This window comes from Rhodococcus sp. MS16 (assembly GCF_013277795.1).
Taxonomy (GTDB): Bacteria; Actinomycetota; Actinomycetes; order Mycobacteriales; family Mycobacteriaceae; genus Rhodococcus_F; species Rhodococcus_F globerula.
In genome coordinates this window covers 57,057-172,399 of the sequence record NZ_VBTM01000014.1, presented here as the reverse complement: position 1 = coordinate 172,399, position 115,343 = coordinate 57,057, and the positions used below count along the sequence as shown (strand labels likewise).

107 protein-coding genes and 2 tRNA genes (2 of these 109 cut by a window edge) are annotated in these 115,343 nt (G+C 61.4%); 51 read left to right on the top strand and 58 right to left on the bottom strand.

Annotation, left to right across the window (positions count from 1 at the left end; genetic code table 11):
• Window positions 1-562: the beginning of an AAA family ATPase gene (locus FEZ60_RS26100; RefSeq protein WP_172937414.1), read on the bottom strand. The gene continues 2,417 nt to the left of window position 1, outside the view; only the first 562 of its 2,979 coding nucleotides appear in the window; its start codon is at window positions 560-562; its stop codon lies beyond the left edge, outside the window.
• Complete coding sequence (locus tag FEZ60_RS26095) at window positions 559-1,734, bottom strand: exonuclease SbcCD subunit D (RefSeq protein WP_172937413.1); 1,176 nt, start codon at window positions 1,732-1,734, stop codon at window positions 559-561. The genes FEZ60_RS26100 and FEZ60_RS26095 overlap by 4 nt, the downstream gene beginning before the upstream one ends.
• Before the next feature lie 94 nt (window positions 1,735-1,828).
• Between FEZ60_RS26095 and FEZ60_RS26090 the strand changes: the two genes are divergently transcribed.
• Window positions 1,829-2,818: a DUF6542 domain-containing protein gene (locus tag FEZ60_RS26090; protein WP_172937412.1), complete on the top strand. Its 990-nt coding sequence runs from the start codon at window positions 1,829-1,831 to the stop codon at window positions 2,816-2,818.
• Window positions 2,819-2,884: 66 nt separating this feature from the next.
• Here the strand turns inward: FEZ60_RS26090 and FEZ60_RS26085 are convergent, their stop codons facing one another.
• Window positions 2,885-3,895 (bottom strand): 4-hydroxy-3-methylbut-2-enyl diphosphate reductase, encoded by a 1,011-nt coding sequence (locus FEZ60_RS26085; RefSeq protein ID WP_033234497.1) that lies wholly within the window; start codon window positions 3,893-3,895, stop codon window positions 2,885-2,887.
• 109 nt (window positions 3,896-4,004) lie between these two features.
• Between FEZ60_RS26085 and FEZ60_RS26080 the strand changes: the two genes are divergently transcribed.
• Genes FEZ60_RS26080 through FEZ60_RS26070 form a run of 3 tightly spaced genes read left to right on the top strand, consistent with a single transcriptional unit; the run spans window position 4,005 to window position 6,075 of the window.
• Entirely contained in the window at window positions 4,005-4,580 is a 576-nt protein-coding gene (locus FEZ60_RS26080) for a lipid droplet-associated protein (protein WP_033234498.1), read from the top strand.
• Window positions 4,577-5,848, top strand: coding sequence for an exodeoxyribonuclease VII large subunit (gene xseA / locus FEZ60_RS26075; protein WP_045069395.1), 1,272 nt, complete (start codon window positions 4,577-4,579; stop codon window positions 5,846-5,848). Before FEZ60_RS26080 ends, xseA begins: the two co-directional genes overlap by 4 nt.
• The gene (locus tag FEZ60_RS26070) at window positions 5,845-6,075 is read left to right on the top strand and encodes an exodeoxyribonuclease VII small subunit (RefSeq protein ID WP_033234500.1); all 231 of its coding nucleotides are present in this window, start codon (window positions 5,845-5,847) and stop codon (window positions 6,073-6,075) included. Before xseA ends, FEZ60_RS26070 begins: the two co-directional genes overlap by 4 nt.
• Before the next feature lie 34 nt (window positions 6,076-6,109).
• On the opposite strand, the gene FEZ60_RS26065 is transcribed toward FEZ60_RS26070, so the two are convergent.
• The gene (locus FEZ60_RS26065; protein WP_033234501.1) at window positions 6,110-6,679 is read right to left on the bottom strand and encodes a DUF4245 domain-containing protein; all 570 of its coding nucleotides are present in this window, start codon (window positions 6,677-6,679) and stop codon (window positions 6,110-6,112) included.
• Between the two features lie 180 nt (window positions 6,680-6,859).
• Here FEZ60_RS26065 and glpX point away from each other — a divergent pair, with 180 nt between their 5' ends.
• Both glpX and FEZ60_RS26055 read left to right on the top strand, forming a co-directional pair.
• Window positions 6,860-7,894 (top strand): class II fructose-bisphosphatase, encoded by a 1,035-nt coding sequence (gene glpX / locus FEZ60_RS26060; RefSeq protein WP_033234502.1) that lies wholly within the window; start codon window positions 6,860-6,862, stop codon window positions 7,892-7,894.
• Between the two features lie 81 nt (window positions 7,895-7,975).
• A complete protein-coding gene (locus tag FEZ60_RS26055; protein ID WP_172937411.1) occupies window positions 7,976-9,379 on the top strand; it encodes a class II fumarate hydratase in 1,404 nt (467 codons plus the stop codon).
• Between the two features lie 59 nt (window positions 9,380-9,438).
• On the opposite strand, the gene FEZ60_RS26050 is transcribed toward FEZ60_RS26055, so the two are convergent.
• The gene (locus FEZ60_RS26050) at window positions 9,439-10,140 is read right to left on the bottom strand and encodes an NAD(P)-binding domain-containing protein (protein ID WP_255285230.1); all 702 of its coding nucleotides are present in this window, start codon (window positions 10,138-10,140) and stop codon (window positions 9,439-9,441) included.
• 279 nt (window positions 10,141-10,419) lie between these two features.
• On the opposite strand from FEZ60_RS26050, the gene FEZ60_RS26045 reads away from it, so the two are divergent.
• The 3 genes from FEZ60_RS26045 (at window position 10,420) to FEZ60_RS26035 (ending at window position 12,997) form a co-directional block, all read left to right on the top strand.
• Entirely contained in the window at window positions 10,420-11,979 is a 1,560-nt protein-coding gene (locus FEZ60_RS26045) for a putative Ig domain-containing protein (RefSeq protein ID WP_172937410.1), read from the top strand.
• Window positions 11,980-12,133: 154 nt separating this feature from the next.
• Window positions 12,134-12,562 (top strand): limonene-1,2-epoxide hydrolase family protein, encoded by a 429-nt coding sequence (locus FEZ60_RS26040; protein ID WP_033234505.1) that lies wholly within the window; start codon window positions 12,134-12,136, stop codon window positions 12,560-12,562.
• 30 nt (window positions 12,563-12,592) lie between these two features.
• A complete protein-coding gene (locus FEZ60_RS26035; protein WP_095888503.1) occupies window positions 12,593-12,997 on the top strand; it encodes a carboxymuconolactone decarboxylase family protein in 405 nt (134 codons plus the stop codon).
• Window positions 12,998-13,041: 44 nt separating this feature from the next.
• Here the strand turns inward: FEZ60_RS26035 and FEZ60_RS26030 are convergent, their stop codons facing one another.
• From FEZ60_RS26030 to FEZ60_RS26015, 4 genes are all read right to left on the bottom strand, one after another.
• Complete coding sequence (locus FEZ60_RS26030) at window positions 13,042-14,421, bottom strand: PhoH family protein (RefSeq protein WP_033234507.1); 1,380 nt, start codon at window positions 14,419-14,421, stop codon at window positions 13,042-13,044.
• Window positions 14,422-14,724: 303 nt separating this feature from the next.
• Window positions 14,725-15,726 (bottom strand): patatin-like phospholipase family protein, encoded by a 1,002-nt coding sequence (locus FEZ60_RS26025; protein ID WP_033234508.1) that lies wholly within the window; start codon window positions 15,724-15,726, stop codon window positions 14,725-14,727.
• A 75-nt stretch (window positions 15,727-15,801) separates the two neighbouring features.
• Window positions 15,802-17,109 carry a serine hydroxymethyltransferase gene (gene glyA / locus FEZ60_RS26020; RefSeq protein WP_045069374.1) on the bottom strand — a complete coding sequence of 436 codons (1,308 nt, stop codon included), beginning with the start codon at window positions 17,107-17,109 and terminating at the stop codon, window positions 15,802-15,804.
• Entirely contained in the window at window positions 17,106-18,377 is a 1,272-nt protein-coding gene (locus tag FEZ60_RS26015; RefSeq protein WP_045069373.1) for a hypothetical protein, read from the bottom strand. The genes glyA and FEZ60_RS26015 overlap by 4 nt, the downstream gene beginning before the upstream one ends.
• A 172-nt stretch (window positions 18,378-18,549) precedes the next feature.
• Here FEZ60_RS26015 and coaA point away from each other — a divergent pair, with 172 nt between their 5' ends.
• Window positions 18,550-19,482 (top strand): type I pantothenate kinase, encoded by a 933-nt coding sequence (gene coaA / locus FEZ60_RS26010; RefSeq protein ID WP_033234510.1) that lies wholly within the window; start codon window positions 18,550-18,552, stop codon window positions 19,480-19,482.
• A gap of 6 nt (window positions 19,483-19,488) precedes the next feature.
• Here coaA and FEZ60_RS26005 read toward each other — a convergent pair whose 3' ends face one another.
• Window positions 19,489-20,256, bottom strand: coding sequence for an isoprenyl transferase (locus FEZ60_RS26005; protein WP_033234511.1), 768 nt, complete (start codon window positions 20,254-20,256; stop codon window positions 19,489-19,491).
• Between the two features lie 163 nt (window positions 20,257-20,419).
• Between FEZ60_RS26005 and FEZ60_RS26000 the strand changes: the two genes are divergently transcribed.
• Window positions 20,420-21,088, top strand: a complete 669-nt coding sequence (locus tag FEZ60_RS26000) for a hemolysin III family protein (RefSeq protein WP_033234512.1) — start codon at window positions 20,420-20,422, stop codon at window positions 21,086-21,088.
• Window positions 21,089-21,092: 4 nt separating this feature from the next.
• On the opposite strand, the gene FEZ60_RS25995 is transcribed toward FEZ60_RS26000, so the two are convergent.
• Complete coding sequence (locus FEZ60_RS25995; RefSeq protein WP_172937409.1) at window positions 21,093-22,334, bottom strand: TetR family transcriptional regulator; 1,242 nt, start codon at window positions 22,332-22,334, stop codon at window positions 21,093-21,095.
• A 292-nt stretch (window positions 22,335-22,626) separates the two neighbouring features.
• Here FEZ60_RS25995 and FEZ60_RS25990 point away from each other — a divergent pair, with 292 nt between their 5' ends.
• From FEZ60_RS25990 to FEZ60_RS25945, 10 genes are read left to right on the top strand one after another with little or no spacing between them, the layout of a single operon-like run.
• Complete coding sequence (locus FEZ60_RS25990; RefSeq protein WP_033234514.1) at window positions 22,627-23,436, top strand: ABC transporter permease; 810 nt, start codon at window positions 22,627-22,629, stop codon at window positions 23,434-23,436.
• The gene (locus FEZ60_RS25985; RefSeq protein WP_033234515.1) at window positions 23,436-24,293 is read left to right on the top strand and encodes an ABC transporter permease; all 858 of its coding nucleotides are present in this window, start codon (window positions 23,436-23,438) and stop codon (window positions 24,291-24,293) included. The genes FEZ60_RS25990 and FEZ60_RS25985 overlap by 1 nt, the downstream gene beginning before the upstream one ends.
• 3 nt (window positions 24,294-24,296) lie before the next feature.
• Entirely contained in the window at window positions 24,297-25,547 is a 1,251-nt protein-coding gene (locus FEZ60_RS25980; RefSeq protein ID WP_172937408.1) for an MCE family protein, read from the top strand.
• Window positions 25,544-26,587, top strand: a complete 1,044-nt coding sequence (locus tag FEZ60_RS25975) for an MCE family protein (RefSeq protein ID WP_172937407.1) — start codon at window positions 25,544-25,546, stop codon at window positions 26,585-26,587. Before FEZ60_RS25980 ends, FEZ60_RS25975 begins: the two co-directional genes overlap by 4 nt.
• Entirely contained in the window at window positions 26,587-27,642 is a 1,056-nt protein-coding gene (locus FEZ60_RS25970) for an MCE family protein (protein ID WP_172937476.1), read from the top strand. The genes FEZ60_RS25975 and FEZ60_RS25970 overlap by 1 nt, the downstream gene beginning before the upstream one ends.
• Window positions 27,639-28,736, top strand: coding sequence for an MCE family protein (locus FEZ60_RS25965; RefSeq protein ID WP_172937406.1), 1,098 nt, complete (start codon window positions 27,639-27,641; stop codon window positions 28,734-28,736). Before FEZ60_RS25970 ends, FEZ60_RS25965 begins: the two co-directional genes overlap by 4 nt.
• Window positions 28,736-29,803, top strand: coding sequence for an MCE family protein (locus tag FEZ60_RS25960; RefSeq protein WP_045069363.1), 1,068 nt, complete (start codon window positions 28,736-28,738; stop codon window positions 29,801-29,803). The genes FEZ60_RS25965 and FEZ60_RS25960 overlap by 1 nt, the downstream gene beginning before the upstream one ends.
• Window positions 29,800-31,020 carry an MlaD family protein gene (locus FEZ60_RS25955; protein ID WP_172937405.1) on the top strand — a complete coding sequence of 407 codons (1,221 nt, stop codon included), beginning with the start codon at window positions 29,800-29,802 and terminating at the stop codon, window positions 31,018-31,020. The genes FEZ60_RS25960 and FEZ60_RS25955 overlap by 4 nt, the downstream gene beginning before the upstream one ends.
• A complete protein-coding gene (locus FEZ60_RS25950) occupies window positions 31,007-31,564 on the top strand; it encodes a mce associated protein mas1a (RefSeq protein ID WP_172937404.1) in 558 nt (185 codons plus the stop codon). The genes FEZ60_RS25955 and FEZ60_RS25950 overlap by 14 nt, the downstream gene beginning before the upstream one ends.
• 8 nt (window positions 31,565-31,572) lie before the next feature.
• Window positions 31,573-32,478, top strand: a complete 906-nt coding sequence (locus tag FEZ60_RS25945) for an oxygenase MpaB family protein (RefSeq protein ID WP_045069357.1) — start codon at window positions 31,573-31,575, stop codon at window positions 32,476-32,478.
• A gap of 16 nt (window positions 32,479-32,494) precedes the next feature.
• Here the strand turns inward: FEZ60_RS25945 and FEZ60_RS25940 are convergent, their stop codons facing one another.
• A complete protein-coding gene (locus FEZ60_RS25940) occupies window positions 32,495-33,277 on the bottom strand; it encodes an oxygenase MpaB family protein (protein WP_172937475.1) in 783 nt (260 codons plus the stop codon).
• A 147-nt stretch (window positions 33,278-33,424) separates the two neighbouring features.
• Here FEZ60_RS25940 and FEZ60_RS25935 point away from each other — a divergent pair, with 147 nt between their 5' ends.
• Window positions 33,425-34,045: a TetR family transcriptional regulator gene (locus tag FEZ60_RS25935; RefSeq protein ID WP_052683598.1), complete on the top strand. Its 621-nt coding sequence runs from the start codon at window positions 33,425-33,427 to the stop codon at window positions 34,043-34,045.
• Between the two features lie 16 nt (window positions 34,046-34,061).
• On the opposite strand, the gene FEZ60_RS25930 is transcribed toward FEZ60_RS25935, so the two are convergent.
• Both FEZ60_RS25930 and FEZ60_RS25925 read right to left on the bottom strand, forming a co-directional pair.
• Complete coding sequence (locus FEZ60_RS25930; RefSeq protein WP_172937403.1) at window positions 34,062-34,754, bottom strand: GntR family transcriptional regulator; 693 nt, start codon at window positions 34,752-34,754, stop codon at window positions 34,062-34,064.
• 9 nt (window positions 34,755-34,763) lie between these two features.
• A complete protein-coding gene (locus tag FEZ60_RS25925) occupies window positions 34,764-35,906 on the bottom strand; it encodes an acyl-CoA dehydrogenase family protein (RefSeq protein ID WP_033234524.1) in 1,143 nt (380 codons plus the stop codon).
• Between the two features lie 127 nt (window positions 35,907-36,033).
• On the opposite strand from FEZ60_RS25925, the gene FEZ60_RS25920 reads away from it, so the two are divergent.
• The gene (locus FEZ60_RS25920) at window positions 36,034-37,542 is read left to right on the top strand and encodes an aldehyde dehydrogenase family protein (protein WP_033234525.1); all 1,509 of its coding nucleotides are present in this window, start codon (window positions 36,034-36,036) and stop codon (window positions 37,540-37,542) included.
• A gap of 5 nt (window positions 37,543-37,547) precedes the next feature.
• Here FEZ60_RS25920 and FEZ60_RS25915 read toward each other — a convergent pair whose 3' ends face one another.
• The 3 genes from FEZ60_RS25915 to mca are packed head-to-tail and all read right to left on the bottom strand — an operon-like array spanning window position 37,548 to window position 40,766.
• Window positions 37,548-39,557: a thioredoxin domain-containing protein gene (locus FEZ60_RS25915; protein WP_172937402.1), complete on the bottom strand. Its 2,010-nt coding sequence runs from the start codon at window positions 39,555-39,557 to the stop codon at window positions 37,548-37,550.
• A 19-nt stretch (window positions 39,558-39,576) separates the two neighbouring features.
• Complete coding sequence (locus FEZ60_RS25910) at window positions 39,577-39,891, bottom strand: hypothetical protein (RefSeq protein WP_033234527.1); 315 nt, start codon at window positions 39,889-39,891, stop codon at window positions 39,577-39,579.
• Window positions 39,892-39,893: 2 nt separating this feature from the next.
• Window positions 39,894-40,766, bottom strand: coding sequence for a mycothiol conjugate amidase Mca (gene mca / locus FEZ60_RS25905; protein ID WP_033234618.1), 873 nt, complete (start codon window positions 40,764-40,766; stop codon window positions 39,894-39,896).
• A gap of 184 nt (window positions 40,767-40,950) precedes the next feature.
• Between mca and FEZ60_RS25900 the strand changes: the two genes are divergently transcribed.
• Together FEZ60_RS25900 and greA are read left to right on the top strand one after the other, a co-directional pair.
• Window positions 40,951-41,376 (top strand): DUF4307 domain-containing protein, encoded by a 426-nt coding sequence (locus FEZ60_RS25900; protein WP_033234528.1) that lies wholly within the window; start codon window positions 40,951-40,953, stop codon window positions 41,374-41,376.
• A 267-nt stretch (window positions 41,377-41,643) separates the two neighbouring features.
• Window positions 41,644-42,138 (top strand): transcription elongation factor GreA, encoded by a 495-nt coding sequence (gene greA / locus FEZ60_RS25895; protein ID WP_033234619.1) that lies wholly within the window; start codon window positions 41,644-41,646, stop codon window positions 42,136-42,138.
• Between the two features lie 63 nt (window positions 42,139-42,201).
• Here the strand turns inward: greA and FEZ60_RS25890 are convergent, their stop codons facing one another.
• Entirely contained in the window at window positions 42,202-43,269 is a 1,068-nt protein-coding gene (locus FEZ60_RS25890) for a C40 family peptidase (protein WP_141486281.1), read from the bottom strand.
• A 144-nt stretch (window positions 43,270-43,413) separates the two neighbouring features.
• Here FEZ60_RS25890 and FEZ60_RS25885 point away from each other — a divergent pair, with 144 nt between their 5' ends.
• Window positions 43,414-43,713, top strand: coding sequence for a hypothetical protein (locus FEZ60_RS25885; RefSeq protein ID WP_239654783.1), 300 nt, complete (start codon window positions 43,414-43,416; stop codon window positions 43,711-43,713).
• Window positions 43,710-44,507 carry an FAD:protein FMN transferase gene (locus FEZ60_RS25880; RefSeq protein WP_172937401.1) on the top strand — a complete coding sequence of 266 codons (798 nt, stop codon included), beginning with the start codon at window positions 43,710-43,712 and terminating at the stop codon, window positions 44,505-44,507. Before FEZ60_RS25885 ends, FEZ60_RS25880 begins: the two co-directional genes overlap by 4 nt.
• A gap of 53 nt (window positions 44,508-44,560) precedes the next feature.
• On the opposite strand, the gene FEZ60_RS25875 is transcribed toward FEZ60_RS25880, so the two are convergent.
• Genes FEZ60_RS25875 through FEZ60_RS25865 form a run of 3 tightly spaced genes read right to left on the bottom strand, consistent with a single transcriptional unit; the run spans window position 44,561 to window position 47,758 of the window.
• Window positions 44,561-45,733: a cystathionine gamma-synthase gene (locus FEZ60_RS25875; RefSeq protein ID WP_172937400.1), complete on the bottom strand. Its 1,173-nt coding sequence runs from the start codon at window positions 45,731-45,733 to the stop codon at window positions 44,561-44,563.
• Window positions 45,734-45,777: 44 nt separating this feature from the next.
• Window positions 45,778-46,332: a hypothetical protein gene (locus tag FEZ60_RS25870; protein ID WP_143547547.1), complete on the bottom strand. Its 555-nt coding sequence runs from the start codon at window positions 46,330-46,332 to the stop codon at window positions 45,778-45,780.
• 40 nt (window positions 46,333-46,372) lie between these two features.
• Entirely contained in the window at window positions 46,373-47,758 is a 1,386-nt protein-coding gene (locus FEZ60_RS25865) for a cystathionine beta-synthase (RefSeq protein WP_033234532.1), read from the bottom strand.
• An 80-nt stretch (window positions 47,759-47,838) separates the two neighbouring features.
• Here FEZ60_RS25865 and FEZ60_RS25860 point away from each other — a divergent pair, with 80 nt between their 5' ends.
• Together FEZ60_RS25860 and FEZ60_RS25855 are read left to right on the top strand one after the other, a co-directional pair.
• Window positions 47,839-48,798 carry an SGNH/GDSL hydrolase family protein gene (locus FEZ60_RS25860; protein ID WP_346343416.1) on the top strand — a complete coding sequence of 320 codons (960 nt, stop codon included), beginning with the start codon at window positions 47,839-47,841 and terminating at the stop codon, window positions 48,796-48,798.
• Between the two features lie 123 nt (window positions 48,799-48,921).
• Window positions 48,922-50,139: an acetyl-CoA C-acetyltransferase gene (locus FEZ60_RS25855; RefSeq protein WP_033234533.1), complete on the top strand. Its 1,218-nt coding sequence runs from the start codon at window positions 48,922-48,924 to the stop codon at window positions 50,137-50,139.
• 51 nt (window positions 50,140-50,190) lie between these two features.
• Here FEZ60_RS25855 and FEZ60_RS25850 read toward each other — a convergent pair whose 3' ends face one another.
• Together FEZ60_RS25850 and FEZ60_RS25845 are read right to left on the bottom strand one after the other, a co-directional pair.
• Window positions 50,191-50,934, bottom strand: coding sequence for an enoyl-CoA hydratase/isomerase family protein (locus FEZ60_RS25850; RefSeq protein WP_242484833.1), 744 nt, complete (start codon window positions 50,932-50,934; stop codon window positions 50,191-50,193).
• Window positions 50,935-51,023: 89 nt separating this feature from the next.
• Window positions 51,024-51,866, bottom strand: a complete 843-nt coding sequence (locus FEZ60_RS25845) for an SDR family oxidoreductase (protein WP_172937399.1) — start codon at window positions 51,864-51,866, stop codon at window positions 51,024-51,026.
• A gap of 115 nt (window positions 51,867-51,981) precedes the next feature.
• Between FEZ60_RS25845 and FEZ60_RS25840 the strand changes: the two genes are divergently transcribed.
• Window positions 51,982-52,209 (top strand): PLD nuclease N-terminal domain-containing protein, encoded by a 228-nt coding sequence (locus FEZ60_RS25840; protein WP_172937398.1) that lies wholly within the window; start codon window positions 51,982-51,984, stop codon window positions 52,207-52,209.
• A gap of 51 nt (window positions 52,210-52,260) precedes the next feature.
• Here the strand turns inward: FEZ60_RS25840 and FEZ60_RS25835 are convergent, their stop codons facing one another.
• The 7 genes from FEZ60_RS25835 to FEZ60_RS25805 form a co-directional block, all read right to left on the bottom strand.
• Entirely contained in the window at window positions 52,261-53,118 is an 858-nt protein-coding gene (locus tag FEZ60_RS25835; RefSeq protein WP_172937472.1) for a Bax inhibitor-1/YccA family protein, read from the bottom strand.
• A 175-nt stretch (window positions 53,119-53,293) separates the two neighbouring features.
• Window positions 53,294-54,427, bottom strand: coding sequence for a methyltransferase (locus tag FEZ60_RS25830; RefSeq protein ID WP_172937397.1), 1,134 nt, complete (start codon window positions 54,425-54,427; stop codon window positions 53,294-53,296).
• Between the two features lie 57 nt (window positions 54,428-54,484).
• Window positions 54,485-55,171, bottom strand: coding sequence for a nitroreductase (locus FEZ60_RS25825; protein WP_095888491.1), 687 nt, complete (start codon window positions 55,169-55,171; stop codon window positions 54,485-54,487).
• A gap of 52 nt (window positions 55,172-55,223) precedes the next feature.
• Window positions 55,224-56,129 carry a TIGR03619 family F420-dependent LLM class oxidoreductase gene (locus FEZ60_RS25820; protein WP_172937396.1) on the bottom strand — a complete coding sequence of 302 codons (906 nt, stop codon included), beginning with the start codon at window positions 56,127-56,129 and terminating at the stop codon, window positions 55,224-55,226.
• A 3-nt stretch (window positions 56,130-56,132) separates the two neighbouring features.
• Window positions 56,133-56,924, bottom strand: coding sequence for an SDR family oxidoreductase (locus FEZ60_RS25815; protein ID WP_045069865.1), 792 nt, complete (start codon window positions 56,922-56,924; stop codon window positions 56,133-56,135).
• 128 nt (window positions 56,925-57,052) lie between these two features.
• The gene (locus tag FEZ60_RS25810) at window positions 57,053-59,416 is read right to left on the bottom strand and encodes an EAL domain-containing protein (RefSeq protein WP_172937395.1); all 2,364 of its coding nucleotides are present in this window, start codon (window positions 59,414-59,416) and stop codon (window positions 57,053-57,055) included.
• Window positions 59,409-61,715 (bottom strand): EAL domain-containing protein, encoded by a 2,307-nt coding sequence (locus FEZ60_RS25805; RefSeq protein WP_242484832.1) that lies wholly within the window; start codon window positions 61,713-61,715, stop codon window positions 59,409-59,411. The genes FEZ60_RS25810 and FEZ60_RS25805 overlap by 8 nt, the downstream gene beginning before the upstream one ends.
• 427 nt (window positions 61,716-62,142) lie before the next feature.
• Here FEZ60_RS25805 and FEZ60_RS25800 point away from each other — a divergent pair, with 427 nt between their 5' ends.
• Entirely contained in the window at window positions 62,143-62,820 is a 678-nt protein-coding gene (locus FEZ60_RS25800) for a Tellurium resistance (protein ID WP_033234542.1), read from the top strand.
• Between the two features lie 306 nt (window positions 62,821-63,126).
• Window positions 63,127-63,309 carry a hypothetical protein gene (locus FEZ60_RS25795; protein ID WP_045069339.1) on the top strand — a complete coding sequence of 61 codons (183 nt, stop codon included), beginning with the start codon at window positions 63,127-63,129 and terminating at the stop codon, window positions 63,307-63,309.
• 52 nt (window positions 63,310-63,361) lie between these two features.
• Here FEZ60_RS25795 and FEZ60_RS25790 read toward each other — a convergent pair whose 3' ends face one another.
• Entirely contained in the window at window positions 63,362-64,069 is a 708-nt protein-coding gene (locus FEZ60_RS25790; protein WP_045069338.1) for a metal-dependent transcriptional regulator, read from the bottom strand.
• 104 nt (window positions 64,070-64,173) lie between these two features.
• Between FEZ60_RS25790 and FEZ60_RS25785 the strand changes: the two genes are divergently transcribed.
• A complete protein-coding gene (locus FEZ60_RS25785) occupies window positions 64,174-64,854 on the top strand; it encodes a response regulator transcription factor (protein ID WP_045069336.1) in 681 nt (226 codons plus the stop codon).
• A 56-nt stretch (window positions 64,855-64,910) separates the two neighbouring features.
• On the opposite strand, the gene FEZ60_RS25780 is transcribed toward FEZ60_RS25785, so the two are convergent.
• On the bottom strand, window positions 64,911-66,317 hold the full coding sequence (locus FEZ60_RS25780) for a HAMP domain-containing sensor histidine kinase (protein ID WP_346343415.1): 1,407 nt from the start codon (window positions 66,315-66,317) through the stop codon (window positions 64,911-64,913).
• 137 nt (window positions 66,318-66,454) lie between these two features.
• Between FEZ60_RS25780 and FEZ60_RS25775 the strand changes: the two genes are divergently transcribed.
• Together FEZ60_RS25775 and FEZ60_RS25770 are read left to right on the top strand one after the other, a co-directional pair.
• A complete protein-coding gene (locus FEZ60_RS25775) occupies window positions 66,455-66,973 on the top strand; it encodes a hypothetical protein (protein WP_172937394.1) in 519 nt (172 codons plus the stop codon).
• Window positions 66,974-67,035: 62 nt separating this feature from the next.
• Entirely contained in the window at window positions 67,036-67,383 is a 348-nt protein-coding gene (locus tag FEZ60_RS25770; RefSeq protein WP_172937393.1) for a DUF3703 domain-containing protein, read from the top strand.
• Window positions 67,384-67,524: 141 nt separating this feature from the next.
• Here the strand turns inward: FEZ60_RS25770 and FEZ60_RS25765 are convergent, their stop codons facing one another.
• The 7 genes from FEZ60_RS25765 to FEZ60_RS25735 form a co-directional block, all read right to left on the bottom strand.
• On the bottom strand, window positions 67,525-67,872 hold the full coding sequence (locus FEZ60_RS25765) for a TraR/DksA C4-type zinc finger protein (RefSeq protein WP_033234628.1): 348 nt from the start codon (window positions 67,870-67,872) through the stop codon (window positions 67,525-67,527).
• Window positions 67,873-68,005: 133 nt separating this feature from the next.
• A tRNA-Leu gene (locus FEZ60_RS25760) sits at window positions 68,006-68,082 on the bottom strand.
• 100 nt (window positions 68,083-68,182) lie between these two features.
• Window positions 68,183-69,145: a Ppx/GppA phosphatase family protein gene (locus FEZ60_RS25755; RefSeq protein WP_045069330.1), complete on the bottom strand. Its 963-nt coding sequence runs from the start codon at window positions 69,143-69,145 to the stop codon at window positions 68,183-68,185.
• Window positions 69,142-69,687, bottom strand: a complete 546-nt coding sequence (locus FEZ60_RS25750; protein WP_045069327.1) for a DUF501 domain-containing protein — start codon at window positions 69,685-69,687, stop codon at window positions 69,142-69,144. The genes FEZ60_RS25755 and FEZ60_RS25750 overlap by 4 nt, the downstream gene beginning before the upstream one ends.
• Window positions 69,684-70,352 carry a septum formation initiator family protein gene (locus tag FEZ60_RS33190; RefSeq protein WP_033234549.1) on the bottom strand — a complete coding sequence of 223 codons (669 nt, stop codon included), beginning with the start codon at window positions 70,350-70,352 and terminating at the stop codon, window positions 69,684-69,686. Before FEZ60_RS33190 ends, FEZ60_RS25750 begins: the two co-directional genes overlap by 4 nt.
• A 22-nt stretch (window positions 70,353-70,374) precedes the next feature.
• Window positions 70,375-71,661, bottom strand: a complete 1,287-nt coding sequence (gene eno / locus FEZ60_RS25740; RefSeq protein ID WP_033234550.1) for a phosphopyruvate hydratase — start codon at window positions 71,659-71,661, stop codon at window positions 70,375-70,377.
• A 196-nt stretch (window positions 71,662-71,857) separates the two neighbouring features.
• A complete protein-coding gene (locus FEZ60_RS25735; RefSeq protein WP_045069324.1) occupies window positions 71,858-72,628 on the bottom strand; it encodes a lytic murein transglycosylase in 771 nt (256 codons plus the stop codon).
• Between the two features lie 184 nt (window positions 72,629-72,812).
• Here FEZ60_RS25735 and efeU point away from each other — a divergent pair, with 184 nt between their 5' ends.
• Genes efeU through efeB form a run of 3 tightly spaced genes read left to right on the top strand, consistent with a single transcriptional unit; the run spans window position 72,813 to window position 76,138 of the window.
• Entirely contained in the window at window positions 72,813-73,712 is a 900-nt protein-coding gene (gene efeU / locus FEZ60_RS25730) for an iron uptake transporter permease EfeU (protein ID WP_045069322.1), read from the top strand.
• 15 nt (window positions 73,713-73,727) lie between these two features.
• Complete coding sequence (efeO, locus tag FEZ60_RS25725) at window positions 73,728-74,858, top strand: iron uptake system protein EfeO (protein WP_172937392.1); 1,131 nt, start codon at window positions 73,728-73,730, stop codon at window positions 74,856-74,858.
• Complete coding sequence (gene efeB, locus FEZ60_RS25720) at window positions 74,858-76,138, top strand: iron uptake transporter deferrochelatase/peroxidase subunit (protein ID WP_172937391.1); 1,281 nt, start codon at window positions 74,858-74,860, stop codon at window positions 76,136-76,138. The genes efeO and efeB overlap by 1 nt, the downstream gene beginning before the upstream one ends.
• Here efeB and FEZ60_RS25715 read toward each other — a convergent pair.
• The gene (locus tag FEZ60_RS25715) at window positions 76,111-77,247 is read right to left on the bottom strand and encodes a glycosyltransferase (RefSeq protein ID WP_033234555.1); all 1,137 of its coding nucleotides are present in this window, start codon (window positions 77,245-77,247) and stop codon (window positions 76,111-76,113) included. The genes efeB and FEZ60_RS25715 overlap by 28 nt on opposite strands.
• Window positions 77,248-77,428: 181 nt before the next feature.
• Here FEZ60_RS25715 and FEZ60_RS33185 point away from each other — a divergent pair, with 181 nt between their 5' ends.
• The 7 genes from FEZ60_RS33185 to FEZ60_RS25685 all read left to right on the top strand — a co-directional run bounded on the left by FEZ60_RS33185 (window position 77,429) and on the right by FEZ60_RS25685 (window position 86,647).
• Window positions 77,429-79,198 carry an alpha/beta hydrolase family protein gene (locus FEZ60_RS33185; protein ID WP_172937390.1) on the top strand — a complete coding sequence of 590 codons (1,770 nt, stop codon included), beginning with the start codon at window positions 77,429-77,431 and terminating at the stop codon, window positions 79,196-79,198.
• An 11-nt stretch (window positions 79,199-79,209) separates the two neighbouring features.
• Window positions 79,210-80,598, top strand: a complete 1,389-nt coding sequence (locus FEZ60_RS32675; RefSeq protein WP_045069855.1) for a hypothetical protein — start codon at window positions 79,210-79,212, stop codon at window positions 80,596-80,598.
• The gene (locus FEZ60_RS25705) at window positions 80,544-81,566 is read left to right on the top strand and encodes a glycosyltransferase family 1 protein (RefSeq protein ID WP_239654781.1); all 1,023 of its coding nucleotides are present in this window, start codon (window positions 80,544-80,546) and stop codon (window positions 81,564-81,566) included. Before FEZ60_RS32675 ends, FEZ60_RS25705 begins: the two co-directional genes overlap by 55 nt.
• On the top strand, window positions 81,559-83,166 hold the full coding sequence (locus FEZ60_RS25700) for a flippase (protein ID WP_346343414.1): 1,608 nt from the start codon (window positions 81,559-81,561) through the stop codon (window positions 83,164-83,166). The genes FEZ60_RS25705 and FEZ60_RS25700 overlap by 8 nt, the downstream gene beginning before the upstream one ends.
• Window positions 83,163-84,245 carry a glycosyltransferase family 4 protein gene (locus tag FEZ60_RS25695; protein WP_045069317.1) on the top strand — a complete coding sequence of 361 codons (1,083 nt, stop codon included), beginning with the start codon at window positions 83,163-83,165 and terminating at the stop codon, window positions 84,243-84,245. The genes FEZ60_RS25700 and FEZ60_RS25695 overlap by 4 nt, the downstream gene beginning before the upstream one ends.
• Window positions 84,238-85,323, top strand: a complete 1,086-nt coding sequence (locus FEZ60_RS25690) for a cellulase family glycosylhydrolase (RefSeq protein ID WP_172937389.1) — start codon at window positions 84,238-84,240, stop codon at window positions 85,321-85,323. The genes FEZ60_RS25695 and FEZ60_RS25690 overlap by 8 nt, the downstream gene beginning before the upstream one ends.
• A gap of 229 nt (window positions 85,324-85,552) precedes the next feature.
• Entirely contained in the window at window positions 85,553-86,647 is a 1,095-nt protein-coding gene (locus FEZ60_RS25685) for a cellulase family glycosylhydrolase (protein WP_346343413.1), read from the top strand.
• A gap of 31 nt (window positions 86,648-86,678) precedes the next feature.
• Here FEZ60_RS25685 and FEZ60_RS25680 read toward each other — a convergent pair whose 3' ends face one another.
• The gene (locus tag FEZ60_RS25680) at window positions 86,679-88,424 is read right to left on the bottom strand and encodes a hypothetical protein (protein WP_172937388.1); all 1,746 of its coding nucleotides are present in this window, start codon (window positions 88,422-88,424) and stop codon (window positions 86,679-86,681) included.
• A gap of 386 nt (window positions 88,425-88,810) precedes the next feature.
• Here FEZ60_RS25680 and FEZ60_RS25675 point away from each other — a divergent pair, with 386 nt between their 5' ends.
• Complete coding sequence (locus tag FEZ60_RS25675; RefSeq protein WP_346343412.1) at window positions 88,811-89,293, top strand: YdcF family protein; 483 nt, start codon at window positions 88,811-88,813, stop codon at window positions 89,291-89,293.
• Between the two features lie 7 nt (window positions 89,294-89,300).
• Here the strand turns inward: FEZ60_RS25675 and FEZ60_RS25670 are convergent, their stop codons facing one another.
• From FEZ60_RS25670 to FEZ60_RS25620, 11 genes are all read right to left on the bottom strand, one after another.
• A complete protein-coding gene (locus tag FEZ60_RS25670) occupies window positions 89,301-90,782 on the bottom strand; it encodes a sugar transferase (protein ID WP_172937387.1) in 1,482 nt (493 codons plus the stop codon).
• A gap of 352 nt (window positions 90,783-91,134) precedes the next feature.
• On the bottom strand, window positions 91,135-91,959 hold the full coding sequence (locus tag FEZ60_RS25665) for a MazG family protein (protein WP_172937386.1): 825 nt from the start codon (window positions 91,957-91,959) through the stop codon (window positions 91,135-91,137).
• Window positions 91,960-91,966: 7 nt separating this feature from the next.
• Window positions 91,967-95,593 (bottom strand): transcription-repair coupling factor, encoded by a 3,627-nt coding sequence (gene mfd / locus FEZ60_RS25660; protein WP_051730510.1) that lies wholly within the window; start codon window positions 95,591-95,593, stop codon window positions 91,967-91,969.
• 103 nt (window positions 95,594-95,696) lie between these two features.
• The gene (locus FEZ60_RS25655) at window positions 95,697-98,240 is read right to left on the bottom strand and encodes a glycosyl hydrolase (protein WP_172937385.1); all 2,544 of its coding nucleotides are present in this window, start codon (window positions 98,238-98,240) and stop codon (window positions 95,697-95,699) included.
• Window positions 98,240-99,226 carry a DUF1839 family protein gene (locus FEZ60_RS25650; protein WP_172937384.1) on the bottom strand — a complete coding sequence of 329 codons (987 nt, stop codon included), beginning with the start codon at window positions 99,224-99,226 and terminating at the stop codon, window positions 98,240-98,242. The genes FEZ60_RS25655 and FEZ60_RS25650 overlap by 1 nt, the downstream gene beginning before the upstream one ends.
• Window positions 99,226-100,182 (bottom strand): amino acid--[acyl-carrier-protein] ligase, encoded by a 957-nt coding sequence (locus FEZ60_RS25645; RefSeq protein ID WP_172937383.1) that lies wholly within the window; start codon window positions 100,180-100,182, stop codon window positions 99,226-99,228. The genes FEZ60_RS25650 and FEZ60_RS25645 overlap by 1 nt, the downstream gene beginning before the upstream one ends.
• Complete coding sequence (locus tag FEZ60_RS25640) at window positions 100,179-101,369, bottom strand: acyl-CoA dehydrogenase family protein (protein WP_045069307.1); 1,191 nt, start codon at window positions 101,367-101,369, stop codon at window positions 100,179-100,181. Before FEZ60_RS25640 ends, FEZ60_RS25645 begins: the two co-directional genes overlap by 4 nt.
• Complete coding sequence (locus FEZ60_RS25635) at window positions 101,366-101,608, bottom strand: acyl carrier protein (protein WP_033234563.1); 243 nt, start codon at window positions 101,606-101,608, stop codon at window positions 101,366-101,368. The genes FEZ60_RS25640 and FEZ60_RS25635 overlap by 4 nt, the downstream gene beginning before the upstream one ends.
• The gene (locus FEZ60_RS25630) at window positions 101,605-102,078 is read right to left on the bottom strand and encodes a holo-ACP synthase (protein WP_095888469.1); all 474 of its coding nucleotides are present in this window, start codon (window positions 102,076-102,078) and stop codon (window positions 101,605-101,607) included. The genes FEZ60_RS25635 and FEZ60_RS25630 overlap by 4 nt, the downstream gene beginning before the upstream one ends.
• Window positions 102,079-102,413: 335 nt before the next feature.
• Window positions 102,414-103,055 (bottom strand): ScbR family autoregulator-binding transcription factor, encoded by a 642-nt coding sequence (locus tag FEZ60_RS25625; RefSeq protein ID WP_033234297.1) that lies wholly within the window; start codon window positions 103,053-103,055, stop codon window positions 102,414-102,416.
• Window positions 103,056-103,243: 188 nt separating this feature from the next.
• Entirely contained in the window at window positions 103,244-103,876 is a 633-nt protein-coding gene (locus FEZ60_RS25620) for a TetR/AcrR family transcriptional regulator (protein WP_033234408.1), read from the bottom strand.
• A gap of 184 nt (window positions 103,877-104,060) precedes the next feature.
• Between FEZ60_RS25620 and FEZ60_RS25615 the strand changes: the two genes are divergently transcribed.
• From FEZ60_RS25615 to FEZ60_RS25595, 5 genes are all read left to right on the top strand, one after another.
• Window positions 104,061-104,131, top strand: a tRNA-Gln gene (locus tag FEZ60_RS25615).
• Between the two features lie 10 nt (window positions 104,132-104,141).
• On the top strand, window positions 104,142-105,641 hold the full coding sequence (gene glmU / locus FEZ60_RS25610; protein WP_202026515.1) for a bifunctional UDP-N-acetylglucosamine diphosphorylase/glucosamine-1-phosphate N-acetyltransferase GlmU: 1,500 nt from the start codon (window positions 104,142-104,144) through the stop codon (window positions 105,639-105,641).
• Complete coding sequence (locus FEZ60_RS25605) at window positions 105,638-106,618, top strand: ribose-phosphate diphosphokinase (RefSeq protein ID WP_033234295.1); 981 nt, start codon at window positions 105,638-105,640, stop codon at window positions 106,616-106,618. The genes glmU and FEZ60_RS25605 overlap by 4 nt, the downstream gene beginning before the upstream one ends.
• 237 nt (window positions 106,619-106,855) lie before the next feature.
• Window positions 106,856-107,536, top strand: coding sequence for a hypothetical protein (locus FEZ60_RS25600; RefSeq protein ID WP_095888468.1), 681 nt, complete (start codon window positions 106,856-106,858; stop codon window positions 107,534-107,536).
• 101 nt (window positions 107,537-107,637) lie between these two features.
• Window positions 107,638-109,218, top strand: a complete 1,581-nt coding sequence (locus FEZ60_RS25595; protein ID WP_033234293.1) for an SLC13 family permease — start codon at window positions 107,638-107,640, stop codon at window positions 109,216-109,218.
• Window positions 109,219-109,242: 24 nt separating this feature from the next.
• On the opposite strand, the gene FEZ60_RS25590 is transcribed toward FEZ60_RS25595, so the two are convergent.
• The 6 genes from FEZ60_RS25590 to FEZ60_RS25565 form a co-directional block, all read right to left on the bottom strand.
• Entirely contained in the window at window positions 109,243-110,382 is a 1,140-nt protein-coding gene (locus tag FEZ60_RS25590) for a PQQ-dependent sugar dehydrogenase (protein WP_172937468.1), read from the bottom strand.
• Window positions 110,383-110,434: 52 nt separating this feature from the next.
• A complete protein-coding gene (gene egtD / locus FEZ60_RS25585; RefSeq protein ID WP_033234291.1) occupies window positions 110,435-111,400 on the bottom strand; it encodes an L-histidine N(alpha)-methyltransferase in 966 nt (321 codons plus the stop codon).
• Window positions 111,397-112,161 (bottom strand): ergothioneine biosynthesis protein EgtC, encoded by a 765-nt coding sequence (gene egtC, locus FEZ60_RS25580; RefSeq protein WP_033234290.1) that lies wholly within the window; start codon window positions 112,159-112,161, stop codon window positions 111,397-111,399. Before egtC ends, egtD begins: the two co-directional genes overlap by 4 nt.
• A 1-nt stretch (window position 112,162) precedes the next feature.
• The gene (egtB, locus tag FEZ60_RS25575; RefSeq protein ID WP_141486323.1) at window positions 112,163-113,470 is read right to left on the bottom strand and encodes an ergothioneine biosynthesis protein EgtB; all 1,308 of its coding nucleotides are present in this window, start codon (window positions 113,468-113,470) and stop codon (window positions 112,163-112,165) included.
• Window positions 113,470-114,675 (bottom strand): ergothioneine biosynthesis glutamate--cysteine ligase EgtA, encoded by a 1,206-nt coding sequence (gene egtA / locus FEZ60_RS25570; protein ID WP_172937382.1) that lies wholly within the window; start codon window positions 114,673-114,675, stop codon window positions 113,470-113,472. Before egtA ends, egtB begins: the two co-directional genes overlap by 1 nt.
• Window positions 114,676-114,769: 94 nt before the next feature.
• A protein-coding gene (locus FEZ60_RS25565; protein WP_172937381.1) for an APC family permease crosses the window boundary here: on the bottom strand, window positions 114,770-115,343 show its 3' portion. It continues 659 nt past the right edge of the window; only the last 574 of its 1,233 coding nucleotides appear in the window; its start codon lies beyond the right edge, outside the window; the stop codon is at window positions 114,770-114,772.

Genomic DNA, 115,343 nt, shown 5'->3' with positions numbered 1-115,343 from the left:
CCTCGACCGACACAAATTTCTTGGTGTCGAACAGTCGCTCGAGCAGCTTGCCGCGCTCCTCGTTCTCGGCGCGAAGGAATTTGGCGAACTCACCCTGCGGTAGCAGAACAACCTGGAAGAACTGATCGGCGCTCATTCCCATCAGTCGGTTGATCTCGTCGCCGATATCCGGAATTCGCGAGAGGTTCTCGCCGCGGCCGTCGAGCCACGTCAGAGTTGCCTTGGCGTTCTCGACGATCGAACCGGATCCACGTTTTTTCGGACGCGAAAACTCGGGACTACGAACAAGTTTGAGGCGTCGACCGCTGATGGTCGCTTCGAGCGTCACCTGCGGTACGGACCCGACCGGAGCATGATCGGACAGCAACCGCTTGCCCTCGTTTCGAGCACCGGGCACGCGGCCGTACAACGCAAAGGCAACGGCGTCGAGGACAGTGGTTTTGCCCGCGCCGGTATCACCGTGCAACAGGAAAAGTCCGTCGGCCCCCAGCCTGTCGAAATCGACCGTGACGGCGTCAGCGAACGGGCCGAAGGCCCTGACCTCGAGCGTATGAAGTCTCACGCGCTCACGCCCAGTTCAGCTGTGGCTTCGTCGGCTCGATCAGCCGAACCGAGTGCAGCTTTCATCAGAGAGATTTCGCCCTCGGTAGGCTCGCTGCGGACCGCGGAAACAAACCCCCGGGCGATTTCGATATCGTCTCGACCACGCACTGCGTCGCGGTATTTGAGTTCCGAATTACCTTCTGGCCGCTGCCATTCGAGATGGACGGCAAACGGGAACCTCGTGTGCAACGCGCGCATCGCATCGATCGGGCGAACCGGATCGGTAAGCAGCGCCGAGACGTAACAATCCTCGGCATCGTCGTAATCCGACGAGCTCAGCAACACCTCGAGGGTGCCCGTCAACTGTCGCAATCCCCGAACAATCGGAAGATCGAGACGCGACGTCGAGACGAGGCCGCTGCCGTCGAGTTCAACCAACAACGCCGCTTTCCTATGGCTGCGCTCACCGAACGAGTACGGCAAAGGCGAACCTGAATACCAGACCCGCTCCGACAACATCTGCGGCGAATGGAGATGCCCCAGCGCGACGTAATCGACACCGTCGAACTCCGCTGCCGACACCGTCTCGACGCCACCCACAGAAATGGAACGCTCCTCACCCGTCGCCTCGCCGCCGACTACAAAGGCATGTGCCAAAAGCACCGACCGGGTTTTCGGGTCACTCTCTTGCCGACCCGTCAGGTCTGCCCGCACCCGGGCCATAGCCGCCCCGAGAACGTCCGAGTGGCTACGCGCACGAGGAACATCCAACTCGACTCTCGTGATCTCCGGTTCGAGGTACGGGATTCCGTAGAACACCACGGGACCGAACTCGTCCTCGACCACAACCGGTGAATCGACCTGACCAACTCGAGTGATCAGATGCAGCCCGCCGGCCGCGGCAAACGACGCACCGGCACCCAAGCGCACGGCCGAATCATGATTGCCGGACGTGGCGACGATGATCGCCCCGGCATCACGTATGGCCTCGAACCCTCGATTACACACCGTGACCGCATCGGAACTGGGAATGGAGCGATCGTAGATATCCCCCGGAACAACCACGACGTCCACGCCGTGTTCACGGACCAGAGCCGCAATGGTGTTCAACACACTCGCCTGATCGGCCAACAAGTCCACACCATGGAAAGTGCGACCTATGTGCCAATCGGACGTGTGCAGGATCTTCATTCCCATGACGGTAGAGGACCCCACCGACAGATAAACCCGAAGCCACGACCGGCACAAACACTGCTCACACCGAGAAAGCGGCTAATGTCAATGTGTGTCTGCAACCCAACGTGCTCGCTCCGGGGTACCGCTGGACAAACGATCTCTGGTCGTCACAGTCCCCGGCCTGCCCTGGTGGGGAGTCATTCTGCTCGCTGCCGGAGTCACTTCGATCGGTGTCCTGATCGATGCATCCGGCGGTGGCGGCGAGCTGACCTCCGTCTTCTCGACGTTCTACTTCCTCGGTTGCCTGTTCGCCGTGGTTGCCGCCGCAAACAAGTCACTGTTCACGGCGATGGCGCAGCCCCCACTCCTGCTTCTGGTCGCGGTACCGGTTGCTCAGACCCTGATCGGCAAGGAAAACAGCACTTCACTCCGCGACATTGCCATCAACATCGCATACCCGCTGGTAGACCGCTTTCCCGTCATGCTGGCTACCAGCATCGTGGTCCTGATTATCGGCTGCCTGCGTTACTTCCTGCTGCAGCAGCGTCCGACGGGTCCGGTTCGATCCACTCGAACCCGGCGCGACACGCCGCCGGCCAAGAGCTCACGTAGTACGGGCGACGATTCTGCGCAACGTCGTCGCCGTCGGCCGGAACCGAGCCGACCGGATGCCGCAGAGGCAACCGACCTGATCCCGCCGCAACCCCGGCGACGCGACGTCGAGCGCCCGGCGTACAGCGAACGTCCCGTCTACAACGAGCGGCCGTCGTACCGCCCGGCTGCCGCGCCTGATCGCACACCACCGCGTCGTAGCTCCGCTCCCGTCGACCACGATCGCTACCAACCGCCGCGACGCAACCAACCGGTCAGCGAGCGGAGCGACTCCCCTTCGTACGAGCGCCGCGAGTACCCGTCGTATGGAGAGCGTCGTACCACTGAAGCCGGTCGCCCCTCCGAAGAACGCATGGAACCGTTCTTTGCCTCAGGTGGGGCCGACGACGTGCCGCTCCCCCCGCGTCGGCGCCCAGCGGGCGCGGACCTGCCGGCCTACCCGGCTCCGCGCGTGCGTTACCGCGACCGCGACGAAACGCCGACCTGACGCACTTGTACCAAACGAAAAACCCCGAACCTGTGTGTGCTGGTTCGGGGTTTTTCGTAGCGACTACTAGGTGCGAGCTGCTCGCAGCTCGCGCGGGAGCGCAAACACCAGCGTCTCGTTGGCTGTGGTCACCGACTGCACATCCTTGAAACCATGATCTGCCAGCAGGTCGATCACTCCGCGAACCAGCACCTCCGGGACGGAAGCGCCGGACGTGATTCCGACCGTCTCGACGCCCTCGAGCCAGCTCAGATCAACTTCACGGGCATAGTCGACCAGGTACGACGCCCGGGCGCCCGCACCGAGTGCGACCTCGACCAACCGAACCGAGTTCGAGGAGTTGCGCGAGCCGACCACGATCACCAGATCGCATTCGGGCGCCATGGCCTTGACCGCGACCTGACGGTTCTGCGTCGCGTAGCAGATGTCGTCGGACGGCGGATCCTGCAGATTCGGGAAGCGATCTCGCAGACGAGCGACAGTCTGCATCGTCTCGTCGACGCTCAACGTGGTCTGCGACAGCCAGATCACTTTGTTCTCGTCGCGGACAGTGACCGCATCCACAGAGTCGGGGCCGTCGACGATCGTGACGTGGTTGGGTGCCTCACCTGCGGTGCCTTCGACTTCCTCATGGCCTTCGTGGCCGATGAGCAGGATGTCGTAGTCGTCTCGTGCAAACCGCTTTGCTTCCTGGTGCACCTTGGTGACCAGTGGGCACGTCGCGTCGATGGTGCGCAGATTGCGTTCGGCAGCCGATTCGTGGACGGCCGGTGAGACGCCGTGCGCGGAGAAGACCAGAAGGGAACCCTCGGGAACCTCGTCGGTTTCGTCGACGAAGATCACTCCCTGATCTTCCAACGTCTCGACGACGTGACGGTTGTGAACAATTTCCTTGCGCACGTAGATGGGCGCGCCATGCTTTTCCAGCGCCTTTTCGACGGTCTCCACCGCCCGGTCGACGCCGGCGCAGTAGCCGCGTGGCTCAGCGAGAAGTACCCGCTTGCCTGTGCCCTTGCGAATGGACGCCGAATCCGCGGAGTGCGCGATACCGAGATTGAGAGGAACAGCCGAAGACATGGCACCAGCCTACTGGCAGCTTCCTTGTGCAACACTTCGGCGAAGGTCTACCTCCGCGCTAGCGCCGAGTCGGCTACCGATTGTCGGTGCTTTACGGCAAGCTGTTGGAATGATTCGACCCCCGTTCGTGGCACGTGTGGCTGCAGGACTCGCCGTCACCGCGTTGGAAGAAGCCAAGAAGCTTCCGGAAACCGCAGTCGCCCTGCCCATGACCGCCGTCAGTCAGATGCTCCAGACGAGCATGCGGCTACAGCAGTCCATCACGTCGCTCGCAATCAAGGGCGATCAGGCGTTTGCGCTGCTCAGCTGGTCCGGCGACGACGAGCAGCCGGAGTGGGCCGTTTTCGACGAGGACGTGAAGCCGTCGTCGCCGAAGACTCGGGAGAGCCCGACCAACGCCGGACGGTTCGCTCTCTACTCGGTCGATCCCACAGCTGATACCGCGCCCCAACCGGACGCGGAGGCTGATCTCGACAGTGATACCGATAACACTGCGGCGTCGGAACCGCCCATTGTTGCCGAACTGGACTACGCCAACCTCACGCTCGCGGAGCTGCGTGCCCGCATCAAGTCGTTGAGCGTCGAGAACCTGACGACGCTGCTCGACTACGAGAACGCAACTCGTTCGCGCGCGCCGTACGTCACCATGTTGACCAACCGCATCACCACAGCCAAGGCAAAGTGACTTCCGCCCAGCGTCCGCCCGCACAGCAACGCCCGACAGGTTCGGGTGCCAGCTCCCCCGAACAACCGTGGCCGGTTCGTACCGTCTCGGCCAAGGTCGCAGGATGGATCGACCGTCTCGGCAGCATTTGGGTCGAGGGCCAGATCACCCAGATCAATGCGCGCCCCGGCACCCGGACGGCGTTTCTGGTTCTTCGTGATCCGTCGGCCGACATGTCGTTGTCCGTGACGTGCTCACCGCAACTACTGCACAACTCTCCCGTCCCGTTGACGGAAGGTTCTCGGGTAGTGATGTTCGGGAAGCTCTCGTTCTACACCGGACGCGGCACCGTCTCGCTGCGCGTAACCGAGATCCGGGCCGTCGGCATCGGTGAACTGCTCGCGCGCATCGAACGACTACGCGCACTGCTTGCCGCCGAGGGGCTGTTCGATCCCCGGCTCAAGCGTCCGTTGCCGTTCCTGCCCGGGACAATCGGGCTGATCACCGGACGAGCCAGTGCTGCCGAGAAGGACGTCGTGTCCGTCGCCCATCGTCGCTGGCCCGCTGTCGCAATTGCAGTGCGCAACACCGCAGTTCAAGGTCCGACAGCCGTGCCTCAGATCATCGAAGCCCTGAAGGATCTCGACGCGAACCCCGAAGTCGATGTCATCATCCTCGCGCGCGGCGGCGGAAGCGTCGAAGATCTGCTTCCGTTCTCCGACGAAGCGTTGTGCCGGGCCATCGTCGCCTGTACGACGCCTGTCGTCAGCGCAATCGGCCACGAACCCGACAGTCCGTTGAGCGACCACGTCGCCGACCTTCGCGCCGCCACCCCTACCGATGCTGCCAAGCGGGTAGTTCCCGATGCCGTTGCGGAAGCAGCGCTGGTCTCCGAACTCCGTGATCGCAGTGCCGCAGCGCTACGCAGCTGGGTCAAGCGCGAATCGCACCTCATCGAGCAACTGCGCACCCGCCCCGTGATGGCGTCGCCGCTACTGGCCATCGACCGTCGGGCCGAGGAAATCGAACGACTGCAAGCCGCAGGCCGACGCGATGTCACCAGGCTGATCGACTCCGAATCACGAACCGTCGAGCACTTGCGGGCACGCCTGACAACTCTTGGTCCGGCAGCCACACTGGCCCGGGGCTATGCCGTGGTGCAGCGCATCATCGCCGACGGAGATCCGGAAGTGCTGCGCTCGGTCGAGGATGCGCCGCCCGGCACTCAGATACGAGTTCGACTTGCAGACGGCGCTGTTCGCGCCGCAGTAATGGGAAGAGAAAAATGAGCAACGCCGAGAACAACCCCGCAGACGTCGACATCAGCGAACTCGGGTACGAAGCTGCCCGCGACGAACTGGTGGGCGTCGTGAAGATCCTCGAGCAGGGCGGTCTGGACCTCGACGCCTCGTTGGCCCTGTGGGAGCGTGGCGAAGCGCTCGCCAAGCGCTGTGAGGAGCACCTGGCGGGCGCTAGGGCTCGTGTGGAGACGGCACTGTCCGGGTCGGACGAGTAGAGGCTGTCCGGGTCGGACGAGTAGACCGGCTGGTCTAGGGAACGATCGGCTCGGCCTGGCCGGCGTTGCGCGCCAAGGTCGTGAAGTCCTCGGCCGGAGCGGCGCCGGTGATCAGGAGACGAACTCCGTCGACGTCGGTAACCCAGATCGATTCGACGCCCTCGCCGCCGAAGACGTTCCAGGTATGGCCGTCGATGTCCTCGACACCCGTCGCGAAACGCTGTCCGCCTGCTACGTAGGACACCAGGGGGAATTCTTCGGCATTGCTCTGCGTCAGCTGAATGTAGCTACCGTTGGTCGTGATGAATCCCACAGTGCTGGAATCGCCGCCGCCGTCGCCGGTGATCACTTTCCGACTACCCGAGTTCGGGGTCCAGCCCTCGGGAACTACAGGTTTGCGGATCGGGAAACCCAGTTCCTTGGCGTCGTAGTTCAGCGCTGCGTCGATGTCGACGCTCGGGATCGGTCCCTGAGTGGGGCCTCCCGGGCTGAACGTGCACTGGCTGGCGATGCCCGCGATGATGATGCAAAACAGCACCAGCGGTACGAGAGACCAGACCATGTCTTTGTTGTCTTCGAGAATGCGGGGTTTCTTCGATGCCACACTCCCAGTATCCAGGTACCGGCCGCTTGTAACGATTCCCGGTACCCCTAAGCGTGACAAATCACCACGCCCCTGACCCAGCAGCGCACACAGTGGCTCCCATCTGGGACAATCAGGCCTGTAGAAACCACTTGCGTCGACACACCCCGTCGACCGCGACCGCGCCAGGAGGCACCGCACATGACGGCCAGCAGCATTCATCGTGAGACCCCGGACCGTAACCTTGCTCTCGAATTGGTCCGAGTCACCGAAGCCGGCGCGATGGCTGCAGGTCGCTGGGTAGGACGCGGCGACAAGGAAGGCGGCGACGGAGCTGCCGTCGACGCGATGCGTCAGCTCGTTTCTTCGGTGTCCATGCGCGGCATCGTTGTGATCGGCGAAGGCGAGAAGGACGAAGCGCCGATGCTGTTCAACGGCGAAGAGGTCGGCAACGGCGACGGCCCGGACTGCGACTTCGCTGTCGATCCGGTTGACGGAACCACGCTGATGTCCAAGGGCATGCCCAACGCCATCTCGGTGTTGGCTGTTGCCGAGCGCGGCGCGATGTTCGATCCGTCTGCTGTGTTCTACATGGAGAAGATCGCTGTCGGACCGGACGCTGCAGATGTCATCGACATCAGCGCGCCGATCGCCGAGAACATCAAGCGCGTCGCCAAGGTCAAGAAGGCGTCGGTCTCCGACATCACGATCTGCATCCTGGACCGTCCTCGCCACAACCAGCTGATCCAGGACGTTCGCGACACGGGCGCTCGGATCCGCCTGATCTCCGACGGTGACGTTGCCGGCGCTATCGCCGCAGCGCGTCCGGAGTCCGGCACCGACATGCTCGTCGGCATCGGCGGCACCCCTGAGGGCATCATCGCCGCTGCGGCCATGCGCTGCATGGGCGGATCGTTGCAGGGCAAGCTGGCTCCCACCGACGACGAAGAGCGTCAGAAGGCCATCGACGCCGGTCACGATCTCGATCGCATCCTGACCACCGAAGATCTGGTCTCGGGCGAGAACGTCTTCTTCTGCGCCACCGGCGTCACCGACGGTGACCTGCTGCGCGGTGTCCGCTACTACGGCGGCGGCGCCAGTACGCAGTCCATCGTGATGCGCAGCAAGTCCGGCACCGTCCGCATGATCGACGCGTACCACCGCCTCGAGAAGCTCCGCGAGTACAGCTCGGTGGACTTCGACGGCGAAGAGGGCGCGGTTCCGCCGACGTTCTGACAGGCTCCGCCCTGTGCGCCTTTCTGGTAGTCACCGCTACCAAAAAGGCGCACAGGGGCCGAAGGCCCCTACTCTGGAACCATGACGGAAAGCAACGAACAGCAGTTCCGGATCGAACACGACACCATGGGTGAAGTTCGGGTGCCCATCGACGCACTGTGGCGAGCGCAAACCCAACGCGCAGTCGAGAATTTCCCGATCAGCGGCCGACCTCTCGAGCGCACCCAGATTCGTGCGATGGGCCTTCTCAAAGCCGCGTGTGCGCAGGTCAACAAAGATCTTGGCCTGCTCGACGCGGACAAGGCCGATGCCATCATCTCGGCAGCCAATGAAATCGCCGACGGCAAGCACGACGAGCAGTTCCCCATCGATGTCTTTCAGACCGGCTCCGGCACCAGTTCCAACATGAATGCCAACGAGGTCATCGCGTCGATCTCACAGGCCAACGACGTGGATGTGCATCCGAACGATCACGTCAACATGTCACAGTCCTCCAACGACACCTTCCCGACGGCCACGCACGTCGCAGCGACGGAAGCCGCCGTCACGGATCTTGTTCCTGCTCTGGAGCATTTGCACGCTGCACTCGCCGCGAAGTCCGCGGAGTGGAAGTCCGTCGTCAAGTCCGGACGCACCCACCTGATGGACGCAGTTCCGGTGACCCTCGGCCAGGAGTTCGGCGGTTACGCCCGCCAGATCGAGGCAGGCATCGAACGAATCAAGGCAACGCTCCCCCGACTCGGCGAACTACCGATCGGCGGCACCGCAGTAGGTACCGGACTCAACGCGCCGGACGGATTCGGGCCCAAAGTTGTTGCAGAACTGGTCAAGTCGACAGGCGTCGACGCATTGACCCCGGCAAAGAACAGCTTCGAGGCGCAGGCTGCCCGTGACGGACTGGTGGAAGCGTCAGGTGCCCTGCGCACCATCGCGGTCTCACTGACGAAGATCGCCAACGATATTCGCTGGATGGGTTCGGGACCGTTGACGGGCCTCGGCGAGATAGCGCTCCCCGACTTGCAGCCGGGTAGCTCGATCATGCCGGGCAAGGTCAATCCGGTTCTGCCGGAGGCTGTTACGCAGGTAGCCGCACAGGTGATCGGAAACGACGCAGCCATCGCGTGGGGCGGCGCTGCCGGCGCTTTCGAACTCAACGTCTACATCCCGATGATGGCACGTAATCTACTCGAGTCATTCACGTTGCTGGCCAACGTTTCTCGATTGTTCGCGGACAAGTGTGTCAGCGGTTTGGTTGCGCACGAGGAACACCTCAAGACCCTCGCCGAGTCCTCGCCGTCCATCGTGACGCCACTCAACTCGGCTATCGGATACGAGGAAGCCGCGTCCGTTGCCAAGCAAGCATTGAAGGAGAAAAAGACGATTCGGCAGGTTGTGCTCGAGCGGGGACTGGTTCCGGACAAGCTCAGCGAAGCCGAGCTCGACAAGCGCCTCGACGTGCTCGCGATGGCGAAGGTCAAGGACTAACCCACCGGCCCCGCGGCGGTTCCGCATTCGGGAACCGCCGCGAGGCACAGGTCAGTCAGTCACTCCGCGACAGCCCGCCACTCGTCCGTGCGCTCGGGAGTTGCCTCCGCCAGCGCCTTCAACGTAGCGTCGCGACCAAAATCCTTGCCGTAGACCGGAGTTCCCGGCTGCTGACGCCACGAGTCTTCGATAGTGCCCGCATCGACGGGGTCGAAGCCGAGCTGATTGATCAGGTCGAAGACAACCTGCTTCTTCAGCTCGTCGTCACCGGCGATGGGGAGCGCGATGCGGCCGCTCGACCCTTCCGGTAGACCCTTCTCGAGCAGGTGCTTCCACCAGATTCCGTTAAATGCCTTGAAGACCGGAACTCCGAGGCGCTCTTGCACCCAATCGCTTTCTGCCTGACCGTCTTCGATTGCGGCGATCAATCCGTCTCGCTGCTGCGGGTAGTAGTTGTTGGTCTCGATCACCGGAGCGCCGTCGGCAGCGCCCGCGAGAATGCCGGCGGGAAGGTCCACGACGTTCTTCTGCGGGATGCTCACGATCACCAGGTCTGCACCTTCGGCGGCTTCGGTGTTCAGTACCGCTTTTGCACCGGTTTCCGCCTCGAGGTCTGCCAGAGTGTCGGGCGTCCGAGAGTTCGAGACGCGCACGTCGTGACCAAGCGCGGTCAGCCTGCGGGTAAGCGTTCCACCGATCTGACCAGCTCCGATAATTCCGATGCGCATATTCTTGTGCTCCTTCGTCGAGTGTCGCGACACTCCGCGACTGCTGCATGCCTCAACAACGGATCACCGCGGGCTAATTCCGCACCGGCACATTCAATTCGCACTGATTCAAATGCTTGCCTTGGGCCGCGTGGGGCGCGCTGTTCACAGCTCGGCACAAAAAGGCCATTTTCGGCCATCAATGCCCTCTGGCCTAAAATGGCCAGCAAAAATGGGCGTTTTGTGCCTCCCCGCCCGTTATCGTCACTGCGTGGTCACTAACCGTGGCCGCACCGCCCTCCCGGCGGAATCCGCCAGGAAAGGCACACCACGATGGCACCACTCGATCACCGTCACAGACCTCACCGAGGCAGACGACTGCGAGGGCTCACCGCTCTCATTGCCGCTGGAGCACTCGCCCTCGCCGCTGCGACCACTGCCGCGGCGGAAGGTGTGCCGGTCACCGATCCCGGCACAATCACAGGTTGGGGCTACGGGGTAGGGGGAAACAACGACAACGGGCAGCTCGACAACTTCCCGGCGGGAGGCGGTTACACCGCCATCGCGGCCGGCTACTCCCATTCGTTGGCGTTGACCGCCGACGGCTCCATCGTGGGGTGGGGGAACAACAATGACGGTCAACTCGACAACATCCCGGCCGGCAGCGGCTACAAAGCCATCGCCGTCGGCGCCTTTCATTCAGTGGCCTTAACCGCCGACGGCACCATCGTGGCTTGGGGAGCCAGCAGCCTCGGGCAACTCGCTAACATCCCAGTTGGTAACGGCTACAAAGCCATCGCGGCCGGCGGTTACCATTCGTTGGCGTTGACCGCCGACGGCACCGTCGTGGGCTGGGGTTACAACTACTGGAAACAGGCCAACACGCTTCCTGGCAACGGCTATAAAGCCATCGCAGCCGGCAGCCTTCATTCGTTGGCGTTGACCGCCGACGGCGCCATCGTCGGCTGGGGATACAACTACGAAGGTCAGACCAACACTCCGACCGGTAACGGCTACACCACTATTGCTTCAGGAGGTTTCCATGGGTTGGCGTTGACCGCCGACGGCACGATCACAACCTGGGGACAAAGTGGCAACGGGTTAGGCACCGTCCCAAGGGGCAACGGCTACACCGCCATCGGTGGCGGCGACTTCCATTCACTGGCTTTGACTGCCGACGGCACCATCGCAGAATGGGGAAGCAGCGGTGGTGGGCAGCTTCCCGCCCCGACCGGTACCGGCTACACCGCCATCGCCGGCGGCGGCAACCGTTCATTGGCATTGAAAACTGCAACCGCTTCTGCGTTCACCGATGCGGGCCCCGTCACCGTAAACGGTATTGCCGGAACAGCAATCTCCCACGCGTTCACCACCACCGGAAACCCCACCCCCGTTGTCACCGCCACCGGACTCCCGGCCGGACTCACGCTCAGTGAAACTGGGGCTCTGACCGGAACACCCACCACCGAAGGATCGTTCCCCTTCACGGTCAGCGCCACCAACGGCGTCGGAAATCCGGCAACGCTCAACGCCACCCTCATCGTCGCAGCAGCACCCGCCGCCCCGATGTTCACCGATGCCGGACCCGTGACGCTCGATGCTGTTGCCGGAACAGCACTTACCCGTGAATTCACCGTCACCGGTAACCCTGCCCCCACCATCACAGTGATCGACCCGGCAAAACTGCCCACCGGCATGGTTTTCACTAACGGAACACTGTCCGGAACACCCGCCGCTGCAGGCTCTTACACGTTCACCCTCAACGCCACCAACGGCGTCAATCCCGACCTGACCCTTGTCGTTACCGTCAACGTCGCCGAGGCCCCGATCACACCCGAACAACCCACCACAGGATCCCTTGAATCACTCGAGTTCACCGGATTCGGTAGCTGACCTCACGGGATCTCCCAGATAGTCGCTCGAACAGAACCATCCCGAGCCATATTCGACGGAAACTCGCTAACCTTGGGATACTTCGACAGCGACGGTTTGGGCACATTTGTCAGAGCACCGAATGAACACAGGCTCGTGATGAACAGGGGTTTCGATGAACACTGATTCGGTCACCACAGTTCGAAAGATGTTCCGCGCCCTCACCGATTTCGATGTGGACGGCGCCGCCGAGTTGATGACCGAGGACATCATCTGGCAGAACGTCTCGCTGCCGACGTTGCGCGGGAGAAATGCCGTGGTCCGGGCGCTTCGAATGGTCACGAAGCCGTCACTCAAGTTCGAGGCCGACATGCATCACATCATCGGCGACGAGTTCACCGTCCTCACCGAACGCACCGACATCCTGACCGTCGGACCACTGCGCATCGAGTTCTGGGTGTGTGGAACTTTCGAATTACGCGACGGCAAGATCGCCGTGTGGCGGGACTACTTCTCGCTGCGCGACGTTGCGTGGGGTGTGGTGACCGCGATCGGGCAGGCAGTGTTGGGTATCGGCTCTCGCAGTAGGCTGGCTCCGGCCTGACAACACCTGCCGGAAGAGAGCACTCGCCCGATGACCGAATACAACACATCCGATTCCTTCGACGCCGGACTGGCCGTGCGCACAGAAGTCATGGGTGCCGATTTTGTCGACGCAGCGTTCGAGCGCACCCGCGGAACCGACAGCGAAGAATTGCAGAACTTCGTGACGGCCAACGTGTGGGGATCTGTGTGGACGCGTCCAGGCCTCGATCGACGCAGTCGCAGCCTGATCAATCTGGGAATGCTGATCGCCCTACGGGCGGAGAACGAACTGAAAGGCCACGTCCGTGCCGCTTTGCGAAATGGCTTGACGCGCACCGAGATCGTCGAAACAGTGATACATGCCAGCGCGTACTGCGGCGCCCCGGCCGGACTCGCTGCTATGCGAGTGGTCCAGGAAGTCCTCAACGCGGAATTGGGACCGCTGGAGAACTGAGCCACTCCCCGTGCGGCAAGCATGCCGCACGGGGAGAACTATTCTCAGGGAGTCGGTCCGAACTCCTCCAACATTTCGGTAACCAACTCGGCGATCGGCGAACGCTCGCTTCGAGTGAGCGTGATGTGCGCAAACAGTGGATGCCCCTTCAGCTTTTCGATCACGGCGGCAACACCGTCGTGGCGGCCGACTCGCAGGTTGTCACGCTGCGCGACGTCATGCGTCAACACCACTCGCGATCCGGTTCCGAGTCGAGAAAGCACCGTCAGCAACACATTTCGTTCGAGGGACTGCGCCTCGTCGACGATCACGAACGAATCGTGCAGAGAACGTCCACGAATGTGCGTGAGCGGCAAGACTTCCAACATCCCCCGAGCTTGGACCTCTTCGAGAACTTCGGGTGACGCCAACCCGTCGAGTGTGTCGAAGACGGCCTGAGCCCACGGGCCCATCTTCTCACTCTCGCTGCCCGGGAGATATCCGAGTTCCTGTCCGCCAACGGCATACAGTGGCCGGAAGACCACCACCTTGCGTTGGCTTCGACGCTCGAGCACCGCTTCGAGTCCCGCGGTCAAGGCCAGCGCAGACTTTCCGGTACCCGCTTTACCGCCGAGAGAGACGATTCCGATGCTTTCGTCCATCAGCAGTTCCAGTGCAATCCGCTGCTCGGCGCTGCGGCCGTGCAGACCGAATGCCTCACGCTCACCGCGGACAAGCTGAATCCGTTTGTCCGGTGTCACCCTCCCCAAGGCACTGGACGAACCGCCGAGCAGCCGAACCCCGGTGTGACACGGCAGATCTCGCCCCTCCTCGAGATCGAGAAAGCCCTCGGAGAACAGTTCGTCGATGTCCGTCGACGCGACATCACACTCAGTCATACCGGTCCACCCGGAGGGAACGACGTCGTGCGCGTGGTACTCGTCGGCGGGAAGCCCCACGGCGCCCGCTTTGACTCGGAGCGGAATGTCTTTGCTGACCAGGACTACATCTTTGCCTTCGGCCGCAAGATTGAGCGCGCAGGCAAGTATCCTCGAATCATTACTGTCCGTGCGGAATCCGACGGGGAGTACTGCGGGATCAGTGTGATTGAGTTCGACTTGCAAGGTACCGTTCTCGCTACCGATCGGCACCGGACGGTCGAGCCGGCCGTATTCGATCCGGAGGTCGTCGAGCATGCGGAGTGCTTCTCGCGCAAACCATCCCAGTTCGTGATGATGTCGCTTGCCTTCGAGTTCACTGACCACAACAAGGGGCAGAACCACATTGTGCTCGGCAAATCTGGTGACGGCCCACGGATCGGACAGTAAGACCGACGTATCCAAGACATACGTGCGAAGTGCATCTACCGAATGACTCCCGGCTGAATTACCGGCTGAAATACTGCCCGGAACCGAGTGGGCAGAAACGGAGCGTGATGCAGTCACGGTGGGCTCCTAGGTCTGCGCTACGCCGCACAAACTAGTTCTCGCTGGACCGGTCGGCTCTTGTGTCAGGTGACACGAGGGCCGGGCGCCGGCCCTCTCGCACTGAATGTTTCAGTCACGATCAGAACCTCCCGCACAAGTAACTTCTGCGCTACTCGATACTGCCGACGGTACTGTGCTTCGGGCCATCCCGCCACGAATTCCGACACACAATGCGTGAACGCCAGGTTACAAAATGCCACTCGTGTCATTTACCGCCACAGCGGTGCTTGTCGACGCCGTCCGCACTATCGGCGCGTGAGCTCAGAAATCCTCGGCATCGAGCGCCGACTCGGTCAAAACCCGACCGATCGCGATCATCTCGGTAGCCCGCGCAAAGTCGAGACTCCTGGCCGATTTGCGGGGTACCTGGATAAGAATGTCCGGTGGATACACGGCGAGCTGGTACCTGGCCAGCGCGGACTGCACGACCTCGAGTGAACGACCCATGATCTCCAAACGCCCGATCTTCGGAGCGATATCACGACCCGTATCGACGACTCCCTCGTCCAGGCTCACCTCGTCCACACTCACCTCGTCCAGGCCCACCTCTTCAAGACCCAGGCCCGTCGAGTGACCACCGAATCGAGACACCACAGACTTCACTGTCTCCCGATCGAGAAACTGGGCGGTGCCCCGTTTGAATCGGCCGACCCACTCGTCGACGGGCCGTGGCTCCGTACCCACCCGAGCGGGCGTGCGATTCTCACGGGCGTCCGCGCCCAAACTGACACCGATCGTCAGGTCTGCACGAATCGAGAGCGTCGGCGCGACGGGAAGAGGATCGAGGATGCCGCCGTCCACCAGCACCCGGCCGTTGAGAACCAAGGGAGTGATGACTCCGGGGATAGCGATGGACGCACGAATCGCGGCGTCGACCGGCCCGTGCTGAAACCACACAGACCTACCCGCAGCCAGGTCGGTGGCCACGGCGGTGAACGGGATGCGCATGTCTTCGATGCACGTTTCGCCCAGGATCTCTCGAACCCGCCCGAGTACCTTCTCCGCGTGGATGGCCCCGGGCGCTGACATGGATACGTCGAGCAACCGAACAACGTCGCGGGCCTTCAACGTCGTCGCCCACTCGGTGAATTCGTCCAGCTTTCCGGCTGCGTACAACCCCCCGATCAACGCGCCCATCGACGAACCTGCCACCCCGACTATCGAGTAGCCACGTTCCTCGAGCACCTGGATGACACCGATGTGGGCGTAGCCTCGCGCGCCACCGGAACCGAGTGCCAATGCAACTGTCCGCGACTGAGCCATTGGCCCATCGTAGGCGCCGTAAGAACGCCGACAGCCCGGCACCACAACGGGTACCGGGCTGTCGGGAACTACTGCTTAGACGTTCTTGCTGAGCAAGCCCCAGTCCTCGAGGCCGTCGTACAACGGAACGTCGAGAGCGAGCTTGGCAACGCGGGCGCGCAGGGCAACCAGATCGGCATCGCCGGCGAGGGCGGTGCCGATGATGTCGGCGACCTCGGTGAACTCGGCGTCGCCGAATCCGCGAGTAGCCAAGGCTGCGGTACCGATACGCAGACCTGACGTGGTCATCGGCGGGCGGGGATCGAACGGAACTGCGTTGCGGTTGACGGTGATGCCGACCTCGTGCAGAAGATCCTCACCCTGCTGGCCGTCGAGCTTGGAGTTGCGCAGGTCCACGAGAACGAGGTGGACGTCGGTTCCACCGGTCAGAACGCTGATGCCCTGATCTGCGACGTCCTTGTTGCCGAGACGCTCGGCGAGGATGCGGGCGCCGGAGAGGGTGCGTACCTGACGGTCCTTGAACTCTTCACCGGCAGCGATCTTGAAGGTGACGGCCTTGGCTGCGATGGCGTGCATGAGCGGTCCACCCTGCTGGCCGGGGAAGACTGCGGAGTTGAGCTTCTTGGCCCATTCCTTCTTCGCCAGGATCAGGCCGGAGCGCGGGCCACCGAGGGTCTTGTGGACGGTGGAGGACACGACGTCGGCGTACGGGACGGGCGACGGGTGCAGACCAGCTGCAACCAGACCGGCGAAGTGCGCCATGTCGACCCACAGGTACGCGCCGACCTCGTCGGCGATGGCACGGAAGGCTGCGAAGTCCTGCTGACGCGGGTACGCGGACCAACCGGCGACGATGACCTTGGGCTTCTCGGCGAGGGCGATGGAACGCACCTCGTCCATGTCGATGCGGTGATCTTCCTTGCTGACGCCGTAGGACGCGACGTCGTACAACTTGCCGGAGAAGTTGAGCTTCATGCCGTGTGTGAGGTGACCACCGTGAGCGAGGTCGAGGCCGAGCAGCTTCTCACCCGGGTTCATCAGGGCCATCAGAACGGCAGCGTTGGCCTGTGCGCCCGAGTGGGGCTGCACGTTGGCGAACTCGGCGCCGAAGAGTTCCTTGGCGCGGTTACGCGCGAGGTCCTCGATGATGTCGACGTTCTCGCAGCCACCGTAGTAACGGCGTCCCGGGTAGCCTTCGGCGTACTTGTTGGTCAGGACACTGCCCTGAGCCTGCAGAACCGAGCGGGGGACGAAGTTCTCCGACGCGATCATCTCGAGAGTGTCGCGCTGACGAGCCAATTCACCCGCCATAGCTTCGGCGACCTCGGGGTCGAGTTCGGCGAGTGGTGCAGAGTTGACGTCGGAGCCAGGCACAGCGGTCATCGAGGAATCTCCAAGGTGGATGCGGGATCGAATGTGTCCAGTCTACGAAGGTCACCCGACGTGTCTCCACCCGGTGCCGAACGCAGTGAGCTCGGCACCAGCGGCTCGTCCAACAGACGCCGGAATCGGTCTGTGCGGTCGGCTGGCGTTGCAGCCTGATCGAGCCACCCGCCGAGCAACCGGTATCCCTCGACGTACGTGCTGGTGTACGCCCGCCACAACGGGGAGGACAGGAATCGCAGCGACTGCCGTGCCCGCTCCGGCGTCGACAGTGACCACCGCTCGAGGAATCCGGCAACGTCGTCGTGGCTGCGTCCCTCGTCGTGCAGCATCAGCGCAGCGTCCTGCCGCACGCTGATCAGCTGGCCCGATGCCGCCGACAGTTGCTGGGCCTTCTCTCCGTCGAATGCCAGCCCCAGATCCGCGTAGATCTCCTGCGCCCACAGTCCCCAGTCGTGGCCGACTATCGCTTCGAGTGCCAAATCCGCCAGGCCCTCTGCCATGAGGCACTGCGGCGTGTTCACCAGGAAGAGCGTCTGCTCGAGTTGCCCGGCACCCACCAATCCGGCTTCCTTGCGGCAATGTTCGGTGTGATGGCCCGGATACGACTCGTGGGCAATCAGTCTCGGCAGATTCGCCATGAACTGTGGGAGATCGGAATTGATCGCAACTTTGGAGCGATAGTCACCGAGGTAGTAGTTGAACCCGGACCACGGCTTGTCCCCCACCACTTCGTATTCGACGGTTTCCGACGCCGGCAGCGGGAACGTGCCACGCACCAGATCACGCAGGGCACTGGACATCGCGTCGACGCACTCGGCCAGTTTCGCAGCCGGAATCTCGTCGGCCTTGCGATGTGCCTGCACGCGCTCCACCAGCGTTCCCGGGCCTGGTAGCACCTCACCCATCAGGCGGTGAGCATCGCCGTATGCGTCTTCGTTTCCCTTCGAAATTCGCACGTCGAAGTAGGCCTCGACCTCGTCGACAAACCCGATCTCCTCGCCCGCGAACTTGCGGCCGGAGCATTCGAGAGCCCGTAGGTGAACGTCGATGAAGTGAGCCCGGTCGGCGTTCAGACCACTTGCCGGCAACTCGGCGCGAAGCTCTCGAGCGGTGCGGGCGAGTACGCCCGGATCGGGCTTCGTTGCATTTTCAACTTGCTGACGGAGTGCCGGATCGCCGGTGAACGCGTCGACAAACCCTTCCTCGAGTCGATCGAAACCTAGTCCCAGCAGCAGATATCGGCGAACGAGCGAGTCTGGATCCATAAGGCACAAGCCTAGCGCCCGCGCCCGGAATGCGACCCGACGACAACTCCTTACGTGGCACCAAGCACAATTCGGTTATGCACTTGGATCGTGCGCACTCGCGCCTGGCTTGCTCGCACGCTTCGCCCGTACCAACGGCATCACAGTTCCTCGGCACCGGCGAGCTGCGCTGATGGCACGCGCCGGCGAATCCAGCCCGTATGTCGAGTTCGACCGTAAGCAGTGGCGCACACTGCGTAAGTCGACTCCGCTCGTCCTGACGGAGGACGAACTGTACGGCCTCCGCGGCCTCGGTGAGCAGATCGACCTCGAGGAAGTTGCCGAGGTGTACCTCCCGCTGGCTCGACTGATCCACCTACAGGTTGCCGCAAGGCAGCGACTGTTTGCCGCTACCGCAACGTTCCTCGGCGAGAAACACCCCGATCGACAAGTTCCCTTCGTCATCGGCGTGGCCGGTTCGGTGGCCGTCGGCAAATCCACGACGGCCCGTGTGCTGCAAGCACTCCTGGCCCGATGGGACCATCACCCGCGCGTCGATCTTGTCACCACCGACGGGTTCTTGTACCCCACCAAAGAACTGCACCGTCGGGGCATGATGCACCGCAAGGGTTTTCCCGAGAGCTACGATCGCCGCAAACTCCTGCGATTCGTGACCGAGGTGAAATCGGGCGCCGAAGAGGTAGCGGCCCCGGTCTATTCGCATACTCTGTACGACATCATCCCCGGCCAATTCCACCTGATCCGTCAGCCCGACATCCTCATCATCGAGGGCCTCAACGTGCTGCAGACCGGTCCGCGTCTGATGGTCTCGGATCTGTTCGACTTCTCCATCTACGTCGATGCCCGGATCGAGGACATCGAAGCTTGGTACATCGAACGGTTCCTGGCACTACGGAAAACGTCGTTTGCCGACCCGAACGCGCACTTCCACCACTACTCGGGACTATCGGACCGCGACGCGACCAGCGCCGCCAAGGACATCTGGAACTCGATCAATCAACCGAACCTGGTGGAGAACATCCTCCCCACCCGTCCGCGAGCAACGCTGGTGTTGCGCAAGGACTCCGATCACACGATCAACCGGCTGCGCCTGCGCAAGCTCTGATACTGCTCAGGCGCCGAACCGGCGGTGCCTTGCCGCATAGTCACGAAGGGCCCGGAGGAAGTCGACCCGGCGGAACTCGGGCCAGTACGCCTCGGTGAACCAAATCTCCGAATAGGCACTCTGCCACAACAGGAATCCCGAAAGCCGCTGCTCCCCCGACGTGCGGATCACCAGGTCGGGATCGGGCTGACCTGACGTATAGAGGTGACTGTCGATACCGTCGACGGTGATCGCCTGGACCAGTTCGTCGCCACTGAGTCCTTGGCTGAGCTTCTCACTCAGCAGCGACTGAACGGCGTCGGCGATCTCCTGGCGGCCGCCGTATCCGATCGCGATGTTGACGTGAGTTCCGGTGCGGCCTTCGGTTCCGTCCGCGGCATCACGAAGGCGCCGCGACTGCTCGGCCGGCAACAGATCCAGAGCGCCGACGATCTGCACGCTCCAGTTCTTGCTCGGCCCGGAAATCTCCTCGACCACATCGGTGATGATTTCGAGGAGTGTGTCCAACTCTTCGGGGTCCCGGCGCAGATTCTCGGTGGAGAGTAGGTAGATCGTTGCCATCTCGATTCCGGCGGCATCGCACCAGTCGAGCAGTTCGGAGATCTTGAGTGCGCCCATCCGGTGCCCGTGACTGACGTCCGTGAAACCGTTCTCGCGCGCCCAGCGTCGGTTACCGTCACACATCACCGCGACGTGCCTCGGATGGGTGAGTCCATCCAAATGCTTCAAGAGCCGTCGCTCGTAGATGCTGTACAGCAGTCCGCGCACCTTCACCGTGACATCACCATGGTGACAAAGACTACGCCGGGACCTTGTCCCCACTTGCGAGCGCCGTCACGCTTTATGGGCGCGTCGAAAAGCTGCAGGTAGGTTATGCTACTGACACGTAACCTACGGTACCGTAGGTTCTGGCAGCGTTGCCGAAAGGAGTTAAACGATGACAGCACTCGGGTTGGATGCACTTCCGGTCAAACCACGCATGCGCGGATGGATCCATCTGTGGGCACTCTGCGTTTCCGTCGTAGCGGGCATCGTTCTCGTCGCGGTGGCGGGCGCTCAAGTCGGAGCCAAGGCGGCCTTGGCCACGGCGATCTACAGCATCACCATCTGTGGCCTTTTCGGCATCAGCGCGACCTATCACCGCATCCACTGGAAAACCGTCGACGCCCGCATCTGGATGAAGCGCGCCGACCATTCGATGATCTTCCTGTTCATCGCGGGCAGCTACACACCGTTTGCGATGCTGGGCTTGCCCAGCGAGACCGGCACTGTCGTCCTTGCGGTCGTCTGGGCTGGTGCACTCGCAGGCGTTGCGCTCAAGATGCTGTGGCCGACAGCCCCTAAGTGGGTGGGTGTGCCGCTGTACCTGATTCTGGGATGGGCCATCGTGCCCGTCGCCGGTGAGATGACCCACCAGGTTGGCGTCGCGCCGATGGTGCTGTTACTCGTCGGCGGAATCCTCTACAGCGTCGGAGCAATTCTCTACGCCACCAAATGGCCGAACCCGTGGCCCACGACGTTCGGACATCACGAGTTCTTCCACGCCGCAACGGTCGTCGCGGCAATCTGCCACTACATCGCCGTCTGGCTCGTCGTCTTCAACTGACGCATCACCGCTGCGCTGGTCCACCGAACAGAACTGCCGAAACCAAGCAGTGAACTTTCCACACATTCTCCGGCCCAGGATCGAATCCGAGCAGACGGCCGACATCGGGAACCACGTTCAGCGCAGCATGCACGACGAACATGCTCTCGGGCTCCGTGAGCTCCGGTCGGATCTCACGGAGCAATCGCGCCCATTCGACCACGTAGAGTTTTTGCCGACTCTTCAAGTCATTTCGATGACTGGGCAACAGATTGCGCATCTCGGAGAAGTAGATGGACATCAACTCGTGTTGCGCAAAAGACAAGTCGACATACATCAACGACAGTGATGCCAGTGCCTCGGCCGGCGAATCCGACGCGTCCAGCACCGACACCGTAGCGACGTCCAGGCGATCTGCAGCCCGGTAGAAGATGGCGGAGAGAAGGTCGGCTTTGCTCGGGAAGTATCGGTACATGCCGGACGCGTTCAAACCAGCTGCGGCAGCTATCTCTTCGATCTTGACGTCGTGGTAGCCATGGGAGTCGAAGAGCCGCACCGCTTCATGCAGTAGACGCTCCCGCTTGTTGTCCCCCAGCGGCGCAAGCACCGAGCGGCGGCTTTGTGGATTGTCCTGGCGACCTCGCGCAAATCTCGCCTGATCTATCGCCACACATGCACTCAGCAGGATGCGTTCAATTGTCTTCTGCGGCAATACGAGATTGTGGGCCGTGATGCTTCCGATCGCGCTGAACATCGCGGCCACCACAAGCCTTGCGTCGCGCTCACTGACCGGAGTGTCCGACGGTGACAAATGGGCACCCACCCGGCGATTGATCAGAATCGAATGCTCGCGAATCACCGCTTTGTCTGATGGTTCGAGAAACCTGCTCTCCCAACGGTAGATACCCGCGGTCCGGCGATTGCTGATCGTGGTTCGGATTACAGCCAGCAGATCGCGCGGAAGCCGATCGGCATCTTGCCCGCTGCTGTCCACCGCATCGAGAGCCTCGGTGAGCGCTTCCATCAACGACAGCGCCGAATACTGAAACAGTGCGTACTTCTTCGGAAAGTGGCGGTAGAGAGCCGAGGGCGAGATGCCCACCGACGACGCGATGTCTTCGACACTGACACCGTGGTAGCCGCGCTCACTGAAGGCGATTGCCGCTGCGGCCGCAATTTGTGCCTTGCGGTCTTTCGGTCTCTTCTTTGCTTCGACCGCACGACTCCGACCGACGGCCGGAGCAACCCTCAGGTCTCTTGTTGTCACTGTCTCCGGCCTGCTTCCGTATCGAGAATAGTCATACACATCTTGCGCGCACCTACCGTGCACGCACTCGAAGATGCAGCTTTCAACTGTAGTTATATCAAGTTTCCGTCGCCAACCAGATAAGTTCTGAGAAGAATTCCCATTCACATAACTATTGCCGCACGCGAGTTGCTGTGAAATGATTCACACATAATCCGCCACGATCGCACCCCTGCACGTCGGCCCGTCTCGACGCCTGAACACACTCGACATCTTCAATGAAAGAACTTGAGCTGCAAAGGAATAGAACCAGGTGACGTACGAACTGCCAGCCTCGAAAGGCCCGGTACGAGACGTAGCGCTCGAGGGCGGCTACCTGATCGGATTCTCGGTGCAGGCACTGTTCGGCCTGTTCACGGCCATCATCCGCAGGCGGCTCTCGTTGCACGAGACGATAACTCAAACGCTCTTCATCGGCAGGGTGAGCACCGGTCCGTCCCTGCTGCTCATGATCCCGATCGGCGTCTTCATCGCGGTATCGGTCGGTGAGCTCGCGGGGCGAATCGGCGCAGGCGGTTACTCCGGTGCAGTTGTCGCGTTCATCATCGTGGGTCAGGCCGCAGCACTGGTGTGCGCGCTGATGATGGCAGGGGTTGCCGGATCGGCAATCTGCACCGATCTGGGCTCACGGAAGATCCGCGAAGAGATCGACGCCATGGAAGTCATGGGTATCGACGTCATCGAGCGTCTTGTTGCTCCGAGATTGGTTGCAGCGGTAGTTGTTTCCCTAGCTCTATGTTCCATGGTCACGTTCGGCGGAGTGATTGCGTGCTACCTCTACCACATCTACGTTCAGCATCTGCCTGCCGGAACATTCATGGCGACGTTCAGCCAGTACGGCCGGTCATCCGACTTTGTCATGGCCTTGGTCAAGGCCGCGATCTTCGGTATCGCTTCGACTTTGGTCGCCACCTTCAAAGGACTCCATGCCAAGGGCGGCCCCCGCGGCGTCGCCGATGCCGTCAACGAAGCCGTGGTCATCGCCTTTGCTCTGGTCTTCATCGCCAACACGGTTCTGTCCGCGCTGTATACCGTGATAGTTCCGGCAGTCGGTGAATTCTGATGTCGCTCGTCGATCTACGGATCAGAGCCCACCAGGCGAGCAGACCGCTGCGGACCGCTGCCGACGGTTTGGTGTCGCTCGGTCAGCATGTGACGTTCTACGTCCGTACAGTCGCGTCAATTCCGTTTGCCCTCACCAAGTATCGCAAGCATGTACTCGGCCAGATCAGCGAAGTCAGCTTCGGCACGAACTCGCTGCTGTCGGGCGGCGGAACTATCGGCATCGTGTTCGCGATGTCCCTGGCAGCCGCAATGATGCTGGGTGTCGAAATGCATCGAGGACTCGAACTCGTGGGCATGACCTCACTGTCCGGAATGCTGTCGGCCGTTGCCAACACACGTGAACTTGCGCCGGTTGTTGTTGCAATTGCGTTGGCCGCCAAGGTCGGAACGGGCTTTACCGCGCAAATCGGCGCCATGCGCATCTCCGACGAGATCGATGCCTTGGACTCGATGGCGATCAGATCCATCCCGTTCCTCGCCGGCACTCGGGTGATCGCGGCAATGATCTGCGTCATTCCGATCTACATGATCGGTCTGCTGGCCAGCTACCTGTCGACCCGCCTTGTCGTCGTGTTCTTCAACGGCGCATCGGCGGGAACGTACGACTACTTCTTCCACCTCGCGATCTCCCCACAGGATCTTCTCTACTCCGGTCTCAAAGCCGTGGTCTTCGCAGCCGTTGTGGCGCTGGTGCACTGCGCCTACGGATATTACGCCTCCGGTGGACCGGCGGGTGTGGGTCAGGCGGCCGGCCGCGCGCTCCGCACTGCAATCCTGGCGATCGGAATCCTGGACGTCATCATGACTTTCGGCCTGTGGGGTCTCGTTCCCCAAATCCCCGGAATGGGGGTCTGAGCCGTGGACAGACTTACTACGCGCACCAAGATGGCCTACGCACTGCGCGGCGCGGTGGCTATAGCGGTAGCCGTCGTCGCCGCAGTCGCCATGGTGTTGCGCGGCTCGGGCAATCTCGAACGCAGCACCGATGTGTACGTCGCGGTTCCTGCCGACGCCGGGTTGATCAGTGGCGAGGCCCCAGTTCGATACCACGGGGTCAATATCGGCCGCATCGGCGACATCGATTCGGGTACTACAGAATCGGTGGTGCAGCTGCAGATCGATACCGGTGAAGCGTCGAAGATCCCGGCAGACGTCGTGGCACGAGTAGTACCCCGGACATTTTTCGGCGACATCTACATGCAGCTTGTCGACAATCCGAATGCCCAGAGTCAGACAACGCTGTCGCAGGGCGACACCATCCCCATGGACACCGGTCCCGAAGCCGTCGCACTCTACGACGTGTACACCGAACTGGTGTCGGTACTCACCGCGATGCGCCCCGAGAAAATGCACACCGCTCTGACCGCGCTGGGTCAGGCCTTGGACGGGAACGGCGCCGAAATCGGTGCCACTATCGACAATCTCAGCGCCGCCTCGTCAGTGCTGACACCGGCGGCATACCAATTCCTCGATTCGACACCGGAATTCACGTCGGTTGTCGACGCATTGGACCGCGCAACTCCCGACATACTCGACACCCTGGCAGCGGCCACGTCAGTCTCCAACAGCATGGTCGCCAACCAGGAAAACCTCGAGAGATCGATGAGTGCGGCCGCGGTCTTCGCCGCGACGCTCGACAACTTTGTCGACGAGAACACCGGCAACATCATCACCGTCATCGACTCCACCGGAAAGATACTCGCAACAACAGCAGCCAACCCCGAAGGCCTACGCTCCACTCTGGCCAATGCCGGCGCTTTCGGCGCCGCCGGTGCGCGGGTATTCTCCACCGGAAAATTCAACATCACAGCAGTTCCCACGTTTGCCGATCCGCTTCCGTACACAGGCGAGGATTGCCCTCAGTACGTGGACGAGCGCGGCGCGCAGTGTTCGGGTACCAATCTGAGTTCGGGCACCAATCTGGTGCCGGTTACCGGTGGCGCTGAGGAAGCCTCAGCGCTTCTCATTCTCGAGGATCAGCTGGTCGGCAACCCGCCACTCGACAACACGCCACTCGACAACACGGCCGGCGAGGCCACCGCTCCCAACCCCGCAACAACTCTCATGTTGGGGCCGTTGGTCCGGGGTAACGAGGTGAGTATTCCGTGAAAATTCGGACCGCTCAGGTAGTTCGCTTGTCACTGTTCTGTATCACCGGGCTCGCGTGCGCGTCGTTCGTGGCAAACACGTTGTCGGTACCGGTTCGTGGGGACACCGCTTCCTATTCGTTCGAGTTCACGGACGTGGAGGGCTTGAATCCCGGTAATCCGGTGACCATGTCGGGTGTCCGGATCGGCAGGGTGGACTCGGTTGCGTTCGGCGACAACGGTGGTGGCACAGCCAAAGCGATCGTCGACGTGGAGATCGAATCGCAGTATTCTCTCGCGTCCGATGTTCGGGCTACCGTCCGCTACGGCGACATGTTGGGCGCCCGCTACCTCGCTCTGACTCACAATGACGGTGCGCAATCGGGACCAGCATCGGTGTCAGCGAGAACGCTGGAACCTGGTGGGACTGTTCCGCTGACGCAGACAACGCCCCCGATCAACCTGACCGCGTTGATGAACGGCTTCAAACCACTGTTTGCCGCATTACAACCCGAGCAGGTCAACACACTCACTCGGAGTTTTGTCGAAACGTTCAACGGGCAAGGCGGCGCGATCTCCGCGCTTCTCGACCAGATCGCCGTCATTACATCAGGTCTCGTCGACCGCCAAGATGTTTTTGCGCAACTGTTGACGAACATGAACACACTCCTCGCCTCCGTCGACGATCGCCAACCCGAAATGGTCAGCCTCCTTGACGGTTTGAACGGTCTCAGTACCTCGGTTGTCGAACAGAACGACCAACTTGCCACACTTCTGGATCAGGGAAACCGCACCGTCTCGTCGTTGGCTCAGCTGATGACCGGATCGAACGGATCTTTCGGCACGACGGTTGCGCAACTCGAAAATGTGACCGCCGGTTGGATTGCGAGCACCGACGAATTCAATCGACTTGTCGCGAACCTCCCCCAGTTTGCCGATGCCGCAAACAGGATCGGCAGCTACGGAAGTTTCATCAATCTTTATCTGTGCAATTTCACACTGAAGGCAGGGGACGTGGAAGCCAACATCTTCGGCGCAACACATTCGCCGGTGTGCTCATGATGTTTCTGGTCAAGCTGATCGACGTTTTTGTCGGCATCATGCTCTTTCTGTTCAAAGGGGACCGTCGCCAGAGCGGCAGCGGAACTGCTTTGGCGTTGGGCAGCCTCGGGATCTGTGTTCTGGTGGTCGGACTGGCTGCCGCGCTGGGTATTCCGAAACTCTGGTACAACGTTCGAACGTCGGCATACACAGCTGAATTTGCCAATGCCAGTGGCCTTTCCGACACCGACCCGGTGTACGTAGCCGGAGTTCCCGCCGGACGGGTGGATTCCATCGAACTTGCCGGAGACCACGTGATCGTCAGCTTCCGCCTGGACAAGGATCAACCGTTGGGCAACCAGAGCACCGCCACCGTCCGACTCAAGACCGTCCTGGGTAAGCGTTACCTCGAAGTGGTGCCTGCCGGTGTTGTGGACGACAACGACGGACGCGTCATCCCACTCTCGCGAACAACGGTGCCGTACAGCCTCGACGACGTCAGCGCCGACGCAACCCACGCGGCAACCGGCGTAGATCTGCAAGCGATGGAGTCGATGATGGACACTCTCTCGCAGGTGATTCCGACCGACTCCGATCAGGTCGGCCGAGCGCTGGCCGGAATCAGTGGTGCCTCCGCAGCCTTCGCACAGAACGGCGAGCAGATCGACCAAATCCTGACGATGTCGCGAGAGCTGTCGGACATGGCTGTGGCGCAGACTGATTCGATAGTGAACACGGCCGCAAACGCTCAGACCATCGTGCGCACACTTGCCATGCGCAAGGACGCCCTCACTCAACTCGTCGACAACCTGACGATCATCATCTCGAAGCTGTCCACTACGTTCACCGCACGCGAGGGCGAATTCGGAGCACTGACAGACAACCTGGTCGCCGTCACCACAACGCTGAAGAACAATGCCGATCAGATCGACCTGCTGATGACACGTCTTCCGTCTGCGTTGCGCTCGGTCACCGACGCCACCGGCACGGGCGACTGGACCGACGTCAACGCACCGGCAGCCGTGATCCCGGACAATCTGCTCTGCGCGCTCGGCATCATGGAGGGCTGCAAGTGAATCCACGAAAAGCCGTCACTGCCCTGCTCGTCGTGACCCTCGCGATCGCGCTGCCAGGCTGGTACATCTTCGGACGAACCGATCAGTCGAAGACCGTCTACGCCGATTTCAGTTACGTCGGGGGGATCTACGAGGGAAGCAAGGTCACAGTTCTCGGTGTCGGCGTCGGGACAGTCACGTCGGTCGAGCCCCGCGGAACATCGGTTCGGGTGGCGATGTCCATGCCGACCTCCGTGGAACTTCCGGCAGATGCGTCGGCGTATGTTCTCAATCCTTCGGTGATCAGTGATCGCCACATCGAACTCGGACCGGCGTACACCGGCGGAGACACTTTGGAAGACGGCGATCAGATTCCCGTCGAACGCGCACATTCCCCAATCGATTTCGACGGTTTGATGGGAAGTGTCAGCACCTTGGCCGAAGCGTTTGCGGGCGATGGCGGCAATCTCGGGGATCTTGTCAGTCGCGGTGCGGCCGGGTGGGCGGGCCAGGGCGATCAGTTCAACATGGCAATCCGAAACCTCAGTACGGCAACGGGAGTAGTCGGTGCTCGGTCCGAAGACATCGGCGCACTCGTCGACAACCTCAGCACCTTGATGGCCGCTCTCGACGCCCGGCAGGTCAGTCTCGACGAACTTGTCGGCGACTTGGGCCAATTGGGTGATCAGTGGTCGAGCCAGAACATGGACATCTCCCAACCACTTCAGGATTTGCGGGTGGTGTTCGATCAGCTGGAGCGCTTCATGACCACTCACGGCGACGACGTCGGTGCCATCGCCGGCAACGTTGCGGTCCTCGGCGACGTACTGGCGGCAAAACAACCGGGTCTCGCCGAATTCATGGACCTTGTGCCGTTGATGATGGCAAACCTGTCCGGCACCATCGGCCCCGATCAGCGTGGACGTATTCGACTCAATGTCTCGACAGCACTGACGCAATTTGCTGTGGCGCAACCGTTGTGCGAGACGTACAAGCTGCCGATCTGCACCGGTGCCGGCTTCACCAACCCCATTTCCTTCCCGCTCAGTGCGTCCGATCCGCTCGGAATCGCGTCTGCGGTATCCGGCGGCGTGGCCTCGGGAGGTGGCAACTGATGCGGCAGTCTGTTCGGATACTCACCGCAGTCGCGGCAGTCGGTGTTGGTTGCGCGGTGGTCTTTGCGTTCGGCGGTTGCAGCGCCGGAATCCAGGATCTTCCGTTGGGCCGCTCGGCAGACGGTGATGCGTACACCGTGGCAGTGCAGTTGGCGGGCGCTGACGGTCTTGTTCTGGGAGCCGACGTCCGCAGTGGTCAGAAGGTGATCGGACGGGTATCCGCACTGTCCGCAGACGTGGTCGGAGCCCGGGTGAGTCTGAGTCTGGACACTGCGACTCAGTTGCCGGACAATGTCGAAGCATCCGTCGAACTTCCCTCAGCGCTGGGTAATCCGTTCATTCGACTACTTCTGCCGGAAGTACCATCGAGTTCGGTGTTGAGCGACGGTGACACCATTCCGGAGTCCCGCACCGAGATCGGCCCGCAGGTGGAAAGTGCACTCGCGACACTCGGGACAGTTCTCACCGGGAGCGGCATCGACCAACTCGATACCGTCGTGAGAGAACTCAACACTGCGTTCTCCGGCCGGTCCGGTGAGGTGCGCTCCCTGACCGATACTCTCACCTCCCTCATGGCGGAAGCCAGTAGTCATCAGGACGAGTTCAACGAGGCCGTCGATCTCGCCGCTCGGGTCTCCTCGCAGCTCGCCGGACAACGCGAGATCATCGACAACTATTTGGATTCCGTCCCTCAGGTGGTGTCGATTCTTGTCGGTCAGAAGGATCAGATTTCCAGCCTGTTGAACTCGACGGTTCAACTCGCCGTCAACGCGAACACGATTCTCGACTCCTCTCCGGGCGGGTTCGACAGCATGCTCAAGGATGCGTCGACCGTTGTCGGGACTCTCGATTCGTTCAACTCCGAGATGGGCCAGACACTGGCAAATATGAACGGAATGCTCGAAAGTTTCACCTATGCGGTGCGCGGCGACTACCTGATGTTCGACGGCGCCCTCGACATTCCCGGCACGATCGACAAACTCTGGACCGGTGGGATGGCCGGCGGCGCAGCAGCTATCGCGGCGCCCGGAACTCTGACCGATCTTCTGCAGGGAGGCCGACGATGAAACGTCTTGCGCTCGTGCAACTTGTCTTGTTTGCGCTCACCGCTGCCGTCGTCATTCCGTTCGGCATCGTCTACGTCGTCGGTCCACAAGGTTTCGGAGATCACATCCGGCTTCACGCCACCATGTCCGACGCTTTCGGCCTGACCGCGGGAACGGTGGTCACGTACCGCGGGGTGCAGGTGGGAAAGGTCAGCGAGGTTGCTCTCGACTCGAGTACCCGTTCCGCTCGCGTAGAGCTCTCGCTCAACGAAAACGCCGAGATACCCGCCGACAGTGTTGCCAAAGTGACGATGGGAACTGCCGCCGGAATTCAGAACGTGGACATCTATCCCAACACCGATCAGGGACCTTACCTTCAGGACGGCGACGAGATCGCGATGCCGGCGGATCAACAGCCGGTTCAGATGAGCCAGTTGATGCTTCAGGCGTCGGATGTGCTCGAGGGTCTCGATCCGCAGGCGATCAGCGACATCGGAACCGAATTGGGAAACTCGTTCAACGGACTCGGCCCAAGTCTGTCCACGATGATCGAGAACGGTGGGACGCTGTCCGCACAGTTGAACGATCAGTCCGCGGAACTCGCGGCGCTGCTCTCACGCACCTCGACCTTGGTTGATTCCATGTCAACACAATCGGATTCGTTTGTCCGCGGGATGTCGGCTGCCAAGAACTTCACCGAGCAACTCGATTCCAACGCGCCGGTACTGATCTACCTCACCGATCATTCACCGGCAGCGTTGAGCAGTGCACAACAGTTGTTCGACCAGTACCACAACACTTTTGGATCCGTGTTGGCCAATCTCGTGACAGTTGCTCCGATCATCTCCGACCGCACGGATGCCCTGGAAACGGGATTGGTCACGATCCCTCGAGGCCTCGCGGATCTGGCTTCGATCGTGAAGGGTGATCGCGCCGATTTTGCGCTGGTCGCCACACAAGGACCGGTATGCAACTACGACACTCCCAGGCGCGAAGTCGGTGATCTCTCCCCCACCAGCCCGAACCTCGCGATGTACTGCCCACCGGCCGATGATCTGGTCCAACGCGGAGCGCGGAATGCTCCGCGACCGAACGATCTCGGATTGCAGAATGCCACCATCCCCGGCACGCCGATCGGCCCGCCGGTTGTCGATGATCCCATTCTCATTCCGACCGGCGTAGACGCACTGAACTATTGGAGATCGATGTTGGAAGGACTGGGAAATGGCACCCGCTGAAAGCACACTGATGGAAACGACCGAGCAGGAATCGGGCGACCAGCCGGACCGTCCGTCGTTGCTGCGACGCCTGAAGACGCCGCGCACCGCCCTGACTGCCGTGTTGGCTCTGGCACTGGTCGCAGCAGTGGCGGCGTGGGGATTTCAGATGTATTCGGAAAGCCAGGACAACACTCTGCGCCAGGAAGCTCTCGACACTGCCGGCGAATACTCGGTCATCATGTCTTCCTTCGATTACCAGGATCTGGACGCGAACAAGGACTCGATTGCCTCCATGTCGACCGACGAGTTTGCCGGTACTTACCGAACCATGGTCGATTCGCTGCGCGATGTCGTCGCCGGCGGGCAGGGGCAGGCAACCGCTACGGCGGCACACGTAGGTATCGAGTCCATGGACAGTTCATCGGCAACAGTTCTGGTGTTCGTCGATCAGGAAGCCAAAAATGTTGCTGCGCCGCAAGGGAATGCGCAGAAGTATCGGATGGTCATCTCGATGGTCCGGTCGAACGACCAGTGGCTCGTCAGCAACGTAGAGACGAAATAGGAGGGTCGATGCCCACTCATTACCTGGATTCCGAACAGACCGAGTCGTCACTTCGAACCGATCAGACGCGAATCACTATCACCGGCCTGCGCCGGCGGTGGGCCCGGAAACCTGCTCACATCACCGATGCGCTCGACTTCTGGTCGTTTGCCGGCGCCGCCGCCAACGTCGTCCTGCAACTCGGCTGGCCGGAAGTGGCGTACGGCGTCATGGAAAGCAAGGTCGAATCAGGTGCTCTGACGGCACATCCGTGGAAACGCGCGCGGACCACCACGCAATATCTGACTGTGGCGATTCTGGGTAACGAGGAAGAGCGTCTGGCGTACCGCGAAGCAGTCAACTCGGTGCACCGGCACGTACGGTCAGATGCAAACAGCCCGGTCAAGTACAACGCCTTCAACCGTGAACTCCAATTATGGGTCGCGGCTTGCCTGTTCATCGGATTCGAAGACAGTCACCAGTTGCTGCACGGTGTGATGTCCGAAGAACAAGCGGAGTCGTTCTACCAATCCGCCTCTACTCTGGGAACCACTCTGCAGGTCACCGAAGAGATGTGGCCGGCCACGCGCGCGGATTTCGAACGGTACTGGAACCTCGGCTGTGAACGTGTGATCATCGACGAACGCACCAGCCGGTATCTGAACGATCTGATCGACTTACGCATGATTGCCTGGCCACTGCGCCTGGTGTTTCGAAACCTGCTGCGATTTCTGACAATCGGGTTTCTTCCCCCGATCTACCGTGACCAACTCGGACTCGAGTGGACCGAGGACGACCGTCGACGCTTCGAACATCTCTTCATCTTCGTGTCCTTCGTCAACAGATTCATACCTCGATCGATCCGACAGGCAGGCAACACCATTCAGATGCGCGACCTCCGTCGCCGGATCAAGCGAAGCAAGAACCTCGTCTGAACTGTGGACTGTCCCGTCACACCAACGGAATCCCCTTGACAATTCGACGACGCAGATCCCACAGGTAGAAGTTGTACGGGAACATACGAACAACCTTCGGGGTAACTCGATTGACTGCCGCCGCGACGCGCATCGATCGGTCGAATCCGCGCTGCCTCCGTTCGGACCACGGGAGGCGCATTTCGTCCCGGAAGGATTGCGGCAGGAATCCCGTCGTGAGAAAGCGATTGAGCGGGCCGACCAAGGGATGCAACAGCTTCGGGGTGAAAGTAGCCGATGCGATCCCGTACAGGTGCTCACGGATCGTGTCGTCGATGCTGACCTTGTTCAGGTTCTCGTTCCAGTATTCCTCGAATGCGTCTCGATCCACCGGCCACATGTCGCGGCGCATCTGGAGGGTGGTGCCAAAACTTGAACTACGTTGATAGAAGGCGTCCTGGGTTGCGGGGTCGAGATCTCCGTACAGTGCCTTGTAGACGTCCTCAAAGCCGCGGTACAGGCAGGCAGCAACCCACAACTGGAGTTCGGGGTCGAACGCGTTGTACTCGACGGCACTGTTCTCGTCCGAACGGACATACTTGTGTGCCCCGTTGACTGCGCGCCGGTAGTGCTTCTTCTCGTCCTCGGTGGCGAGGCTTGCCACCGCCAGGTAGGTCAGCGTTGTGCGAGTGCGCTTGACCGGATGACGGTCCAACCTGCCGGTCTCGACCTTGCTCTCGTACACGCCGTAACCCACCGCGGGGCGCGCAAGTTGCATGATCACGTTTGCGCCGGCGGCCAACAGTCCCAACCCGGACATCGCCTTCTCGACCTCAGCATCGATGTCGATCGAATCTCTACTCACCGTCACGGCATTAACCCCTTCGAGTCGGATATCTGCGAACGCGTGTTCTCAGATGAGTGAAGCGCTGAAACCTCACGATGTCAATAGCTTCGAGATGCCAAGATGGTCTACATGAATGACCAACCGCGTTTGTACGGTGGCGTCGACGGCGCCCTCCGCGTCGCTGCGCGCCGCGAGACGCTGATCGAAGCCGGGCTCGAACTGATGGGATCAGCCGAACCCGAACTGACAGTGCGTGGGGTGTGCAAACAGGCTGGTGTAGCTGCCCGGTACTTCTACGAGAGCTTCACCGACCGCGACGCCCTGATCTCCGCGGTGTACGACACGGTCATCACGGATATCGCCGTCTCCACCCAGGCAGCAGTGGACGCGGCCGACGCCGAACGAGACAAGGCAGTGGCGGCCATAGCCAACATCGTCCGCACCGTTGCCCGCGACCCAAGGCGCGGGCGACTACTCTTCTCGAGCGCGCTCACAAGCCCGCTCCTCGTCGAGAAACGCCGGGCGTCGACCACGATATTCATCGGTCTCCTCGCCGCCAACGCCAAGAGCTTCTACCGACTCGGCGACAGCGGCCAGCTGACGCTGACGGCAACCTTCCTGGTCGGCGGCCTCGCTCAAACGCTGAGCGCATGGCTCGACGGATACATCGACGTCACGGAAGACGAACTGGTTGCCGAATGTGCGGCGATCCTGCTCGCTCCGGCAATGCCGCCGTCCTGAGGGCCCTACTCGAAGCTCAGTCCCAGAGGCCGATGTTGTCGAGGTGGGCGAGCAGACGAGCGGCACCGTCGGAGAACTGAACTCGCATCTGCGCGTCCACTTGCTCGAGGTCTCGTTTCTCGAACGCCTCGATCAACTTGTCGTGGCTCGACACCGCAAGCTCACCCCAGCCCGCGTCGGTCGCGTACAGCCGCGCCGGGGTGTAGCGGATTGCACCGAACAGGAACCACGCCAATTTTGCCCCGCCCGCGGCAAGATTGATCAGGCGGTGAAATTGGAATTCGCACTGCTCGATCGCAGCAGCATCCGACGCGTCGACCGCTGCCCGTAAATCGGCATTGAGCTCGACCAACTCTGCAAGCTGGTCAGCGGTGATCTTGTCAGCGGCCCGCAACGCCAATTTGACCGCAATCTGCCCCTGCAACCAGAAGATGTCTTCGATGTCCTGGCGACTGAGCGGCGATACCAGATAGCCACGGTGGGGAACCAACTCGACCATCCCCTCGCCGCGCAACGCGACCAGAGCCTCCCGAACTGGCGTGACGCTGACCCCGAGGTCGGCTGCGGTTTCGTCGAGGCGAACGAACTCGCCCGGACGAACCTCCCCGGACATGATGAGGTTGCGAACATGGTTCGCCACATCCTCGGACAGCTGTGGCCGTCTCCTCAGCTCAGACGTCGCCCTCCGAGTGCGTGCAGACGTTGCCACAACCGATCCTCACAGTCCGTACGTTTTGCCGATGATGTCTCGCTGAATCTCGTTGGTACCACCATAAATGGAAGACACCAGAGTCTTTCGCACATGATGCTCCATGTCGAATTCCGTGGCGTAACCGTACCCGCCCATCATCTGCATGCCCTCGAGCGCAACCTTCTTGGCGGTTTCGGTGAGCTTCAGTTTTGCCATCGACGCCTCGCGCGGGAACATCTTCGTCGGATTGGCGTCGACCATCCTGGCGACGCTGTAGACCAGCAGTCGGCCGCATTCGATCTCCGTAGCCAGATCCGCGACGCGGTGCCGAAGCGCCTGGAACGAACCGACAGGACGCCCGAATTGCTTACGGGTGGTGATGAATTCGAGGGTGTCATCGAAAGCCCGCTGCGCCGTTCCGAGCATCATCGCCGCCAGGATGAGCCGTTCGATATTGAGCCCCGCCATGAGTTGACGCCAGCCGTTGCCGACCTCGCCGACCACAGCGTCGTCAGGCAGCAGGACGTCGGTGAAGTAGAGGTCGTTGACCTCCTTGCCGCCCATCGTGTCGATTCCGCTGATCTTCAGGCCGGAAATATCTGCCGGAACGTGGAACATCGTCAGGCCCTCGTGCTTGCCCTCACCTCTCGACGTACGCGCGACGAGCAGGATGTTCTCGGCGAAGTGCGCATTGGAGCACCACGTCTTCTGTCCGTTGATCAGCCATCCACCGTCGACCTTCTCGGCACGGCAACTCAAGTTACCGACGTCCGAGCCCGCCTCGGGTTCCGACATCGAGATCGACTGCGAAGCCCCTCGGACGATGCCGCCGAGTACCGCTTCCTTCTGCGCCGGACTGCCGAACTTCTCGTACGCCGCCCCCGTGATGACCGTCGGGCCGAGTCCGCCGATCGGCGCCATCCCCTTGGCCGCTTCCTCGAGGAAGATGCACAGGTCAACCGTGCTGCCGGCCGATCCGCCGTACTCCTCCGGCACGGTCAGTCCAAGCCATCCCAGTTCCGCCATTTTCTCGTAGTACGCCTGATTGTGGTTGTGCGCTCCGTGATCGGTCAGCAGGTCTCGCTGCTCGCGCGTACCGCTTTCCTTCTTGCAGAACGCGGCCACCGACTTGGCAAAATCAGACTGCTCCTGCGTGAAATCCATGTGCATCGAAAACTCCCGGGTGAGAAATGGCTGGAGGCTTGTCGGAGCTCCGTCCGACGCATACTGTGACTACCAGCACAGTAAATCACATCACATATATGTGATGCGTCGACTCCTGGAGGATCTGAGAAATATGACCGAACAGCTCGGCCGACACAGCACGTCCACAGATCCGACGTCAGGCGATCCCACCTTCGCGAGCCTCGACCCTCGCGATGACACCGTGATCGCGCAGTACCCCGTCGCCGATCAGCAGGCGGTCGACAAGGCCGTGGCCGCAGCACACACCGCAGCGGCGTGGTGGGATCAACTCGGTTTTGCAGGGCGAAAGAAAGTCCTCGGTGACTTCCGGGCTGCCATTGCCTCCCATGCGGATTCGATGGCGTCGATCATCTCCACGGAAACCGGAAAGCCGAGCGACGACGCGCTACTCGAAGTGATGTTGGCAGTCGAACATCTCGACTGGGCCGCCCGCAACGCACAGAAGGTGTTGCGCCGCAGACGCGTCGGTGCAGGCTTGATCAGCGCCAACCAATCCGCTTCCGTCGGCTATCGGCCGATGGGCGTCGTCGGTGTGATCGGTCCGTGGAACTATCCGCTGTACACACCGATGGGGTCGATCGGCTACGCACTGGCCGCCGGAAACGCCGTCGTCTTCAAGCCAAGCGAACTCTCACCAGGCGTCGGCGTCGAACTGGCTCGGCTGTGGAACCTCGCCGCACCCGGACACCCTGTCCTCCAAACGATTACCGGCGACGGCAAGACCGGCGCACTGCTGTGTTCGTCCGGGGTGAACAAGATTGCGTTCACCGGTTCGACGGCCACCGCAAAACGCGTCATGGCTGCCTGCGCCGATACCCTGACTCCCCTGGTTGCCGAGTGCGGCGGCAAGGACGCCATGCTGGTGGATTCCGACGCCAACCTTGATGCCGCCGTAGCCTTCGCGGCATTCGGTGCGGTCGGCAACGCCGGGCAAACCTGCGCCGGTGTCGAGCGCATCTACGTCGCCGCCCCGGTCTACGACGCCTTCCTGTCGAAACTCACTGCGGCGCTGCGCGATGCCCACGCCGGTTCGACCTACGGCCCCATGACGCTGGGCAAGCAGACGGCGATCGTGCGAGGTCAGATCGAAGACGCGCTCGGCCGAGGAGCCAAAGCTGTTCTCGGCGGCCTCGAGTCCTTCCGTGGCCCGTTCATAGACCCGATCGTCCTGACCGACGTACCGGAAGATTCCACCGCGGTCACCGAGGAAACGTTCGGACCGAGCGTCGTGGTGAACAAGGTTGCCGACATGAACGAAGGCATCGAGCGCGCCAACGCGTCGAAGTACGGATTGGGCGCGTCGGTGTTCACGAAGAGCACATCGAAGGGGCGGGCAATTGCCGAGAAACTCGAATGTGGTGTGGTCACCGTCAATTCGGTTCTCGGATTTGCCGGAATCGCCGCCCTCCCGTTCGGCGGTGTCGGTGATTCCGGATTCGGCCGCATCCACGGGGCAGACGGACTGCGCGAGTTCAGCAGCGTCAAATCGATGGCAGTTCAGAAGTTCAGCGCACCACTGGATCTACTGACCATCGAGCGGAAGGCGCGCGACATGAAGATCTCGCGCTGGATGTTGGCAAAGCGGCACGCCAAGTCCTGACCCGCTCAGTGCGCCAGCGCAAGCGCCAAGCCTGCTTCGTCTGTGACCGGGCGGTCACAGACGAAGCCTCGGCAGACGTAGGCCGCTTGAGCGCCGTCGACCAACGGCCGATCTGCCAGCAGCGGTGAGGAATCCGGCTCACCTGCGACGATCACGGCGCCGCCGGGGGCGAGGCGACGGGCCGCGTCCAGCAGATCACCGTCACCCACAACAGCTACCTGGATCGGCCCGCGCAGCGACGCTTCCGCCACCGCAAGCCAATGCCCGGCCGAGCGCGGAGCACGCTCGAGCGGCAACGATGCGCGTGCAAGGGAGTCGGATACGGCTTGGGCATAGCGGGAGGCGCGCTCGGGTTCGGTGAGCGCAGCCGCCGTCAACAGCGCCTCCGTGACAGTTGACGCTCCCGACGGTGTTGCGCCGTCCATCGGATCGCGGGGTCGGGTCACCAAGCTTTCGGCAAAATCTGCTGTGTCGAACCAACTTCCGGGCTCGGCTGGGTCGGCAAAATGATCGAGAGTGAGGTCGAGCAACTGCCGGGCGGTGTCGAACCACTCCGATTCCCCGGTTGCCTGGTACAGCGCGAGGAGTCCGGTGGCCAGGGCTGCGTAGTCCTCGAGGACCCCGGCCGGCTCACCGACAACGCCACCGAGAGATGCGCGGCGCAATCTGCCGTCAACGAGATGCAGGCCGAGAAGGGTGTGCGCGCACACCCGTGCAGCGTCAATCCATTCGGGTCGATTCAGTGCAAGCCCGGCTTCCGTCAAGGCGGTGATGCTGAGCCCGTTCCATGCGGTCACGACTTTGTCGTCTCGGCCAGGCTGCGGACGGTCTTTTCGCACTGCGCGCAGTGCGTCGGAAACCTTCTGCCAGCGCGAGCAATCGTCGGGATCGCTGAGCAACTGCAACACCGATGCACCTTCTTCGAAGGTTCCGTCGTCGGTGACGCGGAACAACTCTGCCGCCCACCGTCCGTCGTCCTCGCCGAGCGCATCGATCAGCTGGCTGGGCGTCCACACATAGGTCGATCCTTCGACGCCGTTGGTGTCCGCGTCCAGAGCCGAAGCGAAGCAGCCGTTTTCGGTTCGCAGATCGCCGAGAATAAATCCTGCGGTTTCCTCCGTGATGCGGGCTGCCAACTCGGAACCCGTCCGACGTACCCAGTGCGCGTAGAACCGGAGCAGCAACGCATTGTCGTAGAGCATCTTCTCGAAATGCGGAACCACCCACTCCGCGTCGACGGAGTAACGGGAGAAACCGCCGCCCAACTGGTCGTAGATGCCGCCGCGCGCCATGGCTTCACCAGTGCGCTGCAGTCCACCGAGAATATTGTTCGAACCGGTCCGCTCGAACTGCCGCAGCAGTCCTTCGAGCAACGCGGACGGCGGAAACTTCGGGGCGCCGCCGAAACCGCCGCGGGGCAGGTCCTCATCCACCAATACTGCCTGGCCCGCTGCGTCGAGGAGCGCGGCATCGATCGGCGCACCGCTGTACGGGATTCCACCCGACGCGCGCGCCAACTCCGTCACGATCGACGACGCAGCATCGTCGACCTCGCCGCGACGGTTGGCAAATGTCTCGGCAATCGCTTCGAGAAGCTGTATGAACGAAGGCATTCCACCGCGCGGCGCCGGCGGGTAGTACGTGCCGCAGTAGAACGGCGAACCGTCAGGAGTCAGGAAACACGTCATCGGCCAGCCACCCTGACCGGTCATCGCGACCGTGGCATTCATGTAGACGGCGTCGATGTCAGGCCGCTCTTCGCGGTCCACCTTCACACAGACGAAGTTGTCGTTCATGACCGCCGCGATGTCGCCGTTCTCGAACGATTCGTGGGCCATCACGTGGCACCAGTGGCACGCCGAGTATCCGATCGACAACAGAATCGGCACGTTACGTTCGCGTGCCCACTCCATGGCCTCCGGCCCCCACTGCTGCCAGTGGACCGGATTGTCGGCGTGCTGACGAAGGTAGGGACTGGTGGACGCACCCAGATTGTTCTTCATCCGTGGGTCCATGTGCCCTACCTCGCTCGCGTCAGGAATCGTGCTTGGGAGTCTTCTCGGCTGATGCGTCGCCGGCATCCGTTTCCGGCGTGGCGATCGCACCACGATCCGTTCCTTCATCCAACTGCTGATCGGCTTCCGGGTGTTCGGGTTCGAAAGTTTCCGGCAACTTCTTGAGCTGACGGTTCATCGACACGACCAACAGGATCACACCGATGAACAATGCCAAGACGACAACCAGTCCGACCGGCGACGACTTGCCGAACTCGGGCCCGGAGGGGTTACTCGGGCTCTGTGCAAGCAATTGTGTTGTGCCGATTACCAACTCGGCGGATAGTGCATTCACTTTCAGACGTCCTCTTCAAGACCTGCGAACAGGTCGGTTTCCGGGATGGACGTAGAAACCCGCGTCTTCGCGAGTTCGAATTCTTCTGTGGGCCAGATCTTCTGCTGAATATCGAGCGGCACCGCAAAGAACGAACCATTGGGGTCGATCTGCGTCGCATGCGCACGCAAAGCGTCGTCGCGCTGGGGGAAGTAATCGCCGCAGGCGATCTGGGTGGTGACCCGGACCATCATGTCACCGCGCTCGGTCTTCCACTTCTTGAGCCAATCCGCCATGGGGAACGGCTCGCCGCGGCGCTCGTACTCCTCTTGGAAAAGTTCGAGACGCTTACGGATGAAGCCGTGCGAGTAATAGACCTTCTTGATCTCCCACGGTTCGCCGTCCTCGGGATGATATTCCGGGTCGGCAGCCGCTTCGTACGCAGCCATCGACACCTCGTGGCACCGAATGTGGTCGGGGTGCGGGTATCCACCGTTCTCGTCGTACGTCGTGATGACGTGTGGACGGAATTCGCGGAACACCTTGACGAGTGCGCGCGTCGATTCCTCGAGCGGCACCAGCGCAAAGCAGCCCTCCGGAAGCGGCGGCAACGGATCACCCTCGGGCAGGCCCGAGTCGACGAAGCCCAGCCAGCGGTGCTTGACGCCCAGAATCCGCGCAGCTTCCGCCATTTCTTCCTGGCGCACCTCGCTGATGCGGTCGCGGACGCCGGGGACATCCATGGCCGGGTTGAGAATGTCGCCACGTTCACCCCCGGTGAGCGTCAGGACCATCACTTCATGGCCTTCGGCTGCATAACGGGCGGTGGTGGCCGCACCCTTGCTCGACTCGTCGTCGGGATGGGCATGGACGGCCATGAGCCGGAATCCGCTCACGTGTTCGTTCACCTCAACTTCACCTGTAGCCGTTACCGGCGTCTGCTCCGAACTCTTGCCGTCAAACCTACCGGCAGCGCCAGTGGGCGCGTCCTCTATAGTTCCACCCGAGAGTTCCTGATGCAGCCATGACCCCAGTCCGCGGTTGCGTAGAACACGAACTCGAGTCTTCGAGAGCAGAGTGATGAGTAATACGCTTCCCCAAGATCGGTACCCGAGCGCGACTCGCACGGGCGGTTCCAAGAAGTGGATCGTGTGGGCTCTGACCGCCCTCGTCATCGTTGTGGGCACCGGTATCGCCTACGTCGGATACACCAAATTTTCGGTGAAAGAGATCACGACCGAGACGATCTCGTACGACATCGCCGACGACTCGACCATGAAGATCCGGTTCACCGTCACGCGTGACGATCCGAGCCAGGAAGCTGTGTGCATCGTTCGCGCCCGCTCCAAGGGCGGATCCGAAACCGGTCGACGCGAGGTTTACGTTCCGGCTACGACGTACCAGACCTTGGAGTTCAACACCGAGATCAAAACGTCCCTCCCACCAGGCATGGCCGACGTCTTCGGATGCAGCCTCGACGTCCCGGAGTATCTGACCAAAAACTGACTGCGCCTACTACCCGCCCTGCCCGACGTTTGAGTTCCGACAGGGCGGGTAGTCCTGCGTGATAGAATTGCTTGGTACACGGTTCCGGGTGGAACCGTGTATTGCTGCATTGACGGCCAGGTTGGCGTCGAACGCAGCGCTGACGGCAAGATCACGCCTAGCCCAGGCGCGTTCGAGCCGTTGTTTATTGCTGTTGCAGTGAGTTCAGTGCTGTCGCAGTGATCTGTCGAGGGAGCCCCCGGCTCCGACTACTAGGGAGTGATCGAGATGACCGAGACCCAGGTGACCTGGCTTACGCAGGAATCACATGACAGGCTCAAGAAGGAACTCGACCAGCTCATCGCGTACCGCCCCATCATCGCCGCCGAGATCAACGAGCGTCGCGAAGAGGGCGATCTGAAGGAGAACGGCGGCTACCACGCTGCACGCGAAGATCAGGGGCAGCAGGAAGCTCGTATCCGCCAGCTTCAGGATCTGCTCAACAGCGCAAAGGTCGGCGAAGCACCCACTCAGTCCGGTGTTGCACTCCCGGGTTCGGTAGTGAAGGTGTACTACGACGGCGACGAGAGCGACACCGAGACCTTCCTGATCGCAACCCGCGAAGAGGGCGCGCGTGACGCCAAGCTCGAGGTGTACTCCCCCAACTCTCCGCTGGGTAGCGCACTTCTCGAGGCCAAGGAAGGCGAGACTCGCGAGTACAACCTGCCTAACGGCGGCACCATGAAGGTCACCCTCGTTAGCGCGGAGCCGTACCACAGCTGATCGGTTACACACGAAACAAACGTCGCCCGGACATATACTCGTCCGGGCGACGTTTTTTCTTGCCTAGATCACTCGTCGCGCCTTCATACCGGCGAAGATCGGACCGACTTTCACTACGTCACCGAAGGTCGGCGCGTGCAGCATCTGCCCGTTTCCGACGTAGATCGCGACGTGTCCGGGGCCGCCTGCCTGCCAGTTTCCGAACAGCAGATCACCTGGTTGCGCTTGATCGAGGGGAATCTCGACGCCAACACCCCATTGGGTTTCCGACGTGCGTGGCAAAGTGATCCCGGTTGCGGCGTGGATGGCGTACGACGTCAGTCCCGAGCAGTCGAACCCGCCCATCGACGGACCGTTGATGTTTCCTCCGCCCCACACGTACGGCAGTCCGAGGAATTTCAGTCCGGCTTGGACTACACCGCCTACCGCGGCCGCAAGATTGTTGTAATTGAACGGCGCAAGCATCAGGGCAAAGGAATCCTGCAAGGACGTGACCTGCGCGACGAAGGGTGCCGCAGTCTGATCCTGCGGAACGCCGTGCGCTGCCCGCACTGCCTCGGGCCCGACGTCGTAGGCTGCCAGCGCCAGTTCGACGGTATCGCCCTGGACCTCCCCTGATTGCTGCCACGACTGGGCCTGCTTCACCAGTTCACACAGTCGGTAGCCGGACGTCATCACGGGGTCTGCGACACCGAAGATGTCCATCTTGCCGTCGCCGTCGCCGTCCTTGCCGTACGCCGTCCACGCTGCTGTGGTGAATCGGCCAGGTCCGCGCCCACCCTCGTCTGACACTTCTGCGCCGGGGCCGTATTGAAAGCCACTGCGCGTCGAATACAGAGATGCCACCACCGCCGGCGTGATCTCCGGGCAGATTGCGCCCGCTTTCTTGACCCACGGAGCAAATACCGCGACCGCGCCAACCGGCGCCAGAGCAGCACCGGGAAAATTGGACGGCACCGAGGGCACAAGCCCTTCCGGATTCTCTTGTGCTCGCACCGGCCCGCCCCAGGCCGCGAGTGAGATTTCCGCGGCGGGAGCTGCATTCGCCTCTGCGGGCGTCCCCAGTGTTGCTCCTATCACCCCCAGTGCAGTACCGATCGACACAGTGATCGCCAGGACACTCACTGCCATCAAAAACCTCCGGTAACTGATCGATCCACGAGCCGGCCGAACCTGTCGGTGGCACCGCCTAGGGTTTCGAACATGCATTCGATATCCCCGGTGGCACACCAACCTGTAACCAATGTCTCATTTATCACGTCAGACGTTACCCAAATGACCACATACCCCAAGGCTTTTCTCAGGTTCGGCGGGCAGGCTGTGGACATGAGCGACGATCGGACACGGCCCACTCGGGCTCGCACCTCGGCATACCGACCCGTTCACCTCGCGCTTGCTGCGACGGCTGTTGCGGGCGCCATCGCAAGTGGTGGCTTATCCCTCGTTTCCAACCCCACCGACAGTTCCACCACGACGGCCATCTCCACCGACACCACCTCGAAGCATGCGGCCGCATCACGACTGGTCGTAGCCAGCGGGTTCGGAGTTCCGGACGCCGTCTCGAACGGTTCGTGAACGCACCACGCGCCGCAACCGAATGGCTCACCTGGGGCGTCCAGGCCCGCGTAGTCGTCACCGATCCCGGTGCCCTCGCCTCCGCCGCCAGTCTCGTGCGGGGTTATCTGAGCGCTGCCGACGCGGCCACCAATCGCGATCGCGCAGACTCCGAGATCCACACATTCGGATCCGGCCCGGCTCTCGAGGTCGACGGCGCCCCCATAACGCCGATGTTTGCGCATTTCCTCACGGACGCACTCGCGATCGCGCGCCTCACCGACGGCAAACTCACCCCAACGGCAGGCTCGCGAGATCCACACTCCTGGTGGAAGATCCGCGTCGAGAGCAACCGGGTGTTCAGCCCGGCCGACGTTGTCCTCGATCTATCCGCCACCGCGCGCGCCAGTTCGGCTGACCATTGCGCCGCAACCACAGCCCAACTTCTCGGCTGCGGGGTTCTCGTTGCCTTGGGCGGAGACATAGCCGTGGCCGGACCGTCGCCGGAAGGCGGCTGGCAGATTCAGGTTCAAGATCTCCCGGGTGACCCCACGTGTCAGGTTGCCGTTCCTTCGGGGTGCGGCATCGCGACGGCCAGCACCGTCAAGCCGCTTGCCCGGGAATCGACGGCAACATCGATGTGGCGCACGGTATCGGTGATAGCCGAATCCTGTGCGGAGGCAGCAGCACTGAGCCGGGTAGCCGTAGGAATGAGCGGCTCCGCCATCGATTGGCTGCACAAGCTGGATCGCCCGGCCCGCCTGGTCGACCAGGAGTTCCGGGTCACCACCCTGGCGGGGTGGCCGGACGACTGACACTGTGCGCCTTTGTCAACCGCCCGCGGTTGACAAAGGCGCACAGCACAGAGTTACGCCAGCGCCTGCTCGATATCACCGACCAGGTCGGAGGCATCTTCGATACCAACCGACAGACGGACCAGGTCGTCGGGAACTTCGAGCGCCGAACCGGCCGTCGACGCGTGGGTCATGGCGCCCGGGAACTCGATGAGCGATTCGACGCCGCCGAGAGATTCTGCGAGCGTGAAGATTTCGGTGCGTGAGCACAAGTCGAGAGCAGCAGCCTTGCCACCCTTGAGCCGCACGGAGATCATGCCGCCGAATCGCCGCATCTGCTTGGCCGCAACCTTGTGCGACGGATGCGAGGCGAGACCCGGGTAGATGACGCTCGCGACGGCGGGGTGCCCGTCGAGCAGTTCGACAACCTTTTCGGCGTTGTCGCTGTGACGCTCCATCCGCAATGCCAGTGTCTTGATTCCGCGCAGCGTGAGGAAGGCGTCGAACGGACCGGGGACGCCGCCGGAACCGTTCTGCAGGAACCCGAAAGCGTGGTCGAGCTCTTCGTCGTCGCAGACCAGTGCGCCACCGACCACATCGGAGTGTCCACCGATGTACTTGGTAGTGGAGTGCAGAGCGATGTCGGCGCCCAACTGCAGGGGCTGCTGCAAGTAGGGCGATGCAAAGGTGTTGTCCACCACGATCTTTGCATTGCCCTCGTGCGCAACCTCGGCCAGGAGTTCGATGTCACCGATGTTGAGCAATGGGTTCGTGGGTGTTTCCACCCACACCAGCTTGGTGTTGGGTCGCATCGCTGCGCGTACCGCGTCGACGTCCGAGACCGGAGCCGGGGTGTACTCTATGCCCCACTGTGTGAACACCTTGTCGATGAGTCGGAAGGTTCCGCCGTAAGCGTCGTCGGGGATGACGAGGTGGTCACCCGGGCGCAGAACGGATCGGAGGAGGCAGTCAGTGGCAGCCATGCCCGAGCTGAAAGCCCGACCGTAGCTACCTGATTCGAGTGCCGCCAGGTTCGCTTCGAGCGGTCGACGAGTGGGATTGCCCGTGCGCGCGTACTCGAATCCACTGCGCATCCCACCCACACCGTCTTGCGCGAAGGTCGAACTCGCGTAGATCGGAACGTTGACGGCACCGGTCAGCGGATCGGGCTCGTAGCCCGCGTGTACCGCTTTCGTGGAGAAACCCTGCCAGCTGATGTTGTCGGCCTTGCTGCGTTGCTCGCTCATGCCCACCAGACTAGTAGCCACCTCGCCGATGCAGGGCGGCTGTGTCAGTTCTCGACCAACTCCACGACTCTGATTGCCGCATCCAACGCGGCGGTCTCGGTGAGGTCGGGGCTGTACATCACCATGGTCATGTGTTCGGGTGAGAGAACAGTGATCGTCAGACCACCTTTGGCAACCGCACCCAAACTTCTCAGTCGCGGGTCCTGCAGGTCGTATCCACTTTTTGCCATCGTGTCGCGCGTACTCTGCGAGTTGGTCATCGTAAAGGACGTGATGGCGATGGACCTGCCGCCGTCCATCCAGATGCACCCGTTCGGCATGTCGTTGGGGGCGCCGTACGGTTCGACGATGTCACGGACTGCCGGCATGAGGGTCGAGCATTTCACCGAGCCTGAGAAGGCCGGAGCGAGCGATGCCGTCGGCCTAACCGTCGTCGGCGCCGTTTTGGTGGTAGTCGACTTCCCAGACGGGGCGCTAGTCGACACCGCTACCTTTGCCCCCGATGCTGCTTGCGGAGTGCCGGCAACCGTCGAACTACACGCCGTTGTCACCAGCACTGCCGCAAGAACACCGATATATCCGACGAGTTTGTCCCCCATGGGCGCTGACCCTACCTTCCGGGGGACAAACTCGGATGTCTCAGGATCCGGCGCTGAGGAATCCCAAAAGGTCGTGGCGGGTGATGACACCGACGGGCTTACCGTCGTCGACGACCATGAGGGCGTCAGTATCGCCGAGTGCCTTGGTCGCGGCCGAGACCGGCTCGCCCGATCCGATGAGCGGGAACGGCGCACTCATGTGCTTTTCGACCGAATCGGCAAGTTGCGCACGGCCTTCGAATACTGCGCTGAGCAGATCACGTTCGGTGACACTGCCGGCCACCTCACCTGCCATGACGGGCGGTTCGGCACCAACCACCGGCATCTGTGACACACCGTATTCACGCAGGATCTCGATGGCGTCACGCAAGGTTTCCGATGGGTGCGTGTGCACGAGATCGGGCAGTTCTCCCGACTTTCCGCGCAGCACGTCGCCCACGGTGGGGACGTTTGCCTTGCCGTCGAGCGGAGTCCGCAGGAAGCCGTACGACGCCATCCACTGATCGTTGAAGATCTTGGACAGGTAGCCGCGGCCACCGTCGGGAAGGAGTACGACAACAAGTGCGTCGGGGCCTTCGCGCTTGGCGACCTCGAGTGCCGCGACGACAGCCATGCCGCACGATCCACCGACCAGCAGGCCTTCTTCACGGGCCAGACGACGCGTCATCTCGAAGGAGTCCGCATCCGACACGGCGATGATCTCGTCCGGAATGGACGGATCGTAAGCCGTGGGCCAGAAATCTTCGCCGACACCTTCGACCAGGTACGGACGACCCGTGCCGCCGGAGTAGACGGAACCTTCGGGGTCGACGCCGACAACCTTGACCTTGCCGCCCGACACCTCCTTGAGGTAGCGGCCGGTGCCGGTGATGGTTCCACCGGTGCCGACGCCGGCGACGAAGTGCGTGATCTTGCCGTCGGTGTCTGCCCAGATCTCGGGGCCGGTGGTCTCGTAGTGGCTTGCCGGTCCGCCCGGGTTGGAGTACTGGTTGGGCTTCCAGGCACCCGGGATCTCACGGGTGAGCCGATCGGAGACGCTGTAGTAACTGTTGGGGTGCTCGGGTGCGACGGCTGTGGGGCAGACGACTACCTCGGCTCCGTAAGCACGCAGAACGTTTCGCTTGTCTTCGCTGACCTTGTCGGGGCAGACGAACACGCACTTGTATCCGCGTTTCTGAGCGACGAGCGCCAAACCGATTCCGGTGTTGCCTGACGTCGGTTCGACGATGGTGCCGCCCGGCTTCAATTCTCCGGAGGCCTCCGCCGCGTCGATCATCTTGACGGCGATACGGTCCTTGGAGCTACCGCCCGGGTTGAGGTATTCGACCTTGGCTGCCACAGTGCCGTAGTTCTCGCCCGTGACGGACGTGAGTTTGACGAGTGGGGTGTTGCCGATGAGGTCTACGACGTGTTCCGCGATGCGCATCGCTCCATGTTCCCAGATCCGGCGAATCGCTGCGCGTAGACGTCGGGCGAAGGTGCGGCGATCCGGCTAGATTGACCACTGTGAGTCGGACCGGAGTGAAAGCGTCGGTGGCCACAGTGGTGGCCGGGTCGAGCGCCGGCACGGCGACGTGGTTGGCGTACCAGTACCTGATGTCGCAGGCCGGTGCCGCACGCGGCTTGATCGGACGCAATGTCTCCAAACCACCCGAAGCGGACGGTGTGTATTTGCCGGGCATCGACGCACCGGAGCGGTGGTGGCGCGGCGTTCCGTTCGACCTCCATCTGATGATTTTCGGCGATTCGTCAGCCGCTGGTGTTGGCGCCGTGACCGCGGACGAGGTACCGGGGGTGCGGGTCGCGAAACTCCTCTCGGAGGAGACCGGGAAGCGAATCCGCCTGAGCACCAAGGCTATCGGCGGCGCCACGTCGCGCGGTTTGAGTGGCCAGGTCGACGCCATGTTCATTGCCGGGGCGGCGCCGGACGCGGCGGTGATCCTGATCGGCGCAAACGACGTGACTGCCAAGAACGCTATTCGAGCATCGGCCAGGCGTCTCGGTGACGCAGTACGGCGCTTGCGTGAGAGCGGCGCCGTCGTCGTGGTCGGCACGTGTCCCGATCTGGGGGTGGTCACCGCGATCCCACAACCGCTGCGAACCGTCGTACGCGAGTGGGGACATCGTTTGGCGGCAGCGCAGGCGTCGGCGACGAGAGCTGCGGGTGGGCATCCTGTTCCGCTGGCCGATCTGCTCGCAAAAGAATTCCTCGCTTCCCCGGACACCATGTTCTCGGCTGATCGGTTCCACCCGTCGGCGGCCGGCTACGAGCTCGCGGCCCGCCAGATCGTGCCGGTGCTCGCTGCGGCGTTAGGCGAATGGACTGGCGGGCCACTCCCCGATCTCCCCCAGGTCTCGGACGCCGCACAGGCACAGACGATGGCTGCCCGCGTATCCACTGCTCTGCACCGCGTTGGGTGGATCGGCCACCCGAAACCCGCAGTACAGGAGCTTGGCGACGACTGAGTGAGACTCCGTGCCCCTGTTTTCGGGTCGGCAACGTAAATTGGCAGTCGAAGCTGCATTCATCTTGCCCTGCTCGTCGCGCAGTCGTCTGCGCCGACCACGCAGTACACAAAAGGAGTTTTCATGCCCGAGGCAGTAATCGTCTCAGCAGTACGGTCGCCCATCGGCCGCGCAATGAAGGGTTCGCTCAAGGACATCCGCCCCGATGACCTCGCCACCCAGATGGTTGCAGCCGCGCTGGCGAAGATCCCCGAGCTCGATCCCACCGAGATCGACGACCTCATCATGGGTTGCGGTCAGCCTGCCGGACAGTCGGGCTTCAACATCGCCCGCGTCGTCGCAGTTCAGCTGGGCTACGACTTCCTCCCCGGCGTGACGGTCAACCGTTACTGCTCCTCGTCGCTGCAGACCACCCGTATGGCACTGCACGCCATCCGCGCAGGCGAGGGCGACGTCTTCATCTCCGCCGGCGTCGAGTCCGTCTCCAGCTTCGTCACGGGCAACGCAGACGGCCTGCCGAACACCAAGAACCCGCTCTTCGACGCAGCGCAGGCGCGTAGCGCCAAGCTCGCCGAAGGTGGAGTCGCCTGGACCGATCCTCGCGAAGAGGGACTGCTCCCCGACGTCTACCTGGGCATGGGCCAGACGGCAGAGAACGTTGCCTCCGCTACCGGCATCAGCCGCGAAGATCAGGACCGCTTCGCTGTTCGCAGCCAGAACCGCGCAGAGGAAGCCATCAACCGTGGCTTCTTCGAGCGTGAGATCACCCCGGTCACCCTCGCCGACGGCACCGTCGTCTCCAAGGATGACGGCCCGCGCGCCGGCACCACCTACGAAGGCATCAGCGGCCTCAAGCCCGTCTTCCGTCCCGACGGCACCGTCACCGCAGGCAACGCCTGCCCGCTCAACGACGGCGCTGCCGCTCTGGTGATCATGTCCGACACCAAGGCCAAGGCTCTGGGCCTGACGCCCCTCGCCCGCATCGTCTCCACCGGCGTCTCGGGTCTGTCCCCCGAGATCATGGGCCTCGGCCCGATCCAGGCCGTCAAGAACGCCCTGAAGTTCGCGGGCAAGTCGATTTCCGACATCGACCTGTTCGAGATCAACGAGGCTTTTGCGGTCCAGGTCATCGGATCTGCTCGTGAGCTCGGCATCGACGAGGACAAGCTCAACATCTCCGGCGGTGCATTGGCACTCGGCCACCCCTTCGGTATGACCGGTGCACGTATCACCAACACCCTGATCAACAACCTGCGCGAGCAGGACAAGACCTTCGGCGTCGAGACCATGTGTGTCGGCGGCGGACAGGGCATGGCAATGGTGATCGAGCGCCTCAGCTGATCTCCTGAGCACGTCGAAAACGGCCGCCCGGCTTCTGCCGGGCGGCCGTTTTCAGGTAGTCGTGAATTTCTGAGCAAAACTTCCCAACTCGCGGATCAGCTCGCGCGCGGCATCGTCTTCGCGTTGGACCGCCGCTCGGGCTTCCTCCGACCATCCTTGGCGCAGTAGCTTTTTCGCGGCCAGGACTGCGGGTCCGACATTGCCCGCGATCTGCGACGCAGCCTCCATCGCTCGGGGATGCAGCTGATCAGCCGGAACTGCCGCGACCGCAATGCCGATCTCGGCTGCTTCTTTTCCGTTCAGCCACCTGGCCGTCAACAGAAGTTCGGACGCGCGTTGCGCGCCGATCACCTTGGGCAGCATCCAACTACTTGCCGCTTCTGGCGCTGTTCCGAGAGATGTGAACGGGGCACGCAACCGAGCATCGTCGGCAACGTAGACGACGTCGCAGAAGAGCAGCATCGTCAGACCGATGCCGACAGCGGCGCCATGCACGGCAGCGACGAGCGGCTTCGGGAACTCCACCAGCGCCACGATCAAAGGAGCAAATGCGTGTCCGAAATCAGCGGTGTCCGCCCCAGGTGCGGAGAGCGCGCGCAGGTCCACTCCGCTCGAAAATGCCTTGCCCGCACCCTCGATCACCACCACCGCGACTCTTGAATCTGCGGCCGCGTCGTCGAGCGCTTTGGTCAGAGCCCGGAAGCCTGCGGCATCAAAAGCGTTGAGTCGCTCCGGCTTGTTGAGCGTCACGGTCCGCACAGATCCGTTGTCCGAGACGAGTACAGGTGTCGACATGGATATACGCACGCCCTTCATCGATAGGAACCAAGCAACTGCTAGGTATCCCAAGCACCGTAACCCGGTCGCACCGACAAAAGAATGTGTCAGGAGTCGTAGGACAGAGATTCCGACAGGTCGCGGTTCGCATCGATCTGGCCCGAAATGACGACGAGATTCTGCTCGACTCCGTTTATTGCGTCAGCGCCGGCGACGAATCGCAGCGGCAATGTCTCCGAGTCGGAAAGAGTAACGAGAGCTCGGGCGAGCTTCTTGGGGTCGCCTCCCTGCTGTCCGTTCATGATCTTCCACGCCTCGATCGTCTGTGCGGTACGTTCCGCGTAGTCCTCGATCTCGAGCTCGGGCCAGATCGTGGACGAGCCTTCGACCAACAGTTCCGTCCGGAAGAACCCGGGCTCCACAGCCATCGTGCTGATGCCGTACGGCTCGAGATCGAAGTGCAGAGACTCCATCCACCCTTCCAGAGCGAACTTCGATGCGGCGTAGGCGGCGCAGAACTCCTGACCGATCAGCCCGGCAGTGGACGTGATGGTGATGACCTGACCTCTGCGCTGGCGCCGCATGACGGGGAGGACAGCACGAGTCACGTTGAGCGGGCCGAAAAAATTGGTTTCCATCTGCGCCCGGAACTGTTCAGGACTGATGTTCTCGAAGTAACCGGCGTAGAAGTTTCCGGCGTTGTTGACCAACACGTCGATTCGACCGAATCGTTCGACTGCAGTCGCAGCTGCCGCCTGCGCCGCTTCGGTTGAGGTGATATCGAGAGCAACGGCGAGTAGCTCCTCATGTGCACCGATAGCCTTCTCGACCCGGTCCGCGTTTCGTCCCGTCGCGACGACCGAATGTCCGGCGGCGAGCGCGGCTTGGGCGATGTCGACACCCATTCCTCGACCAGCGCCGGTAATGAACCACACCTTCTTTTCAGACATGACACACAGTCAAACTCGGTTTGTCCGAAGGAGGGAGACCCTGTCTATACGGTTAATGCCAGTGCCTCCCTGGACTCGTCTACGGGGGACGGGAGCGGGAATGGAGGAGTTTGACGTGAATGAAGAGACTCACAATCCGACGGTGCCGATCGGTTTCGACATCGCTTGGTCTGTGTTCATGCTGTTGTGGATCGTTCTCACGGTGACTGCGGTGGTGTCCATCGTGAGGTCCGATGCCGATCCGGTCGCAAAAATCGGATGGTCTGCCCTCGCCGTCATCCTGCCGATCGTCGGGCCTGCGGCGTGGTTCTTCGCGAGCAGGCGTCGACAGAACGCACTATGACAAAAGAAATGGCCCCCGCATCGCGGAGGCCATTCTTGTTACTGCGAGTTGTCAGTCGCGACTGAAGTAGCTCAGCAGGCGCAGGATCTCGACGTACAGCCAGACCAAGGTGACTGTGAGGCCGAGGGCGACGCCCCACGCTGCCTTCTCCGGAGCCTGAGCGCGGATCAGCTGATCAGCGGCATCGAAGTCGAGCAGGAAGCTGAAGGCTGCGAGACCGATGCAGACCAGGCTGAAGATAATGGCGATTGGTCCACCGTCACGCAGGCCGAGTCCGCCGTCGATAAAGAAGCTGGCGACGAGGTTACCCAGAGCCAGAACCACGACGCCGATCAAGGCACCGATGATCATGCGGGTCAGTCGCGGCGTCACACGAATGGCGCCGGTCTTGTAGACCACAAGCATGCCGAAGAACACGCCGAACGTGCCGAGAACTGCCTGTGAGATCAGCACCGAGGCCGACACACCGCCAGCCGCTTCGATCGGGGCAGTGAACATGAATGACAGAGCCCCCAGGAAGAGGCCCTCGAACGCGGCATAAGCCAGCACGATGGCCGGGTTGTCCATCTTGCGACCGAAAGTCGCAACGAGAACCAGGACAAGTCCGACCAGACCGCCGACGATCACAAACGGCGATGCGAGACTCGGGTCGTTGTTCACGAGGAAGTACGAGACCAGCGCGGTCAACGCAAGCACACCGAGCGTCATGCCCGTCTTGGTGACAACATCGTCGATTGTCATAGCCCGCGAGGTGGGGCCGGTCTGGTACGGCTCGGCCGGAGCGTACTGCGGCTGGCCGAACTGCTGGGTGACCTGCGAGGCGCCCGCCGTCGCAGATCCGAACGAGGCGTATCCGTTGCCCTCTTGCTTGGGCAGATTGCGGAACACCGGGTTGCTGGTGGTGCGCACCGTGATCATCCCTTCATCGTGGTGACCTGCGACGGGTGCGTCGCGGGTTCGCCGAACGGATCCGAGTTTCCGACCGGTCCGTGTACTTACTAAAAGTAAAGCACTCGTAATTTACAACGTCGGAGCGTTCGCCGTAGTTCCCGGCAGGTTTCCGGTGGGTCAACAGTTCCCGATACTAGGACGCTTTGATCGATCGCATGACGATGAACTTCGCGTTCTTCGCCATCGCTTGACTCTCACCGACTGCTGCTTTCAACGGTTCCCGGTATCCCAGGTGGGCGTTGTGCACGGTCCATAGCTGCCCGCCCGGACGCAGTACCCGACCTGCTGCCTCGAACAGCTTGAGTGCACCACCGGTATGAACGGCGGCACCGACGTGGAACGGCGGGTTCAGGAGGACCAGGTCGACACTGGCGTCGGGCAGAGTGCTCATGGCGTCGTCCCGCAGGCCGCGAACTCGATCTCCGACGCCGTTGGCCGACGCCGTAGCCATCGCCGACGCCACGGCCGCCGACGACTGGTCCGTCGCAACTACCTGAGCGTCGGAGAACTTCAGCGCGATAGCCGTCGCCAGAATGCCACTGCCGCAGCCCAGGTCGACGACGTCCCGGGGCGTGATGTCGATCTTGCCCAGATTCTCGAGCAACAACCGGGTTCCGATGTCGAGGCTCGCACCGGCAAACACCGCTCCGTGTGCAACCACGTCGAGACCGAATTCGTCGAGCCACTCGGTCATCGGGAACGTGACCGCGACATCGGGCTTCGGCTCAGCGGCCCGCAGAACACGGGACTTCTGCCGGCCGCGCGACGCACTGACCGATGAAAAGGACTCTGCGAGAACCTTGTTCATGGCCGGGGTGATGTGCTTGTCGCGCCCGCCTGCAAAGACGCGTACCTCCGGATCGGCGTGGAGCGCGATCAGCTGGCTGATCTCCCCCAGCTCGGCGAGGCTGCGCGGCAACTGCATGAGGACAACGCGAGCGCCGCGCAGCAGGGCTTCGCCCAGTCCGTGCGACGTATAGCGCTCGGTGAATCCGAGTTCGCGGGCATTGTTCGCCAACGCCAGTTCGCCGGTGAGCGGGTCCTGGTAGACACGCACCTCGGACCGGCCGTGCTCGAGAACCGCTCCGGCCGTCAACGCTCCGTAGTGATCGCCGACAACAACTACCGATCCCGACGGCGCCGCCGCAAGTGCGTCAGCTGCCTCGTCAAGGATCAGCCGATCAGCCGCATCGACAGCAAATAGATTGGGTGCCTCGATGTCGGGAAAGCGGCGGAGTCGATCGAACATTTCGGGGGTGTCGGACATGCGGACCAGTCTCTCAGGTCCGCCTGCCCAACACTCAATCCCGCTCCGAGCAGGTGATCAGTTCGACATCCACTGCACGACGTTGTCGACGTCCTCGCGAGCAGTGCGGAACCCGTTCACGGGGTGTTCCGTGTCCGCGTATCCGAAGGAGATCGCGCACACGACGTTGCGGGTGTCGTCGATGCCGAAGTGCTCGTGGATGAACTTGGAGCAACCGGCAAGTGCCGCCTGCGGGATAGTCGCGACGCCAAGGCTTTGAGCAGCGAGGAGAAAGCTGTTGACGTAAAGCCCACAGTCGACGGCCCCGTAGGTCCCCAAAGCCTCGTCCGTGGTGATGATGGCGACGTGCGGAGCGCCGAAGAGCTCGAAGTTCTTCATGGTCTGAGCTCCGGACCCGGCGCGGTCACCGTGTTCGATTCCGACGCTCGAGTACAGTGCCATCGCGCAATCGAACCGGCGCGACTTGTAGACACCTTGATACTCGCGCGGGAACTCGAAATCGGATTCCTGCGGATTGGCCATGACATAAGCGCCTAGACCGGCCCGGAACTTTTCGGTGCCCTCGCCTTCGGTGATTGCCACCTGCCACGGTTGGGTGTTGCACCACGACGGTGTCTTCTGCGCGAGCCGCAGGATCTCGTTGATGACATCACGAGGAACCTGACGATCCTCATAGGCCCGGCAACTGATTCGGGAGTCGAGGAGCGATTCGAGGCTCGACAGGGTGGCGGTGTTCTCGGTCATGTATGCGTCTCCTCGGTCTTGACCAGCGTGTCTTTCTAGCGTTCGTTAGACCCTAACCGGTTGCGGTTTTGAAGGCCGACGCCAGTTCCCCGAAGACAGCCATTGCCTCGTCCGGGTTCGGATCGAGAGCTCCGAGAGCCACCAATACATCGGTCGCGCCGGCGTCGACAAGTTCTTCGGCCCCGAGCATCGTTGCACGTAGATCGATCGATCCGTCCGTCGCCCTGGCAATCGTCAAACGTCCGCGAATGTCCAGGGTCGACGCATCCCGTCCGAGATCCGCCATCGCCTTACGGATGACGGCCCCACCCTCTCGCAGGTCGTCATTGGTGGCACCCATGATCGGAATCCACCCGTCGCCCCAGGTTGCGACACGTCGCACGACGGCCTTCGACAACGAACCTGACACCCAGATCGGGATTCCAGTGGCTGGCCGAGGCGCGCAGTACACGTCGTCGAACTTCAGGCGGGGTGTGTCGATGCTCGCCGGTGCCGAAGTCCACAGTGCCCGGCAGATCGCCAATGCGTCGTCGAGAAGCGGGCCGCGCTTGCCGAAATCGATTCCCACAGCATCGTATTCACGTTCCTGCCAACCGGTTCCGACTCCGAGATCCAAGCGGCCCCGCGAGAGAAGGTCGATGGTCGCCGCAGTCTTGGCCAGCACGGCTCCCCCGCGCAACGCCGCGATCACGATGCCAGTGCCCAGTCGAATCGTTGTGGTCTGTCCGGCAACAAAAGCCAGCACGCTCAAGGGTTCGAGCCAATTCGCGTCCGGCTCGGTGGGAAACGCCGACCATGTGTATGCGGAGTTGTCCGAACCCATCACGACGTGATCGGTGACCAGGACTCGATCGAACCCGGCTGACTCCGCGCTTTGACAGACCTGAACCAGTTTCCCGTAGGAATCCGCTGCCAACGTAGTGCCGAAGTTCGGAACGTTGAGACTCAAAGTTGTCATGGGTCAAGCCTTTCGGGGGCGGTTGGTCCAACCACCCTCTTCGGTGGGGAACCAACCGCCCGCGGCGTGGGAGCCACCGTCGACATGGATGACGGTGCCGGTGATGTACCGCGCCAGGTCTGATGCAAGAAACAGTGCCGGCCCGGCGATATCCACTGGTTGCCCCGGACCACCCAACGGTGCCCACTGCGGCCACTTGGCCCAGTCGTCGGCGGCCACGATCGACCGGTACGGCACCTGCACGGACTCGATGAGATCGGGCGCAATTGCGTTGACGCGCACGCCTGTTCTACCGATCTCGACGCCGAGGCTTCTGGTGAACTGCGTCAGCGCGGCCTTGTACGCCGAGTACACGGTGTGTCCCGGGATTGCCCGATGCGCTTCCACCGTGGTCAGATTCAGGATCGATCCGCCTGCGCCGCGTTCGATCATGCCGGGAAGCAGCGCATGTGTCAGGCGCAGAACCTGGTCGAAGTTGATATTGCCCATGTCCGACCAGAACGCCGGCGTCGTGGCTGAAAAGGTTTGCGGCGGTGCCAGAAAGTGGCCGACGTTGTTCACCAGAATGTCCGGTGCGAAGTCGATCAGCTCCTGCGGAATTTCGGCCTTGCGGACGTCGTAGGACAAACTTGCAACCGAACCACCTGCTGTGGAATCGAATTCGATGTCCGCGACAGGCTCGGTGTCGACGTCGACAACAAGCACCTGGGCGCCATGACTCGCATAGGCCCGTGCGATTGCGGCGCCGATGGCGTGCGCGCCACCCGTCACCACCGCCTTCTTGCCCACCAACATCGGCCCCGGGACAAACGCCGAATCGCTCACCACACATCACTCCGTCACTGTTCTCGCTCGGCAACTCGAGATGAGGCCGCTCCGCAATGCACCATCACACAAAGAGAAACCAAACGCGGCGCGCGTTCTCACTCAGCGGCAGAAGGCAATCTGTAATTCCGGCGAGACTCGATGAACGCGTCGACGTCCGCCGCCGGCATCGGGCGACCTTCCAGATAGCCCTGAACGACGCGGCAGCCACACTCGGTCACCACGGCTCTCTGACGATCGGTTTCGACGCCCTCGGCAACCGTTTCCAAGCCCATCGACTCGGCAATGTCGACAATGGCGCGAAATACCGCGGTTCTCGACTCCGTCGGATCCGCGTCCAGTTGACTCACGAAAGCTCGGTCGATCTTCAATCTGTCCACCGGCAGCAAGGACAGGCTCGCGACCGAGGAGTACCCGGTGCCGAAATCGTCCATGGCAATGGCAACACCTAACTCCGCGATCCGTAGCAGGACTTCTCGATCCGAGTCGTCGATGACCAGCGACTCCGTCACCTCGATCTCCAGTCGCTCCGCAGCCAAGCCTGTTTCGCGGAGAACGTCGCGAACGGAGTCGACGTACCCCACGGAACGCAACTGCACCTGAGAAACATTCACTGCAATACGCACGTGATCGGGCCACGTCGTCGCCAGTGCGGATGCGGTGCGCAAGACCTCTGCCCCGATAGGAACGATAAGCCCTGTTTCCTCCGCGACCGAGATGAAGTCAGCCGGTGAAACCACACCCGAGACGGGGTGGTTCCACCTCAGTAACGCCTCGAATCCCACGACCGCTCCAGTAGCTGCCGACACCTGCGGTTGGTAGGCAAGTTCGAACTCGCCGTTCTGCACCGCCATTCGAAGATCCAGGAGTGCCCTGGCCCTACCGGTAGCGCGCTCACGCAGAGTCGAGTCGAACCGTCGAATCTGATTCCGACCACTCACCTTCGCGTGATAAAGCGCGAGGTCCGCGACAACGACCAAATCGTCGAGGTTTGCCGCATCATTCGGAAGTGAACCGTATCCAAGACTTCCCCGAACCCGAATCGAGTTGCCGGCGAGGTCGAATGGAACATCGATCGCATCGACGATCGACTGGAACCGCTCCTTGACTTCCTGCTCGTCGTCGATCCCGCTGAAAGCCACGGCAAATTCGTCCCCACCGAGTCGAGCACAGATTTCCGTCAGGCGCAGCACGGCGTTCAGCCGCGCCGCCACATCGACCAGCACGTTATCGCCGACGCGGTGCCCCCAGCGGTCGTTGATCGACTTGAAATTGTCGAGGTCGAGCATGGCCAGCCAGACATCGTCTCCGTCGGCGATCATCTTCGACAACCGCGCCGTGAACGTGTACCGATTCTGAAGTCCGGTGAGCGAATCCACCTCGGCAAGTTCGCGAATGTACTCCCGCTGCTGATGAACGCGCGTGATGTCGGAGCCGACGCCGCGCCAACCGCCGTCGGAAAGGCTGTCACTCCTACGATGCCCGGACATCGACCACCGTCGAGGTCGACCGCCGATCCACACGTCCAATTCGATGTCACGGAATGCGTCACCGTTGTCGAGGCGCTCGACAAGTGTGTCGAGCGCAATGCGTCCGGTCGCTGTTCTGTCGGCCCCGACGCCCTTCAGAATCTCGCTCATAGCCCGTCCACTGATCTCGGCGGCCGGCAATCCCAGACTCTCCGCAAAACGATGGGACACAGCCACCGCGATACCCTTGTCGTCGGTTTCCCACAGCCAGTCCTGCGCACCGTCTTCGAGATCGTTGAGTAGCAGTTCGACAAGATCGCGCTGATCCTCCGCGTTGAGTTCTGCGCGGAGGCGACGCTCGAAAACGTTTGCCAACACCAATGTTCCGCATTGGAGCGACACGAGATAGAGACCGAGCAATCCTAGTAGTACCCAACGCTCCGAACCTGGTTCAGTCCAGAATCCCCACGCCAGACCACCGCCGACAATCACGATCCACACAGTCGTCAAACCCCGGAACATCACTACCGGAATGATCCCAACTACCACGCCTCCCAACAAAATTGCCGTCAGCGTCAGCTCTTGGGCCGCTCCGAGAATTGGAAAGAGAACAAAAGCGGCCCAAGCCAGCAACGCCGCCCATGTGACTACCTGAATCGCCACGACGACAAGATCCGTGATCTCCCGCTCGGCCTCGCGTTTTTTGAGTCTCGTGAACCAGAACACGGCGAGCGAGATATTGGATCCAAGTACCAAAGCCATCCAAGTCCACCGGAACCAACCGGTTTCGACAGGCATAAAAGCGACGACCAAGCTCAGTGAGAATGCCGCGACGAGGAATGCCATGGGCGCGACGCGCGCAGAGTAGTGCAATCGGCGGATGAGAAGTCTTCGATCTTCGTAGTACGACGCGGGGTCGCCCGTCCACGACGGGTCGATGAGATGAAACACCGTGTGGAATGCCCGCTGCCTCAACCCTCGCTTCTCACTCATGGTGCACCGACAAGATCCGCATCAGATTCTCGAGCGTCATCGCCTCACCCGCGACACGACCCTGCACCGTCCGCACTTTCATGTCGGCCGCACCCGCGAGTTGCACCTCGCTGTCGACCCCCAGCATCACCGCCTCCAAACCCAACGACTCGACCAAAGTCACAACGGCGGCAAGAATCGGCCACTGCCCCGGAACGGTTCCCGAGAACGACCGATCGACGCGGACTCGAGTAAAAGGGAGATCCGACAGCGATGCAAGGGAAGAGAATCCGGTTCCGAACTCGTCGACGGTCAACGAAACACCAAGCCCAGCCACTCCACGCATCCCAGCCTTCGCTCGATCCGAGATCGCCGATGATTCGGTGAGCTGCAACTCGATTCGACGAGCAAGAACACCCCATCTGTCGAGCGCGTCCGCAACATGGTCGACAAGCCCATCCGATTCGAGTTCGCGCCCAGAGACGCTGATTGCCAACCGGATATCACCCGGCATTTTCGACGCAGCGCTGCATGCCTTCTCGAACAGCATCGAGCCGACGGTCGACGACAGTCCGGCGTCGTCGACAACAACCATGAATTCGGTTGCCGGCACCATTCCCAGCCTCGCGTTGTTCCACGTCGCTTTGACCTCGACCGCGACTATCGAGCGCGAAGCCACGTCGAGCTGCGGCAGAAAGCGGAGCTCGATATCGTCGGGCGATACGCCATTTCCGATGTCTTCCAACAGATGTGCGCGTCTGGTCGCGGTCAGTTGCATCGAATGCTGATACTGGAGGATTGTTCCTCGCCCCGATTCTTTGGCTGCGTAGAGCGCAAGGTCCGCGGCCACCAGTAGCGCATCAGCGGTTTGTCCCCGATCGGCCGGAACGTGGAACCCTATGCTGCATCCGATATCCAACCGGTTACCGGACACCAAAACCGGTTCTCGGAGAATATCGACGTAACTCAGCAGATCCGTGTGCACGCTGTCGTGATCGTCAACCGTTCGGAACAAGATTGCGAACTCGTCACCGCCGAGACGCGCACACAGGTGTGCTGCTCCGCCTACCTCCACCAGGCGTGCTCCCACCTCTTTCAACACTTCGTCGCCTATCGAATGTCCCAGCGTGTCGTTCACCGATTTGAAGTTGTCGAGGTCGAGCATCGCAAGCGCGATCCGAGGTTTCCCTTGCTCCGAGTTACGCACGCTGCGTTCGAGTTCCAACCAGAAATTGTGTCGATTGGGCATCCCGGTCAGCGCGTCGATCAGACCCATGCGAACGATTTCGTCGCTCTGAATCTTCACATCGGTGACGTCCGAGCCGACGCCTCGCCAGACAAAATCGTCAGGTGCCAGTCCGGGGGTAGGCCGACCGGACAGTTTCCACCACCGTATGGCGTCGCGTACCCGCACCGGAAGCATGACGTCGACAAACGCGTCCTTTGCGCTGCGAGCCTTCTCCAGTTCCAACAACGCGTCACGTCCACCAGGTAGCTCGTATGACCCCAGCTCGGCAAAGAGTTGCTGCCATGACACACCTCGCACCGCAGCCGGATCGATCCCGGCGTCGAACGCGAGCCTGCTGGGAATCCGCAAGAACCGACCTTTGCTATCGGTCTCCCACACAAAATCCGCGGCATTGCCTTCGAAATCGTCGAGCAGCATTTGCGCAACAGTCCGCTCTGCCGCGGCGCTGAGTTCCGCTTTGTAGCGCCCTTCGATATGCCCCGATACCACGATCGTGCCGGCGATCAGCGCGGTTCCGTATACCAGGAGACTGATCAGAAGCCGTCCGAACTCCGGGCCTGGTTGCTGCCAGAACGCGATGCCGAGAATCACCGTACTCGACAGAATCCAGATGACACCTAGAGAACGCAGCACCGCCGTAGTCAGCGCACCCGCACCGATAATCGCCGCCATCGTGCCCGTCATCACCAGGTCGCCGGCGTCGTCGAGGATCGGGTACAACACAATCGCGAGCGCTGAGTAAAGGACACCCGCGGCGGCAAACTCGAATGCCAGGAAAATATAGGCAAGGTGCTCGGACTGCACGATCGCCCCTCGTCTGACGGCAACCCCTACATACGCGCCGACAAGGCCGACTACTCCTGCAGCAATCGGCCAGGCCCTGAGCAAAAGGCCGCTGTCCTCGGGAATGACGTACATCGACAATCCGAGTACAACCAGAAGGTGTACGGCTGCTGCCCAGGGCAACATCGTGAAGCTGACGGTGATCTGCCGGTTCCTGAGGTCACGCCGCTGCGCCGCTGTCAGTGCGCGCTGCTCGGCGAGCAGTGCCGAACGTGGTTCGAAACCCATCGAGCCCCCTCGCCCGTCGGACTCTGTGCGGACCGACCTACATGCAGCCTTGCACCAATCGGGCAATTATGCCGTAACAAGAATTAACCCATCGATACGGACATCCAAGTGGCACTACGGTAGGAAACCACACGATTGCCCCAAAGTCAGCAAACCACGAGCGCCGTCATGGCAACATCATGTGAATCGACCGTGACGTCGGCCGGACACCGGCCGTGACATCGGCCGGACACCGGCCGTGACATCGGCCGGACACCGGCTAGGTTCCGCACCGGTCGAGGAGGCTCGGTTGATGTCCACACCGTCACCAAAATCGGACATCAGGAACAATGGGATCTGATCGACCATCACAACGGACAAAATTCGCAACTGATCGCGCACCAGGTTCCACGATCGAACTCTTCGGGTTCAGAGAAGGACAACTACGATGGCAATCGACTACACCCGGCGCCCCTCGGAATCCACACCCTCGACAGGCTCGGTCAATCTGAGCAAGATCACACTGACCAAAGCCGCACCGACGGTCAATCTCGCCAAGGCCGGCGAACGCCAGGGAAACATGCGTGTGAATCTCAACTGGTCACAAGGTGCCGCGCCGAAGAAAACGGGTTTCCTGGCCAAACTCGCCGGCGCAGGATCTGGTGCCGTCGATCTCGACCTCGGCTGTCTCTACGAACTCGCAGACGGTTCCAAAGGGGTTGTCCAGGCACTGGGCAACAGCTTCGGAGCATTGAATACCGCGCCGTTCATCATGTTGGACGGCGACGATCGCAGCGGTTCGAACACCGGCGGCGAGAACATGCACGTCAATCTCGCCGACCCGAGCGTCTTCCGACGGATTCTGATCTTCGCGATGATCTACGACGGCGCACCCAACTGGGCTGCCGTCGACGGCGTTGTCACCCTGGAGCCGACCACTGGACCCCAAGTGGAAGTTCGACTGGACTCTGCGAGCAATCAGGCTCGCATCTGCGCAATCGCCTTCATCCAGAGTTCTGGACAAGGCGTGAGTGTTACCCGGGAAGTGCAGTACATCAACGGCAGTCAGTCCGACCTCGACCGCGCCTACAGTTGGGGCATGCAGTGGTCTGCGGGCCGTAAATAGGCAGCGACGAGACCAATCAGGGTCTGCCACTATTGCGCAATTTGTCCATATTTGACTGTGGAATTGGCTAGGCTCGATTTCTGTGGGGTCAGACATGAGGGGTCAACTCGACACCGATAGTGGGTCGGCCGTGCTATGTGCTTAGCCTGGTCGGCGGTGGTGCCCCGATTCCCTCGAGATCGGGGCATCACCTAGCTCCATCGCCACGTAATGCGCCGCAATTTCGCCATTTCACACGCGGTTTCGCGGCTCACCGGCACGGGTACCAGAGAGGAAGTTCTCCTCTAGCTTCTCAAGACTGAACTGGTGATCCGAATGTGGGTGAAGCGAACCGACACAGCGCTGATCGTCATCGTTGCCGTCATCCTCGGGATCATGGTGTGGATCTCGAGTTCTCACCTCGCCGCGTCGATCGGGGTCACCGTCGCCGCTGCCGCAACCTTCTGGATCGCCTGCGGATTCATCCACGGATTCCATTCCCCGAAATGACCTTCATCCCTGCCGTAAACGAATAGTCAAGTACCGCAATAATTCTGACCTGTCAGTTGAATGCCGATATATTCGAAGAAGTGGACGTGCAGTCGACATCAATGATGTGGGCCAGCTTCTTCGGGAGTTCGATCTCATCAAGACCTCTGACAGCGTAGGACTTTCCATTCGGCCTGATCGTCACGCGGGCACCGGGAATGACGCCGGCGTTGACCAGGAACCTGATGAGTTCGGGATCGGACTGCGCATGTTCGGAAATGGACCTGACGACGCCGGCCACAGGCAGTGTCGATTCCGGAATGTCGGCCAGTTTTGTTGCTGCACCCGTTGATTCAACTGTAATTCCGAAGTGCTCCAGCCCCGGGATGGGGTTTCCCCACGGCGAAGTGGTCGGACCACCGAGGAGGTCGACAATGCGCCGCTCGGCCTCCTCGCTCATGACGTGTTGCAGGCGGCTGGCTTCCCCATGCACAAGTGTCGTGGGCATGTTGACGACGTCGGTGAGCAGTCGCTCAGCAAGTCGATGTTTGCGGGTCACCTCGATCGCACGGATGCTTCCCGGATCGGTAAGTTCGATGAGGTTATCGTCGGCAATCGAGACCAGACCGGCTCGTTTCATCCGTGTCACAGTGTGAAATACCGTCGCAGCGGCTTGGTGCATTCGTTCGATCAAGCGAGATTGCCGCACCGGGACACAATCCTCGTTGAGGTCGTAGATGGTGCGCAGATACATCTCAGTGGTGTTGACGATTTCCTTCACGCGGCCAGATGCCTTTCCAAACAGAAGTCGTGCTTGCTCGAACACAGTGATGGTTCCGATACCGGACTTTGGTGGTGCCGGACCGGAGCAGGGATAGTAGAGCCGTGCGAATTCTTGTGGTGGACGACGACCGTAATGTCGCGGAAACTGTGCGCCGGATGCTGGTGACCGAAGGCTGGGTCGTGGACGTGGAACATGACGGCCGCGCTGGGCTGGAGAAGGCGACTACAGAGCATTTCGACGTCGTGATACTCGACATCATGATGCCTGCACTCAACGGGTACGAGGTGGTGCGCCAGCTGCGCCGCGACGGTGTGTGGACACCAGTATTGATGCTGACCGCCAAGGACGGAGAGTACGACCAGGCCGATGCCTTCGATTTCGGCGCTGACGACTATCTGACAAAGCCTTTCTCGTTTGTCGTGTTGATCGCGCGCTTGCGAGCTCTGGTGCGCCGCGGCGCACCGGAGCGGCCGGTGGTGCTGACTGCGGGTTCGCTGAGCGTCGATCCCACGTCTCACGTTGCCAAACGAGGAGATACCGAATTGACCTTGGCACCAAGGGAATTCGGAATGCTCGAGTTCTTGATGCGCCACAAGGGCGAAGTAGTGACCAAAACCGAAATCCTCCAGTCCGTGTGGGATATCAACTACCGAGGCGACGAGAACGTCGTGGAGGTGTACGTCAGCTACCTCCGGCGACGGATCGACACCCCGTTCGGGTGCAAGTCGATCGAAACGATTCGTGGAGTCGGCTACCGGTTGGCAGCCGACGGCGGAGGCTAGTCGCTCCACGGTACCGATCGTGGAGGCTATTCGCTCCACGGCACCGATCGTGGAGGCTATTCGCTCCACGGTGGCACCGGGAGCGTGAATCCGACTGTGGCGCCGCCGTCGGGAGCATCTGCAACAGTGACGTTTCCGTGGTGGGCCCGCACGATTTCGTCGACAATCGCCAAACCGAGACCTGAACCCCCACTGCTACGTTCGCGAACAGTGTCGAGACGGACAAAGCGTTGCAGTACTCGCGATTTATCGGCATCGGCAATCCCGGGCCCATTGTCGGACACGGTCACACTCACATGACGCCGATCGGCGTCGACGGTTATCGCGAAGTCCAGACGGTCATGAGTGTGATGGGATGCATTGTCCGCGATGTTACGCAAGGCACGAGCCAGTTTCTCGCCGTCACCTTGCACCCGCACCGCGCTGATCTTCGCGGTAATCGTATGCCGACCAAGCGCTTCGAGCCGTGCAACCTCGGCGCTGACCACCTCGTCGATGTCAACGTCGGCCAGCCGCAGCGGCACACCGCGTTCGTCGGCGCGTGCGAGGAACAACAGGTCGGAAACCATCCCTTGCAGCCGAAGTGCCTCAGGCATCATGACTGTCGCGACGGTCTCCGGGTCGATGGGCTGCTTCGTTGTCCGGGACAGATCAAGCAGACCCACCAATGTGGTCAACGGACTGTTGAGCTCGTGCGACGCGTCGTTCACGAAGCGCATCTGCTCGGCCCGGGCAGTGCCGATGCGTTCGAGCATTGCATTCATTGTGGTTGCCAGAGTGGCGATCTCGTCGCCGGTATCCGGTACAGGCACCCGCTGATCGAGGTCTCCACCGGTAATGTCGTCAACCTGTCTACGAATGTCGTCAACCGGTTTCAGGGTCCGGGCGACAAAGTAATGGGTCAAGACAGCTGTCCCGATCACGATGATCGGGATCATCACGGCGGCCAGCACAGCAACAAAGCGAAAGAGCGAGTCGAGGCGACTCTCGGCCGCCCCGACTTCCACCGTGACCACTTCACCACCCGGGGCGAGTGCACCGACAAGTGCCCCGCGATACGCGGGACCGTCCGGGGTTGTCTGCAAACCGCTTTCGCGTCGTTCCTCGCCAGGCCGCAGCCCCGAGCCGAGCGGACCAGCCGGATAACGCTCCCCGCTGAACACCACGTGCCCCGCGTCGTCCACCACCTGAATGATGTCGACGTACCGACTGTCAGTCAGCAACGACTCGTCGAGGCTCGCAAGCCCCTTCGACTCAATGACCGCCGCGATCTGCCTCGCACGGGCTGTAGTTGCCACGTCGGCTGACTGGCGCGACGACTGGTACAGGGCGTAGAGCACTGCGCCTGCCGCAACAGTCAACGTGAGCGCTACCAACAACGTCGCCAGCACCGTCAGACGGGTACGCACAGGCCTGAGCCGCCGACGAATTCGGCCGGTCCACGCAGTGAGTGATGAGTGCACGAGTAAGACAGTAGACGCGCCATGCGCTCGATCCGTAGCGCAACTCAGCGTCCCCTAAGTATTGCTGGTCCAGGATGCATTCTGTGCGACTTGCCGTAGATGCTGTCGTCACCACACGAACCGAAGGGACCCCATTCATGGCTACTCGTACCGGGCACCGCCTGGCCGTCGCCGGCACCATTGCCGGCCTGTCGGCACTCGCCCTCGTCGTCAACCCGGCAATCGGCTCCGCAGCGATTACCGGCGGCGCATCCGTGCATGCCAACGCCGGCGCAGGCACCATCACGACCTCGATCACCGGCCTCAACACCACCAAGGCTTTCGTCAAGTGTGAGGGCACCGTTTACCGCGCCGACGCCACCATCCTCGACTCGACCACCAAGGTCGGCTCGAGCTACCTCGTCGTGGGCGACACCATGGTCGCCGGTCAGGTACTGACCAACGCCTCCGGCATCGGCACCTCTGCAGCCTTCCCCGACGGCGAGTACCAGGTCCGCACCAAGTGCAAGGAAGACGGCGACACCGAGTACCAGGATCCGATCGCATCGGTCCGCGTCACGGTCACCAGCACCACTCCGCCGACTACCGGTTCACTTGACCCGGCGGCCCTGCTGCAGGGCCTGCTCAACGGCGTCTTGAGCCAGTTCGGCAGCTAGAGCATCTGATTGCATACGCGGCGCGAACACCACACAGTCGAATCCGAACGAAGGAACCCGTCATGACAAGGATGCCCGAGCGTATTCGCGCCGCGTACAACGCCGAAATGTACGACGTCGGAACTACCAGCGACGACGCGCACAAATGGATTCACCTCGAACAGGCGCACATCTTGGCGCAGCCATACCCCTGGCCGCACACGCGCAATCACGTCGCCATGCTCACACTGGCACTGCGGCAACGCGATTGGCGTGAAGTGCGCGGACAGCTCGTGCGGATCGTTGTTGCGGCACCCGGTTCGGCCCTTCGCCGCTACCCCTCCGGCAACACCGGACGCACTGCTGCTGGGCTCACGACACCGATGCCGATACCGGATCAGCTGGCGAACCTTCTCACCAATTCGGCTTAGCCGACCCGCCACCGGATTCGGTGGCGACTCGAACTGGAATGGCGGGCGGGAACTGTGCGGACCATCGCGACTGCTCGACATCGATCCGTGCTACAGGGGCGCAGGACAGTCTTCTCGATGCCGGATACACGCACAGAACTGTCATCGACTCCGTCGCACACACTCGATGCACTGCCGCGCAGTGGGTAGCGCCTCCAGTCTGGCGTCTGCAATCGGCTCCTGGCAGACCTCACAAATTCCGTATTCACCTGACCGGAGGCGGGTTGTCGCCGCTTCCAAATCCCGCAATTCGGCTTCGGTATCGGCAATGAGAGACGCGATTTTGGCCCGCTCGAACGCGATGGTCGACCCTTCGGGATCGTGTTCATCGTCGTCGGTAGTCCAGCGGGAACCTTCGATTATGGATTCGAGTCCTTCGCGGAGTGATGCCAAGCGGTGCTCTGCCCGCCGCCGTTCCAGGCCGATGGTCGCGTGGAAATCCTGCATCATTGTATTCAACGCTGCCCGAGCACCGCGCACAATGCGTGCGATCGGCTGGTCGGAGAGCTGCGTACCCTCTGCGTACCGAAGCGAAGTCGGATGAACATCCGAGGCTTCGAATTGTGCGGTGAGCTGGTCTTTTTGGTGCCCCCAGTCGGACTTGAACCGACACTTGACGGATTTTAAGTCCGTTGCCTCTGCCAATTGGGCTATGGGGGCCTTCCCTGCTGTTGCCGGTTTCCCGACAACAACAGGGATCACACTATCGTGCGCTCTCAGGCATCGTAATCAGACCCACCGATCGTGATGCCCATCAGCACTATTGGGATGCGGGCAGCGGAATCGACATGGCAATACCGTCGAGGATGTCGTGCTCGCTGACGACCAACTCGGTAATTCCCGCTTTGTCCTCGAATGCCCGCGCGAGGATGGTGGTGACGATCGCTCCCCCGCCGATCACGTCGACGCGTCCGGGATGCATGGGCCCGAATTTCGCTCGTTCGGCGCGCGGCATCGCGGTGAGGCGCTCGCACACGTCGATCAACTGGCCGAACGAGATTCGGGACAGGTGCACCTTGTCTGCGTCGTAGTCCGGCAGATCCTGCGCGATTGCCGAGAGCGTCGTCATGGTTCCCGCGACACCCACAAAAGTCCGAGCCTTCTCGATGGGAACAACCGCAAATGCTTCCGCAAGCTTCGCGGACGCGAATTCTGTTGCATCGGAGACCTGTTCAGTGGTCGGAGGATCGGAATGCAGGCACCGCTCGGTCACCCGCACACAGCCGATATCGGTGGAATACGCAGCCTGAACACCAGCAGAGTCGCCGAGAACCAACTCGGTGGAACCGCCGCCGAGATCGACCACAACAAAGGGGCCTTCGGACGGATCAAGCTCTCCCACAGCACCACTGAACGAGAGTCGCGCTTCCTCGTCGCCGGAGATCACCTCGGCTCCCGCACCGGGAATCACGCCGCCCAGAACTTCCTGCGTCATCGCGAAGAAGTCGTCGCGGTTGGCAGCATCGCGCGTCGCAGATGTGGCAACCATCCGAACGGCGCTTGCTCCGGCTTCCGCGATCATGCCCGCGTACTCGACCAATGCGACACGGGTGCGTTCGATGGCTTCGGGAGCCAAAGTTCCTGTTGCGTCAACACCTTGACCGAGACGGACAACCCGCATTTCGCGGCGTACGTCAACCAATCGCCCGTCTGCACCGACGTCCGCGATCAGTAGGCGGATCGAATTGGTGCCGCAATCGACTGCGGCAACGCGACCCTTCACTTCTCGGGATCTACCGCGTCGTCGATGCCCGGCCAATCAGCGGGGATGGCGGTGCCGCGCAGCTTGCCCTTCCCTGCCAGAGCCACCGACTCGTCACCGAGCGGGTTGACGCCAGGCCCCTTGGCCAGTGAATGCGCCATCAGAACGTGCAGGCACTTGACGCGATCCGGCATCCCGCCACCGGCGAAGTCGGTACCGAGGGATTCGATGGCGTCGCGCTCGGCAAGATACGACTCGTAGGCGCGGCGGTACGCGGCAGCCAACTCGGGATCCTGCGTCAGGCGCTCGGTCATCTCACGCATCACACCGGCAGATTCCTGACGGCTGGCCTCTGCGGTCAGCCTGGGGTCTGTCAAGTAGTAGAGCGTCGGAAAAGGTGTGCCGTCAGGAAGTTTGGGAGCTGTCTTGACCACGCCTGGTGTGCCGTCGGGACTGCGGTATGCAATCTCGAGCACTCCGCGCGGCTCACGGCCCAACTGAGCTGCGACGGCGTCAAGATCTGCCTGCGCGACGTGAGGGGAATTTTCGGACGGATTGCTCACCCGGTGGGTACTCCTTGTTCTTCTGACTGCTCTGTCGGCATCACCGGCATCGGCGCCGGCGTTGCCTTCGTCTCGGGAACCACTGGTGGCTCCGAAATCGTTTGCCACAGATCGCGATACCACGGACCTGTCAGCGGGGCTTCTTCAACTTGCTTCTTCTCGGGTTCTTGATAGTCACCGGGAAGTTGTACCTGGAACGGCGTCTCGCCAGGCTTGACGTACCGAAGGCGTTCCCGCGCAAGCGCTTCGACATATGCGGGATCATCGAAACGCGCATTCTGCTGCCGGAGCGCGTCAACTTCCTCCTGGAGTACCCGTCGTTCGGCAGCGATCTGAGCGGCATCGGAACGCTGAGAAATGTACGTGCGCAACGGCACCGCCAACGTCAACGCGAGCATCAGAACAACCATCGCGAGAATGACAGCCCGGCTGGTCGAGAGCCCGAAGACTGTGTTGTCGGAACTGGGCAGTCTCGACCAGAACTTACGCGTCGAGGCCGACGTTGCCTTTGCCCCGGTCGACGCTGCTTCCGCCGACTCGGCTTCCGTGCCGCGTGCCCGGCGGGTGCTGCCGGGTTTGGTGCGACGAGCAGTGTCCGCGCGCCCGGAACCACGACCCCCCGGACTTCCGCCGGGGGATCGTGGTTTACCGCGTTGTGCAGACACTGCTGATACCTAAATGTGTTGCTCAGGCCTCGAATGCGAAGCGCGGGAATGCAACCTCGCCGGCGTAACGAGCGGCATCACCGAGGTTCTCCTCGATGCGCAGCAACTGGTTGTACTTGGCGACGCGCTCGCTACGAGCCGGCGCACCCGTCTTGATCTGGCCGCTGCCGACGGCAACTGCGAGGTCCGCGATGGTGGTGTCCTCGGTCTCGCCGGACCGGTGGCTCATCATCGTCTTGTAGCCGTTGCGGTGAGCGAGGTCGACTGCGTCGAGGGTCTCGGTCAGCGTGCCGATCTGGTTGACCTTGACCAGCAGTGCGTTTGCCGCGCCCTTGACGATGCCCTCTTCGAGGCGCTCGGGGTTGGTGACGAACAGGTCGTCGCCGACGAGCTGAACCTTGTTGCCGATCTGGTCGGTGAGTGCAACCCAGCCATCCCAGTCGTCTTCGTCGAGCGGATCCTCGATGGAGACGAGCGGGTAAGCGTCGATGAGCTCGGCGTAGAACGCTGCCATCTCGGCTGCCGTGCGATTCTTGCCCTCGAACTTGTAGCCGGTGCCGTCGGTGTAGAACTCGGTGGCTGCAACGTCGAGCGCGAGCGCGACATCGGTACCCAGCTTGAGGCCTGTCTTGTTCACGGCGATCGTGATGAGGTCGAGAGCTTCCTTGGTGCCGGCAACGTCAGGCGCGAAGCCGCCTTCGTCTCCGAGGCCCGTGGACAGACCCTTTTCCTTCAGGACGGACTTGAGGGAGTGGTAAACCTCGGCACCCCAGCGCAGGGATTCCTTGAAGCTCGGTGCACCGATCGGAGCAACCATGAACTCCTGGACGTCGACGCCGGTGTCGGCGTGAGCGCCACCGTTGAGGATGTTCATCATCGGGACGGGCAGGACGTGGGCATTGGGGCCACCGACGTAGCGGAACAGCTCGAGGCCCGAGGACTCCGCTGCGGCGCGGGCAACTGCCAGCGAAGCGCCGAGGAGTGCGTTGGCGCCGAGGCGAGACTTGTCCGGGGTGCCGTCTGCGTCGAGCAGCGCCTGGTCGACGGTGCGCTGTTCGGTGGCGTCGATGCCGATGATTGCGGGCGCGATCTCGCCGAGAACTGCCTCGACTGCCTTCTCGACACCCTTTCCGCCGTAGCGAGCGCCACCATCGCGCAACTCGACGGCTTCGTGCTCACCGGTGGATGCGCCGGAGGGCACTGCGGCCCGGGCGAAACTTCCGTCGTCGAGCAAAACCTCAACTTCAACCGTGGGGTTGCCACGGGAATCAAGGATCTCGCGAGCTCCGACCTGCTCAATACTGGCCACTGTGTGGTTCTCCTTCGATGGGCTTCGCATTGGGGCGCACTCCGCGTGCGTGGACATTGGGACACACACTGCGTGCATGGGCATTGGACCACGATCGTGCCGGGGCCCCCGTAGTGCCAGCACACAGCCTAACCGCAGCGCGCGAAGGCTTCTTTATCGACGCGCACACACCGGCCTGAACTGCGGTCATGAGCACTCATGCCGGCCGCGTTCCCACCGAGTATGCCGAAGCCCGATCACGCACGAGCGCGAGGTAGTCCCCGGAGAGGTTGTACGCCATCAGAGCCTGCTGCCACCCTGCGGCTGTGGTCAGGTCTCCCCCGCGGGCACACAGATACCGCGCCGCGGTGAGGGCGGCGTCATCGATATTGTCTGGATCGATACGACCGTCACCGTTGGCGTCGACGCCCCACTTCAACCAGGTTTCCGGGATGAACTGCATCGGTCCCATCGCGCGATCGTGGACAGAATCTCCGTCCATGGTGCCGCCGTCGGTGTCGGGAATCTCGGCTACGCCCGGCCCGCCGTCGAGTGGTATGCCGCGAATGATCGGACTGACTTGACCCACGGCGTCTACCGCTGAGCCGTCGTACGTTCCGTGACGGCTTTCGACGCTCCCGATCCCGGCGAGTGTCGTCCACCCGATCCCGCAACCGGGCAACGTCTCAGCCATCACGGCGGCGGCGTACCCGTAGGCCGTGAGCGCAGTCGTACCGATTCCGACGTCACTGCTCAGTCCGGCGGCCCAATCACCGAGTTGATCTGCGCTGCGGCCGGGTGCATTGATGTCGATCGGCGGTGTCGGCAAGCCAACGCCCGGCGGGATTCCTTCGGGAATCGCGATCTTCGGTTCATCGGATCCACACGCTGCAATACCCACTCCGGCAAGCACCGTTCCGGCAGCTATCGCGGCGACGACGCGCACGACGCGTCGGGGTCTCGAGGTCTTGGCAGTGGTTCGGTACACCCCTCCATCATCCACACGAGTCGACTGAACACCCGAATTTGATAGTAAAGAGAATCAAAAGGCCTGGTCAGGGTGTGGATAGCAGCCGCAAGGTGGAGTATCTTCATCGGAGTTAAGGCTGTCCTACTTTTGGCCGATTCCGTGAAGCTGCCGAGCTTCCTCCAGTTAAGGAGCATCCGTGCCCGTGTCGGTACTCGCAGCGTCGAGCAGTCCGTCAGTTGCCACGCAGCTATTCGGCAGTGGCCTGATCGGTCTCCGCGAAGGCCTCGAAGCCGGCATCGTTGTCATGATCCTGGCCGCGTACCTCGTCAAGGCACAGCGGCGGGACGCACTGAAGTGGGTGTGGCTCGGCGTTTTTGCCGCCGTGGCGATGGTCGCGATCATTTTCCTTGTCATCCACTACGGCACATCCACCGTCGACGGCCTTACCGCGGAAGTCATCGCCGGAATTGCGTCACTGATCGCCGTGGTGATCGTGACTGCGATGGTGTTGTGGATGCGAACCGCGGCCAAGACCATCTCCGGCGACCTCAAGGCCGGAATGGAAAAGGCCCTCGTCGCCGGACCGATCGCAATCCTGACGCTCGCATTCTTTGCTGTCGGCCGCGAAGGCGTCGAGACGGCACTGCTGATGGTCGGGTACGCCGAGAACACGGCAGGCAGTTCCTGGCCACTCATCGGATTGCTGCTCGGCATTCTCCTGGCCGCCATCCTGACCGTCGCCATGTACTTCGGGGCGCTACGTCTGAATCTCACGACGTTCTTCCGCTACACCGCGATCTTCCTCATCGTCGTGGCCGCCGGAATCCTCTCGTACGGCATCCGCGCCCTGCAGATCGGGAACGTCCTGCCAGGAGCCGAAAACATCGCCTTCAACCTCACCCCGGGCTACGACCCGTCCACGTGGTACGGCACTGTCCTGGCCGGCATCTTCAACTTCCGCCCTGACCCGACGGTTCTGCAAGCGACCGCGTGGGTCGTGTATCTCGTCGTCGTGCTGGCGCTCTTCCTGCGTCCGCAATCGTCACCGGCACCTGCCATCGCTGCATCGCCGACCACTTCGTCCGAACCGACAGAATCCTGAAAGGCACTTCCAACGATGCGCAAATCCACTCTCGTGCTCGCGACAGCCGCGGTACTCCCCTTCTCACTCGCCGCGTGCACCGAGAAGTCGACGGCAAGCGACGGCGACGTCATCGTCACTGCCACCGATGATTCGTGCGACGTCAGTGCCACCACGGGTACGACGGGCAAGTCGACGTTCCAGGTCACCAACAACGGCACGAAGGTCACCGAGTTCTACGTCTTCGCCGAGGGTGACCGCGCGATGGGCGAGGTCGAGAACATCGGGCCCGGTCTGACGCGTCAGCTCATCGTCTCACTCCCCGAGGCAGCGACGTATCAGCTTGCGTGCAAGCCCGGAATGGTCGGAACCGGTATCCGACAGGACTTTGTCGTCACCGGCGATTCGCAGGCAGCCACCGACGAGAGTGGCCAGCTCGCAGAAGCAGCAGACGGGTACCGCCGATACATCCGCAGCCAGATCGTGGCACTACAGGACACCGCCGCTCAGTTCGTCGCAGCCGTTCAGTCGGGCGACATCGAGCAGGCCAAGGCGCTGTTCCCGGTCACTCGCACGTACTACGAACGCATCGAGCCCGAGGCCGAGAGCTTCGGTGAGCTCGATCCCAAGCTCGACTTGCGTGAGGCAGACCTGGAGCCCGGCCAGGTCTGGACCGGCTTCCACCGCCTCGAGAAGGATCTGTGGGTCACCGGTCTGCAGCCCGACACCAATGCCGTCGCAGATCAGCTGCTCGTCGATATCCAGTATCTGGCTGATCAGGTAAACGCCGAAGACTACTCGGTCGATCCCACCAAGATCGCCGGCGATGCACAGGGACTGCTCGACGAGATCTCGACATCCAAGATCACCGGCGAAGAAGACATCTTCTCGCACACCGACCTGTGGGACTTCCAGGCCAACGTCGACGGCTCCCAGGCTGCGATCGCCGCTCTGAACCCGATTCTGCAGGAACGCAATCCCGAACTTGCCCAGCGCATCTCGGATCGATTTGCCGACCTCGACGCAGCGCTCGCGCAGTTCCGGGTCGGCGACGGATTTGTCTTCTACGACACCGTCACCGAAGCTCAGCGCCAGGAACTTTCACGTAAGATCGACGCTCTGTCCGCAGAGGTCAGCCAGGTTCAGGAAGTAGTTGCGGGGCAGTAATGACTGATGCACCACAGGGCACACCTAGCCCGGAAAATCCGACACCGCAAGGACTCTCACGGCGCAAACTGTTCGGCGCCGTGGGAGCCGGTGTTGCCCTCGCTGGTGCCGGTGCTGTTGTCGGACGGGTCACCGCTGACAACAGTTCCAGCACCGACAACTCAGACGTGGTGGCTTTTCGTGGTGACCATCAGGCCGGCATCACAACGCCCGCCCAGGATCGTATGCACTTCGTCGCGTTCGACGTGACGACGACGTCCCGCGACGAACTGATCGCTTTGTTGCAGACCTGGACCACTATGGCCGAGCGAATGACAAAGGGTGAGGAAGCAACCGAGGACGGTGCAACCGGTGACGGCCCGTATGCACCGCCGAGTGATACCGGCGAGGCCCTCGACCTTGTTGCCTCACAACTGACGCTCACTATCGGTTTCGGACCGTCACTGTTCGACGACCGTTTCGGACTGGCTGACAAGAAGCCTGCTGCGCTACTGGACCTTCCGCATTTCCGGGCCGACAACCTCGATCCGGCGCGCAGTGGCGGCGACATCGCAATCCAGGCGTGCGCCAACGATCCCCAGGTCGCGGTTCATGCCATCCGCAACCTCGCGCGCGTGGCCTTCGGAACGGCGTCGGTCAAATGGTCGCAACTAGGATTCGGGCGAACATCCTCGACGTCCACGACACAACAAACTCCGCGAAACCTGTTCGGGTTCAAGGACGGAACCGCCAACATCAAGGCGGAGGATCCAGCGCTACTGAGCGAACACGTCTGGGTCGACGGCGCCGACGATCAGGAATGGATGGCGGGGGGATCATTTCTGGTCGCCCGCCGCATCCGGATGCTGATCGAGCAATGGGATCGCACAGTCCTCAAGGAACAGGAAGCCGTCATCGGCAGGTCGAAGCGCAGTGGCGCTCCGCTCGGCGGAAAGGACGAGTTCGACGAACTCGATCTGGACTCGAAGGAAGGCCACGACTTCGTCATTCCCGAGGACGCACATGTCCGTCTGGCGTCTTCCGAAGAACTGGGCGGAATCCAAATCCTGCGGCGCGGATACAACTTCACCGATGGTTCCGACGGGCTCGGTCACCTCGACGCCGGCTTGTTCTTTGTTGCGTACTGCCGGAACCCTGTCGAGCAGTTTGTTCCGATGCAGCAAAACCTCTCCCGGCACGACGCGCTGAACGAATACATCCAGCACGTCGGTTCTGCCGTCTTCGCCTGCCCCGGCGGGCTTTCAGGTGAAAGTTATTGGGGATCTAAACTTTTCACATAGGCGGCCGATTCGACGCCCGTCCACATCGCTATCTCCTCATGGAAGCGCCGCACCGAGTACTTGCCATACGTGTTCGACCTGACAATACTCACGCGGTCGATCTCCTGAATGCACTCTGCAATCGACTCCCACCGGTCATCGTGAAAATGCAGCCCGTCGACGCCATGCGTCACCGTCTCCGCAGCACCTCCCATGCTGTTCGTAATCAGTCGGGCGCCGGCTGCCATGGCCTCCACCGGCATGATCCCGAAGTCCTCGATAGGCGGAAACACGTACGCAAGCGCGCGCTGGTACAAAGCGAACAGCAAAGCGTCCGACGGTCGATGAATAATCCGCACCGGCACCGAGGCTTCGGAAGCCATTGAACGAAGTCGCTCCTCCTCCGGCCCCGACCCGGCAATAACAGCCGCAACGCCGGCTTTCTCTGCGGCACGGATCACCCAGTCAAGCCGCTTGTACGGAATGAATCTAGATGCACCCAAAACGAACACAGGGGGCATGCTGAAAAGTAACTGAAGTTCTTCCGGTGACAATTTCAACCTCCAGTCGTCAACAGCGACAATTCGATCGACATCAACCGGCGGATGAATAACCTTGGAACTCACACCCCAAGCGCGTTCTATTCGTTTGCTGACAAACTCACTGTTGGCCGCAAAAGACGCGCCTTCGGAGGCGCGCTTACGATCAATTCGCCGCAGCATCGGCGACGCCATCCGCGCCGAGAGTGAATTACCACGCTCGTCGAGTTCCGGATTCCACACATAACGGGCAGGCGTGTGAACATAAACGAATTTACGTAATTCCGGGGACGCTCCGGCGAATGTTGCGTGGTGAGCAAATAGATGAGAACTGATCAAAGCGAAATCGTAGTCACGATTTTCGAGACCACGCCACGTGAACGGCATCGCCGGAAGTGCCATCGCTTTCCTACCGCGTAGAGGCGTTCCAGCCAACACGCTCTCGCGGACATTTGTCGCCGGATATCGATCGGGAGCGTCGTTCCAGAGACAGTAGACATCCGCATCCGGATAGCAATTGACAAACTCGTCGAGAACCTTCTCCGCTCCCCCAGAACGTTCGATCCATTCATGGACCAGAACACCAGCCATTTCGGACTCCAGTACGCGTCAATTGTACGATTTGATACTTTGCGCCCGTAAAAGCGCGATCAAACAAACCGATGGTATGTTTACTAGCAACATACAGGCAACCTCAATCGACGGCCGCCCTCCTCACGGTGAGGTCGGCAACAGCACGTCAATATTCAAATTCGGCAGCCAACAACACGGAGTGATCACCATCGAGACTCAATTGGCCACATGGTTCGGCCCGGCGGAGGCACCACTGCTCGGATTCGTCCATGTTCCGACATCGGGTATTGCGCGCGAAGCAGTCGTGCTGTGTTCACCCATCGGCAAGGAGCACATCGATACCTACCGCGGAATGCGACTTCTGGCAGACGAACTGGCTGCCCGAGGAATAGTCGCGTTTCGCTTCGACTACGAGGGTGTCGGTGATTCGTCGGGCAATGAGGATGCACCCGACGCGATGGATCGATGGCGCAGCAGCATCGTCAGCGCAGTTGACTTCGTCCGTCAGTGCGGTGCTCAATCCGTCAGCATCGTCGGTTTACGACTCGGCGCACTATTGGCCGCTTCAGCTCTCGAAGGCTGCGGGACAATCAATTCGGTGGTCCTATGGGATCCGGTTGTCAACGGACGCAGCTTCATCCGGGAGCAACGAGCGTTCTACTCCATCAGCGTCGGAGAAGACGACCCCACCGACCCGCGCGTATCGATCATGGGCGGCGCACTGGCACCAGAATGCGCCGACGAACTCACCCAGACCCGATTGAAATACCCATTCCCGGGAAACCCGCAGACCCTCCTTGCCGTCCGGTCCTCGATGAAGGGCAGCGGCGCGATTACCCGCCTGACCTCCGAACTACAGCCCGATGTGCTGACACTGGAGAATCACGAGGCATTCACTTCGCCGCCAAGCTTCTACGTCGATATCCCATACCGCCACATCGACGAGATCGCCGGATGGATCGACCGTCATGCACCGGCAACGACGCATACCGTCAGCCCCACAATCGAACTCACTGCGCGAGTAGCGGTGACGCCGACGGGTGACGACGTCTACGAGTCGCTCGAACGAGTCGGCGCGGATCAACTGTTCGCAATCCGGACCCATCCCGCAACCTCGGTCGCGCATACCTCCGTCGACGCCTCGGCTGCCTCTTTCGGAAAACCCGAGCGCGGCATGGTTTTCTTCACAACTGCGATCGAGCACCGCATCGGACCCGGCCGATCTTGGGTACACATTGCACGCGATGCCGCCGAGCACTCCGTTACCAGCTTACGGTTCGACCGACGTGGAGTCGGCGACACCGGACATATCGATGCAAACAATCCAACGTCTGTGTATTCAAGGGCCGCAGACGAAGACGCGCTGACAGCTGTCGCCGCGCTCGGCGCTGCACCTGAAAACGTCATACTCGCGGGATTGTGCTCGGGTGGATGGACGGCGGCGTCGGTGGCCCTGACGCTTGGTGCTCGGTCGACAATTCTTGTGAATACCATCTTGTGGTCGACGCGCAGGAAGCGGTCACTCACCGATGCGGTACTGCCCGAATCTCCGAAGATCACTTCGGGCACCGACACCACCAAACCTCCCTTACGTGCGGTGATCAAGGCACAGCTTCAATCACGTCTTCCGTATTTCGCATGGAAGCTGCTGGGGCACAGGGGTATAACTCAAGTTCCCGAAGTCTTGCTGGACGCATTGCACAGTCGTGGCGTCCCGACGAAAGTAATTCTCTCACCTGCTGACGCCGAGTGGTTCCGTCAGCAGCGAGGAGACGAGGGCATTGCGCGAATGACTCGACGTGGGTATGCGTTCGACGCTGTCATGGCAGAGGTCGGTGATCACCCGTCGTACCATCGTGACCTTCGCAGCATCATTCGCAGAGAATCGATGTCGGTGGTGGCAAAGCAATTCGGCAGCGCCGCACTACAACCGAGCTACAGCCCTCCACCGAAGCGGTCAACCGTGTGAACCCTGTGATCATGGCGTTCGGCGTGGTGGCGGCAGCCCCGGTGGCGCTTGCCCTCTATCGTCGGCCGCAGCGTGGACTGCTCGTCCTCGCACTTTTTGCGCCCCTTCACGGGCTACTGGCGATCATCCCGAGTGGGCAATCGTTGGCAGGTTGGAAGGAAGGGCTCATTTTGCTCACGCTGCTGAGCACTTTTGTGAGTCCGAATCGTCACCGTGTCGTGCACCCGTCGATGCCGTGGTGGCCAGCCGCCCTTGCCTGGGTTGTACTCGGGTCGGCGTCTGCCCTCATCCTGTCCGGAATCGGCGGGGTGGGTTCGATCAAGATCACGTACTTTTACGCTCTGATCCCGGTAATCCTCTGGAGAGCGCCCTTCACCCGATCGGACCGAGACCATCTCGTCACGATTCTGATGGGGATGGGCATTCTCACCTCGGTGATCGGCCTGCTCCAGCAACTCGTCGGGCCGGAGTATCTGGTCGAACTCGGCTACAGCTACACCGAACAAATCAGAATTACCGGTTCTCTGCTGCGCAGTTTCAGCACGTTCACCGGACCATTCGCGTTTGCGCTGTTCGTCAGCCTCAGCCTGATTGTCGGTATTTCTGTCAGCCTTGCTGATCCGAAGCGCTTGCGGAACATCATCTTTCTCGCCTCAACTCCGATCATGATTGCCGGGATGGGCGTTTCGATCGTGCGCGCCAGCTACATCGCTTTTGCTGTGGGTCTCTTCTGCTTGGCGATCTACCGCTACCGCTCATTACTAGTCGTCTTCGCCGGCGTTGCCGTGGCAGTTCCGGTTGCGCTATTGCTCGCGCCGTCGTCGATCGTCGCTCCGTTGTTCTCGTCGTACAGCCTCTCGGAACGTGGCAATGGATGGTCGTCCACGATCAGTTCGCTCTACGTCCATCCGCTCGGACAGGGACTTGGCGCCACCGGATCTGCCGCGGCGAAAGCCGCTGAAACAGCTCACCCGATGCTGGACACGCTGACTATCAAGGCAGCCACCACGCTGGGATTGATTCCGTATCAACCCGACAACTACTACATGAAAGTTGCGGTCGAACTCGGCCCGATCGGGGTGTGGATATTTGTCCTACTCCTGATCTCGGCGACGGTCACCGCGCTCCGAAGTTCTCGGGTACTTCGGGGCCAGGACAGCGCGTTCGCCTTGGGTGTCAGTGCTTCCGTCATCGCCGCGGCCTGTGCATCGGTGTTTGCCACTTACTTCGAGATTTTCCCTCTCGACCTCTATTTCTGGTTACTGATTGGAACTGTGGGATGCGCATTGAGTCAACACCACTCAGACGAACACATGACGTCCGTTCGGAGATCACCTTCGGAGCAATGGCCCTGCGCCCCGGCGGAGGAGGCGTACAAACCTACGCTCGTGAAATCCTGAAAGAAATCGCCCTGCAGGTCGACGGGTCGGTGAAGTTGAGCGCGGCAATCCAGAGCGACGCCGTCGCCGAAATTCCGTCGTCGCTCAGCGCGATCGAGCGACCGGTCGTCGCCGGCGCCCGTAGGGCTGCCTGGGCCATGGTTCCTATTGCCGGGTCAGCTTTGTACCACAGCCTCGACGTGGATCTACCGATCAGGCAAGCGGGCGTTACGGTCTCGACGTTTCACGACATGTCGGTATTCGATGTTCCATGGGCATTCAGCAAGTTCCGGGCGGCCGGTGAACGGCAACTACTCTCACGAGCCCTACGCAAAGCGGACGTGCTCATCGCGGTGTCCGACTTCACCGCCGAACGAATCAAATCTTTCAGTGGGCGAGCGGCGGTGGTCACCCCGTTGGCCCCCGCACCGTGGGCTGTGGTTCCCACCCCGACTGCAGTCGCAGACGTCCGCGTTCGACTGAATTTGCCCGAGAAGTTCGTGCTTCAGGTCGGAACGATCGAACCTCGTAAGGACGTCGCGCTTGTTGCCGAGGCCTGCTCAGAACTTTCCATTCCATTCGTGCTCGCGGGTTCCGGCTCGCGCGGACCTTCCGCACCCCGTTCTGCGATAGGACTCGGATACGTTGCAACAGAGGATCTTCCCGCGCTGTATTCCGCGGCCACAGTCGTTGCCTACGCCTCACACTACGAAGGTTTTGGGCTACCACCACTCGAAGCCATGGCCTGCGGCAGTGCGGTAGTCGCCAGCGCCGTCGGCGGACTTCCCGATTTTGCCGGCGAAGCCGCGATACTGGTGAAGACCCATGACAAGAACTCGTGGGTCCGTGCTCTGCGCTCAGCGATCGACGATCCAGAATGCAACTTGGCTCTACGGACCGCCGCACCCCAGGTCGCATCACGACTCACCTGGGCGCGAACTGCCGAACTCACCGTCGGCGCATACCGATCCGCTGGATTGAGTGTCTGAATTGCGCTTCATGACAAAACGCCGCGAAACGGACCGCGAGTACGTATCGCAGCGAGAATTCGCAGAACTGAAAAGAGCTGCACTCGAGACGTTCGAACAGGAACGGCGCGAACGAGAAACCAAGATCTACGAACCGTCGACGCCCGAATTGACCGCGAACGCAGCCCGCCGCAGCACCGTCATCATGCTGGGGAGCAGGGTCGCTGTAGCAACAATGGGCTGGATCGGCTCCGTCCTGATCGCTCGCGCCATAAGCCCCGAGCAATTCGGACAGTTCTCGTTGATCTTCGGTCTGCTCGGATTGTTGTCCGTCATCACCGATCTCGGAGTCGGTCGAGTCGTCCTTGCGAAACTGGTCGAAAGCAATCCTTGGGAAATATCGCTGGTCACGACAGCCTTTATTTCGCTGCGCGTCGTCCTGGGACTACTGGGGTACATCCTCGCTGTTGGCTACGTCTGGTTGTTGAGTTATCCGGCGGAAGTCGTCGAAGCGACAGCCGTTGCCGGTCTCGTCGTTGTTGTCGCGACGCCGAGTCACGCACTGTCCGTTATGTATCAAAGCCGCCTCAAGATGACATACGTGGCAGTCGCCGAAGGAGCCGGGCAACTTGCTCAACTGATCGCGACCATCGCAGCGGTTCTATGGCAACCGATCCTGATCGTCTTCGTAATTCCGGCGTTGATCAACGAAGTGGTCGCCGCCGCAATCAAGATTCGAGGTGTTCGCCAAGGAATCGCCGGTCCGCTCCCGGCGTCGCGTGCTCAATTTCGGCGATGGAAGGACATGCTGGTCGAGGCAATACCGCTGAGCATCGGATTTGCTTTCATCACACTACTTTCCCGCGTCGATGTACTCATGCTCGGACAACTCGATTCTTTCGAGTCTGTCGGGTTGTACAGCATCGGATACAAGTTCGCGGATCTCCTACAGATCGTCGCGATCACCATCGTCACGCCCGTGACGACACTCCTGGTGGCGTCGTGGCCCGACAAACTCGACGCATTCCGGGAACGAAGCCGAGAAGCGTTCATTGTCCTGACTGTCCTCGGTGGCGCATCCATTGCTGCTTTCTGGCCGGCAGCGGCAGAGGTTCTCTCACTGTTGTACGGCGAGAGATTCACCGTTGCAGGCACTTCGACACGACTGCTGGTGCTTGGCGCATGTTTCTCGATGCTGACACAACTCGGCCTGATGATGCTGGTTGCCAGTGGACGGCATCGGACGTACCCATGGGTCGCTCTCGGCGGTCTGGGCGTCAATGTCGTTCTCAACTTCGTCCTGATCCCCCGGTTGTCGTTCAACGGCGCCGCACTGGCAACGGTGCTGACCGAAATCCTTCTGTTCGTTGCGATGTGGACGGTCATTTTTCGGACACTTCCAGTGCGCAAACTGTTTCCGGCAGTCCCGTTCATCGCAACGTCCCTCGTGGGCGCATTGGCCGCGATCACGGGAACCCTCGGTGTCGAACGTTTCGGCATTCCGTGGCCGATCGTCGCCATCGTCGCACCTGTCGTTGTCATCGGGATCTTCGTAGTACTCCCGATTTCCGGCGGGAAGCCCTTGTTGTCACTCATCAAACCCGGTGGAGAAACCGCATGACTCGAACGTTGATCTTCGTCAGCCATACCGGTGAAGTATCCGGAGCCGAACTCGTCATGATCCAAGTGATGACGCTTGCACGAGACCGCGGGTCCACGGTGATATTGGCCTGCCCGAACGGCCCACTACGCGAACGCGTCACCGGTATCTGTGAAGTTGTCGAACTACCGGCCCTCGGGCTCAGGGGAGAGGGCGGCGTCCGTCGAATTCTCGGTATCGCCACAGTGGCCAAGAACTGGCGGATCGCCGGACGCGTCGTTGCCGCCCGCGCGCTGGCCGAGAACGCCAAAGTTATTGTCAACTCACTGTTTGCCTTGCCCGCAATCAGGCTCGGCCGTGTGAGGGGCGGCGCGACCTGGCTCATCCACGACACTCTGTCCAACACCAAACAGAACATCGTCGTCCGGATCGCGAGGCCATCGATCCGACGCGCGGTTGCCGTGTCCGGACCAACCGCAATACCGGTACGCGCACTCGGTATTCCCACGAGTGTCGCGAGACTCGGCGTTGCGGTTCCTGCCGAAGCCGCGAAAATTCAGTCCCCCGCCGGGCGCATCGTGGGAATCATCGGATCCATCACTCCGTGGAAGGGACATACCGTTCTGCTGGACGCCGTTGCCCGAACGCCCGATGTCCATCTCGAGATCGGCGGCGTCCCGTTTCCTGGAGACGAACCGTACGCCGAAGCACTGCAACAACGGTCTAACGAGCCGGACCTGCTGGGCCGCGTGAAATTCCTCGGATATGTCGATTCACTGTCCACTCTGAGGAATTGGGACCTCGCCATCTCGGCCAGCACATCGCCTGAAGCCAGCCCCTTGGTGGTTCTCGAAGCGATGAGCGTCGGAATTGCAGTCATCGGAACAGATCACGGTGGAACCAGCGAGTTATTGGCGGGTGGCGCCGGTTCACTCGTCCCGGTCGACGACCCGACTCGCCTGGCCGCAGAAATCACCAGGCTTCTAGGCGATGACAATGCGCGATCCGCGTTCGCTCATGCCGGACGAGAAAAGGTTGTCGACCGGTACGACATACAAAAGAATCTTCCGGCACTACTCGAGGAACTCGTCCATGACTAAATTGATTCGACTATCAGCAGCCGCGATCGTTCTCGTGGGCATGGGCATTGTCGTGCACTCTTCAGTTCCCGCGTTAGGGCAACCATGTGCGACGGCTCCTCCAACAGACAACACCGGCATCGCACTCGGATCCGGTTACACGTCATTGGACCAATCGGAAATGCAGCAGGTTGTCGAAGACATTCGATCATCCGGCGCGCATTGGATCAGATTCGATTTCGACTGGTCGTATATCGAATCCACTCAGGGAACCTTCGACTGGTCCGGGACCGACAGACTGGTCGACACAGCGACAGATTCAGGACTCGAGGTGCTCGGCCTGATCACCTACACGCCGGAGTGGGCACGTGATCCTTCCGTCGCCGAATCCGACAGCCATACCCGCCCCGCTGACCCGAATACTTTTGCCACCTTCGCCGGCCTCGCGGCGGAACGTTACGCGGATTCTGTGTCTTCGTGGGAAATCTGGAACGAACCTAATCTGCGGGCCTTCTACAATCCGGTGCCCGATGTGACCTCGTACGCCGAACTGCTCACGGCGGCAAGTACCTCGATCAGAGAGTCCCAACCGAACGCGACAATCGTCTCCGGCGGGCTGTCACCGGCGACGGACAACGGCACCGATATCAGCCCCACGACGTTTCTCACCGACCTGTACGAGGCCGGGGCTGGACCGCAGTTCGACGTCGTCGGGATGCACCCGTACAGTTTCCCCGCGCTCCCCTCCGATTCGCTGACACAAAGCTGGAATTCGTTTTATCGAATGAGACTTATGCGCGACACCATGATCGAGAACGGCGACACGACAAAGTCGATCTGGGCAACGGAATTCGGTTCCCCGACCGGGGACGGCCCGGACGCTGTCACCGAGGCCGTCCAAGCCGAAATTCTCCAGGACGGACTGAACGAAGCTCGCGCACTGGGATTCATCGCGAAGGTATTTGTGTACAGCCTCCAGGACCGTGGTTCCGACACAAGCGATCGCGAACAAAATTTCGGGCTTCTGGACGTGAATTCCGATCCGAAGCCTGCAATGGACGTTCTGGTAGCTGCCAACAAAACCGGAGGCTGTATCTGAAATATTTCGCCATGCTAATCTGCAGTCGGCAAAAAACGGACAATACCAACCGGCGCATTTCCATCGACTTCACAAGCAGGCACAAGTACTGAAGAAAAGACCTGCCGCCTGCCAACCACTGGATGAATTCATGCAATTCTGATGCTTGTCGGATTAATCCGTGAAATACGGATAATTCGCTCTGCCAGATGCTCCGATTTCGCATTCCCGTGGAAGGAAGGTGGTCGACGTGCGTCGACTTCGATTACCACTCGTATGTGCACTGCTACTGACGATCGGATCGTTAAGCGCCTGTGCACCCAAGCCGGTAACAACAACAACGACAAGTGCCCCGCCCGCAACCTGCAGTTCTGTCGGGTTGGGTATCGCAGGCGGAGCGCCACTGAATTGGCTCTCACAAGCCGATCTGGATACCGAGTTGAGTGCCATGAAGAACGCAGGCACGACATGGCTGCGCTTCGACATCGACTGGTCTGCCGTCGAACCGACCAAGGGTCAACAGAATTGGGCAGCAACTGATCGTGTTGTCGATCGAGCGAGACTACAAGGATTGAGTCTCGTCGGCATCGTTACCTACACGCCGGCATGGGCACGTGTGGCCGGAGCAACCGACACTCATGGTTACCCTTCTGACACCGCGGCGTTTGCCAAGTTCGCTCAGCAAGCAGCGCAACGCTATTCAACGAGGATCAGCACTTGGGAGATCTGGAACGAGCCGAACCTCACACAGTTCTTCCGCCCGAAGCCCAACGTCAACACCTACGCAGCGATACTGAAGGCTGCGTCAACCAGTATCCGAGCGGTCCAACCGGGGGCCAAGATCCTCAACGGAGGATTAGCGCCCGCGGTCGACAACGGCTCCGACATATCACCGGTCACCTATCTGAACGCCCTCTACAGCGCCGGCGCTAAATCGTACTTCGATGTGTTCTCCATCCACCCGTACAGTTGGCCTGCCTTGCCGTCCGACGCATCCACCTCGAGTTGGAATACTTTCTACCGGATTCGTTTGATGCGCGACATCATGGTGAAGAATGGCGACACGGGAAAAAAGGTCTGGGCAACAGAATTCGGCGCTCCTACCGGATCGGGATCAACTGCTGTCACTCCGCAACTACAAGCCAGCATCATCTCCGACGGATTTGCGCAGGCACAGGCACTCGGTTACATCGAACGCATATTCATCTACAGCATGCGTGATCGCGGAACCAATTCCCGAGACATCGAGCAGAATTTCGGTCTGGTGACGATCAACTACACGCCGAAACCTGCCCTGGACGCAGTCAAGAAGGCAATCGGGGGTTGCAGCGCCCCCAAGATCTGAATCCCGATATCCTCTATGTCAATCCGGTATGTCAATCCGGCTCCCCGTTCGTACCTTCCTGGTGCACTGAGCCCACGCGCCTCACGGACTGCTCAGCGCGAGTATCACCGTTCTTATTGGTGACCAATACAATCCGCTCGGTGGGTGCCTCGGAGTTGATGTCGTCGCCAATGGGTGCGCCATCAACTCCGTCGGGGGCACTTACCTCGTCCTGATCGGTTCGCTGTACTGCCGTTTCTGCGCGAGCGGTTCGGGCTTTCTTGCCGGCAGAGGAGGGTAAGCGATTTCGTTCGATCGTCACGGTCTGCGCATCGATCAACTTCCCACGCTCACTGCGATCGGCGGATTTGATCAAATCAACTGAATGTGCTTGGCGCACAGGCGCTGGTGTTGCAAGGGATACAGCCTCCGCCGACGCCACTGGTGTCGGGCCACTTGCCGGAGTCTGCGCGTAAGGCGAGGTGTCCGGCACCGCCAATATCGTCGCAACCGATTCCTTGACCACAGGCCGTGGACTCACTGAGTGTGATGTGTCGCCTCTGCCCCGAAATCGTGACAACGTAATCAGTTCGATGAACGGTTCAGACGCGGCTGGACCGACGAGCACCAGCGAGCGTGTGACGTCAACTTCTGCCAGCGCTCTGAGAGCATCGACGATGTCTTGCTGTTCCGCCTTCCGAGCCGAGACGAGCACAATGGCGAATTCCGTCCCACTCGAATCGATCTTGCTCCACCATTCCGATTTCAAGGGGTGGACGGCTATCCGAGATTGCAGGTTTTCCGGAACGTGCCACGAGTTGGTGTCTACTCCGTCCCCCACCAGCACGAGTACGTTGTCACCCAAGCTCGCGCGCTGACTCAGTGTAAGAGCGACATTCGACGGAATATCGGCGCCCGATGTGTGCTGCACGAGCAATGATGCACCAAACTTTCTGGAGGCACGCCGAGCCCACGCGTCGGTAACCCGAGAACTGAACCGTCCACGGCAAGCAACAAGAATTTCTGCCACCAGTATCAGGACAACCAGGAACACAACTGCTGCTTCTGCAAACGGTTTCGGCGCTACCGGTAGACCGGTCCCCGTCGGTGCCGACAACAGCTGCAACCGATCTGCTGTCGAGTCGGAGGCGCGCAGTTGCCTGAGCTGTTCAAGCCTTGCATCAAGATCGGCCGAGGTCGTCGGATCGGCTATCGGTGTCTCGTCGTTGTCGATGCTCTCTTGACGCGCAGCCGCGAGTTGCGAGTTGAGCCGCGCAATGTCGTCAGTCAATGCTTTGGTGCGCAGAGCAAGAGTTTCGGCGTTGCGTTGAGACTGCGCATCGCTCAGTATCTCGACTACGGTGCGGGCGAGACGGTCCGCCTCCTCCTGACTGGATCCAGTCGCCTTCACCAACACCAGGGCCGGCGAGGTGCCGGGAGTAACCGCGATGTGACTCGAAACGTCCGACGCCGTCCAACCGTTGTCCATCCGACTCTGAATGCTGGCAACTACCGCGCTATCAGAGGCGAGAGCGGTGTATGGCGCGACCAGTTGTCCTAGATTTGCATCACTGACGACAACCTGGGCACCCGCTTGCACTTCCGCGACGATGTCCGATTCATAGACCGGCGACTCACTCCCCCGAACGAGATACATCGCACCACCGGCGATCAACGCAATTACTAACGCAGGCAGCATTACCCGAGAGAGATTCCGAACGTGCGCTACCAGATCAAATGTCGGTGGCACGCCCAACTCGCGACGAATCGCTGCGTCCCTGGCCCGCACATCTGACACGTCGAAACCTCCAATTCGGCCCTACAGTTCAAGATCAACAAAGGAAACCGCAAGTTTGCTGAATAACCACAAACATACCCGAAGTGCCGTAGTCAGTTACCCAGCAGGCATCGAAGTTTCGACGACACCACGGCAATACTCGACAATTCCGGCGCCGACGAGGTCGCCTGGTCCGCTCAGCGACACGGTCCCAGACCTGTTTTGCCCCTATGTAATCCGCAATGCCGTAAATCCGGCATATGCCCCGAGGGGTTCACATCCATCAATATCGCGCGCATCGATGCAGGTATTGTCGGGCTATCAGAAAAATGTCGAAAGCCTCGAAAATCGTAGCCATCTCGGTGTCCGCGCTCGCCCTGACAACCATCGCAGGGTGGCCACTCTACGTGTCCCCGAAGGTTGACGAACCGCAATCTGCCGACGCCGTCGTAGTACTCGGTGGCGCCCACGACGGCCGCGAAGAAGTGGGACTCGAACTCGTGCGACGCGGATACGCACCACGAATTATCTTCTCCAATCCCTACAGCGACAACGACAAGAAGATGCAATCGATCTGTAACGGATCATTCGATTTTCCGGTCGATTGCTTTGTGCCCTCCCCCTCGACAACCGAAGGGGAAGGTCTCGAAATCGAGCGGCTTGCGCGCCTGAACGGTTGGACAACCGTCATCGCTGTGACCTTTGTTCCTCATATTTCGCGCGCACGATTCATTATTTCCCAGTGCTATTCGGGGGAACTACTGATGGTCGCGAGTCGTCCTGACCTCTCCATCGGCACGTGGGCCTACAATTACGTCTACCAAACAGCGGGGTATCTCAGAAATCTGCGGGCCGGTTGCGCAGACTCCCGTTTCAGCGCAGCTCGGTAAGTTGTTGCTAGTAAGCCCCGTCACTCCGGACTACCGCTGAGACCGTGCGAGCGATGATCGAAAGATCCTGCACCACAGACCAGTTCTCCACGTACGAAGAATCGAGTCGAACCGATTCTTCCCACGACAGATCGCTCCGACCGCTGACCTGCCACAGACCGGTGATGCCTGGCTTCACGAACAGACGCCGCGACACTTCGTCGTCGTACATCTCGACTTCGCGTCGCAACGGCGGACGCGGACCGACGACACTCATCTCACCACGTATGACGTTGAAGAACTGCGGAAGCTCGTCGATACTCAACCTACGGAGAATTTTGCCGATGGGTGTGATTCGCGGATCCTCACGCATCTTGAACAACACTCCGCCGGCGCCCTCGTTGTCACCCATCAGATCGACAACCTGTTGATCGGCACCCGCTACCATCGTTCGAAACTTGTACATGGGGAACGGTTTTCCGTTCAGGCCGATCCGTTCGGCCTTGTAGAATACCGTGCCTTTCGACGTGATCTTCACCGCAAGTGCAGCGGCAACCATCACCGGTGCAACAAGCAGAAGCATCACAGCCGAGAAGGCCTTGTCGAACGTCCCTGACGCCCAACCGTTCGCGCCTTCGTATCGTGGACGCGCCACATGCATCAACGGGATTCCCGCGACCGGCCGGATCATCAAGCGGGCCATGGAGACGTCGGCTATGACTGGAGAAACAACGAGGTCGATTCCTTCAGCTTCCAAGTCCCACATCAACTTCCGAATTCCGACCTGACCGAGGTCCTCGGTTCCCGTCACGATCACGGTGTCGGCATTGCTCGCCCGCATTGCCTCGATTACTTCGAATTCATTGCCGAGCACCGGCACACGAGCGCCGTCTACGACAATGTGATCGTCGAGGGCCGTCGAGCGTCGTGGAATGCACACGCCCACAACGTCGTAGCCGGCTCCCGACTCTCGAACGAAAGATCGGGTAGTCGAAACCACGGACGCGTGACCACCGACCAGCAGGACCGAGTTGCGGCACAGACCCGCTGAGCGCTTCCCCTGAATGCGGCGGCGCCACAGGTATCGACCAAGAATCAGGGCCACCAGTCCGAGCGGCAATGCAATCATCAGGTAGCTTCGCGCGATTTCGATCCCGAGAAGGATTCCCGCGAGTGCACCCAACCCGAAAACCTGGCCAGTGGCAAGGACCACCCGCTCGTACTCGTCGCGTCCGTCGCCCAGCATCGCTTGATGCCGACTGCGTCCGCGTGCAAGCACCGTCATCCACAGCACGCCCAGAGCAATAGATGCAACCACTTTGAGCGGTGTCAGCCACTCGATCGGATTGGGCCACATGCTTCCAACCTGCGCGAGCGCGATAACGAGGGTGACGATGACCGTATCTGTGATCGCTATCCTTCGCCCGTACTCCCGCCGCCAGTCAGTCCGCAGTTCTGCATCCGCCCGCCGTGTTGTCGGCTGGATCCCCACCTCAGCATGAACGCTCATGATCATCAGTCTTTCGTGTCTACATGCGGCGGCACCGGCTACATCATGGTTCGCATTGGTGGTCGCTGATCGGTAACCAACCCTGGAGCCAAGCACGGCAACACCCCGCCGGCTGCCGTACCTGGCATCTCACAGTGCGGAAACGAACCGACGATCATTTGCCCAACATAACCGCCGTTCAGGCAGCTATTTCTTGAAAAAACAACCGTAAGTAGCTCGTTCCGTACGTAAACATACCTCAGGTTTGTTTTCTCTGCACCTGAGTGACACGAGCTACTTTTACGATTGCCAACAAATTACCGGGCAAATCATTTCAAATCGGACGGATTCGGGCGTCAGACGGATTCGGGCGTCAGAGGGATGGGTCGGCCTCGCGCGCGCGAATCGCGCCGATCAGCAAGTGAAGGGCACCGGCAAGCGCCGCATCTGCTTGCTTGCACTGCGCAACGAGTCGCCCCAACTCTTCCTCGTCGATGGCGTCACTTAGTCCTGCTTTCTCTGCCCGCGCCCGAACCTTCGCGGCAAGGAGGATCGGCGGTTGCGACGTGGCGATTCCGTCCATCGCCGAAGCCCGAGCCTTCTCGGCAGCTTTCAACTCGTCCCAGGCGCGCTCTTGCTCGGCAATATCGACCACCCCCGAACTCGTCAGGTGTGGACTTCGATGGACCAGCTTCTCGATCAATGCGGCGGCTACGTCGTCCAGCTCGAACACATTGTGTGCTTGTGCGATCCGCGAATGGAAAAGAACCTGCAACAGAAGATCGCCAAGCTCCTCACGAAGGTCGATCTCGTCACCGCTGCGGATGGCGTCGAGCACTTCGTACGTCTCCTCCACAAGGTAGACCGACAGGCTCTCGTGGGTCTGAGTCGCTTCCCAGCCGCCACGGCTCCATAACCGATCCATGATGGAAGCAGCCTCTACAACACGATCACCCTGAACAGGCGCCGCCCGGATGACGTGCACCCCGGCTTCCGCCTGTGCGGACACCGCTGCGTCGTCGCCGGCCATCATCACGATCACTCCGGCACCCGGTGTCGACTTCGGAAGCGCCTCACGAACCGACACCGGCACATCGTCGTCGATCAGGATCGGTCCGGACAACAAAGAGAGTGCCTCGAGCGGAAAAACGTGCGGCCGCAGCGGATCGAGCAGAACTATCGTCGATGTCTCGGTCACGACCGGGTCATGCCTCCATCACCACGGCACTTGCGGCGCGACCGTCGATCGCCAGGATGAAATCGGCAATGTATTGCAGCAATTCCACGTCGCGCAGGCGATCGGAACCCACTCCCCCGGTTCGCGGCAGTGGCAGCTGCACCAAGCCTGTCGTCGCCCGATACTGCGCGCTCGGATAGATCCGCTTGAGCCTGATCTGCTTGGAATCGGGCAGCGACATGGGCGAGATCTTGAGTTGAGTACCGGTTACCGCCACTTCCTCGAGTTGGTACTCGCGGCACAGCAGCCGCAGCTTCGCCACCGATACGAGTCGACGCACTTCTTCCGGTATCGGGCCGTACCGGTCAACAAGTTCTTCTACGACGGCAGCGATGCCCTCGGAATCTGTTGCGGCAGCAATCTTTCGATAACCTTCGAGACGAAGCCGATCGCTGGTGACATAGTCCGGCGGAATATGTGCGTCGACGGGTAGATCGATGCGAACCTCTTTCGGGCCCTCGTCGGTCGTGATCGGGAGCCCGTCAGCGGCGGCGCGGTAGGCCTCGACCGCCTCGCCGACCAGGCGGACGTACAGGTCGAACCCGACGCCGGCAACGTGTCCGGACTGCTCGGCGCCGAGGACGTTACCGGCGCCGCGGATTTCGAGGTCCTTCATGGCAACGGCCATACCGGCGCCGAGATCGGAGTTCTGCGAAATGGTGGCAAGGCGATCGTATGCCGTTTCGGTCAACGGCTTCTCCGGCGGATACAGGAAGTATGCGTATCCGCGTTCCCGGCTGCGTCCGACGCGACCTCGCAACTGGTGGAGCTGTGAGAGGCCGAGTGAATCAGCGCGCTCGACGATCAACGTATTCGCGTTGGAGATATCGAGACCCGTCTCGATGATCGTGGTACACACCAGGACGTCGAAATCTCTCTCCCAGAATCCTTGAACCGTTTTCTCGAGAGTGTCCTCGTTCATCTGACCGTGGGCGACCACAACCCGCGCTTCCGGTACCAGTTCACGGATTCGCTTGGCAGCCTTGTCGATCGAGCTGACGCGGTTGTGAACGTAGAACACCTGACCGTCGCGCAGGAGCTCACGCCTGATGGCGGCTGCGACCTGCTTGTCCGCATAGGCCCCGACGTACGTCAGAATCGGATGACGCTCTTCCGGCGGGGTCAGAATGGTAGACATCTCGCGGATGCCGGCCATACTCATTTCCAGCGTACGAGGGATCGGCGTTGCCGACATAGTCAGAACATCGACGTGGGTCCGCAAGGATTTGATGTGTTCCTTGTGCTCGACGCCGAATCTCTGTTCCTCGTCGACGATCACCAAACCGAGGTCCTTCCACCGAACGCCGGTCTGCAGCAGACGATGTGTGCCGATGACGATGTCGATCTCGCCCTCGGCCATGGAAGTGATGATTTCCTTGGAGTCCTTGGCATCGGTGAAGCGCGACAATCCGCGTACCTTCACCGGGAACGACGCCATCCGTTCGGTAAACGTCTGAAGGTGCTGCTGCGCCAGCAGAGTTGTCGGAACCAGGACAGCCACCTGCTTACCGTCCTGTACCGCTTTGAAGGCGGCTCGCACAGCGATCTCGGTCTTGCCGTATCCGACGTCACCGATCACGACGCGGTCCATCGGGACGGCTTTCTCCATGTCGCCCTTGACTTCACTGATCACGGTCAGCTGATCGACCGTCTCGGTGAACGCAAAGGCATCCTCGAGTTCCTTCTGCCACGGAGTGTCGGGGCCGAATGCATGGCCGGGTGCTGCCTGACGCGCGGCATAGAGCTGCACGAGTTCGCCCGCGATTTCACGAACCGCTTTGCGTGCCTTACGTTTTGTGTTCGCCCAATCGGATCCACCGAGCTTGCTCAGCGCGGGCAGCTCACCGCCGACATAGCGGGAGAGCTGATCGAGCGATTCCATCGGCACGAACAACCGGTCCCCCGGATGGCCTCGCTTGCTGGCAGCGTATTCGATGACCAGGTACTCACGCCTGGCCCCGCCGATGGTGCGTTCGACCATCTCGACAAAGCGGCCGATACCGTGCTGGTCGTGAACGACCATGTCGCCTGCGGCAAGTGCAAGCGGATCCACTTGGTTGCGACGCTTGGCCGGCAACCGCTTACCGTCGCCCACTGCCGCAACTCGATTGCCGGTGAGGTCGGCCTCGGTGACGACAACCATTCCCGGAACGTCGCCGTCGCCGTGCAGAACCAGACCGTCGTGCAACGATCCACGCAATACCGAGACCTGACCGCGTGCCGGGACCGCACCTGGCTCAGCCATTGTGGCCGGAACCTCGGCCTCACCGAGTCGTTCGAGGACTCGTTTTGCCGTGCCGGCACCGGCAACAACCACGGCCGCGCGTCCACCCGTGGTCACGTGCGCACGGAGGCTGACGAACAGCTCGGCAAGAAGATCGTCCGACCCACGCACCTGTGGGGCAGGCTGAATCGGGAGTTCGAGTTCTTCACCACTCCCCGATGCCAGCGGGCTGACGGTCCACCACGGACGCCCACCCGCTTCGGCGGATTCGCGCACCTGACGCAGCGACCGGTAGGCAGACGCGCCGAGCCCCGAGTCGCCGCCGGCGAGGATGGAGGTGTCGAGGGGTGCCGCGCCGCCGATAGACGCCGCAGTCCACGACGCTTCCAGGAACTCCTGCCCGGTGCGAACCAAATCCGTTGCGCGGGTGCGCACTTTCTCCGGGTCACAGAGCAGAATGTGGGTTCCGGCGGGAAGAACATCGGAAAGTAATTGCAATTCACCAGGTTTCAGCACCGGAAGCAACGCCTCCATGCCCTCCACCGGAATACCCGCCGAGATTTTGTCCAGCATCTCCACCAGCGAGGCGTCGGCCTGGTTCTCTGCGGCAATCGCGGCAGCCCGATCCCGAACGTCGGGGGTCAACAACAATTCACGGCACGGCGGCGCGATGACGAGGTCGACGTCGATATCCGGTAGCGAACGCTGGTCGGCAACGGAGAAGTAGCGCAGCTCCGAAACTTCGTCGCCCCAGAACTCGATGCGAACAGGGTGATCCGCGGTGGGTGAGAAAAGGTCGAGAATGCCGCCCCGCACTGCGAACTCGCCGCGCTTGCCGACCATGTCGACGCGCGTGTACGCCATTTCCACCAGCCGGACCAGAACCGACTCGAAGTCGATCTCGGTGCCGACGCGCAGTGTGATCGGCTCGATCTCACCCAGCCCGGGGGCCATCGGCTGAACCAGAGAGCGCACGGTCGTGACCACAACCCGCAGCGGCGCACCGTACGAGGAATCGTCAGGACGAGCAAGGCGTCGGAGAACCTCGATACGCCGCCCGACGGTATCCGCGCTGGGCGAGAGCCGCTCGTGAGGCAACGTTTCCCACGACGGGAACTGTGCAACCGATCCGCCGATCATCTCGGTGAGTTCGGCCGTCAGATCGTCGGCTTCACGACCTGTTGCGGTCACCAACAGCACTGGCGTTCGCGATGCAAGCGCGGCCGCGATGAACGGCCTCGCCGGTTTCGGGGCAACGATGTCGAGGGTGGCTCTACCGATCGCCTCGGTCACCGAGGCGAAGGCCGCGTCTGCGAGCGCGGCCTCGGCAAGGCCGGCAAGCGAAGTCTGGGCAGCGGGCAAGGCAGTCAACGAATGCGCTCCTCGGCGGTGACGGCGAGCTGCGGACGAACAACCCGAGCGTCACCCACCAGCAGTGGCGTGACGCCGAGTCGATTCTATCCGCGAGCGTGCCCTACCTCCGCGGAACCCGCTTGGTCGACGGTTGCCGAGGTGGATCGGCAACCAACGGCGGGCTGACCGGGGCGCTGGAATGGGAATTGAGTGCTCGAACGCGACCGATCACCATCTTCGCCTGACCGGTGCGACGCAACCTCACCGTCCGCGCACCGCCTGGTGCGAGATGAAACCAGGAATCTTCGGGCTCGAACCCCTGCAGGTCCAGCGACACGTATTGCGCCGTACCTTCCGAGGTGACGTCGACAAACCAGTCGTCGCCGACACTGCGGGCAATGGCGGCGAGGCCGACGGTGCGTTCCAGGGGTCTGGCCGGGCTTCCCAACAGATGCACAACTTCGTCGATAACCACGCCTTCCTCGTTCTCGAGAGTGATGGTGACTGCGTCGTAGTTGCGCGGCCCGAACTTGAAGACGTGCGTGAGATCGGTGAATCGCCCCACCACCTCGTCGACCGTCAGACTCCGTTTCCCGTGGGCGTCGACCTTGACGGGCGCGACCACATCCACCGGGACCACACCAGACCTGTTGTGCGCTCGGATACGGATTTCGGCAACCACCGGGTCACCGGTCTCGTTGATCACGTCGAGCCGGAGTCCGTCCAGACCGTCGTCGGTGACAATAAGGGCCACGGGTTTCGAGTACCGCCGGAGCACGTACCACGGAGCCTTCGGTGTGCCATGCCAGTCGAGGACTCCCCACCCTGGCCCAGGTTCGAGATCCATCAAAGCCAAGATCAACGCACCGTCACAACCGGAATCTGCTCGACGCCAGTAACCGAGTGCTGCGCCGAAGGCCTCGCAGATCGCCGCACGCCCCAAGTCGAGATAGCGTTCCGGATCGGACCAGCGAACCTCACTCGGATCCTCGCCGAACAACGTTCTGACGTAGTGATCACGAACGTCCTCGAAGTCCCAGGACGACCCGTTGTCCCGTGGCACAGCAGCCTTCCACGACGGGTGGTGGCCCGCTACGGACACAGAGCCGAACTCGTTCTCGACGGCAGTGTTCGACGGCGGAATGGAGAACGCCAGGCACTCCGTTGCGAAGCGCACCCGCGCGCTCAACACGTCGTCGAGTGGACGCCGGTACCCGCCTATTCCGAAGTAGTGGGCGATACCGGTGCCTACGTGAGTGGCCAGTGTTTCACGGTCGGGCGGTGCGGACGGAGACGAAGTGACGTACTCGAGTCCCGGTGCGAGTTCCTCGAGCATCGCAGGCAAGCGGGAATGAATGATCGAGATGTGCTGATCGACCAGACCGAGCATGGTCGGTTGCTGTTCGGTTTCACTTCCTCCGCAGAAAACTGCGAGCGCCGGGTTGCCACCGACCTGTTGCAGGAACGCACGTACCTCGGCGGCAAAGAGTGCAAAGAACTCGTCGGTGTCTGGCGGATCGAGCGTCGCGAGCATCGCGTCCTGCCAGACGAGAATGCCCAACCTCGAGCATTCGTTCCAGAAGTGATCACTCTCGTAGACCATGGTTCCGGGAATACGCAGCATGTTCACGCCGGACGCTGCACAACGCTCGAGCACCGACGTTGTTTGCGCCTCGCCTTGGAAGGAGACGGGATCGGTGGGCACCCACACCGATCCCCGGCAATACACGTCGACCCCATTGACCGATACTCGAAATCCACCGCCGGTTCGATCTACCTCGAGACTACGAAAACCGATGTGCCCCAGGTGGAGCACATCTCTGCCCACGTCGATCGACACAGAGTATCGATGCGGCCGACCGTGCGTGTGCGGCCACCAGAGATCCACATCAGGAATTTCGACGACGCCGGATACGACGGCAAGTCCACCGTCTCGCGATGTCACGGTGAGGGAACCACGAACGTTTCCGACGGTCACCGGCACTGCCGTGACCGTGCGGGGCAGACCCGTGAGACGCGCCGAGATCTCGACGGCCCCGGACGTTCCATCGACGGTAGCGTGAAGAGTCCGGGAAACGACGCTTGCCTTGCCGACGTCCAACAATCGAATACCCCGCCACGGCCCCACCGGCACCGGCACACCGGCGAATACGGGTGCACTCCCCAGCAGTGTTGTACGTATCCATCGCAGGCCCTGCTCACGCACCAACGACGAACGCCATCGGCCACGAGGCCGACGCGTACTCAGAACTGTTGCCAGAGAATGAAAGTGGATCGAGAGTGTGAATTCACGACTCTTGGCCGCCTCACGGGTTACGACTACCTCACCGGGAACGAACATGGACTCAGAAGACAAGACGACAGTGTCATCGACCCAGACGTCCGCGCCCGCCGTCAGCCCCTGGAGGTGGAGCAGCCACGACCCCTCACCGGCCGTGGCAACCCTCGTGACGAACCACCAATCACTGGCGTCGGCAGCCACCCGACGAGCCGCAGCGGAGCCGTCGGCTTCGCGGACCGCCCCGGCCACCGTGCCCGGCACCGTAGCCGGTAGCCATCCCGTCTTTCCCGAAAGCTGCGCGGGATTCACGATTTCGCCGGGTTGCGTTGCGATACAGCGCCACTGCGCTTGCTCGAGAAGATCTGTAGCGTATTTCCGCGGCATCACACCAACCTGAGATGTCGCTGGGAATCAACTCCGACAATGGAGGTGATGATGTCCATGGACTGTGTCCAGGACACCGCCATCTCGTCGAGTTGATCACGGGGATCCACGACGCGCCCCCTCGCCGCACGCGCCATCTGAAATTGCACACTCTTGGCGCCCGCAGCGACACTGCGGAACCCCGCCGCCGCCTGCGCTGTACCGGAAAACCCTGACGCATCGAGAAATTCGCTGACATCGCCGGCAAGTTCAGCGCTGGCGCCGCACTGCCTCAGCAACCCGAACGACCACAGATGGAATGCCTCCATGCCGGCTGTGCGGATCCACTCCGAATCCTCGACGACCCTGCGCCCCAGCTCGCGTACCGGATTTCCCGGAGGCCGAACTGCCGCGTTCCGACGAGCTACTTCTGCGATGTTTCCCGCGTTCATCTCGTGAACGGGTGAAAGACGGACCTGCTCGACGTAAGGAACGAAAGGCGGGATGCTCGAACGATCGAGATCGAAAACCCCGGAAAAATCGTCGCCCCGAAGTACATAATATCCACTGTTGTGGAAGTACTCGAGTTCTCCCGCTACTCGATCGATCCGGTTGGGGACAATTGTTGTCTTGGTATGCGTCTCATGGTAACTCGTACCCAATGTGTCCGGCAGCCAGTAACCGTCGACCTCCACCGTAGACAGCATTCCTGCCTCGAGGTTGTCCTCGACGTGTATCAGTGGCGCGCGCCAGACGTTCATCTCGGCAACGTCGATCCCGTAGAGCGCAAAGATATCCTCGGCCTTGAACTTGAGGAACGTCCACTGAGCACCGTCGAACCTTGACGCAAACGCACATGCCATGGCGGGAACCGGGTCAAGGCCGAGCGAATGCAGAACCTCGATCCAGAGATCCAGGTAACAGTTGGTCTGCGCCCACACCCGGTCCTCGTGATGCACGGCATGTGGGTTGTAGCGATCGGGGGTGATATCGAGGAGTCTGGCCATCACAAACCCAAATGTCCACGGACGCCGCCTGGCCAGGCAGCAATGTCAAGACCGTGTGTTCGCAAGAGAGACAGAGCGATTCGCTCCATTCCGAAACCGACGCAGGAACTGTGCGCAACCTCCCCGTTGGCGGTAGTGATGTCGAATGTCTTGCCGAAGTGATCGAGGTGGTTGTTGGATGACACGATTGCCGTACCCTCGTCGAGATCGCCGTACAACCGAACTGTCAACTCCGTCTTCAGGTTTTCATCGCGTTGGTTGGCCGCCAACATCCGGCCGGCCCTTCCGAAGAACGGATCGTTGGCAATGACCGGCGTGGCATCGAGGCCGAGGTCGCCCAAGACTCCCATTCCGCGTTCGATCCACTTTTTGCGGTGAGCTGCAGCGGCGTCGGCGTCGCCGATCGTCACGAACTCGTGCATGCGGAACGCCTGCATACGGGCTGGATCGATGGCCGGTTCGTGCCGAAAGCAGAATCCGTAGATATCAAGAAGCACTCCGCCTTCGGGCAACTCACCCGTGTACTGAGCGTAGGCGGGGTGGCACGCGGCCGACACCAACATCGTCTCGGTCGGTTCGAGATAGCGATCCCACGATTCACCGTTGGCGCGATCTGCGAGCAACTGTGAGTGATCACGATTGCTTCCGTTGAAGGTATTGATGGCACCGGTCAAGTTGGGGAACGACGCGATGTAATCGGTGCGCTCGAAACTCGTGCGAGGAAACACCGGCGGAAAGCGCAGACGCGTTGCTGCGGATCCGGGACCCGCAGCAACGACCACGCGGTCGATTCCGTCGATGATGTCCTCGAACAACCCGGAACGACCGTAAAGACCTAGAACATCTGTCTCGATGAGAATTCCGGCACTCAGCAATTCACGCTGAAACTCGGCCCTGGCGAGATCGAGTTCGGAAGGGGTGGAATCGGTCTCGGCGTTCACGAAGTCGGTAGTCACATTGTTCCTTGGTATCCGATGGCCATTTGAGCGGACCCAGCCATGATGCGATCGTTGTTCACCATCACGGCAGCCCCGTGGGCATCACGGAGATGCCGTCCGAGCGAGAACTCACTGTCTTCTCGGTATCCGGAGATACCGCAGATCAACATCGTCTGACCGACAATCTCCACCACAGATCTCGATGTGGCGACCTTCAGGTTGTTCATCGACAGCGAGAACCCGACACTGTCGGTTGTCGTCGCCCCATCCAGTTCGCCGCGAGCGCAGACGGCGCGGTCGTAGCGACTGGCGGATGCGTCAACCAGGTCCGCGAATTGTTGCGCAGTGGAAGCTGTTTCAGCCAGTCGCAGCGCTGCCGGCGACGAGACTCCCGGCTGCTTGCGCGCCGCGGCGCGCACGTACTTACGCGCCTTGTCGAGTGCCGCGTCAGCGATGCCGAGCCACACCGAACTCCACACGACGTGCGAGACGGGCAACATCGTGTTGGTGGAAATGTCGGCGTACGGAGTATCGATCATCATGTCCGGCGTGGACGTCGCCCGCAGGATGTACCCGAGGCTGCATGTTCCCCGCAACCCGAATGCGTTCCATTCGGCAGTCTTTTCCAGTGTGAGATCCCCGCTGCGACAGACAACAAGAACCTGATCGTTCGGCTGACTTTCCGGCGAACGTCGGGCGGTGACCAGAATCGCGTCTGCATGCTCGCCGTACGAGATCACCGGCGCGTTCTTGATCAGCAGCAGATGGCCACCGAGATCCTCTACAGCGCAGTAACTTCGGCTGACGTCGCCGCCGATTCCCAACTCCGTTGTTGCCGATGCGAGCAGCAACTGCTTTTCGACGGATTCGACCACGAACGCCCGCAGCGCCTCGGTGTTGCCGTGCTTGACCAGGGAGTAAATCTGCGTCTGATGCATCGCAAAGATCATTCCGCTGGACGCACAGCGTGATCCGATGATCCGCGCGATGGTGGCAACCTCACGCAAGGACAAGCCGTCGCCACCGAGCTCGGCAGGAACGGCGACAGAGAGCAGACGCTGCTCGCGCATCGCAGCAACCGCCTCGACGGGGAATCGAGAGTCTTCGTCCACCTCGGCCGCCCACACGGCAGCAACTTCGTCTGCGACACGGCGTGCCCGATCGAGGGCGGGCTCGACAATAACGTCGGGATGCGGAATGCTCACGCTTCACCCAGGCCGATCAACGCACTCTCGATCGCCCTGACGCTGGCAAAAGTGCTCTTCCGGAGCAACTCGTCCGGGAATTCGATATCGAACGAATCTTCCAGCGCCAGCATCACATTGACACTCGCATGGGAGGTCAAACCCAACGCGTACAGATCGGCGTCGATGTCGATTGTGCCGACGTCGACTGCAAGCCGACCATGCTCCATGAGCACTTTGCGAATTGCCTGATCACTCATCGGTGACTTAGTCCTTCTGTTTGTTGCGAACCGCCGCGATGCATGGCAATCACCATGGCGATAGCGACGTCGGCCTCATGCGAAATAGACACTTGAAAATCCTGAAGATCCTGTGCCACAGCAAGTTTTGCTGCTTCGCCGAAAAGCTCTACCCCACATCCCCCCCACAGCTCACGCGTAATCTCGATGGAATTCCATGGAATTGCTGTGTCCGCGGGCCGGAGAACCTTGACCACTGCTTCCTTCGCGGCAAAGCGCGCCGCGAGTCGCTGATCCCTGGCAGCCCCGCTGCAGATCTCCAACTCGCGTGCGGTGAACGTCCGCTCGAGGTATCGGCTCCCGAACAGATCGATACTTCGACTGACATCCACGACATTGACTACGTCGCAGCCGATCCGGGGGGTCGCATCGAATGTTGCTGACGAAACAGCCGAAACTGCCGAAGTCCCCGACGGTACAGATTCACCCATCTTCGATACCCCTTTCATCGATGGACCGGGCGACCCCCTACCCCGCCCGGTACACCGACTTCGTCTCGAACAATCGAGCTTCCCTGACCGATCGACAGGTTGCAGCAATTGTTCAGCTACTGGAAGAACATACCGCAACGTCGAGCAGGTCGGCAAGATCGGACCATCGGACATTTAGTTACGGGATAAACATACTCTGAGTTTGTTTCAAAAGCCCAATATAGGCCAACACCACTTCCGTGACACGATTAGATCCACACAAATGGGAGATACATCCCACCAACTGTCCAGGTCACCGACCCGAACGCCATTCGGACCGTCGAAACCGGATTAACTCAGTGGTCACTACTTAGACGCCGAGCAGCAAACTGGCGGAAGTATTCGACCTTCGATTCCGGAACGACGACCGGAAGAATGATGTTCCAGGACGTCTTCATCGACTCAGACAAATCACGCATTGTTCCCGTAGCCGAAGCTATCAATCGGACACCCGTCACCATTTGCAACAAGAAGCGCGCAATGTCCGAAGAGTCGACGTCGGATTTGAGGTCACCTTCATCGGCAGCTCTGGTGGCGAGTTCCCGGAAAATATCGAGCCAGACGTCGAACGTTGCCGGACCCGATCCACGGTAGTCACCGATTTCGACCAGCAAACGGAACGTGGCACGAACAAGTACGTCATGTGCGGCAGTATCGACTGCCACCGACGAGACACCGATCAGCGATTCCAGTGCTGGTGTTCGGCGGTCCAGCCACAATTCCGACTTGGCGTCGAAACGAGCAGACCCTTCGTCGATTACCGCGCGGGCGAGCTCTTCCTTGGAACCGAAGTGGAAGTACAGCGCCCCTTTGGTCACCTGCGATTCGGCGATGATCTCGCTCAGACTGGCGTTTGCATATCCCAGACGCAGGAAAACCCCCGCTGCACCGCGCAGTACCGAATCACGAGTGGCTTCCGCCCGCTCCTGCCTCACCATCGATCCGGCCTCCAGTCACCACACATCGAACGAATCCTCACCATTACCCGTTCACAGCGTCAAAATGGAAGGCGCTTTGCAACAAAGAACACCCCACGCAAACAAACCACATTTGCCCATCGAACGATCGTGATACAGCCAACACAGCTTAGACTGCGCTCCATACTTCGGCGACAGGCACGCCTGCGTTAACCCTCTAATTGCGGATCGGCCTCGAGATTGGTGAGGCCGTTCCAACACAGATTCACGAGGTGCGCGGCCACAACTTCCTTGGACGGAGTGCGCTCGTCGAGCCACCACGTGGCTGTGGTCGACACCATCCCAACCAGTGCCTGCGCGTACATCGTTGCAAGTCCCGGGTCGAATCCGCGCCGCGAGAAGTCTCCGGCCAACAGGTATCCCACCTGACTGATGGCGTCGTTGAGGAGACTGGAATAGGTGCCGCTCGGCGCCACGACGGACGAATCACGAACCAAGATCCTGAAGCCGTCTGTGTGTTCCTCGACGTATGTGAGCAACGCCAGCGCTACTCGCTCGACTCGAACTCTCGAGCGGTTTTGCGACAACGATGACGTGATCATCTCCAACAGTCGCGACATCTCGCGATCCACGACCACGGCGTACAAGCCCTCTTTACCGCCGAAGTGCTCGTAGACGACAGGCTTCGAGACATTCGCCCGCTGCGCGATTTCCTCGACCGAAGTTGCTTCGTATCCACGTTCGGCAAAAAGTGCCCTGGCGATCTCGATCAACTGCTGACGACGCTGTGTTCCCGTCATCCGCACCCGAGCTGCCCGTTCAGGTGCGCGATCACTGCCCATCGGATTGGGAACCGTCGCCATCATTGCCTCTCTCCCCACACGGCGGACGGTTGTCACCGCACCGCTCTCAGCAAGCCTATCGGCACTGCTCGACCCGAAAACGGAGGAGCGGTTCGACCTAGACCGGGTCGGCATGCGATTATTCTTGCGCGTAATCCGCCGCAAGGTTCGGAGAGCGTGGCAATCCGCCGTGGTGTAATGGCAGCACCTCTGATTTTGGTTCAGATAGTTCAGGTTCGAGTCCTGGCGGCGGAGCCGGTAGTTGATGATCGACAAGAGGGAGCTCAAACAAGTGCAAACCGCCGTGATCGTTCTCGCAGCGGGTGCAGGCACTCGGATGAAGTCCAAGACCCCCAAGGTGCTCCACACTCTTGCCGGCCGCACCATGCTCGCGCACTCCCTCCACGCTGCCGCGTCGTTGAATCCGACGCATTTGGTGACCGTCGTCGGCCACGATCGCGAACGGGTATCCGAAGCTGTGGCATCCGTCGCCACCGACTTGGATCGCGCGATCACCATCGCCGTTCAGGACGAGCAGAAGGGCACGGGCCACGCGGTCAGTTGTGGACTCGAAGGGCTGCCCGCAGATTTCCGCGGCACGGTACTCGTGACTGCCGCCGACGTCCCGCTCCTGGACGGCACCACCATCGCGGATCTACTCGAGCGCCACATCAGCGCGCCGGCAGCCGCGGTGACAGTCCTGACATCCACGGCGTCCGACCCCACCGGGTACGGCCGGATCCTGCGCACCACCGACGGTGAAGTCAACGCGATCGTCGAAGAAAAAGAAGCGACGGACTCGCAGCGTTCCATCACCGAGGTCAATTCCGGCGTCTACGCATTCGATGTCGAGACGCTTCGCGATGCGTTGTCGTCCCTCGACTCCAACAATGCTCAGCACGAGTTCTATCTCACCGATGTGATCATGATCGCCCGTCGCGCCGGAAAGCGAGTCCGCGCTCAGCACATCGCTGATTCGGTTCTGGTCGCCGGTGCAAACGATCGCGTGCAGCTGTCGACGTTGGCACGTGAGAAGAATCGTCGAATCCTCGAAAAGTGGATGCGGGCGGGCGTCACCGTTGTCGATCCGTCAAGTACGTGGATCGATTGCGACGTCACTCTCGCGCAAGATGTGACGCTGCTTCCCGGCGTGCAGTTGGCCGGCACCACGTCAGTGGGCGAAGACGCTGTGATCGGCCCGGATACCACTCTGACCGATGTCACTGTCGGTGCAAGGGCCGTTGTCGTCCGCTCGCACGCAAGCGAGTCGACAATCGGCGACGACGCCACCGTCGGCCCCTTCGCGTACCTACGTCCGGCCACTTCCCTGGGCGCTCACGGCAAACTCGGTGCGTACGTGGAGACCAAGAACGCCGAGATCGGCGAACACTCGAAGGTTCCGCATCTTACCTACGTCGGCGACGCCACCATCGGCCATCACAGCAACATCGGAGCGTCGAGCGTCTTCGTCAATTACGACGGGGTGACCAAGCGCCGTACTGTGGTGGGGTCGCACGTGCGAACCGGCTCGGACACCATGTTCGTCGCTCCGGTTCACGTCGGGGACGGCGCGTACACCGGCGCCGGCACCGTCTTGCGATTCGACGTTCCGGCTGGGGCTCTTGCGGTCTCGGGCGGTAAGCAACGCAACATCGAGGGTTGGGTCGAGAAAAATCGTCCCGGTACTCCTGCGGCCGATGCAGCAACGGCTTCGGAATCAGAGCGCACAGATCAGCAAGTACAAAAGGATGGCATGAACCAGTGACTGCGAATTGGATCGACAACCAGAAGAACTTGATGTTGTTCTCGGGTCGTGCGCATCCCGAGTTGGCTGAGCAGGTTGCGAAGGAACTCGACATCCGAGTCACCCCGCAGACTGCCCGCGATTTCGCGAACGGTGAGATCTTCGTTCGCTTCGAAGAGTCCGTGCGTGGATCGGATGCGTTTGTGCTGCAGAGCCATCCGGCGCCGCTGAACACGTGGGTGATGGAACAACTCATCATGATCGACGCCCTCAAGCGTGGATCTGCAAAGCGCATCACCGCGGTGCTGCCGTTCTACCCGTACGCCCGCCAGGACAAGAAGCACCGCGGACGCGAGCCGATCTCCGCTCGCTTGATCGCGGACCTGCTCAAGACCGCAGGCGCCGACCGGATCATCACGGTCGACCTCCACACCGATCAGATTCAGGGTTTCTTCGACGGTCCGGTCGACCACATGCACGCTCAGGGCCAGCTCGCCGAGTACGTGCGCGACAACTACGGCACCGACAACATCTGCGTCGTCTCCCCTGATGCCGGCCGCGTCAAGGTTGCCGAGAAGTGGGCAGATGCCCTCGACGGCGCGCCGCTGGCGTTCGTGCACAAGACGCGTGATCCGCTGGTCCCGAACCAGGTCAAGTCCAACCGCGTCGTCGGTGACGTCAACGGCCTCACCTGCGTGCTGATCGACGACATGATCGACACCGGCGGCACCATCGCCGGCGCCGTCAAGGTACTCAAGGACGCCGGCGCTGTCGACGTCATCATTGCCACCACCCACGGCATCTTCTCGGATCCGGCAGCCGAGCGCCTGGCTGCCTGCGGCGCCAAGGAGGTCATCACGACCAACACGCTGCCGATCCCCGAGTCGAAGCAGTTCCCGACGCTGACGATTCTGTCGATTGCACCTCTGCTCGCACGGACCATCAAGGAAGTTTTCGAGAACGGTTCTGTGACTTCACTGTTCAACGGCAGCGCATAGTCTTTCGCGTTACCGCGGGGCGGGCGCGTATCTGTGACCAGACGGTCACGGGTACGCGCCCTTCGTGTTTCACGGGGACGCTCATCTGTTGAACCAGACCGAGAGGTCTTCACGAAACCATTTGTGCGACACACAAATACCCGAGAATCGGACAATCGGCATGATCTTGGTCACGCCTCCGGGGAGAATCCCAGGTCGACGCCGAGCTGGTGTTCACCTGCCCGCAATCTTCGCCTAATGTGGCTCGTCGTGATCGACGCGCAAACCCTGGAATCTCGTTCGGCATCCCGGCCCGAATCTCATTCACCGAATTCTTCAGCTCCGACGGTCCGGCGGTGGCGCCCAGGATCCTGTGTCTGGTGTGGTGACGACAACTCCGTAGAAATGTTCCGCAACGAACCGCGCTGCGAACGGTGCCGCGAAAACGAAGGCATCATCGACGACGCCAAGCGATTCCTCGGCATGTACGGCCTGCGTCCGCTCGGCGGAACGCTGCAGTCCGACGACGACGAAGAGCGTGAATACCGCGTCACGGCACGCGAAGCTCGCCGCGTCCTCAACGAAATCCGCATGGACGTTCTCCCCGACGCTGCCGCTGTCCGCAAGGCCATCCGCCCGCGCGCGGCCACCGTTGTTGCCGACACGTCACCGGCACGCGCTTCTCGCCCCTCCAGCACGGGCACTGCGACTCGCGTTGCCGCTCCGGTGAAGACGGACACCGTCGACATCAACACGCTGCAGACGCGCGTTCTGGGGCTTCTCGATCAGCTCGGTTCCATCGACGAGCAGATCAAGGTCGCCGAACTTGCCCAGGGTCTGCCTGCTCGTGCTCGCCTGAGCGATCTCAACAAGCAGAAGGCAACCGTGCTCCGCACACTCGCTGCTCTCGAGAAGGCGCGCATCGCCGCCTCCAACTAATTCCACCGCGTCCGTCCCTTCGACCCCGCCTCCTTCCGAGACGGGGTCGTTCTGTATGCGATGCAGGGCGGTAGCCGTGGTGGGAGGTAGCTTTACGAATCGTGAATGACATCACCATCACCTTTGTCGTGCTTGCCGTGGTTGTGGCTCTGTTTGTCATAGGCAGAATTCCGGTCGGCATCATCGCGATCGGAACCGCACTGGCGCTGGCCGCAACCGGGGTGATCTCGGTGGAACAGGCACTGGCCGGATTCGGTGATCCCACAGTCATATTCATCGCCGCACTCTTTGTCGTCAGCGAAGCGCTCGACGCCACAGGAGTCACGACGTGGGCGGGCGAGAAACTTCTGACGAAGGTAGGCGATTCACGCGTTCGGTTGGTGAGCGCAATCATGTTGCTGGTCGCCGCACTGACAGCATTGATCAGTGTGAACGGTGCGGTAGCCGCATTGATCCCGATGGTGGTCGTCCTCGCGGTCCGACTCGGCCGGTCCACATCGCAACTGCTGCTCCCGCTCGCCTTTGCCGCGCATGCCGGTTCGATGCTCACGCTCACCGGCACACCGGTCAACATCATCGTCTCCGACGCCGCCGCCGACGCCGGTGTCGGCGCATTCGGCTTCTTCGACTTCACCTTGATCGGCGCGCCACTGGTTCTCGGAACCATTGCGATCGCAGTCTTTCTCGGTCCTCGCGTGTTGCCCCACCGCGCCGGGACGTCGATGTCACCGGACCTGAGCCGGCACGCCAAAACACTCGCACAGCAATACGCCGTCGCGGGCGGTTGCGATCAATCCGACGCACCGCTGATCACCAAGGACGACGGTGTTGTCGAGGTGATCGTTCCGCCTCGTTCGGAGATCATCGGCGACAAGGTTTTCCCCGGCATGCTTACCGACAGTGGCGATCTGGTGGTTCTGGCCGCAGCGCGAGCCGGCGAGCCCTGTGGGCCTGGCGGTATCAGGCTCGCTGCCGGCGACACACTCTTGCTGCAGGGCAGTTGGGACGACCTGGACACTCACACGTCGGTGGACCCGAACGTCCTTGTTGTCGACCCGCCTGCCTTGATCCGTAAGCAGGCCGCGCCGCTCGGAACCCGCGCGATCATGTCGCTGGTCGTTGTCGCCGCCATGGTGATCATGCTGACGTTCGGATTGGTCCCGTCCGCCGTCGCGGGTCTTCTTGCCGCCTGCGCGATGGTCCTGCTGCGCGTGATCAGCGTCGAACAGGCCCACCGCTCGATCTCGTGGACCACCCTCATCCTGGTCGGTGGAATGATCCCGCTTTCCACGGCAATTCAACAGACCGGCGCTGCCGAGAAACTCGCCCACGGTTTTGTCGACGTCATCGGCGGCGCCAGCCCGTACGTCGTTGTTGCCGGACTGTTCCTCGTCACCGCAACGCTCGGCCAGCTCATCAGCAACACCGCGACGGCATTGATCATCACGCCGATCGCAATTTCCGTCGCCTCCGAGCTGAACATCTCGGTGGTGCCGCTCCTGATGACCGTGACCGTCGCGGCCGCCGCGTCGTTCCTGACTCCCGTCGCAACCCCCGCCAACATGATGGTTATGGGCCCTGGCGGCTACAAGTTCGGCGACTACTGGAAGCTCGGACTCCCGATGCTCGTGTGGTTCCTCGTGGTTGCGACGGTTCTGATTCCGCTGATCTGGAGCTTCTGACACCTATTACGGCTGGTAATTCGGCTACGGAGACGGCGTCACGAGCAGCACCCGGTCGTTCTCGCCGTTGTCCGTGGTGACAAGAAGAGATCCGTTGGCCGTTGGCGTGACCGAACGCAGGCGTCCGTACTGGTCTTCCAACCCGTACGTCTGGGCGTCGACGCTGCGGCCGTCGTCGCTCAGTCGCACGAAGATCAGTTTCTTGCTCTTGAGTCCGCCGATGACGACGCTGCCGTCCCACGAACCCCATTGCGGGCCCGAGGTAAATGCCGCGCTCGCAGTTGCCAGGGTCGAGTTACCCGAACTCCATACCGCTTCGATCGCGCCCGGCACGCGGGACGGATCGGTCATCTGCACCGACTCGTCGTATGTTCCGGGCAACCGGTCCGGTCGGTAGCCGTAGTTTCCGCCGGGGGTGAGGAGATTCAGCTCGTCATCGACGCTGGTGCCCTGCTCCACCGAATAGAGCCTGCCGGTTCCGGGTTGAACGGCCAATCCCTGAACGTTCCGGTGGCCGAGTGTGTACACAGGACTCGACGGGTTGGGGTTGCCTGCTGCCGGCGTGCCGTCCGCGTTGACGTGCAAGACCTTGCCGCCCAGCGAGTTCGGATCCTGCGGAACACTGGGCGTCGCGCTGTCACCCGTGCCGATAAACAGCGTTCCGTCTCCGGATGCAAGTATTCGGCAACCTCCGTGTCGCCCCGTCGAGACCGGGAGGCCGGACACCACGGTTCCGGTTCGCGTGAGTGCAGTCCATCCGGCGTCGACCGTCCACGAGATCACTCGAATATCCGTTACTCCCCCAGCGCTGAATCCCTGGCAGGTGTACAGGGTGCGGGACTGAGCGAAGTCGCGGGCAAGCGCGATTCCCATGAGTCCGGTCTCGGACCGAGCGTAGAGATCCGAAAGGTCTGCAGTGACGGGGCCGGTCGTGTTGTCGCTGCGGCGAACGACAAAACCTCCGGACCGTTGCCCGGTGAGAACCGTTCCGTCGGGCGCCTGCACAACATCCCAGGGATGGTCCAGTCCGTCGAGGAGGGTGGTCACCACGAGTTCCGGCAACGTGTCCTCGGTGGGGACTTCCGAACTGCTGCCAACAGATTCGAGGTTCCCGGGCGGCGGAGCCGTCTGAGCGGAGCATTGTGCCAACGGGATCGTGAGCATCACGATTGTCGCTGCAATCAGGACAGCGCGCCCGGATCCGAGTGCACCCAAGTCAGGCTCGCTCCGCACACAACAACGCGAACCGCTGATCGGCGTCGGTCCACACTTTCTGTAACCGAAAACCCGCAGCCTCCAACTCGGCAGTGATCCCGTCGACGGTGAATTTCGCGGAGATTTCCGTGCGCAATTGCTCGCCCGCAGCGAAGGTGATATCCAGATCCAGGTCTTCGATTCGCACCGAAAGATCGCGGAGTGCTTCCAACCGCATCTCGATCCACTGGTTCTCGGCATCCCAGAGTGCGACGTGCCTGAACGCTTCCAGCGGGAAGTTCGCACCGAGTTGCTTGTTCAACACGCTGAGCACGTTGAGGTTGAACTGCGCCGTTACTCCCGCGCTGTCGTCGTATGCGGGAACCAGCACGGCCGGATCGGTCACCAACCCCACGCCGAGGATCAAGCTCTCACTCTGGCCGAGGACCTCGGCGACACCGGCGAGGAACTCTGCGCGCTCGCCCGGAATCAGATTCCCCAGCGTGCCGCCCAAAAACGCGACCGCCCGCCTGCCGCCGCTGGGAAGATGATGCAGCGAACCGGTGAAGTCGCTGACCACTCCGATGACGTCGATACCCGGAAACTCCGCGCTGATCGCCTTGGCCGCACCTTCCAACGCAGTCACCGAAACATCTTGCGGGACATAGGTATGCAGTGAATCAGACATCGCTTCCAGCAGGAGGCGCGTCTTCTCCGAGGAACCGGAACCCAACTCGATCAGCATCTTCGGTGTAGTCAACGATGCGATCTCGCCGGCGCACTCGGCCAGCAAAGCTCGTTCCGTGCGGGTGGGGTAATACTCGGGCAGCTCGGTGATCTGCTCGAAGAGTTCACTGCCTCGGGCGTCATAGAACCACACCGGCGCAAGCCACTTCGCCTGCGCGGTCAGGCCGGAGCGAGCGTCGGACCGTAGTTGCTCGACAAGGTCGTCCGGAGTCAGAAAGATCTCGAGAATCGGGGTGCTCATCGTTCTCCCATCGGGATCGGGGTGATGATCAAATGCCCGGGGCGGGCGCAGACGAGGTGCCTGTCAGGAACTTGTTCCCACTGGGGTGAATCATCGAAGGGTTCGGACGCGACCAGTGCTTGCAACTCGTCGACGAGAACGTACAACGTATGGCCCCAGGTGCTGGCCCACAGTTCGTTCCCGTCGCCGAGCAGGAAATTCAGACGCGAACCTGGCGCCACTGCTTCGACGTCGTGAATGACGGTGGTCAGGGCGGCTTCCACCGACGTGCCCGTCAACGAAGATGCGTCCTGCAAGCGATGACGCAACAGGGCCCACAGCAGTGCCGAATCTGTTGGCGCCGACATGGTCAGCAGCGCGGCAGTCGGAACCTCCTGTGCAAGAGCGGCAACCGAACTCGGCCACCCGGTGAGGACTCCGTTGTGACTGAATGCGTAGGTAGTGTCGACAAAGGGTGCGCATGCGCCGACTTCGACGGCCATTCCCTCGGTCGCGGACCGCACCGCGGCCAGAACCGATCCGCTGCGGATATGTGAAAGCGTTTCCTCGACAGTGGGATCCGACCAGATCGGGGTACTACTTCGATACCGCCCCAACTGCCCGGCCGTCCACCAACTTACGCCGAAGCCATCGGCGTTGATGACTCCACCCTTGCGCATCTCACGGGGCGCCCACGACTGCTTCACCAGCGAATGGGTTCCGCCCTGCAGGAGATCTCGGACAGAGCGCGGCGGTCCGAGGTAGCCGAGATGTCGGCACATGTCAGACGTGCCCGGACAGTGTTCTGGCGCAGCGAAATCCGGAGAATATCTGACGCCGGATCGGATGATCCCAATTGCGGAAGGTGCCACGGCACGCAACGCTGTCGGTTCCGAACGAACCACCGCGCAGCATCTTGTAATCACCGCCGAAGAACACCTCGGAGTACTCACGGTAGGGAAACGCGTGAAACCCCGGGTACGGATGGAAACCGGAAGACGTCCATTCCCACACGTCCCCGATCAACTGCTGCACGCCGTACGCCGACGCGCCGTCGGGATAGGCCCCCGCATCAGCCGGAGACAGATGCCGTTGGCCGAGATTGGCGCGGGTCTCGTCCGGTGCGTCATCGCCCCACGGGAATCGGCGGGACCGCCCGGATTCGGGATCCCACCGCGCCGCTTTCTCCCATTCGGCTTCGGTGGGAAGTCGCTTGCCGGCCCAGGTTGCATAGGCTTCGGCTTCGAAGTAGCTGACATGCACCACCGGGCGGCGAATCGCTACCGGTTTGTCGGTGCCGAAAGACCGCTGCCACCACGTTGATCCGTCGCGTTCCCAGAACAAGGGCGCAGTGAGCTTGGCATCGATGCGATGACGCCACCCGACCCGCGACCACAGTTCGGGCCGGGAATACCCGCCGTCGTCGATGAATTCGATGAACTCACCGTTGGTAACCGGGAATCGGTCGATGGCATAGGGGCCCAGATACACCTGGTGAGCGGTTCTCTCGTTGTCGAGAGCCCACGGTTCGTCATCGGTACCCATCACAAACGGCCCGGCGGGAACGACCACCTCGTCATGAAGGGGCTTGCGCCGCACAGCGGGAGCTGGTGTGGCCACGAGTGCCGCAGGGCCGGAACGCAATTGGTGTGTCGCGAGCATACTTTCGGCGTGTTGCTGTTCGTGCTGGGCGATCATGCCGAACGCAAACCCGCTGCGTTCGAGTGGTTTTCCGTCGAAGTTGCTGTCAGCCAGGACGTCCAACACCTTGCCTCGAACCGTACGTATGTATTGACGCGATTCGGCCGGGTCCAACAGTGGAAGCTCAGGCCGCGTGGGCCGCGAGTGTTTGAACGCGTCGTACATGTCGTCGATATCGCGCCTGACCGGTTCTCGCCCGCCCACATCGCGTACCAGCCACAGTTCCTCCTGGTTGCCGATATGGGCAAGATCCCACACCAGCGGACTCATGAGCGGCGAGTGCTGGGCGATCAACTCGGTGTCGTCGACACAATCGGTGAGCAGCAGCGAACGCGCTCGTGCCCGATCCAGGACGGTCTCGACCGCCTCCTTGGTGACCTCTGCCGACATCAGGTTCCCTCGACCGGTGCCAGGCCCCGACAACACCGCTCGGCCGCACGATCGAGGAGACGAACAAACTCAGGATCAGGCGCATACGACGCTGCGAGCGACATCAGAGATGTTGCTGCCGAACGTAATTCGACGTCCACCAGCCCGTATTCCGCGGCATCACGCCAGCGGCCCGCCGTCGATGCCGCGGCATCACTTGCTTCCTGCATCACTGCAGGCCCGGACAGCAGCGCATCGATCGCGGCTATCGGCACGCGCCACAGATCGCCGGGTTGAGCGTCGATGTACCTCACCTCCAGATGTCCTGCCGCACGGACCGGCGGAAACATCGTGGACAGGTGGTAGTCCAGATCCTCGGACGTGGGCGCACGACCTATGTCGGATTCGAGTGCCCCGTCGATCCAGTCGCCAAACGTGGCGCCCCGCGGCGCAGTCCAGTCTTCGGAACTGTTCCGGACACACATCAGCGGGACGTTCAAGGCCCACTGCGCATAATCGGCGGCATCGACGACGGGCATAGTGCGCCTGGCATCAAGTTCGAGCCACGTCCGCATCCGTTGCGACGCCCACTCACCTCGCGGAATCCCTTCCAGCTGTGGCGAACACGCAAATGCGGCGATCAGAGCCGGTCCGATGTCGCCGAGGAGTCGCCACCGCCGCGCTATAGCTTCTTGGCTGCCACCCGCATCGACGCTCACCTGCACGGCGGCGGTGTTGCACATCATGAGGGTTCCGTACGGCCCGATAGAGGCAAACTGATGTTCCATGGCGCAGTATCGGGGCAGTCGCAGCAAGCGGTGTGGTTCACGCAGCTCATCCGCCGAACCGTCGTACATCTCGATGGACTGATCGTGCAGAAGCGCACTCAACTCGCGGTGGTCTTCACCCAGGTAGTCGCATACTTCGCGGGCTGACGTGCGCGGCGCCGAGGAGAGTTCGATCTGACCGCCCGGTTCGACGGTCACATAACTTCCACCCGGAAGTGGGGCGCCAGGAGATTCCGGGTCGATGCTGGTGGGCGTATGTTTACCCAGCGCGTGGGCCAGCGCTTCGAGCGACGGACGACCACCACCGGCATCCCTGGTCAGCCATTCGACCTCGGTCCCGATGAGTCGCGGCGGGCCCTGTTTGAAGCACACCCCACCGATGTATGCCTCGGCGGCGGGACGTGAGTCCAGCGTCGTTTCCAGTACTGCGGTTGCCATTCGACTTCCCCTTTGGGTATGTCTAGCGGTTCGCGGGCTCTAGCGGTTGTACCGACGATAGAGCCCGCACACACCGATTGCACCCTTTGCCGTGTTACGTGTCGCCAAATTTTTTCAGTCGTATCCACCGGTACCCACAACCCAGAAGAACAACACCTGTCCCCGCCGCAACTGCCGAAGTAGGCAGCGTGAACGCCAGGACCGCACATCCCAGCGCTCCGACAACCTGAAGCCAGCGCGGGAACATCCGATCCGCGCCGCCTTGGGTATACGCACTGACATTTGCCACTAGGTAGTACACCAGCACCCCGAACGACGAAAACCCGATCACACCACGCAGATCGACCGTCGAGACCAGTGCGATCACGATCGCTCCGACAGCCAGTTCAGCGTGATGTGGCACAGAAAATTTGGGGTGAATCGCTGCGAAAGTCGGGGGCAGATCCCGTTCCCGGCCCATCGCCATCGCGGTTCTGCTCACTCCCGCGATCAGCGCCAACAGCGCACCAGCGGATGCGGCGGCGGCGCCGACGACCACAATCGGTTCAGCCCACCCCCACCCGGAAAGCGCGACGGCATCCGCGAGCGGACGGGTCGACTCCGCAAGTCTCTCCTGCCCCAGAGTAACCAGAAGAACCACCGCTACCAGTGCATAGATGACTACCGCA

What these genes read in the sequence shown, in the direction of transcription:
- FEZ60_RS25985 (WP_033234515.1), top strand. Translation starts at nt 23,436, where the DNA reads ATGTCGCTCGTCGATCTACGGATCAGAGCCCACCAGGCGAGCAGACCG.
- FEZ60_RS25955 (WP_172937405.1), top strand. Translation starts at nt 29,800, where the DNA reads ATGAAACGTCTTGCGCTCGTGCAACTTGTCTTGTTTGCGCTCACCGCT.
- FEZ60_RS26085 (WP_033234497.1), bottom strand. Translation starts at nt 3,895, where the DNA reads ATGTCTTCGGCTGTTCCTCTCAATCTCGGTATCGCGCACTCCGCGGAT.
- FEZ60_RS25945 (WP_045069357.1), top strand. Translation starts at nt 31,573, where the DNA reads ATGCCCACTCATTACCTGGATTCCGAACAGACCGAGTCGTCACTTCGA.
- FEZ60_RS25935 (WP_052683598.1), top strand. Translation starts at nt 33,425, where the DNA reads ATGGTCTACATGAATGACCAACCGCGTTTGTACGGTGGCGTCGACGGC.
- FEZ60_RS26025 (WP_033234508.1), bottom strand. Translation starts at nt 15,726, where the DNA reads ATGGCTCAGTCGCGGACAGTTGCATTGGCACTCGGTTCCGGTGGCGCG.
- FEZ60_RS25950 (WP_172937404.1), top strand. Translation starts at nt 31,007, where the DNA reads ATGGCACCCGCTGAAAGCACACTGATGGAAACGACCGAGCAGGAATCG.
- FEZ60_RS25850 (WP_242484833.1), bottom strand. Translation starts at nt 50,934, where the DNA reads ATGTCGACACCTGTACTCGTCTCGGACAACGGATCTGTGCGGACCGTG.
- FEZ60_RS25890 (WP_141486281.1), bottom strand. Translation starts at nt 43,269, where the DNA reads ATGGCAGTGAGTGTCCTGGCGATCACTGTGTCGATCGGTACTGCACTG.
- FEZ60_RS25915 (WP_172937402.1), bottom strand. Translation starts at nt 39,557, where the DNA reads ATGGACCCACGGATGAAGAACAATCTGGGTGCGTCCACCAGTCCCTAC.
- FEZ60_RS25655 (WP_172937385.1), bottom strand. Translation starts at nt 98,240, where the DNA reads ATGCCGCGGAAATACGCTACAGATCTTCTCGAGCAAGCGCAGTGGCGC.
- egtB (WP_141486323.1), bottom strand. Translation starts at nt 113,470, where the DNA reads ATGTCGGCAGAGGTCACCAAGGAGGCGGTCGAGACCGTCCTGGATCGG.
- FEZ60_RS25865 (WP_033234532.1), bottom strand. Translation starts at nt 47,758, where the DNA reads ATGCGCATCGCGGAACACGTCGTAGACCTCATCGGCAACACCCCACTC.
- FEZ60_RS26045 (WP_172937410.1), top strand. Translation starts at nt 10,420, where the DNA reads ATGGCACCACTCGATCACCGTCACAGACCTCACCGAGGCAGACGACTG.
- FEZ60_RS25970 (WP_172937476.1), top strand. Translation starts at nt 26,587, where the DNA reads ATGTTTCTGGTCAAGCTGATCGACGTTTTTGTCGGCATCATGCTCTTT.
- FEZ60_RS26095 (WP_172937413.1), bottom strand. Translation starts at nt 1,734, where the DNA reads ATGAAGATCCTGCACACGTCCGATTGGCACATAGGTCGCACTTTCCAT.
- egtC (WP_033234290.1), bottom strand. Translation starts at nt 112,161, where the DNA reads ATGTGCCGACATCTCGGCTACCTCGGACCGCCGCGCTCTGTCCGAGAT.
- glpX (WP_033234502.1), top strand. Translation starts at nt 6,860, where the DNA reads ATGACGGCCAGCAGCATTCATCGTGAGACCCCGGACCGTAACCTTGCT.
- FEZ60_RS25820 (WP_172937396.1), bottom strand. Translation starts at nt 56,129, where the DNA reads ATGACAACTTTGAGTCTCAACGTTCCGAACTTCGGCACTACGTTGGCA.
- FEZ60_RS25830 (WP_172937397.1), bottom strand. Translation starts at nt 54,427, where the DNA reads ATGTCCGACACCCCCGAAATGTTCGATCGACTCCGCCGCTTTCCCGAC.
- efeB (WP_172937391.1), top strand. Translation starts at nt 74,858, where the DNA reads ATGACTGATGCACCACAGGGCACACCTAGCCCGGAAAATCCGACACCG.
- FEZ60_RS25590 (WP_172937468.1), bottom strand. Translation starts at nt 110,382, where the DNA reads ATGCTCACGATCCCGTTGGCACAATGCTCCGCTCAGACGGCTCCGCCG.
- FEZ60_RS25765 (WP_033234628.1), bottom strand. Translation starts at nt 67,872, where the DNA reads ATGATGCAGGATTTCCACGCGACCATCGGCCTGGAACGGCGGCGGGCA.
- FEZ60_RS25885 (WP_239654783.1), top strand. Translation starts at nt 43,414, where the DNA reads ATGACCACATACCCCAAGGCTTTTCTCAGGTTCGGCGGGCAGGCTGTG.
- FEZ60_RS25630 (WP_095888469.1), bottom strand. Translation starts at nt 102,078, where the DNA reads ATGGGTGAATCTGTACCGTCGGGGACTTCGGCAGTTTCGGCTGTTTCG.
- FEZ60_RS25690 (WP_172937389.1), top strand. Translation starts at nt 84,238, where the DNA reads ATGACTAAATTGATTCGACTATCAGCAGCCGCGATCGTTCTCGTGGGC.
- coaA (WP_033234510.1), top strand. Translation starts at nt 18,550, where the DNA reads ATGGCACGCGCCGGCGAATCCAGCCCGTATGTCGAGTTCGACCGTAAG.
- FEZ60_RS25855 (WP_033234533.1), top strand. Translation starts at nt 48,922, where the DNA reads ATGCCCGAGGCAGTAATCGTCTCAGCAGTACGGTCGCCCATCGGCCGC.
- FEZ60_RS25715 (WP_033234555.1), bottom strand. Translation starts at nt 77,247, where the DNA reads ATGGCTGGTGTTCTGGTCCATGAATGGATCGAACGTTCTGGGGGAGCG.
- FEZ60_RS25900 (WP_033234528.1), top strand. Translation starts at nt 40,951, where the DNA reads ATGAGTAATACGCTTCCCCAAGATCGGTACCCGAGCGCGACTCGCACG.
- FEZ60_RS25775 (WP_172937394.1), top strand. Translation starts at nt 66,455, where the DNA reads ATGGCTACTCGTACCGGGCACCGCCTGGCCGTCGCCGGCACCATTGCC.
- FEZ60_RS25845 (WP_172937399.1), bottom strand. Translation starts at nt 51,866, where the DNA reads ATGTCTGAAAAGAAGGTGTGGTTCATTACCGGCGCTGGTCGAGGAATG.
- glyA (WP_045069374.1), bottom strand. Translation starts at nt 17,109, where the DNA reads ATGACCGCTGTGCCTGGCTCCGACGTCAACTCTGCACCACTCGCCGAA.
- greA (WP_033234619.1), top strand. Translation starts at nt 41,644, where the DNA reads ATGACCGAGACCCAGGTGACCTGGCTTACGCAGGAATCACATGACAGG.
- glmU (WP_202026515.1), top strand. Translation starts at nt 104,142, where the DNA reads ATGATCGACAAGAGGGAGCTCAAACAAGTGCAAACCGCCGTGATCGTT.
- FEZ60_RS25875 (WP_172937400.1), bottom strand. Translation starts at nt 45,733, where the DNA reads ATGAGCGAGCAACGCAGCAAGGCCGACAACATCAGCTGGCAGGGTTTC.
- FEZ60_RS25925 (WP_033234524.1), bottom strand. Translation starts at nt 35,906, where the DNA reads ATGCACATGGATTTCACGCAGGAGCAGTCTGATTTTGCCAAGTCGGTG.
- FEZ60_RS26080 (WP_033234498.1), top strand. Translation starts at nt 4,005, where the DNA reads ATGATTCGACCCCCGTTCGTGGCACGTGTGGCTGCAGGACTCGCCGTC.
- FEZ60_RS26055 (WP_172937411.1), top strand. Translation starts at nt 7,976, where the DNA reads ATGACGGAAAGCAACGAACAGCAGTTCCGGATCGAACACGACACCATG.
- FEZ60_RS25870 (WP_143547547.1), bottom strand. Translation starts at nt 46,332, where the DNA reads ATGGGGGACAAACTCGTCGGATATATCGGTGTTCTTGCGGCAGTGCTG.
- FEZ60_RS26000 (WP_033234512.1), top strand. Translation starts at nt 20,420, where the DNA reads ATGACAGCACTCGGGTTGGATGCACTTCCGGTCAAACCACGCATGCGC.
- FEZ60_RS25815 (WP_045069865.1), bottom strand. Translation starts at nt 56,924, where the DNA reads ATGTTGGTGGGCAAGAAGGCGGTGGTGACGGGTGGCGCGCACGCCATC.
- FEZ60_RS26070 (WP_033234500.1), top strand. Translation starts at nt 5,845, where the DNA reads ATGAGCAACGCCGAGAACAACCCCGCAGACGTCGACATCAGCGAACTC.
- FEZ60_RS25600 (WP_095888468.1), top strand. Translation starts at nt 106,856, where the DNA reads ATGTGGCTCGTCGTGATCGACGCGCAAACCCTGGAATCTCGTTCGGCA.
- FEZ60_RS25635 (WP_033234563.1), bottom strand. Translation starts at nt 101,608, where the DNA reads ATGAGTGATCAGGCAATTCGCAAAGTGCTCATGGAGCATGGTCGGCTT.
- FEZ60_RS25770 (WP_172937393.1), top strand. Translation starts at nt 67,036, where the DNA reads ATGACAAGGATGCCCGAGCGTATTCGCGCCGCGTACAACGCCGAAATG.
- FEZ60_RS25625 (WP_033234297.1), bottom strand. Translation starts at nt 103,055, where the DNA reads ATGGTGAGGCAGGAGCGGGCGGAAGCCACTCGTGATTCGGTACTGCGC.
- FEZ60_RS26015 (WP_045069373.1), bottom strand. Translation starts at nt 18,377, where the DNA reads ATGGATCCAGACTCGCTCGTTCGCCGATATCTGCTGCTGGGACTAGGT.
- FEZ60_RS25810 (WP_172937395.1), bottom strand. Translation starts at nt 59,416, where the DNA reads ATGAGTGAGAAGCGAGGGTTGAGGCAGCGGGCATTCCACACGGTGTTT.
- FEZ60_RS25960 (WP_045069363.1), top strand. Translation starts at nt 28,736, where the DNA reads ATGCGGCAGTCTGTTCGGATACTCACCGCAGTCGCGGCAGTCGGTGTT.
- egtD (WP_033234291.1), bottom strand. Translation starts at nt 111,400, where the DNA reads ATGAGCACCCCGATTCTCGAGATCTTTCTGACTCCGGACGACCTTGTC.
- FEZ60_RS25695 (WP_045069317.1), top strand. Translation starts at nt 83,163, where the DNA reads ATGACTCGAACGTTGATCTTCGTCAGCCATACCGGTGAAGTATCCGGA.
- FEZ60_RS26035 (WP_095888503.1), top strand. Translation starts at nt 12,593, where the DNA reads ATGACCGAATACAACACATCCGATTCCTTCGACGCCGGACTGGCCGTG.
- FEZ60_RS25650 (WP_172937384.1), bottom strand. Translation starts at nt 99,226, where the DNA reads ATGGCCAGACTCCTCGATATCACCCCCGATCGCTACAACCCACATGCC.
- FEZ60_RS25670 (WP_172937387.1), bottom strand. Translation starts at nt 90,782, where the DNA reads ATGAGCGTTCATGCTGAGGTGGGGATCCAGCCGACAACACGGCGGGCG.
- FEZ60_RS25825 (WP_095888491.1), bottom strand. Translation starts at nt 55,171, where the DNA reads ATGACCGAGAACACCGCCACCCTGTCGAGCCTCGAATCGCTCCTCGAC.
- efeO (WP_172937392.1), top strand. Translation starts at nt 73,728, where the DNA reads ATGCGCAAATCCACTCTCGTGCTCGCGACAGCCGCGGTACTCCCCTTC.
- egtA (WP_172937382.1), bottom strand. Translation starts at nt 114,675, where the DNA reads ATGGCAACCGCAGTACTGGAAACGACGCTGGACTCACGTCCCGCCGCC.
- FEZ60_RS25800 (WP_033234542.1), top strand. Translation starts at nt 62,143, where the DNA reads ATGGCAATCGACTACACCCGGCGCCCCTCGGAATCCACACCCTCGACA.
- FEZ60_RS25705 (WP_239654781.1), top strand. Translation starts at nt 80,544, where the DNA reads ATGGCCCTGCGCCCCGGCGGAGGAGGCGTACAAACCTACGCTCGTGAA.
- FEZ60_RS32675 (WP_045069855.1), top strand. Translation starts at nt 79,210, where the DNA reads ATGGCGTTCGGCGTGGTGGCGGCAGCCCCGGTGGCGCTTGCCCTCTAT.
- FEZ60_RS25940 (WP_172937475.1), bottom strand. Translation starts at nt 33,277, where the DNA reads ATGTCCGGGTTGGGACTGTTGGCCGCCGGCGCAAACGTGATCATGCAA.
- FEZ60_RS25920 (WP_033234525.1), top strand. Translation starts at nt 36,034, where the DNA reads ATGACCGAACAGCTCGGCCGACACAGCACGTCCACAGATCCGACGTCA.
- FEZ60_RS26040 (WP_033234505.1), top strand. Translation starts at nt 12,134, where the DNA reads ATGAACACTGATTCGGTCACCACAGTTCGAAAGATGTTCCGCGCCCTC.
- FEZ60_RS25805 (WP_242484832.1), bottom strand. Translation starts at nt 61,715, where the DNA reads ATGGGTTTCGAACCACGTTCGGCACTGCTCGCCGAGCAGCGCGCACTG.
- FEZ60_RS25620 (WP_033234408.1), bottom strand. Translation starts at nt 103,876, where the DNA reads ATGGGCAGTGATCGCGCACCTGAACGGGCAGCTCGGGTGCGGATGACG.